Source organism: Pseudomonas sp. SWRI22, from assembly GCF_014268395.2.
In the GTDB taxonomy this organism is placed as follows: domain Bacteria; phylum Pseudomonadota; class Gammaproteobacteria; order Pseudomonadales; family Pseudomonadaceae; genus Aquipseudomonas; species Aquipseudomonas paracarnis.
On the sequence record NZ_JABWQK020000003.1, the window covers coordinates 506,763 to 622,105 of the forward strand.

The following is a 115,343-nucleotide window of genomic DNA, read 5'->3' on the forward strand; positions in this document are numbered from 1 at the left end:
TAGCGGCAAGGCCTTGGTTAAAAAGTGTGCAACGCCGGGGCGAGCGTGCAGCGTTGGACTCGGATCCATCGATTTAGTGCGCTGTTCGCCCGGTGTTTGGTTATGCTCTTGGGGCAGACTCCGGCCCGGCTGCTAGATTACCGGGTTGAGCGCGACTTGGTTCAGCGCTCAGCGTCCCGCTCGCCACACAAGAGAATTCAATGACTGTCAGTACCCCGCTCTCCGGCGTCAACCATCCGTTCAAAGGCATCCTGCTGATTGTGCTGGCGACGTTCCTGTTCTCCAGCCACGACGCCTTGTCCAAATACCTGGCCGGGTTTTACCCGATCGTGATGGTGGTGTGGGCGCGGTACATGGTGCACACCTTGCTGATGGCCGGGATCTTCCTGCCGCAATCGGGCTTGCGCGTGTTGCGCAGCAAGCGGCCGGGCATGCAGGTGGTGCGGGCGTTATGCCTGTTGGGCACCAGCCTGTTCTTCACCACAGCGCTGCATTACATCCCGTTGGCCGAAGCTACAGCGGTGAACTTCCTTGCGCCGATCCTGGTGACGGCGCTGTCGGTGCCGTTGCTCGGTGAGCACGTGACCCGTGGCCAGTGGCTGGCGGTGATCTGCGGGTTTATCGGCGTGGTGATCATTATCCACCCCGGCGGCGAGCTGTTTACCCCGGCGGTACTGCTGCCGCTGTGCTCGGCGCTGTTCTTCTGCTTCTACCAGTTGCTCACGCGCATCCTCAGCCAATACGACAGCCCGACTACCAGCAACTTCTTCGCCGGCCTGTGCAACACCTTGGTGATGAGTGCGATGGTGCCGTTCTTCTGGCAAGTGCCGACGTTGTGGCACGCGGTGATGATGCTGGCGCTGGGCACCTGCGGGATGACCGCGCACCTGATGCTCACCCAGGCGTTCCGCTTCGCGGCGCCGGCCTTGCTGGCGCCGTTTGGCTATTGCCAGATCGTGTTTGCGGGGTTGTTGGGCTGGCTGGTGTTCAGCCATACCCCCGATATGACCACGGTGGTGGGTATCGGGGTGATCTGCATGAGCGGGTTGGCCGCTGCCTGGCAGCAGCGGCGGCGTTAGTTAAACGTCTACCGTGGGGATCTTGCGCGGCGCCATGAAGTACATCCACACCAGTGCGATGAAGTACATCGCCGGGATCAGGGTGAACAACACCGTGTAGTTGTTGTTGGTCACCGTGAGGATATGGCCGACGATCTGGGTCATGAACATGCCGCCGATGGCCGCGCACATGCCGCCGAAACCGAACACCGTGCTCATCATGTGCTTGGGCGTGTAGTCCATCACCAGGCTCCAGATGTTGGCGGTCCAGGCCTGATGCGCGCCGATGGCCAGGGAGATGGCGAACACCGCGACCCACAGCTGGCTGGAGCCGGCCGCCATGATCACGCCGACGATGCAGCAGGCGAACAGCAACATCGACAACAGCCGCGCCTTGATCGAGTTCATCCCACGGCCGATCAGGAATGACGACAGGATCCCACCGCCCACGCTGCCAAAGTCGGCGGTGAGGTAAATGATGATCAGCGGAATGCCCATCTGGGTCACGTTGATGCCCAGGTTGTATTGCTGGTTCAAGAACGGCGGCAGCCAATACAGGTAGAACCAGAACACCGGCGCAGTGAGCGAGTAGGCAAGGGCGAAGGCCCAGGTGCCGCGCATGCGCAGGATGCGGCTGAACGGCACGCGGGGTTGTTCCGGCTCGACTTCCTGTTGCACGTAGTCCAGTTCGGATTGTTTAACGGTGGGGTGGTTTTCCGGGTTGTAGTACTTCAAGCCCCAGAGCACCAGCCAGATACCGCCGAGTGCCGACATGCACAGGAACGCTGCCTGCCAGCCCCACACGTGCAGGATCAACGGCAGCAGCATGGGCGTCATCATCGCGCCGACGTTGGTGCCGGCGTTGAAGATGCCGGTGGCCACTGCCCGTTCACCCGCCGGGAACCACAAGCGTGTGGTCTTGACGCAGGCCGGGTAGTTGGCGGCTTCGGTCAGCCCGAGGACAAACCGGCAGACCATAAAGCCCACCGCCGAGGTGGCCAGGCCATGGGCGCCGGTGGCCAGGCTCCACAGCAGCACGGCGCAGAAGAACACGCGCTTGACGCCGACCCGGTCGATCAAGCGGCCTTGCAGCACAAAGCCGATGGCGTAGCCGACCTGGAACCAGAAGTTGATGTTGGCGTAGTCCATCGCCGTCCAGCTCATTTCCTTGGCGAGGATCGGTTGCATCACGCCCAGGGCGGCGCGGTCGATGTAGTTCAAGGTGGTGGCGAAGAACACCAGGGCCAGCATGCCCCAGCGCGTTTTACCCACGGCCAGGGCACCGCGGATCTTGTCGCCGATGCCGGCGTGCGGGTTGCCCGGGCGCGCGGCCAGGGCTGAATTTTGCAGAGGCATGAGGTTTGTACCCGTTTTTTGAAATTCTTATGGTGTGTTCTGGGTCTTTGTTACGTGAACGAATTGCCCGGTCGATGGTGCGCAGTGGTTAAAAAGTCGTCAATTCGCCAAAGAGGCTTAGTGTTCGATAATCGCACCAAAAACTAACCGGTTCGTACATTTTAATTGCTGCCTGTAGGCTGGGGGCGAATAATTTGCCACAAACAACAATTGCCGGGAGTCTTCCATGCAACGTTCTATTGCCACTGTGTCCTTGAGCGGCACCCTGCCGGAAAAACTCGAAGCCATCGCCGCCGCCGGGTTTGATGGGGTGGAGATCTTTGAGAACGACTTGTTGTATTACGACGGCAGCCCTCGGGAAGTCCGGCAAATGTGCGCCGACCTCGGCATCGCCATCACCCTGTTCCAGCCGTTTCGCGACTTCGAAGGCTGCCGCCGTGATCGCCTGGCACGCAACCTGGAGCGTGCCGAACGCAAATTCGATTTGATGCAGGAACTGGGCACCGATCTGGTATTGGTGTGCAGCAACGCCTCGGCCGACAGCGTGGGCGACGAACGCATTCTGCTCGATGACCTGAGCCTGCTGGCCGAACATGCGGGCAAGCGCGGCCTGCGCATCGGCTATGAAGCGTTGGCCTGGGGCAAGCATGTGAACACCTGGCAACAGGTGTGGAACCTGGTGCGCCAGGTCGATCACCCAAGCCTGGGCGTGTTGCTCGACAGCTTTCACACCTTGTCGCTCAAGGGCGACCCGAGTGGCATCGCGCAGATCCCCGGCGACAAGATTTTCTTTGTGCAAATGGCCGACGCGCCGATCCTGGCCATGGATGTGCTGGAGTGGAGCCGGCATTTCCGCTGCTTCCCAGGCCAGGGCGAATTTGACCTGGCGGGCTTTCTCGCGCCGATCATCCAGAGTGGCTACACCGGGCCGTTGTCCCTGGAAATTTTCAATGACGGTTTTCGTGCTGCGCCGACCCGCGCGAATGCGGCGGATGGCTTGCGGTCACTGTTGTACCTGGAAGAAAAAACCCGTCAGCGCCTGGCTGAAGAAGCCCCCGCTGCGCCCGTGGATATCCTGTTTGAAACTCCGGCGGCCAGCGAATACGACGGTATCGAGTTTCTTGAATTTGCCGTGGACGAAAGCCTCGGCGCCAAACTGACCCACTGGTTGGAACGCCTGGGTTTCGCCAGGGCCGGCCAGCATCGCTCCAAGAATGTGAGCCTGTTGCGCCAGGGTGACATCAACCTGATCCTCAACTGCGAACCCTATTCCTTCGCCCACAACTTTTTCGAGGCTCACGGCCCGTCGCTGTGCGCCACGGCAATTCGGGTCAAGGACAGTGCCAAGGCCCTGGAGCGGGCGGTGGCCTACAAGGGCCAGCCTTATCGCGGCCTGGTCGGCCCCAACGAGCTGGAATTGGCCGCCGTGCGTGCACCGGATGGCAGCCTGATTTACCTGGTCGACCCCAGCGAAGGCGGGCTGTACGACACCGATTTCAACCTGCAAACGGCTGCACCCGCCAGTGGCGGCTTGCTGCGCATCGACCATATGGCCATGGCGCTGCCGGCCGACAGCCTCGACAGTTGGGTGCTGTTCTACAAAAGCCTGCTGGATTTCGAAGCCGATGACGAAGTGGTCCTGCCCGACCCCTACGGCCTGGTGAAAAGCCGTGCGTTGCGCAGCCGTTGCAGTTCGATTCGCCTGCCGCTGAATATCTCCGAAAACCGCAACACGGCGATTTCCCACGCGCTCTCCAGCTATCGCGGTTCGGGCGTGCACCACATTGCCTTCGATTGCGCGGATATTTTTGCCGAGGTACGCCGGGCCAAAGAGGCCGGTGTGCCGTTGCTGGATATCCCGCTCAACTATTACGACGACCTGGCGGCACGCTTCGATTTCGACGATGAGTTCCTCAGTGAGTTGGCGTATTACAACGTGCTGTACGATCGCGACGCCCAGGGCGGTGAGTTGTTTCATGTGTACACCGAGGCGTTCGAGGGGCGGTTTTTCTTCGAGATCATCCAGCGCAAGAATGGCTATGCCGGCTACGGCGCTGCCAACGTGGCGGTGCGTCTGGCGGCGATGGCCAAGTCGCGCAGTGGGGCGGTACGCCAGGCTCGGCTATAACCGCAAGGCAGGTGCTTCCTTCGGGGAGCGCCGCGGCCCATAATCAGCGCCTGCACAACAATGGCCGTGAGCGCACCATGACCTCGAGTCCCGATCTCCCCGCGGTAGCTGACGCACCGCGCAAGAGTCGCAAGAACAATCCGGAAAAGACCCGGGAGAATATTCTCCAGGAAGCCATTGTCGAGTTTGTTCAACAGGGCCTGGCCGGCGCTCGCGTAGACGCCATCGCCGAGCGCATCCACACTTCCAAGCGCATGATCTATTACTACTTCGGCAGCAAGGAGCAGTTATACGTCGAGGTATTGGAGAAGCTCTACGGCGATATCCGCAACACCGAAACCCGCATGAACCTCACGGCCCTGGAGCCGCGTGAGGCGATTCGCCGGTTGGTGGAGTTCACCTTCGATCACCACGACCAGAACGTGGATTTCGTGCGCATCGTCAGCATCGAAAATATCCACAACGCCGAGTACGTCAAGCGCACCGAGACCATCAAGGCGATGAACAGCAAAATCCTGGAAGGGCTGGGGGAGACCTTGCGCCGCGGGGCTGAGTTGGGGCTGTTTCGCGAAGGGCTGGAGCCGCTGGATGTGCACTTGCTGATCAACTCGTTCAGCTTTTATCGGGTGTCCAACCGGCACACCTTCAGCGAGATTTTCCAGATCGAGCTGTCGGATGAGGCGATCAAGCAGCGCCATCGGGAGATGATTTGCGAGTCGGTGCTGCGCTACCTGCAAGCCTGAGAACTGATCGTTCCCACGCACTGCGTGGGAATGCCGACATGGACGCTCTGCGTCTGCTGTCAAAGTCGTGACGCGGAGCGTCACGTGAGGCGTTTCCACGCAGAGCGTGGGAACGATCATGATGGGGTTGCATCCCTAGATATTCATGCTCTGGAAGTGCGCCAGCATTCTGTCTGCATCCGCCACTTCGCCGCTGAACAACTCAAACGCCTTCACCGCCTGAAACACCGCCATATTGCCGCCATCCAGGGTACGGCAACCCAAGGCGCGCGCGTCGCGCAGCAGTTGGGTTTCCAGCGGGAAGTACACAATTTCCGCCACCCACAATTCAGCCCGCAACAACGCCGCAGGCACAGGCGTGCCGGGCAGCTTGGCCATGCCCATCGGCGTGGTGTTCACCAGGCCATCGGCTTCGGCCATGGCGTTTTCCAAGTGGCTGCCGACTTGAGCGCGACCGATGCCGAACTGCTGGGCAAGGTTATCCACAAGGTCCTGGGCGCGAGTGCGGTCGACATCGAAGATGCTCAAGTACTCCACGCCTTCTGCCAACAGTGCATGGGCCACTGCCGCGCCCGCACCACCGGCGCCCATCTGCACCACGCGTTGGCGCGGTACGTTGTGCAAGTTGCGCCGAAAGCCTTCGGCGAACCCCAGGCAGTCGGTGTTATGGCCAATGCGTTTGCCGCCCTTGAACACCACGGTGTTGACCGCACCAATACCCTTGGCCTCATCGGAGAGCTCATCGAGCAACGGCAGGATCGCCTGCTTGCACGGGTAGGTAATGTTCAGCCCGGTGAAGTGCATCAACTCAGCGGCCCGCAGTAATTCCGGCAGGGCGTTGAGGTCCAGGTGCAGCGGCTCCAGGTCGATCAGGCGATACAGGTAGCGCAAGCCCTGGGCGTCGCCTTCCTGCTCGTGCAGTGCCGGGGTGCGTGAGGCCTGGATGCCGGCGCCGATCAGGCCAGCGAGAATGCGTGGTTTCATCACGTGCGTCCCTTCAGCGTCAGGCTGAAATGTTCCAGTGCCAGGTGGTAGCCATGGCTGCCAAACCCGGCCAGCACGGCCTGGGCGATCGGTGACACAAACGAGTGATGACGAAAGGCTTCACGGGCATGCACGTTGGATAAATGCACTTCGATCACCGGCACTTCACTGGCCACCAGGGCATCGCGGATCGCGACCGAAGTGTGAGTCCAGGCCGCCGGGTTGATCACAATACCCGCGCAGCGGTTGCGGGCGCCGTGGATCCAGTCGAGCAATTCGCCCTCGTGGTTGGTCTGGCGAAACTCGATCTTCAGCCCGAGCTTGTCGGCGCTGCGACCACACAGGGCGGCAATGTCGGCCAGGGTTTCATGGCCATAAGTGGCAGGCTCGCGGGTGCCGAGCAGGTTGAGATTGGGGCCGTTAAGCACCAGCACGATGGGCGGCATAGAGGCTTCTCCACAGTTCTTATTGGTTGTGGAGTCAAAATGTACTGGTTGGTTAATTTGGTCAATGGATGGCTGCGGATCTGTTCGGTGATCGAACGTTTAATCAATGCAATTGCTGGATCACTGGCTGATGTGCATTCGGTTGAAGTATTGCGGGAGGTTGCTGAACGAGGAGGACTTTCGAGCATTGGCCGGGTCGTTCCAGTCGTTGGCATCACTGGTTACAACCCGGCATTCGCCGGTTTTTTGTGGTTACTAATCTGTGAATCAGCTTCGGGAATAGGAGCCGGTTGTCGGGTGTGCAGAGGGAAATTGTTACCTGACGGAAAATAACCTAACAGATGGGTTACGATGCGAGTAGGTGCTTACAAAGGCTATGTCATTTCGGTGTTTATCAGGGATGAGCATTGCCCGCCCCATGTGCATGTCAGAGGCAAGGGGTGGGATGCGCGGTTTCGTTTCAGTTTCCTGGATGGGGAAGTTGAGTTGTGGGATGTGGAGCCTGAACGGAGGCGGCCACCCATAGCACTTCTGAAGGAGATACGCGGGGCGATCATGCAGCGGCACTACTTGGCGCGGGCACGCAGGATTTGGTGGGAAAAACTGCAGACGGTTTGCCTGGAGAATCATTCCTGGAATTGGGACGCTGGTGAGTTGGTTCCAGGATTGGTCATTCGACACGGCGTCTATGTCATCGCCAGCGCCAGGCACGATGTCATAGCGCAACGGACTATTTTGAATCTGGTAAGAGCGCCAGATTGCGTGGGGATTAATTTATGAAAATCATAAAAGCCAAAGTCACACCTTATGTACCTCTCACTGAAGCCGACGTTGACAAGGCAATCGCCCGAGGACGCAGGTTGAAATGCCTGTACGCCAACGCCAGTAACGTACGTTATGAAAACGATTGCCTCTCCATTGGCTTCAGCGATGGCAGCCGCGTTGTGTTGCCGGTGGCTGGCCTGCCGGAGTTCGAAGGGTTTTCAGAGAAGGATTTCCAGCAACTGGAAGTGACGTTCGGTGGCAAGGCGATTAGCTGTGAAGCGCAGGACCTGGATGTTTCGATCACAGGGTTGATCGCTACAAGCCAGCCGCTGATGGACCTGGCAACCAGCCTGGTGGCATCGCGCAATGGTCGCAAAAGCAGCGCGGCCAAGACCGCAGCGGCCCGGGCCAATGGCAAGAAGGGTGGCCGGCCACGCAAGGAAGTACCGCAGCCCCCAGAGACAACAGACACTTGAATAAACAGTAGGAGCGAGCTTGCTCGCGAAAACCCCACAGGCACCGCGTTCATCCAGGAAGCACGCGTTATCGTTGACGTTTTTCGCGAGCAAGCTCGCTCCTACAACCCACAGGTTTATCGACGGGTCAGCAACACGCCCGACTCCATATGGTGCGTCCACGGGAACTGGTCAAACATTGCACACTGGGTGATCCGGTGCGTGTCGTGCAGTTGCGCGATATTCGCCGCCAGCGTCTCCGGGTTGCAGGAGATGTACAGGATGTTGTCGAAGCGCCGGGTCAGCTCGCAGGTGTCCGGGTCCATGCCAGCGCGGGGCGGGTCGACGAAGACGCTACCGAACTCGTAGCTTTTCAGGTCGATGCCGTGCAGGCGGCGGAACGGGCGCACTTCGTTCAGGGCTTGGGTGAGTTCTTCGGCGGAGAGGCGCACCAGGGTGACGTTCTCCACGCCATTTTCATCCAGGTTGCTCAGGGCCGCATTCACTGAGGTCTTGCTGATCTCGGTGGCCAGCACCTTGCGCACGCGGGTCGCCAGCGGCAGGGTGAAGTTGCCGTTGCCGCAGTACAGCTCCAGCAAATCGTCCGGGCGATCGCCCAGCGCTTCGTAGGCCCAGTTGAGCATCTTCTGGTTCACCGTGCCGTTGGGCTGGGTGAACGCGCCTTCGGGTTGGCGGTAGCTGAAGGTGCGCCCACCGACGTCGAGTTTCTCCACCACGTAGTCATGGCCGATCACATCGCGCTTGCCCTTGGAACGGCCGATGATGCTCACATTCAGCTCAGCGGCCAATTTGTTCGCGGCGGTGTGCCAATGTTCGTCCAGCGGGCGGTGATAGCACAGGGTGATCATCGCGTCGCCGGCCAGGGTGGTGAGGAACTCCACCTGGAACAGCTTGTGGCTCAGGGCAGCGCTGGCTTGCCAGGCGGCCTTGAGTTGCGGCATCAACTGGTTGATGCGCTGGCTGGCGATGGGGAAGTCTTCGATGAGGATCGGCGTGCGCTTGTCCTCCTGGGAGAACATCGCGTAGTGGCGCTCGCCGCCTTCGCGCCACAGGCGGAACTCCGCACGCAGGCGGAAGTGCTGCAGCGGCGAGTCGAAGACCTGCGGCTCAGGCGCGTCGAACGGTGCCAGCAGGTCACGCAGGCGCGTGACCTTGTCTTGCAGTTGAGCGGTGTAGCTTGCGGCGTCAAAAGTCATGCGTTGAACCAGCCCAGCTTGATCACGAACAGGATCGACAGGATCACCAGTGCCGGGTTCAGCTCACGGTAGCGGCCCGAAAGCAGCTTGATGGCGGTCCAGGCGATGAAACCGAAGGCGATGCCGTTGGCGATGGAGTAAGTGAAGGGCATCGCCAGGGCGGTGATCACCACCGGCGCTGCCACCGTAATGTCGTCCCAGTCGATTTCGGCCAGGCCTTGGCTCATCAGCACCGCCACAAACAGCAAGGCTGGCGCGGTGGCATAGGCCGGCACGCTGGCGGCCAATGGCGAGAAGAACAGCGCCAGCAAAAACAGGATCGCTACCACGATGGCGGTCAAGCCGGTACGGCCACCGGCGCTCACGCCTGCAGCCGATTCGATGTAGCTGGTGGTGGTCGAGGTGCCCAGCAGGGAACCGGCCATGGCAGCGGTACTGTCGGCGATCAGTGCACGGCCCATTTTCGGCATATGGCCGTCCTTGCCCATCAGGCCGGCGCGCTTGGCGACGCCGATCAGGGTGCCGGAGTTGTCGAACAGGTCAACGAACAGGAAGGCGAAGATCACGCTGACCAGGCCGATGTCCAGCGCGCCCTTGATATCCAGCTGCAGGAAGGTCGGCGCCAGGGACGGCGGTACCGAGGTCACACCGATGAAAGGCGTGAAACCCAGGACGATGGAGGCAACTGTCACCGCCAGGATGCCGATCAGCACCGCGCCGCGTACGGCCAGGGCTTCCAGCGCGACGATCAGCACGAAACCCAAGGTGGCCAGGATCGGCGCCGGTTGTTTCAGGTCGCCCAGGCCAACCATGGTGGCCGGGTTGCTCACCACGATACCGGCGTTATGCAGGGCGATCAGCGCCAGGAACAGGCCGATGCCGGCGGCAATCGCCGAGCGCAGCGGCAGCGGGATGGCGTTGATGATCCATTCACGAATGCGGAAGATCGACAGCAGGAAAAACAGCACCGCCGAAATGAATACCGCGCCCAGCGCCACCTGCCAGGTGTGGCCCATGTGCAGGACCACGGTGTAGGTGAAGAAGGCGTTGAGACCCATGCCCGGTGCCAGGGCAATCGGGTAGTTGGCGATCAGGCCCATCACGGTCGAACCGATGGCGGCCGCCAGGCAGGTGGCGACAAACACCGCGCCCTTGTCCATGCCGGTCTCGCCGAGGATGCTCGGGTTCACGAACAGGATGTAGGCCATGGCCAGGAAGGTGGTGATCCCCGCGAGAATCTCGGTGCGCACATTGGTGTTGTGGGCTTTGAGTTGAAACAGCTTTTCCAGCATGCCGGCTCCCTGTGACGCTAGTGTGCGTCGTGATTTGTTGACCTCTAAGTCAAAGCACAAACTGCGCCAAACGCTTGTGGTTTCAGAGAGGATCGGAAAAAGCGGCGCATCATACCAGCAGCCGAGGCTGTGTGGCGCATGGGCTTGAGGCATACTGCGCCGACGTTCAACAGCCGGTCACCGACAGCATGAAAAAAGCCAACCCGTGGAGTCTAGCTCTGATCGCCAGTATCAGCCTGTGGCTGGGCGCGGCACCGGCATGGGGCGCGGCTGCACCGGCCTTGAGCGAGGTGCGGGTGTTCAAGGTGGAATCGGCCAACTGCAGCGAAGCGATCCCGGAGCGGGTCAACACCACCCAGATGTGCGAGCACCGCGGGCCCACCCAGGTCTCGGTGATGGAAGTGGGCCTGGGCAACAGCCCCATGGGCCGCTTCAACGGCGCGGAGTTGAATGGGCAACGCACAGCGGTGTGCCAGGTCGGCAACATCAGTGAGGCGTGCAACGGCGTGGGCACCCTGATGGGCTACATCTATGTGTTCGACCTGAACGTCCAGGCCCAGGGCTGGTTCGAATTCACCAATACCTCGATCAACCCGCCGCAAAACACCCTGAAAGCCCAGCTCAATATCCGCTGATCAATCATCTTGAACGCTCAAAACCCCGGGAAGTCGTACCCCTAAGACGGCGATTTTTCTGAACGCCGCGGACGTACACCAACCCGTGAGGTGTTTATGAGCGCGACCCCCAATGGCGCGGCGGCCCAGCCGTTCGTCGCCCACCCGATACGCCTGACACTCAACGGCCAGGATCGCCAACTGAACGTGTTGCCCTGGACCACCTTGCTGGACTTGCTGCGTGAACAGTTGGACCTGGTGGGCAGTAAAAAAGGCTGCGACCACGGCCAGTGCGGCGCCTGCACCGTGCTGCGTGACGGCAAACGCGTGAATGCCTGCCTGACCCTGGCCGTGATGTGCGACGGCGCCGAATTGACCACCATCGAAGGCCTGGCCGACGGCGACCAACTGCATCCCATGCAACAGGCCTTTATCCAGCACGACGCTTTCCAGTGCGGCTATTGCACCCCCGGCCAGATCTGTTCTGCCGTGGGCCTGGCCAATGAAGGCCGCGCCCACGACCGTGCGCAGATCCAGGAATTGATGAGCGGCAACCTGTGCCGCTGCGGCGCCTACAACAACATCCGCGATGCCATCGAAGACGCGCTGCCGGCCTGCCGTCGCCAGGGAGGTGAGTCATGAATCCCTTCCACTACAGCAGGCCGACCGATGTCCAGCAGGCCGTTCAGATGAGCAGCGCCGCCTCGCGCTTTATCGCCGGTGGCACCAACCTGCTGGACCTGATGAAGGAAAACATCAGCCATCCCGAGCACCTGATCGACATCACCGGCTTGCCGCTGCATGACATTCAAGAGACCGCCGAGGGTGGCCTACGTATCGGTGCGCTGGTGAGTAACGCAGACCTGGCCTGGCACCCACTCATTGAGCAGCGTTACCCGTTGCTGTCCCAGGCCATCCTCGCCGGGGCGTCCCCGCAGTTACGCAACATGGCCAGTACCGGCGGCAACCTGTTGCAGCGCACCCGTTGCTATTACTTCTACGACGCCGCGGTACCGTGCAACAAGCGCCAGCCCGGCAGCGGCTGCCCGGCGCGCAACGGTTTGAACCGTATCCATGCGATCCTCGGCGCCAGTGAACAGTGCGTGGCCACCCATCCATCGGACATGTGCGTGGCCCTGGCGGCGCTTGCGGCGCGGGTGCATGTAGAGGGACGTGGCGGTGCGCGGGTGATCGAGTTCGCCGACTTCCATCGATTGCCAGGCGATGCGCCGCAACGTGACAACCAATTGGCCGACGATGAGCTGATCACGGCCATTGAGCTGCCCGCCGATCACCTGGCCCGCCACAGCCATTACCTGAAAATCCGTGACCGTGCCTCCTATGCCTTTGCCTTGGTTTCGGTGGCCGCCGCCTTGGAACTGGACGGCGATGAAATCATCGACGCCCGCCTGGCCTTGGGCGGTGTGGCGCATAAACCCTGGCGTGACCGCGCAGTGGAAGCCTTGCTGATTGGCCGCACGGTCAGCCGCGAAACCTTCAGCGCCGCCGCCGACGCCCTGCTGCAAGACGCCGAACCGTTGGAACACAACGGCTTCAAGGTCAAGCTGGCCCGGCGCGCAATCATTCGTGCCCTGAGCGACGCCGCCGTCGCAGGAGAACAGCCATGAGCGCCATCGGCAAACCCCTGGACCGCGTCGACGGTCTGCTCAAGGTCACCGGCCAAGCGCGCTATGCCGGTGAATTTCCCGAGGACGGCCTGCTGCATGGCAGCGTGGTGTCGAGCACTATCGCCAAAGGCCGGGTGGTGCGCATCGATGCGTCCAAGGCGTTGGCCTTGCCCGGTGTAGTGGACGTGATCCATCACCTCAACCGGCCGAAAATCGCCAGCTATGACGAGGCGTTCGCCGATGCCGATGCGGCCGATGGCTCGCCTTTTCGCCCGTTGTATAACGACCGCGTGCTCTACAGCGGCCAGCCCCTGGCCCTGGTGATTGCCGATAACCTCGAACTGGCGCGGCACGCCGGCTCGCTGGTGCAGATCGACTACGCGCCCGAAACCTTCGAAACCGACCTGCTCACCCAGCAAGCGGCGGCGCACCCGTCGCCCCAGACCCCACCCGAACCGCGAGGCAACTTCGAGGCTGAATGGGCCGGTGCCGCAATCAGTCTGGACCTGCACTACAGCACGCCCATCGAGCATCACAACCCGATGGAACCCCACGCCAGCACCGTGCTGTATCAGTCCGACGGCACTCTGCATATCCACGACAAGACCCAGGGCCCGCAGAACTGCCAGGCCTATGTGCAAAAAGTCTTCGGCCTGGACAAGCGCCAGGTGCGCATCTTCGCCGCTTTCGTCGGTGGCGCCTTCGGTTCGGGCCTGCGCCCGCAATACCAATTGCCGCTCGCGGTGATGGCGGCCATGGCGCTCAAGCGCTCGGTGCGCGTTACCCTGACGCGCCAGCAGATGTTCACCTTCGGCTATCGCCCGCGCACCTTGCAGCGTTTGCAGATGGGCGCCGCCGCCAATGGGCGCTTGCTGGCGTTGGGGCATACCGCGATTGGCCAGACGTCGCGCTTTGAGGATTTCAGCGAGCACGTGGTGGAGTGGAGCGGCATGCTCTATCACTGCGACAACGTGCAACTGACGTACAAGTTGGCGCCGTTGGATGTGTTTACCCCGCTGGACATGCGTGCCCCCGGCGCCGCACTAGGCGTGCTCGGCCTGGAGTGCGCCATGGACGAACTGGCGTGTGCCCTGGCCATCGACCCGGTGCAATTGCGCCTGATCAACTACGCCGAACGTAACCAGAACGAAGACAAACCCTGGTCGAGCAAGGCCCTGCGCGAGTGCTACAGCGAAGGCGCCGAACGCTTCGGCTGGCACCAACGCAACCCGGAACCGCGCAGCATGCGTGACGGCCGCCAACTGATCGGCTGGGGCATGGCCGGCGGCGTGTGGGAAGCCATGCAGATGAAAGCCAGCGCCAAGGCGCGCCTCGACGCGCAGGGCAAGCTCACCGTCAGTAGCGCCACCACCGACATTGGCACTGGCACCTACACGGTGATGACCCAGATCGCCTCCCAGGCCAGCGGCGTGGCGATGGCCGACGTGCGTTTTGTGCTGGGCGATTCGTCGTTGCCCACGGCGCCGTTGCAGGGCGGCTCGTTTACCGTGTCCTCGGTGGGTACGGCGGTGCAGCAAGCCTGTGAAGCGCTGAATGCCAAGTTGTTGCAGGTCGCCCGGCAGACCTACCCGGTGTTCAAGGACGCCGAAGCCGTGCGGTTTGAAGAGGGCCAACTGCATGCCGGTGATGTGAGTGTTTCGTTGGCGCAACTGGTCAAGGACAGCGGTGAAGAGGTGCTGCAAGCACAGGTTGACAGCGAGCCGGACAAGAAGCGCCAGGGCTATGCCTGCGCGACCCATTCGGCGGTGTTTGTCGAGGTGCGGGTTGATGAAGACCTGGGCACCATCAAGGTCAGCCGTGTGGTCAGCGCCATTGCCGCGGGGCGCGTGGTCAACCCCAAGATGGCCCGCAGCCAGATCCTTGGCGGCGTGGTGTGGGGCATTGGCATGGCCCTGCATGAAGAGACCCAGGTCGACCATGAGCTGGGGCGTTACATGAACCACAGCCTGGCCGAGTACCACATCCCGGTGAACGCCGATATTGGCGAGATTGACGTGCTGTTTGTCGAAGAGCACGACGAGATCGTCAATGCGCTCGGGTCCAAGGGCGTGGGGGAAATCGGCATTGTCGGGGTGGCGGCGGCGGTGGCGAATGCGGTTTACCACGCCACCGGCAAGCGGGTCCGGGAGTTTCCGATTACCTTGGATAAGGTGCTATAGCCCAAACCGTCAGACCAATGAAGTTCCAGTGTGGGAGCTGGCTTGCCTGCGATAGCGGTGTATCAGCCACCAGAAAGTTGCCTGGTACACCGCTATCGCGGGCAAGCCCGGCTCCCACAGGGTATGGCGGTGAAGCCTATGGCTTGGTTTCTTCCACCGGCACATGCATGCGATCCCGGTTGGCCAGGGTCGGGAACAGCTTGATCCACACCCCGGTCACCACCAGGGTGCCAACCCCGCCCATCACCACCGCAGGCACGGTGCCAAACCAGTGGGCGGTAATCCCGGATTCGAATTCGCCCAACTGGTTGGACGCACCGATAAACAGGCCATTGACCGCACTCACCCGCCCGCGCATTTCATCTGGCGTTTCCAACTGCACGAACGACGCACGGATCACCATGCTGATCATGTCTGCCGCGCCCAGTACCACCAGCACCGCCAGTGAAAACCAGAACGAAGTCGACAGGCCGAAGGCGATGGTTGCCACCCCGAACACGCCGACGGCGGTGAACATCACGCGGCCCACCTTGCGGTCTACTGAGAACCGCGCCAGCCACAGTGACATCAGCAATGCGCCCACGGCCGGGGCCGACCGCAGCAGGCCCAGGCCCCAGGCACCGGTCAGCAGGATGTCCTTGGCGAACACCGGTAACAGCGCGGTGGCGCCGCCCAGCAGCACGGCAAACAGGTCCAGGGAGATGGCGCCAAGAATGTCCGGGCGGCTGCGGATAAAGCGTATGCCGGCCAGCAGCGAGTCCAGGGTGGCCTTGGCTTTGTTCAGCGGAGTCTGGCGTGCGGGCAGGCTAAGTGTCAGCACGCAGGCGATCAGGTACAGCGCCACGGTGGGGCCGTACACCCACACGCTGCCAAACGCGTAAAGCAAACCGCCCACGGCCGGTGCGACGATGGTCGCCAGTTGCTGGGCCGATTGCGATGCCGCCACGGCCCGGGGGAACAGCGCGCTGGGCACGATGCTCGGCAACAGTGCCTGGGTGGTGGGCATTTCAAATGAGCGCGCAGCGCCGAGCAGGAAGGCGAGGATGAAGATCATCTCGCGAGTCACGTTGCCGGTCAGGCCGCCGATGGCCAGGGACAAGGCGATCAGCGCCTGCAAGGTCTGGCAGATGGCAGCGACCCGGCGGCGTTCATAGCGATCCGCCACGTGCCCGGTGTGCAGCATGAACAGCACGCGCGGCACGAATTCCACCAGGCCGACCAGGCCCAGGTCCAAGACGTTGCCGGTCAGCTGGTACAGGTTCCAGCCGATCGCCACGGTGAGCATCTGGAAGCCGCTGGCGGTAAAGATCCGCGCCAGCCAGAACGCGATGAAAGGGCGGTGGTGACGTAACAGCAACGCAGGTTCACTGGGCATCGGCAATCAGGTCGGCAACGGGAGAATGGCGAGATTAGCATCAAGCTGTAACAAATAGTTGCAAGAACTGAGCTGAGGCAAGCTGTCACGCGGCAAAAGACCACACAGTCCTACAGCAAAAATGGGACTACTCTTTCAACGATGCTTGATCCAGATCAAAACCTGCCCCGGGATTGTTCTGGCGGCCGCAAGGCCAGATTCCCCACGCGATGGGTAATAAAAGAAACGAATTGAAATTCGCCACACTCCATATCCGTGGGGGCAGTGGGTGCAGGCTCCCAGCCAGCAGCCGGTATTACCTGACAGAGGAAGACTTATGTTCGGTTTGGAGGCGCTAGATCTCGCCCGAATTCAATTTGCGTTCACCATCTCATTCCACATCCTGTTCCCGGCGATCACCATCGGCCTGGCCAGTTACCTTGCGGTGCTGGAGGGCTTGTGGCTCAAGACCCACAACGACACCTACCGTGACCTCTACCACTTCTGGTCGAAGATCTTTGCCGTCAACTTCGGCATGGGGGTGGTATCGGGCCTGGTCATGGCCTACCAGTTCGGTACCAACTGGAGCCGCTTCTCGGACTTCGCCGGCGCCGTCACCGGGCCGTTGCTGACGTACGAAGTGCTCACGGCCTTCTTCCTCGAGGCCGGCTTCCTGGGCGTGATGTTGTTCGGGTGGAACAAGGTGGGGCGCAAGCTGCACTTCTTCGCCACGGTGATGGTGGCCGTGGGTACGTTGATCTCCACGTTCTGGATTCTTGCCTCCAACAGCTGGATGCAGACGCCCCAGGGCTTTGAAATCATCGATGGCCGCGTGATACCGACCGACTGGCTGGCGGTGATCTTCAACCCGTCGTTCCCCTACCGCCTTATGCATATGGCCACGGCGGCGTTCGTGGCCACGGCCTTCTTCGTCGGCTCGTCGGCGGCCTGGCATTTACTGCGCGGCAAGGACAACCCGGCGATCCGCAAAATGCTCTCGATGGCGATGTGGATGGCCCTGATCGTTGCGCCGATCCAGGCAGTGATCGGCGACTTCCACGGCCTCAATACCCTCAAGCATCAGCCGGCCAAGATCGCCGCGATTGAAGGCCACTGGGAAAATATCGGCAACGAGCCCACGCCGCTGATTTTGTTTGGCTGGCCGGACATGAAAGCCGAGAAAACCAAATACGCAGTCGAGATTCCGTACCTGGGCAGCCTGATCCTGACCCACTCCCTGGACAAGCAGGTGCCGGCGCTCAAGGAGTTCCCACCTGAAGACCGCCCCAACTCCACCGTTGTGTTCTGGTCGTTCCGGGTCATGGTCGGCCTGGGGTTCCTGATGATCTTCACCGGTCTGTTCAGCCTGTGGCTGCGCCGGGGCGACAAGATGTACACGTCCAAACCGTTCCTGTACCTGGCGCTGTGGATGGGCCCGTCTGGGCTGATTGCGATTCTTGCCGGTTGGTTCACCACCGAAATTGGTCGCCAGCCCTGGGTGGTCTACGGGTTGATGCGCACGGCGGATGCCTCCTCCGGGCATAGCCTGATGCAGATGACCATTACCCTGGTGTTGTTCGTGGTGGTGTACTTCGCGCTGTTCGGCGCGGGCCTGGGCTACATGATGCGCCTGGTGCGCAAAGGCCCCGTGACCCACGACAGTACCGAGCCCGCCCATGGTGGCCCCGGCCAGAAACGCACCCCCGCGCGTCCGTTGTCTGCTGCCGACGATGGCAGTGATAACGACCACGACCACATCCAGCACAAGGGGAATTGAGATGGGTATTGATCTTCCGCTGATCTGGGCCGTGATCATCATCTTCGGCATCATGATGTACGTGGTCATGGACGGCTTCGACCTGGGGATCGGCATTCTTTTCCCGTTTGTTCCGGGCAAAGTCGACCGTGACGTAATGATGAACACCGTGGCGCCCGTATGGGACGGCAACGAAACCTGGCTGGTACTCGGGGGCGCGGCGTTGTTCGGTGCGTTCCCGCTGGCCTATTCGGTGGTGTTGTCGGCGCTGTACCTGCCGCTGATCCTGATGCTGATCGGCCTGATCTTCCGCGGCGTGGCCTTTGAGTTCCGCTTCAAGGCCAAGGACCACAAGCGTCACCTGTGGGACAAGGCGTTTATTGGCGGCTCGCTGGCGGCGACCTTCTTCCAGGGGGTGGCGTTGGGCGCCTTTATCGACGGTATTCCGGTGGTGGATCGCCAGTTCGCCGGCGGTTCACTGGACTGGCTCACACCCTTCACGATGTTCTGCGGCGTGGCGCTGATCGTGGCGTATGCCTTGCTCGGCTGCACCTGGCTGATCATGAAGACCGAAGGCAAGTTGCAGGAGCAGATGCACAACCTGGCGCGGCCATTGGCCTTCGTGGTGTTGGCGGTGATCGGCATCGTCAGCATCTGGACGCCGCTGACCCACCCGGAAATCGCGTCGCGCTGGTTCACCTTGCCGAACCTGTTCTGGTTCCTGCCGGTGCCGATCCTGGTGCTGGTCACCATGTACGGGCTGATCCGCGCCGTGGCACGTAATGCGCACTACACGCCGTTCCTGTTGACGCTGGTGCTGATTTTCCTCGGCTACAGTGGCTTGGGGATCAGCCTGTGGCCGAACATCATCCCGCCGTCCGTGTCGATCTGGGATGCCGCCGCGCCGCCGCAAAGCCAGGGCTTCATGCTGGTGGGCACGCTGTTCATCATCCCGTTTATCCTGGGCTATACCTTCTGGAGCTACTACGTGTTCCGCGGCAAGGTCACCCACGAAGACGGCTATCACTAGGAGGGTTGAAACATGTCAAAACCTTCGTTGCATGAGATTGAACAGGCCGAGAAGCAGCCGTTGTGGCGGCGCCTGGGGTGGCTGGCGATGATCTGGACCGGCAGCGTGCTGGCCCTGTTCGTGGTGGCCAGCCTGATGCGCATGTTCATGAATGCGGCAGGCCTGAGCACGCATTGACACTGTAGGAGCGAGCTTGCTCGCGAAAAACGTCAACGATAACGCGTGCTTCCTGAATAAACGCGGCGTCTGTGAGTTTTTCGCGAGCAAGCTCGCTCCTACGAAAAAGCCCTGCTTTTCTTGATCGAAAAGCAGGGCTTTTTTATTTACGCGCCTTGAGGATGACGAACTTGGGCGTGGCCGCTACTTGCTCGACACCACGGAACAACCGCGCCAGCTTGCTGTGGTAGCCCAGGTGACGATTCCCGACGATGTACAAGGCGCCACCGACCACCAGCGCTTCGCGTGCCTGCTGGAACATGCGCCAAGCGAGGAAGTCGCCGACCACTTGTTGTTGGTGGAACGGTGGGTTGCACAACACCACTTCCAGCGATTGCGCCTCCTGGCCGGCCAGGCCATCGTCGGCACGTACGCTGACGTCCCGCTCTCCCAAGGCGGCTTGCCAGTTTTCGGCGGCCGATTGCACTGCCATATACGACTCATCCACCAAGGTGTAGTGCGCGTCGGGGTTCTGCAGGGCGCTGGCAATCGCCAGTACGCCGTTGCCGCAGCCCAGGTCCGCCACGCGTGCACTGCCCAGGTTTTTTGGCAGGTGCGGCAGGAAGGCACGGGTGCCGATGTCCAGGCCTTCGCGGCAAAAGACGTTGGCGTGGTTACACAACTCGATGACCGGCGCATCCAGGGTATAGCGGGTCGGGTAGGGCGAGACCGCGGCAGGGCGCGGCTCGACGCTGGCAATCAGCAACCGCGCCTTTTTGACCGCCAATGAGGCGTGCATGGGCCCGATGTAACGCTCCAGCAATTCGCCCGCAGCCCGTGGCAAATGCTTGATCATTGCACCTGCGATCACCTCGGCGCCGGGCGCCAGTTGCCCTTGCAGGCGGATCAGTTGTTCTTCCAGCAACGCCAGGGTTTTCGGCACGCGGATCAACACGCGATCGAACGGCCCGGTCGCGAGCTGGCTGGCCGGTATGAAGGGCACGGCATCAAAGGGCTTGCCGTTGCGCACCAGGTTTTTCTCCAGGCCCTGAGCGGCGAGGAACGAGTCACCGCTGGAGGTCACTTGCACCTGGCCTTGAAGGCTGGCTGCCAGGGCGCCGAAGCTGTCATTGAGCACCAGCACGCGGGTGGCGGCAGTGGGCTGTTGCGCGGCGAGGTGGCTGAGCAGGTATTCGTCGGCGGCATCGAAGGCTTGCAGCGGATCATTGTGTTGCTCTGGCTGACGAATCAGGTCGAGCTGGGCGAAAGGGCTGTCAAGCAGGGGCATGGCGGGGCGAGGCTCTGGGTAATCGACGGACCGTCTGAGTGAACGGCGGGGCCACCGTGGAAAGCGCACCCTCAACACTCAGAATTGGCCGTAAATGTTACGTTTTTTTCAACGCGATGACATGCGGTGTTTTACGTGGGCTAAAACAGCCCGGCTTTAGCGGCGCGCAGCACCGCCTGGATCTTGTTATGCACGCCCAGTTTCTTGAAGGTACTGCTGATATGAAACCCCACGGTGCGCTCGGACAGGCAAAGAATCGCGGCAATCTCCGAGGCGGTCTTGCCCATCGCCGACCACTTGAGGATTTCTGTTTCCCGGGCAGTCAATTTGCTGGGCGCTTTGATGTCGGGGGCGTCGGCGTACTTCTGCGCGACGACCGCATGCATCGCATGGCAAAGCCACAACACCTGGCCGGCTTTTTCGTAAAGCTCTTCAGGGCTGACCTCGCCCTTGCTGCGAACCAGGGTCAGCATGCTGAATACACCCTGGAAGTCATGCACGGCTTGGGTCCAGCCTAAATGCACCCCGCATGACTGGGCCAACTCCCAAAGCTTGGGGGTGTTGGCAAAGGTTTTTTGTTCCCAGAGAATGGGCAGTACCGAGGTCTTACAGTGGGTTACAACGGGGTCTACATCGAAGAAGTGCGCTTGTTTATAAATGCTAAGCCATTCATTTGGATAGTTATTAAACAAAATGGGTTTTGTTTGAGTGCTTTGTGATTGGGAACTCATGGTAAAGGAGCAATATTCGAAACCTAGTTCATAAGTGTGGTTTATCACCATCTCAAACACACTGGTGATTTCACTCTCGCCGTCCAGCTTGGGCAGCCGGGCATTATGCCAATTGACCATCGGTGACTCTCCATGCGTGTATATGTGACCTGGGTACGTCCTGATCCCCCATTGCAGCTCGAAAACAAGTGTAGGGTAAGTCCTACAACTGAGCTTGAAAAATATTTTACTTGCAGGGTTTGTCTAGTTGGCCGGTTTTGTACAAGACTTGGAGCTTTGTATAAGAGCGCTAGGCAGGTATCTTTTTTTCAATACTTTTAATGTCTTGAAGGTAGTGTCAAAGTGATGTCGCTTTAAGTACCGCTTCATCTAGTGAGGTATTCAGGGCGCGTTAATAGCCAAATAATTAGTGCCAGCGTGGAGCCATGGCTGACCTCTTGGACTGGTTAAAAAACGCGCAGGCCACCCGCGTGAACCTTGAGTGACGGCAAAGCCAGTACCAATCATCAGTGTTTGCGCGGTCTGTTTTGAGGGACACTAACGGCCTGTGCAAAACGGAGCCCCCCATGACGGCCAGTGCTGAGAAATTTACCCGCCAGACCCTGCTCGATGTGCAATCGCTGACCCCCAGCCTGTTCACCCTGCGCACCACACGCGATGCCGGTTTTCGTTTTACCGCCGGCCAGTTCGTGCGCCTGGGCGTTACCAAGGCGGATGGGAGCACCGTCTGGCGTGCCTATTCCATCGTGTCTTCGCCGTTTGACGAGCATCTGGATTTCTTTTCCATCGTGGTCCCCGGTGGTGAGTTCACCAGTGAACTGAGCCGCCTGAAGGTGGGCGATACCTTGCTGGTCGAGCGCCAGGCCACCGGGTTTCTGACCCTCAACCGCTTTGTCGACGGGCGTGACTTGTGGTTGCTGGGAACCGGAACGGGCGTCGCGCCGTTCCTGTCGATCCTGCAGGACTTCGAAGTGTGGGAAAAATTCGAGCGCATCATCCTGGTGTACAGCGCCCGGGAAGCCAAGGAACTGGCCTACCAGTCGCTGATCGACACGCTGGGTGAGCGCGAGTACCTGGCCGAGTACGCCCACAAGCTCACCTACATTCCCATCGTCACCCGCGAGCAGCATCCGGGCGCGTTGAATGGGCGTATTACGGCCTTGATCGAAAATGGCGAATTGGAGCGGGCCGCCGGCGTGGAACTGACGGCACAGGATTCGCGTGTACTGATTTGCGGCAACCCGCAGATGGTCGATGACACGCGCCAGTTGCTCAAGCAGCGGGACATGCAACTGAGCCTGAGCCGACGACCTGGCCAGGTGGCGGTAGAAAATTATTGGTAGAAAAAAGGCGCCTTGCGAGGCGCCTTTTTTGCATCCGCAGGTTAAAGCGGCTTGTTGTTCTGTGCCTTGAGCAGATCGCGGATCTCGCCCAGCAGCACTTCTTCCTTGCTTGGCGTCGGCGGCAAGCTTGGGGCCACGGCTTCTTCGCGCTTCAGACGGTTGATCGCCTTCACACCCATGAAGATTGCAAACGCGACGATTATAAAGTCGATGATGCTCTGGATGAACTTGCCGTAGGCCAGGACAACAGCGGGTACATCACCCTGGGCTGCCTTGAGCGTGACGGCCAGATCGGCAAAATCCACGCCACCGATCAGCAGGCCGATGGGAGGCATTATCACGTCGCCTACAAATGAGGAAACAATCTTGCCGAAGGCAGCACCGATGATGATACCGACGGCCATGTCGACCACATTACCTTTGACCGCGAAGGCCTTGAACTCACTGATCACGCCCATAGGTTATTCCTTGTTACAGTTGAGGAGGGTGGAGGTCAGTGTAATTCAGTCGAACAGCGCTTGCTCGAAACAACTGTTAACACTGTCGATTTTTATCGACACATCAAATCGCAAATAGTTTGCAAAGTGCCACTAGTCGCGCGCGAATTAGCCGCTATTTCAGCGGGTTACCAGATTTTTTTCTTAATCGGGCCTGTGGTGTTTTTCTATTTATCTTCTGACTCGCAGGTCACTAGCCTCTGGCAAGCACAACTGAATGTGCATTAAAAAAACCAGAGGAAACCTCGATGAATACTCCAATCAGCCGCAGGCCCGTGTCGGCGCGCCACGCGCTGGCACTGGTGACCGCCAGCCTGCTTTCCCTCTCCGTACAAGCCGCCAACCTGACCCGCGATAACGGGGCCAACGTCGGTGATAACCAGAACTCCCAAACCGCCGGTGCCAATGGCCCGGTGGTGCTGCAAGATGTGCAACTGATCCAGAAACTGCAACGCTTCGACCGCGAACGCATCCCAGAGCGCGTGGTGCACGCACGCGGCACGGGCGCCCATGGCACCTTCACCGTGACCGACAACCTCAGCGACCTGACCAAGGCCAAAGTGTTCGCCGCCGGTGAAACCACGCCAGTGTTCGTACGCTTCTCGGCCGTGGTGCATGGCAACCACTCCCCGGAAACCCTGCGTGACCCACGGGGCTTCGCCACCAAGTTCTATACCGCCGAAGGTAACTGGGACCTGGTCGGTAACAACTTCCCCACGTTCTTTATTCGGGATTCCATCAAGTTCCCGGACATGGTCCATGCCTTTAAACCGGACCCACGCACTAACCTGGACGATGACTCGCGCCGTTTCGACTTCTTCTCCCATGTTCCAGAGTCCACTCGTACACTGACCGAGTTGTACTCGGACTCCGGCACCCCTGCCAGTTACCGCGAAATGGACGGCAACGGCGTACATGCCTACAAGTTGATTAACGCCAAAGGCGAAGTGCACTACGTCAAGTTCCACTGGAAGAGCCAGCAGGGCATCAAGAACCTTGATCCCAAGCAAGTTACCGAGGTGCAGGGGCGTGACTACAGCCATATGACCCATGATCTGGTCACGCACATCAACAAAGGCGACTTCCCTAAGTGGGACTTGTATGTGCAGGTGCTCAAGCCTGAAGACTTGGCCAAGTTTGATTTCGACCCACTGGATGCCACCAAGATCTGGCCGAATGTGCCCGAGCGCAAAGTCGGGCAAATGGTGCTGAACCGCAACCCGGCCAATGTGTTCCAGGAAACCGAGCAAGTCGCGATGGCCCCGGCCAACCTGGTACCGGGTATCGAGCCGTCGGAAGACCGCTTGCTGCAGGGGCGCGTGTTCTCCTACGCCGATACGCAAATGTACCGCCTGGGCGCGAACGCCCTGCAGTTGCCGATCAACGCTCCACGGGTCACCGTCAACAACGGCAACCAGGACGGCGCGATGAACGTCGGCAAGACCACCACCGGCGTCAACTACCAGCCAAGTCGCCTGTTGCCGCGGGAAGAGCCGCAAACCGCACGCTACAGCCAGTCGCCGCTGTCGGGCAGCACCCAGCAGGCCAAGATTCAACGTGAGCAGAACTTCAAGCAGGCCGGTGACCTGTACCGCTCCTACACCAAGAAAGAGCGCGAAGACCTCATCAACAACTTTGGCGGCTCATTGGCCACCACCGATGACGAGAGCAAGCACATCATCCTGTCGTTCCTCTACAAGGCGGATCCGGAATACGGCACCGGCGTGGCCAAGGTCGCCAAGGGCGACCTGGCTCGCGTAAAGGCGCTGGCGGAAAAACTGACTGACTGATTCGTTGGTTGCGGTCGGCGCCTTCACGGGCGTCGACCTTTGGCAGGAGAACACCCTATGCGTATCTCTATCGGCTTACTGATGGCCATGCTGGCCTTTACCGCTCATGCCGAGTCCCCCGACCCGGTGGCGCTCAAGGCGCAGTTGCAGGATTACTATTTCGACGCCGCCCGTCGTGGCGACCTCGACACGCTCAACACCTTCATAGAGTCCGGCTACGGCCTCAATGCCCAGGATGACAAGGGCTACACCGCGTTGATCCTGGCTGCTTATCACGGCCAGGGCCCGTATGTGGAGCGTCTGCTCGATGCCGGCGCCGACGCCTGCGTCCAGGATAAACGCGGTAACACGGCGTTGATGGGCGCCATCTTCAAAGGCGAGCTGAAAATCGCCCAGCGCCTGTTGGCCACCGACTGCAACCCCGACCAGCGCAACGGCGCAGGGCAGACCGCCGCCATGTACGCCGGGTTGTTCAAGCGCGTCGAATTGTTGGGGGCGCTGCAAGCCAAAGGCGCAGACCTGAACGCCGAGGACCCCGTGGGTAACAGTGCTTCACGTTTAGCAAAGGGCGAAATCCGGACCCCAGCGTCGCGCTGAGCTATCATCGCGGTTTTTCGGTTGGAGGTTCTCACATGGCAAAGGCCAAGCGCATGTACGGCTGCACAGAGTGCGGCGCGACCTTTCCCAAATGGGCGGGCCAGTGCTCCGAATGCGGCGCGTGGAACACCCTGACTGAAACCATGATCGAGAGTGGCGGTGCCGCGGCCCCCACCGGCCGTGCCGGCTGGACCGGGCAACAGGCGCAGATCAAGACCCTGGCCGAAGTCAGCGTCGAAGAGATCCCGCGCTTTTCCACCGCCTCCGGCGAATTGGACCGGGTATTGGGCGGTGGCCTGGTGGACGGCTCGGTGGTGCTGATCGGCGGCGACCCTGGCATCGGCAAGTCCACGATCCTGCTGCAAACCCTGTGCAGCATCGCCAGCCGCATGCCTGCGCTGTATGTCACCGGCGAAGAGTCCCAGCAGCAAGTGGCCATGCGTGCCCGGCGCCTGGGCTTGCCCCAGGACCAACTGCGGGTCATGACCGAAACCTGCATCGAAAGCATCATCGCCACGGCGCGCATCGAAAAGCCTAAAGTCATGGTCATTGACTCGATCCAGACGATTTTCACCGAACAACTGCAATCGGCACCCGGCGGCGTGTCCCAGGTGCGCGAAAGCGCGGCGCTATTGGTGCGTTACGCCAAGCAGAGCGGCACGGCGATCTTCCTGGTCGGCCACGTGACCAAAGAAGGCGCACTGGCCGGGCCACGGGTGTTGGAACACATGGTCGACACCGTGCTGTATTTCGAAGGGGAATCTGACGGTCGCCTGCGCCTGCTGCGGGCGGTGAAGAACCGTTTTGGCGCCGTCAACGAACTGGGTGTGTTCGCCATGACCGATCGGGGGCTGAAAGAAGTCTCGAACCCCTCGGCGATTTTTCTCACCCGCGCTCAGGAAGAAGTCCCAGGCAGTGTGGTGATGGCCACGTGGGAAGGCACCCGGCCGATGCTGGTGGAAGTCCAGGCGCTGGTGGATGACAGCCATTTGGCCAACCCACGGCGGGTCACATTGGGCCTGGACCAGAACCGCCTGGCGATGTTGCTGGCGGTGCTGCACCGACATGGCGGCATTCCGACCCACGATCAGGATGTGTTCCTTAACGTGGTGGGCGGGGTCAAGGTGCTGGAGACTGCGTCCGACCTGGCGCTGATGGCGGCGGTGATGTCCAGCCTGCGTAATCGGCCGTTGCCCCATGACTTGTTGGTGTTTGGCGAGGTGGGTCTGTCGGGCGAAGTGCGCCCGGTGCCGAGTGGGCAGGAGCGCTTGAAGGAAGCGGCCAAGCATGGCTTCAAACGGGCGATTGTGCCCAAGGGCAATGCGCCGAAGGAGGCGCCGCCGGGGTTGCAGATTATTGCTGTGACGCGGCTGGAGCAGGCGTTGGATGCCCTGTTCGAATAATCCGCAACACTGCTGAACCCCTGTGGGAGCTGGCTTGCCTGCGATGGCGGTGTATCAGGCAAGAATGGGTAAGCTGACCCGCCGCTATCGCAGGCAAGCCAGCTCCCACATTTTGATTGATGTGCGTTTTCAGATCTCCAGCAGGGCGCCCAGCTCGCGCTCCAGTTCTTGCTCATCACCCAGGTTCAACTCAACGAACCTACGCAAATGGCTGATCGAATCCAGATCAATGTGTTTGCACACTAAGCCCAATTGACCCTGCTCTTCATGGGTCAGCCGCGCTTGCATCTTTATATGCGTCTTCTGGTCCAGGCGTATGTCGACGTCAAAGGGCAGCGCTTTATTTCCCTTCCAGTTGTCAGGCCGTTCCACCAGCAATCCCTTGAGTGATAAATCCACCAGTTTTACCGGCCATTCGCTGCCGCTTTGCCGAAGTTCGGCCGTGGCATCAAAGGCGATCCGGCGAAAACGACGACGTTCGGACGCATGCTCGGTCATGGTAAAGCCCTCTGTGAATGGGAGGAGTGTAGCCCGGGGCCATCAAGGGGCGTTTATTTCGGCTTTTTTTAGCGGTTGAAGGCTCTAGACCAACGTAGGGGGCTGGTCTTTGAGGCCAGTAGCGCTAAACTCGGGCTGGCTGTCCTTTCTGTCCACCCTGGCTGGAATATAAAAATGAAAAATAATAATAGCCTGCTACGCCACTTACCCTGGCTGGTGCTGGCAATTGTAGGAGCGTGCGCCCTGGGCGTAGTGGCCTTGCGCCGCGGCGAGGCGATCAACGCCTTGTGGATTGTGGTCGCTGCTGTGGCCATCTATCTGGTTGCGTACCGTTACTACAGTCTGTTCATCGCCAACAACGTGATGCAACTCGATCCCCGGCGGGCAACCCCTGCGGTGGTTAACAACGATGGTCTGGACTATGTACCGACCAACAAACACATTCTTTTCGGTCACCACTTTGCGGCGATTGCCGGTGCAGGCCCGTTGGTCGGCCCGGTGCTGGCGGCGCAAATGGGCTATCTGCCCGGCACCCTCTGGCTGATTGCCGGGGTGGTGCTGGCCGGTGCGGTGCAAGACTTCATGGTCCTGTTCCTGTCCACTCGTCGCAACGGCCGTTCCTTGGGGGACATGGTTCGCGAAGAGATGGGCCGCATTCCGGGGACCATCGCGCTGTTCGGCTGCTTCCTGATCATGATCATCATCCTCGCGGTGCTGGCGCTGATCGTGGTCAAGGCCCTGGCCGAGAGCCCATGGGGCATCTTCACGGTGATGGCGACCATCCCGATCGCGATGTTCATGGGCATCTATATGCGCTACATCCGCCCGGGCCGCATCGGGGAAATCTCGATCATCGGCGTGCTGTTGCTGCTGGGTTCGATCTGGCTGGGCGGGCAGATTGCCGCTGATCCAGAGTGGGCCAAGGCGTTCACCTTCACCGGCATCCAGATCACCTGGATGCTGATCGGCTACGGCTTCGTGGCTGCTGTGCTGCCGGTGTGGCTCATCCTGGCGCCCCGCGACTACCTGTCGACGTTCCTGAAAATCGGCACCATCATCGCCCTGGCGATTGGCATCCTGGTCACCATGCCTGACCTGAAAATGCCGGCACTCACCCAGTTCATCGACGGCACCGGCCCGGTGTGGAAGGGCGGCCTGTTCCCGTTCCTGTTCATCACCATTGCCTGTGGCGCGGTCTCGGGCTTCCATGCGCTGATCTCCTCGGGCACCACGCCCAAGCTGCTGGCCAGTGAAAGCCACGCCCGTTACATCGGTTACGGCGGCATGCTGATGGAGTCGTTCGTGGCCATCATGGCGATGGTTGCCGCTTCGGTGATCGAGCCTGGCGTGTACTTCGCCATGAACAGCCCGGCTGCCATTGTCGGCACCGACGTGGTCACTGTGGCGCAAACCGTCAGCAGTTGGGGCTTTGCCATTACGCCTGAGGCGCTCTCTGCAGTGGCCCACGATATCGGCGAAACCACCATCCTGGCCCGTGCCGGCGGTGCGCCGACGTTGGCGGTGGGCATCGCGCAGATCCTGCACAGTGTGCTGCCAGGTGAAAACACCATGGCGTTCTGGTACCACTTTGCGATCCTGTTCGAAGCGCTGTTCATCCTTACGGCAGTGGATGCCGGTACCCGCGCCGGTCGTTTCATGCTGCAAGACCTGCTCGGTTCCTTCGTGCCTGCGCTCAAACGCACCGAGTCGTGGACTGCCAACCTGATTGCTACCGCAGGCTGCGTGGCGATGTGGGGTTACTTGCTGTACCAGGGCGTGATCGACCCGCTGGGTGGCATCAATACCTTGTGGCCGCTGTTCGGTATCTCCAACCAGATGCTGGCCGGTATCGCGCTGATGCTGGCGACCGTTGTGCTGATCAAAATGAAGCGTCAGCGCTACATTTGGGTGACCATGTTGCCGGCTGTCTGGCTGCTGATCTGCACCACCACCGCAGGCTTCATCAAGCTGTTCGACGCCAACCCGGCGATCGGCTTCCTGTCGCTGGCCAAGAAATATAGCGATGCCCTGGCTAACGGCCAGATCCTCGCCCCGGCCAAGAGCATCGACCAGATGCAACACGTGATCTGGAACGCCTACACCAACGCAACGCTGACGGCGCTGTTCCTGTTCGTGGTGTTCAGCATCCTGTTCTATGCGCTCAAAGTCGGCGTCGCCGCCTGGGGCAACAAAGAGCGTACGGATAAAGAAGCCCCGTTCCAGGCTGTACCGGACGCATAACGAGGATTGCAGACATGTTCAATGACATCAGTCGCCTCGGTAAATACCTCGGTCAGGCCGCCCGCCTGATGGTCGGCATGCCCGACTACGATACCTACGTCGAGCATATGCAAACCAAACACCCGGACAAGCCGGTGATGGACTACAAGGCGTTCTTCCGGGAACGCCAGGAAGCCCGTTACGGCGGCAAGGGTGGGCCCAAGTGCTGCTAAGTTGTTAAAACGGCTGTACCTGTAGGAGCGAGCTTGCTCGCGAAAAACCCAAGGACACCACGTGCATCCAGACAGCACGCGTTATCGTTGACGTTCTTCGCGAGCAAGCTCGCTCCTACAGTTGTTTTTGCGCCCTCATATTTCAGGAGAATCTCTTTGTCCTCTCCCATCCCCGTCACCATCCTCAGCGGCTTCCTCGGTGCCGGCAAGACCACCTTGCTGCGCCACCTGCTCAAAGCCGAGCACGGCTTGAAAATCGCTGTGATCGAAAACGAATTCAGTGACGCCGGTATCGACACCCAATTGCTGGGCGACGAGCCAGTGCAAGTGATGACCCTGTCCAACGGCTGCGTGTGCTGCACCATCCACACCGACCTCACCAAAGCCCTGTACCTGTTGCTGGAACGCCTGGACAGCGGCGAGATCGCCTTCGACAGGCTGGTGATCGAATGCACCGGCCTGGCCGACCCTGCGCCGGTGGCCCAGACCTTCTTCATCGACGAAGAGCTGCGCGAACGCTATATCCTCGACGGCATCATCACCCTGGTGGACGCGGCCCACGCCGAGCATCATCTGACCCAGACCATCGCCCAGGCCCAGATCGGCTTTGCCGACCGCCTGTTGGTGAGCAAACGCGACCTGGTAGACGACGCCAGCTTCGACGCCCTCAGCCAGCGCCTCACCCGCATCAACCGCCGTGCTCCAATTCGTGTGGTGGATCACGGCAAGATTGACCTGGCCGAATTGCTGGATGTGCGCGGCTTCAACCTCAATGCCGGCATGAGCCTGCGCCCGGTCAGTGCAGCGCCTTCGGTCGACCGTATTTCCAGCCTGGTGCTGCGCACCGACCAGCCGCTGGATATCGACCGTCTCAGCGAGTTCATGAACGAACTGCTGGAAGACCATGGCAAGCAACTGCTGCGTTACAAGGGCGTATTGAACATTGCCGGAGAAGACCGACGCATGGTGTTCCAGGGCGTGCTGAAGCTGTATGGCTTCGACTGGGATACCGAATGGGCCGAGGGCGAGGCGCGGGAGAGTGTGATCGTGTTTATTGCCGATGAGCTGCCCGAAGACAAGATCCGCCAAGGCTTTGAGCGGGTCTACCAATAAATCCGGCTTGAAATGCACTCCAATGTGGGAGCTGGCTTGCCTGCGATAGCGGCAGGTCAATCACTGATGGGCTGACTGCAAAACCACCATCGCAGGCAAGCCAGCTCCCACACTTGACCCTGTTTCAAATTGAAATCGGCATAAAAAAGCCCACTTGTAGGAGCGAGCTTGCTCGCGAAGAACTCACAGGCAACGCGTGCACCCAAGATGCACGCGTTATCGTTGACGTTTTTCGCGAGCAAGCTCGCTCCTACAGTGGGCTTCTCGGTATTACGCGCCGTATACCGGCAGCTTCTTGCAGATGGCCTTGACCTTCTCACGTACCGCGTCGATCACGGCTTCGTTGTTCAGGTCGGCCAGGATGTCGCAGATCCAGCCCGCCAGTTCCTTGCACTCGGCTTCCTTGAAGCCACGGGTGGTCACTGCCGGGGTGCCGAAGCGCAGGCCGGAGGTGACGAACGGCGAACGTGGGTCGTTCGGCACGGAGTTCTTGTTCACGGTGATGAAGGCTTTGCCCAGGGCAGCGTCAGCATCTTTACCGGAAATGTCCTGCTTGATCAGCGACAGCAGGAACAGGTGGTTTTCAGTACCGCCGGACACCACGTCAAAACCGCGCTCGATGAACACGCTGGCCATGGTCTTGGCGTTCTTGACCACTTGTTGCTGGTAGGTCTTGAACTCAGGCTGCAGTGCTTCCTTGAAGCAGATCGCCTTGGCCGCGATCACGTGCTCCAGCGGGCCGCCTTGGGCGCCCGGGAAAACGGCGGAGTTGAGCTTCTTCTCGATCTCGGCGTTGGCGCGTGCCAGGATCAGGCCGCCACGTGGACCGCGCAGGGTCTTGTGGGTAGTGGTGGTGACCACGTCAGCGTAAGGCACTGGGTTGGGGTAAACGCCCGCAGCCACCAGACCGGCCACGTGGGCCATGTCGACGAACAGGTAGGCACCGACCTTGTCGGCGATTTCACGGAAACGTGGGAAGTCCAGGATCTGCGAGTAGGCAGAGAAACCGGCCACGATCATTTTTGGCTTGTGCTCGACGGCCAGGCGCTCGACTTCATCGTAGTCGATCAGGCCGTTGGCATCGATACCGTACTGAACGGCGTTGTACAGCTTGCCGGAGGACGAAACCGTGGCGCCGTGGGTCAGGTGACCGCCATGGGCCAGGCTCATGCCCAGGATGGTGTCGCCGCCTTGCAGCAGGGCCAGGTACACGGCGCTGTTGGCTTGGGAACCGGCGTGTGGCTGGACGTTGGCGTAATCGGCGCCGAACAGCTCTTTGGCACGGTCGATGGCCAACTGCTCAACCACGTCGACGTACTCGCAACCACCGTAGTAGCGCTTGCCTGGGTAGCCTTCGGCGTACTTGTTGGTCAGAACCGAACCTTGAGCCTCCATCACCGCAGGGCTGGTGTAGTTTTCCGAAGCGATCAGCTCAATGTGCTCTTCCTGGCGCACGGCTTCTTGCTCCATGGCGGCGAAGAGATCGGCGTCGTACTTGGCAATAGTCAAATCACGGCTGAACATGGCGGTCCTCAAGGATCGGGGGCAGAAAAGGAGGGCATTCTAACTCAATGGGTTTTAGATGGCATATGAAAGGACATCATGTCGCGGACAAGTGGGGTTCATCTGGGGATGATCGTTCCCACGCTCTGCGTGGGAATGCATCCCGTGACGCTCTGCGTCACATTTAAAAGCGGACGCAGAGCGTCCAGAATTGCGTTCCCACGCGGAGCGTGGGAACGATCAGGGACTTCAGTCAAACATGAACAGCGCATCATTACTGAACTGCACCTCAAATCGATTCGCCGGCATCGGCCGCCCGAACAGGTAACCCTGCACCTCATCACAGCCATGTTCACGCAGGAAGTCCAATTGCTCATGGGTTTCCACGCCTTCGGCGATCACTGCCAGGTTCAGGCTGTGGGCCATGGCAATAATCGCCCGGGCGATCTGCGCGTCCTGCTCACCGGAGGGCAGGCCATCGACGAAGGTGCGGTCGATCTTGAGCACGTCGATGGGGAATTGCTTGAGGTAGTTGAGCGACGAATAGCCGGTGCCAAAGTCATCCACCGCGATGCTCAGGCCCAGGTTTTTCAGGCTGGCGAGGATCTGCAGGGCTTCGTTGACTTCACGCATCAGGATACTTTCGGTCAGTTCCAGCTCCAGGCACGCCGGCGGCAGGCCGGTGTCCTTGAGGATGGTGGCGATGCGCGTGCCCAACTGGCCGTCGGAGAACTGCCGCGCCGAGATGTTCACTGATACTTTCGGCACGCGCACTTTGTTCTGGTGCCAGGTCTTGAGCTGGCGGCAGGCTTCGCCGATCACCCAGTCGCCCACGTCCACCACCAGCCCGAGCTCTTCCAGCACCGGGATAAAGTCCCCCGGCGGTACCAGGCCACGGCGCGGGTGGCGCCAGCGCAGCAGGGCTTCGGCGCCGGTCAGGCGTTTGCCGTCGCCGCTGAATTGCGGCTGGTAATAGAGCACGAATTCGTTCTGGTCCAGGGCGTGGCGCAGGTCGCTTTCCAGTTCCAGGCGCTCCAAGGCGCTGGCGTTCATGTCGGCCTGGTAGAACTGGAAGTTGTTCTTGCCGCGCTCTTTAGCGTGATACATCGCCGTGTCGGCGTTTTTCATCAATTGGCTCAGCTCGTTGCCGTCTTGCGGGCTGAGGGCGATGCCGATACTGGCGGTCACGAAGAACTCGCGGCCTTCCAGCACAAAGGGTTTGACCAGGCTGGCGAGGATCTGCTCGGCCACATGAATGGCGCGGTTCAGCGCCATATCGCGGCTGACCCGTGGTTGCAGGAGCAAGGTGAATTCGTCGCCGCCCATGCGCGCCACGGTGTCGTCCTCGGCCACACAACCGAGTAGGCGCGTGGCCATTTCCTTGAGCATCCGGTCGCCGGCCGCGTGGCCGAGGGAGTCGTTGATCGGCTTGAAGCGGTCAAGGTCGAGGAACATCAGCACCACCCACGACTTCTGCCGTTCGGCGGACTGCAACGCGGTGTGCAGGCGGTCCTGGAACAGGGTGCGATTGGGCAGGTGGGTCAGGGCGTCATAGTAGGCCAGGCGGTGGATGCGCTGCTCGCTGGCCTTGCGCTCGCTGATATCGCTGAAGAAACACACGTAGCTGGCCAGGTCGCCTTCGTCGTCGAACACCGCGGTAATGCCGACCCAGGCCGGGTAATGCTCGCCATTGAGACGCTTGAGCCACACCTCGCCTTCCCAGGTGCTGTGCTGGTGCAATTGCTTGAGCACATAACGCAGATGGGCTTCCTGCTGCTCATCGACGGTGAGCATATTGGGCAACTGGTCGAGCACATCGCTCACCGCATAGCCGCTGACCCGGCTGAACGCCTCGTTGGCCTGCACGATATAACCGGCTGGGTCGGTGATCAGGATCGCCGAAGTGGAATGTTCGAACACCGTGGCTGCCATGCGCAGGTCTTTTTCGGCGCGGCGTTGCTGGCTGATATCGCGGCCCACGCCGAGGATGCCTTCAAACGCGCCATGTTCATCCCACACCAGTACCAGGCGCAGTTCGATCGGCACTTTGCGCCCGTCGGCGCGCAGGCAGTCGAACAGAAACAGTTGGGTCTGGACTTCATCGCGCAACGTGTTCAAGGCGTCGGGGTTGCCGAGGGCGCGGCTGACCTGTTCCATCAGGCTGTAAATGCCGGTCAACTGCTGAGGGTTGGCAACGATCGACTGCCAGCCGTTCTTGAACACCCAGTCCACGTCATAGCCCAGGACGGTGTTGACCGAGGGGCTGATGTAGTTGAGGGCCAGTTGGCTGTCGGTGGAGCAGATCACGTCGCTGATGCTTTCGGCCAGCATCCGGTAGCGCTGTTCACTGTCGCGTAGTGATTCACTGGCCTCGATCTGGTCGGTAATGTCCTTGGCCACGCCGATGATCCGGGTGACCACCGTAGAGGTATCGCGGGCCAGCGCCTGTTCGCGGATATCGAAGCGGCGCCACTGGTTATTGCGGTGGCGAAAGCGCAGTTGGCAGTGCAATTGGGTCGTATAGCCGACCTGGCGTTGCTGTTCGCGCGCGTCATGGTAGTGCTCGGCGTCTTCGGGGTGTAGCAGGATTTCCCAGAAGTACTCACCCATTTGCTGCAGTTCGGCTTTGTTGTAGCCCAGGGTGTGACCCAGGTGATGGTTGCTGAAAATCATGCGCTGGCTGATCACGTCCTGCACATACAGGTGATCGGGCACGGTGCGCACCACATCCGACCAGAAGCTTTCACGCTCCACCAGCGACAACTCGATCAGCTTGCGGCTGGTGATGTCGCTGATGCTGAGAATCACGGCCTTGACGTCGTCCTGCTGCTCCGGCAAACGCATCACCAGCCACAGGTACTGTTCGTTGCCGGCCACGTCGTTGAGCTGGATTTCCAGCTCCAGCTGTTTTTGCCGGGTCAGTACGGCCTCCAGCACCTGATAGCCGATGGACGTGGCATTGCTCGGGCAATCATCGATCAGGCGCTCCCACGCCTGCTCGCAAGACGCGACGTTGAGCAGGCGCACGGCCATCTGGTTGACCTCGGTGACGCGCAACTCCTTGAGCAGTTGCTTGCGCTCGGCGGGGTTGGCCTGCAACCAGGCGAGCAACTGCTCGCGGCTTTGCACCTGGGTCTTGTTGCAAAACGCCTTGAGCCCCGACAGGTCCAACACGCACAACGCGACGCCGGTGCCTTCGAAGATGTCCTGGTAGCGTCGCCGGCCTTCATTCACCTGGCGTTGGCGGCGGCGCATGTTGAGCAGCACGATCACCGGGATCAGCGAAAACGCCAGGCCGAGCAGGCACTTGCCGATAAAGGCCGGCAGCAGTTGTTCCAGCACCGCACTGCGGTCAAACATGCCGCGCAGTTGCCAATCGCTTTTGCTCAAGGGCGTGACCAGCACGCTGCGGTTCAATTCTTCCGGCGTCAGGGCGCCGGACCACTGCGCCGGCATGCCGCTGTCACGGCTGACCACACGATGGTTCAGGCTGTTCTCGATCGCCCACATCGGGCGTTGACCCTGGACATCCTGGCGCGTGAGGTTGGCCAGATAATTGGGCGCCAGGCGCAAGGCCCAGTACACCTTGGAGCCACCGCTGGGTTGGTGCAGCAACAGATAGATGACCGTGCCGTCATTGTCGTTGCTCAGGTAGTAGGACTGGGCGTGACTGCGCTTGACCAGGTCTTCGAGCAGGGCACTGTCTTGGCTGCCTTCGGCAGTGTCGCTGATCAGTGCGCCGCTGGGGGCGAGCAGGGCGAAGCTGCGCAGGTCCGGCAGCGAGCGCTGCAACGTGCGCATCAGGGCCTGCTGCTGTTCGGGGTTGCGCGGCGGCTCGACAATCGGCAACAGGTTCAGGGCGATCTGCGCGCTCAGGGCCATGCTCTGGCTGATCTGCTCGGCCAGGTCGGCACTGTAGTCGATGGTGTATTGCTGTTGGTTTTTCTGGTTTTGCTGCAATTGGTCCAGCAGTTGCCAGAACAACAAGGCGAGCAACAGCAGGACAAGCGTCGCCAACGCGCCTTTCAAGGTGCCGTGCAGGGGCGCTCCCGGCGCAATATGAGCGGCGCGCAAGGGCGTGGGCGGCGTGACGTTGGACAAACTGTGATCCTGCGGTTTGGCTGGACTGGCGCGCGACGTGCACTATAAGCCGGACGCCCGAAGGGCGGCTAGCATGCCTTGAGTTGTGGCAAAGTGCCAGTCCTGCCTGGCTGGACTGCCCCAGCGCATTCAGGTAGCTTTGCCGGTTACGCGGGGGCGTTCCAGCCCCAGACATTCAGGCTTTTTTTGCTCGCTGGCATTGATGATAGTCAAAGGCCCGCGCGGCGCATGGCCTGGCACGGGCTTCGTCCGCTTAATTCATCAGTCACTGACGCTAGGTTCACCATGGCTCAATACGTCTTCACCATGCATCGGCTGGGAAAAGTTGTTCCGCCGAAGCGGGAAATCCTGAAAAACATTTCGCTGTCCTTCTTCCCAGGCGCCAAGATCGGCGTGCTCGGCCTCAACGGTTCGGGTAAGTCCACCCTGCTGAAAATCATGGCGGGCGTCGACACCGAGTTCGAAGGCGAAGCCCGTCCGATGCCGGACCTGAACATCGGCTACCTGCCGCAAGAGCCGATCCTGGACCCGACCAAGACCGTGCGTGAAGTGGTCGAAGAAGCCGTCAGCGTGATCAAGGACGCCCAGGCCCGCCTCGATGAGGTGTACGCCGCCTACGCTGAACCGGATGCCGACTTCGACAAGCTGGCTGCCGAACAGGCCAAGCTCGAAGCGATCCTGCAGGCGGGCGATGGCCACAACCTGGAGCGCCAACTGGAAGTCGCCGCCGATGCGCTGCGCCTGCCAGCCTGGGACGCCAAGGTTGAACACCTGTCCGGTGGTGAGAAGCGTCGTGTGGCCCTGTGCCGCCTGCTGCTGTCGGCCCCTGACATGCTGCTGCTCGACGAACCGACCAACCACCTGGACGCCGATTCCGTCGCCTGGCTGGAGCATTTCCTCCACGATTTCCCGGGCACCGTGGTTGCGATCACGCACGACCGTTACTTCCTGGACAACGTCGCCGGCTGGATCCTGGAGCTCGACCGCGGCGCCGGTATCCCTTACGAGGGCAACTACTCCGGTTGGCTGGAAGCCAAGTCCGACCGTCTGGCCGCCGAATCCAAGCAGCAATCGGCCCACGAAAAAGCCATGAAGGAAGAACTGGAATGGGTGCGCAAAGGCGCCAAGGCCCGCCAGTCCAAATCCAAGGCGCGTCTGCAACGCTTCGAAGAAATGCAGTCGCAGGAATTCCAGAAGCGCAGCGAAACCAACGAGATCTACATCCCGGCCGGTCCGCGCCTGGGTGACAAGGTCATCGAGTTCAAGAACGTGACCAAAGGCTATGGCGACCGCGTGCTGATCGACAACCTGTCGTTCGCCATGCCAAAAGGCGCGATCGTCGGCGTTATCGGCGGTAACGGTGCGGGTAAATCCACACTGTTCCGCATGCTGATGGGCAAGGAAACGCCGGACTCCGGCAGCATCGAGATCGGTGACACCGTGCAACTGGCCTGTGTGGACCAGAGCCGCGACGACCTCGACGGCAGCAAGACTGTGTTCCAGCAGATCTCCGACGGTTCCGACCAGATCCGCATCGGCAACTATGAAATCCCGTCGCGCACCTACGTCGGCCGTTTCAACTTCAAGGGCGGCGACCAGCAGAAGTTCGTCAAGGACCTGTCCGGTGGTGAGCGCGGTCGCTTGCACCTGGCCCTGACCCTGAAAGAGGGCGGCAACGTCCTGCTGCTCGACGAACCGTCCAACGACCTCGACGTTGAAACCCTGCGTTCCCTGGAAGAAGCCCTGCTGGACTTCCCGGGCGCCGCCATTGTGATCTCTCACGATCGGTGGTTCCTTGACCGCGTCGCGACCCACATCCTGGCGTACGAAGATGACTCCCAGGCGGTGTTCTTCGAAGGCAACTACACCGAGTACGAAGCCGACCGCAAGAAGCGCTTGGGTGAGGCCGCTGCCCAGCCGCACCGCGTACGCCACAAAAAACTGGCCTGATGCTGCAATAGCCGCAACAGCCTGTTGAAAAAATACCCCTCACGCAGGGGTATTTTTTTGCCCGCGTTATGCCGGGAGCGTCGTGGGCGCCAGCGCTGGGCGGCTGCGCAGCAATTCTTCGACCACCCCCATGAACGCCTCGACCAACAATGAGCGTGACGGTGAGCGCGTGAGTATCAGCAGGTGTACCCAGGCTTCGGGGTCTGCCAAGGGGCGGTAGACCACGCCTTTCCTGGCCAGGGTTCGGGTGCACTGTGGCACGAGCGAGACACCTTGGCCTGCCGCCACCAGGGCGATGATCGAGGTGATCTGGCGCCCCGCAGGGCCCGGGCGCAGCGCCAGGCCACGGCGTTGATACAGGTGCTCGATGGAGCCGTTGAGGCCCGAACCGTAATCGCTGGGGAACAGTATCAACGGGTACTCACTGAGCTGGGCGAGGGTGACTTCGCTCTGCTCCGCCAGCGGGTTGTCGCTGCAAAGAGCCGCCACCAGCGGTTCTTGCCCCAACGACAAAGCCTCGACGCCGGTTTGCCCAGCCTCCGGCAGCAGGCGGCTCATGCCGACGTCGATGCGCCCGTCCAGCACGTGCGTGTGCAGGCTGCCGGAAGCGCTCTCCACCAGGGTCAGTTGCACATCGGGAAAACGCTGGGCGAAGGCTTGCAGGGTTTGGCTGAAGAGTTCCGACAACGCGATCGAGCTGGCATAGCCTACGACCAGTTGGCCGGTCGAGCCGGCAGCCAGTTTGGCGGCGATGTCTTGTGCAAGCCTGGCGTGTTCCAGCGCTGCGCGGGCATACGGCAAAAAGTGCTGGCCTTGGGCGGTCAGTGTGACCGTGCGACTGGTGCGGTCGAACAGGCGAAAGCCAAGCTCGGTTTCCAGGGCGGAAATCTGCCGCGTCAGGGGCGGCTGGGCAAGGTGCAGGCGCTGGGCTGCGCGGCCGAAGTGCAGCTCTTCGGCGACCGTCAGGAAGTAACGTAACTTGCGTAGATCAAGCATTCTGTTTCCTGGGTATTGATCGGTCCGAATTCGGTATTGGTGTTCGCTGCGCTGGGTATTCTATAAACATCCTCGACTATAAGACGAGAGGCCACATGAACCCGCGCATGCATCACGCCCGCTTCGCCGTGTTCCTGTGTGGCTGTGCGGCGTTTCTGAATCTCTATGCGACACAGAGCATCCTGCCTGCGTTTGCCGAAAGCTTCCAGGTGAGTGCCCGGCAGGCAGGGTGGAGCATTACGGTGACCACGCTGGCGGTGGCGGTGACCGCGCCGTTTGTCGGGCGCCTGACCGGCCGTTTCGAGCAGCGCACGGTGATTGCCGTGGCCGCGTTGCTGCTGGCGCTGCCGACGCTGCTGACGGCCTATGTGGACAGTTTTGCCGAGCTACTGGTGTGGCGTTTTGTCGAAGGGATGTTGATTCCCGTGGTGTTCGCCACCAGCGTGGCTTATATCGGTGATCGCTGGCGTGCGGCCACGGTCACCGAGATCACCAGTTTGTACGTCGCGGGGACGGTGCTCGGTGGGTTTGCCGGGCGCTTTGTCTCGGGTGTCATGACCCAATATGTGGGCTGGCGCGAAGCCTTCGAACTGTTGGCGGTGATCAGCCTGCTGGTCGGCCTGCTGATTGTGTGGCTGTTGCCGGCCAATCCGGTGGCGCGGCCCGGCGTTGCGGCCGTGGGCATGCACGGGGTGCGCCGGCTTCTGCGCAAACCCTTGCTGGCGGCCTATGGCGTCGGTTTCTGCGTGCTGTTCTCCCAAGTCGCAACCTTTACCTATGCCGGGCTGTATCTCAGCCAGGCCCCGTTCAACCTGGGCGCCGCCGCCTTGGGCACTTTGTATGCGGTGTTCCTGCTGGCGCTGGTGGTCATTCCTGTTGCGGGGCGCTTGAGCAAATCGCGACCACAATCGCAGTTACTGACCGGCGCTGTTGCGCTCGGCATCTGTGGCTCGGCGCTGACATTGTTGCCGTCCCTGTGGCTGATCGTGTTGGGGTTGGCCCTGAGTTCGACCGGCGTATTCCTGGCACAGGCATCCGCCAATGCGTATATCGCCACCACGGCAGGCCCGGACAAGTCCGGCGCCGTGGGGCTGTACCTGACTGGTTATTACCTGGGCGGCAGCGCCGGCGCCGTGGCCCCGGCCATGCTCTGGAATCAATGGGGCTGGCCGGGCTGCGTCGCGTTGGTCGCAGGTTTTCAGCTGTTGTCGCTGGCGATTGCCCTGCTGGGCTGGAAACCGGTAAAGCCCCAGGCCCTGATCGCCGGACAGCGCGGCAAACCAGCCTGATTTTTCATCCAATAAAGGACTATGAGAGGTGAACATGACTAACACCGTGATCAAGCGCAGCCAGTTGTTGAAGCTCATCGAACCGGTATTGAACGACATGCCGGCCGGCGCCTTGCGCCACGCTCTGTTCGAAGCCTTCTGGGCTCAGGAAGACGCGCTGGTGGATATCGAAGACGCTTTTGCGCGACTTACCTCGCGTCGGCATTCGCCGGCGGTACTGCGCAAGTTCTTCGCCAGTTGGTCCAAGACCAATAATTCGGCGGCCAGTGTGTCCGGCCTGGCCAACCGCATTACCCTGCTGGCGCGCTCCGATGAAGGCTCCGCCGCCGCCGCGCAGTTGTACCGCGCCTGCGGCAGCCTGCAACGCATCACCGATGAAGATCTGGGCGCGTTGGGCAACACCTTGCACGCAGACCTGTTCTACACCATGGCCACCGCGCTGTGCGGCGATGACCAGTGGATATTGAAGGACAATTGCCTGCCCTCGGCACAGGCGTTCAAGGACTGGACCGACACCCGCCGCCTGCGTGATCGCGACCTGCTGCAGGGGTTACTGACCACGTTGATCCACGAGGTGTACACCCATGGCGAAGTGGAATTCATCCACCCGTTGTACTCGCAGTGGTTCGTGCGGGACATGGGCGTGCCGCCGGAGAAATCCCGGGCGACGGTGGCCTGGGTCACGGTGCACACCGGCGGTACCGAGAGCAACCATTTCGCCCATGCGGTGGCGGCGGTGAATGAGTTCACCACTGCCATGCAGATTGAAGTGGACCCCGCCACGGCGCGCGACATTTTTGCTCAATACCTGCAGCGTAAAGCCAGTGTGATGAGCGACTGTGCGCAGTTGCTGGGTTAACCCGGCCTTTTTGCCTGAGAGCCTCTGACCCAGATGAACACCCTGAAGCAGACCGCAACGCCATCGTTGTCGCCGCCTGACCCGGTCAGCGTGCGTCGCCGCGCTCTGGTGGCAGGCTGCGGCGCGCATGCCGTGCACGATGGGCTGACCGATGTGATTTATGTGCTGTTGCCGATCTGGCAAGCGCAGTTCGGCCTCAGCTACGCCCAGATCGGCCTGTTGCGTGGTGCTTACGCGGGCATGATGGCCGGTTTTCAGTTACTGGCCAGCCGTGCTGCCGCACGCTGGGGGCGTGAACGCTTGCTGGTAGGTGGCACTGCGTTGGCGGGCCTGGCCTACCTGCTGGCCGGCCAGGCTGGCGGGCTGGGCGTGTTGCTGTTGGCGCTGCTGCTGGGCGGGCTCGGCGCGAGTACGCAGCACCCGCTGGCCTCGTCGTTGATCACCGATACGCACGAGGCCGGAGGGGGCGTCAAACAAGCGCTGTCGCAGTACAACTTCAGCGGCGATATCGGCAAGACCCTGATCCCGGGGTTGATCGGGCTGTTGCTGGCGGTCATCAGTTGGCGCGCCAGTGTCACCCTGCTGGGTGTACTCGGGCTGCTGGCGGCAGGCCTGTTGTGGTGGCTGATCCCGGCACGCGCCGAGGCTTCGGCGGCGCCGGTGAAAGCCGCCCGTACGAGCGCCGGCGCCGGCTCTGCGAGCGGCCTGCGTGCGCTGATCGTGACCGGCACGCTGGACAGCGCCGTGCGCATGGGGTTTCTCACGTTCCTGCCGTTCTTGCTCAAGGCCAAGGGCGCCGGGCCTGCGGGCATCGGCCTGGCGCTGACGATGCTGTTCGTGGGCGGCGCCTTCGGCAAATTGCTGTGCGGTTACCTCGGTGCGCGCATCGGCATGATGAAAACGGTGTGGGCCACGGAGTTCACCACGGTCGTGCTGATCGTCATGGCGGTGTACTTGCCCTACGCCGGCTTGATGGTGATGTTGCCGCTGCTGGGGCTGGCGCTGAACGGCACGTCGTCGGTGCTGTACGGCGCAGTCCCGGACTTGGCAGGGCCGGGCAGGCGCGACCAGGCGTTCGCCGTGTTCTACACCGGCACCATCGGTGGCGGCGCCTTGGCGCCGGTGCTGTTCGGCAGCCTTGGGGATGCCACCGGTGTGCCCATGGCCGTCCTGTTGCTGGCCGCCACCCTGTTGCTGACCTTGCCGCTGTCCTGGCGGGTTCAGCAAGGGTTGGAGGCCCAAGCCCGGTAGGGCGAACGAATTTTTCAGCGTGTTCTGGCAGGTATAACAATGAATAACAGTGAACCCTCTGCCGTGTCATTGCCGTTGTCCCAGCGTGCGCAACGTCTCAGCGCACCCGGCACGTCCAGCATGCGCAGTAAAGCCAATGCCTTGAAAGAAGCCGGCGTCAACGTGGTCAACTTTGCCGCTGGCGAATTGTCCTTCGATGCCTGCCCGGTGATGAAAGCCGCCGCGACCGATGCGCTCGCCACTGCCCGCAACCGCTATACGCCGCCCATTGGCCTGCCCCAGCTTCGCCACGCGCTGGCGCAGCAGGTCACTCAGCGCTGCGGGGTGAATTACGCCGCCGATGAAATAGCGGTGACCGCGGGTGCCAAGCAGGCGCTGTATAACGCCGCGATGGTGCTGCTCAATCCGGGGGATGAAGTCATTGTCGCGGTGCCGTACTGGGAAACCTTCCCCACCCAGATCCAACTGGCCGGTGGTGTTCCCGTCTATGTCGACACGGCTGCGGATGACTATCGCCTCACCTGCGCAGCGGTCCAGAAGGCCCTGACCCCGCGTACCCGGATGATTGTGATCAACACCCCGAACAATCCGACGGGCACGGTTTATCAGCGCGAAGAACTGCTGGGTATTGCCCGGCTCGCCTTCGCACACAGGCTTTGGGTGGTGTTCGACGAGTGTTACCGCAAACTGGTGCGCACGCCCCATGAACATCACAACATCGTGTCGCTGTTTGCGCCGCTCAAACATCAGACGGTACTGGTCGATTCGTTTTCCAAGAGCCACGCGGTCACCGGCTGGCGGGTAGGGTATGCGTGTGCGCCCGCCCCAGTCATCGCCGCCATGCACAACCTGCAAGGGCATACGACGTCCAACCCCAGCAGCCTGTCCCAATATGCCGCGCTCGGCAGCCTGATGGCGGACGCGCCGCACTTTACCCGCCAGGTCAATGCCTTCCTCGACCAGCAATTGCTCGCGGCCTGCACTTGCCTGGGGCATGTCGACGGCATTCGGTGCGCCCCGCCGGAAGGGGCGTTCTATCTGTTTATCGATGTGTCCCGCAAGTTGGGGGGGCGCTACCTGGGCACCGTTATTCGTGACGTCGACCACTTGGCCGATCTGTTATTGACCGAGGCCCATATCGCGGTAGTGCCAGGCTCTGGCTGTGGTGACGGCAACAGCATCCGTATCTCCTACGCCGTTGAGCGTGAAGCGCTGATTGAGGGCCTCACACGCTTCGCTCGTTTCATGTCAGAAATCGTTGCGCATTAACCCCACCTTAAAAGGATATGAGCCGTGGAAAATCTGAGCCGCCAATTTATCGGGTACGTGAACCAGGCGCTGGTGGATGTCGAGGACGGACATCTGGCCCAGGCCCTGCTCAGCGGTTTCAACAGTCAAACCGCCGCGCTGGACACGTACTGCGAGACCTATGTCGACATGACCTCCAGTAATTGGAGCGAGTCGTCACTGTGTACGTTCTTCTGTGGCTGGCGTAGCCCGGACGGCGCCGCCCATGCCGTATCGAGCATCATCGTGCGCATCCTCCAGGAGTCGGCATCGTTGACGGATGACGCCCGGTTGAAAATGCTCGAAGCGGCGGCCCATTGTGGGGAGATCATTGTCGAGGACATCGGGCTGGGTGAAATGCATGGGCATCCGCACCATTCCAAGCTGTATTACCGCATGGCTTCGGCCATCTGCGGCTCCGATGATTGGCGCCTGCAAGACAAATTCCTCAACCCGATTACCAAAGAGTTCTCCGGTTGGGTGGGGGAAAAACGCCCATTGGCGCCGCAACTCATCGAAGCGCTGGAAATGATGGCCATGACGGAGTTGTTCAATACCGGCGAATACAACCTGATGACCCCGCTATGGAAGCAGTGGTTGCGCGATGTACGGGGCTATAGCGCCGGTGAGGCCAGCCGCGTCGCAAGTTTTCTCAGCGTGCATTGCGGCAGCGTGGAAGCACGCCACTTCAAGCATGCCGCTGAGGCGTTGCGGCTGTATGCCAGCGCCACCGGGCAGGCCGTGGATTACGCGCGTATCGCACGGCTCTCCAGGGAGTACGTGGCCAGGGCCTGCGAACATCTGCAAAAGATGGCGTCGGTGCTCAAGTGCGAACAGCCCGCCTGGGATTGAGGCTGTCCGATAACCCTTGTTGTGCCGCTGATAAGGAGCCTGAACCCTATGATGGATACCGAAGCGCGCCGACGCCCTCTGTCGGCGCTGTTGGATAGCAACCGTTGCCTGCGTGTACTCGAAGCCCATAGCCCGATATCGGCGTTGCTCGCGCAGCGCGCCAGGCTGGAGATCAGCCCAGGGCATACGGTGGGGTACGACGCCATCTGGTCGAGTTCGCTGACCGACTCGACCCAGCGCGGGTTACCCGACATCGAAATCCTTTCGCCCAGTAACCGGTTGCCGGGGATTCGCGAAATATTCGATGTGTGCTCGCTGCCGCTGATATTCGATGCCGATACCGGCGGTAAGGCCGAACATTTCGCGATTCATATCAAGATGCTGGAGCGCGCAGGCGTCTCGGCGGTGGTGATCGAAGACAAATGCGGCCTGAAGAAGAATTCACTCTTGGGCATCGAGGTCGACCAGGCGCAGGAGTCCATCGAGGCCTTTTGCGCCAAGCTCCAGGCCGGGTGCACGAGTCGCACCGGCTCAGGGCTGATGATGATTGCCCGGTGTGAAAGCTTGATCCTGGATCGCGGCATGGAAGAGGCGATGGCGCGGTGCCTGGCGTATGTGGAGGCGGGGGCGGATGGCATCATGATCCACAGCCGCAAGCAGGATGGCCTGGAAATCCTGGAATTCGCCCGGCAGTTTCGCCTGCAGCGGCCCAGGGTACCGCTGATTTGCGTGCCGACCAGCTATGTTCACCTGAAGTTCGAGGTGCTGGAGCGAGCAGGTTTCAACGCGGTGATTTATGCCAATCACATGTTGCGCAGTGCCTACCTGGCCATGCGCGATACCGCCGTCGGAATCCTCGCCAATGGCAGGACGCTGGAACTGGAGCCACGTTGCCTGGGCATTGACGAGATACTCGACCTGGTGCCGGGCACGCGCTAGTGCCCTGCGCGAGTCTGTGGGCAAATGCTGTGCGGGCTTGCTCGCGAAAGCGGTGGGTCAGTCGCTGCATCTGTAACTGCACCGCCGCTATCGCAGGCAAGCCAGCTCCCACATGACCGGTGTACTCGATCCAATGTGGGAGCTGGCTTGCCTGCGATAACGGCCTACCTGTTGGTGCAAAACTCAGAGTGAAATCCCCATTTAAGGGCAAAAAAAGGCAGTTATTTATACTTATTGCACCATTTAATTTCACAAAAGCGACATTTTGCCCTGTCACGGTGCGAAACGAATTGATAAAGTCCGGCTCAATCTCCGTTTAACAACAATCAATTTGCCGAGACTGTTCATGACCGAATCCGTCGATTCCTTCCTTGCCCGCCTCAAGAAACGCGACCCGGACCAACCGGAATTCCACCAGGCTGTAGAAGAGGTTCTGCGCAGCCTGTGGCCCTTTCTTGAAGCCAACCCCCGTTATCTGACCTCGGGCATTCTGGAACGCATTTGCGAGCCGGAACGCGCGATCACGTTCCGGGTGTCGTGGGTGGATGACCATGGCAAGATCCAGGTCAATCGCGGTTTCCGTATTCAGATGAACAGCGCCATTGGGCCCTACAAAGGTGGCTTGCGCTTCCACCCTTCGGTCAACCTGGGTGTGCTGAAATTCCTCGCCTTCGAACAGACCTTCAAGAACTCCCTGACCTCGCTGCCCATGGGCGGCGGCAAAGGCGGCTCGGACTTCGACCCCAAGGGCAAGAGCGACGCCGAAGTGATGCGCTTCTGCCAGGCGTTCATGAGCGAGCTGTACCGCCATATCGGTGCGGACGTGGACGTACCGGCCGGTGATATCGGTGTGGGCGCACGGGAAATCGGCTTCCTGTTCGGCCAGTACAAACGCCTGAGTAACCAATTCACCTCAGTGCTGACCGGTAAGGGCATGACCTACGGCGGCAGCTTGATCCGTCCGGAAGCCACCGGTTTCGGCTGTGTGTATTTCGCCGAGGAAATGCTCAAACGCCAAGGTCAGCGCGTTGAAGGCAAGCGTGTGGCCGTGTCCGGCTCCGGTAACGTGGCGCAATACGCGGCGCGCAAGGTCATGGACCTGGGCGGCAAGGTGATTTCCCTGTCGGACTCCGAAGGCACTCTGTACGCCGAAAGTGGTTTGACCGAAGAACAATGGTCGGCGCTGCTGGAGCTGAAAAACGTACAGCGTGGGCGTATCAGTGAACTGGCCACACGTTTCGGCCTGGAGTTCCGCAAAGGCCAGGCGCCGTGGGAACTGGCCTGCGATATCGCGCTGCCTTGCGCCACCCAGAACGAACTCGATGCCGACGCTGCGCGCACCTTGCTGCGCAACGGCTGCCTCTGCGTGGCCGAAGGCGCGAACATGCCGACCACGTTGGAGGCTGTGGATATCTTCATCGACGCGGGCATCCTGTTTGCGCCGGGCAAGGCGTCCAACGCGGGGGGCGTTGCGGTGAGCGGCCTGGAAATGTCGCAAAACGCCATGCGCCTGCTGTGGACCGCCGGGGAAGTGGACAGCAAGCTGCACAACATCATGCAGTCGATCCACCATGCCTGCGTGCATTACGGTGAAGAAAACGGCCGTATCAACTACGTCAAGGGCGCGAACATCGCGGGCTTCGTGAAAGTGGCTGACGCGATGCTGGCCCAGGGTATCGTCTAGGCCTCGGCTTCGATGCGCAGCACTTCGATCAACTGATCGCCGACGGGGCGCTGCCACAGCACCTCGTCGCCCACCTGGGCGCCCAACAAGGCACGGCCCAGGGGCGAGCCCCAGTTGATCAAGCCTGCGTTGGCATCGGCCTGGTCTTCACCGACTAACTGGATGCGCTGCTGTTCGTCCTGCTCGTTGACGAACGTAACCCAACTGCCGATCTGTACCTTGTCGGTGGACGTGGCCGGCGCGACTACCTGAGCACTTTGCACCCGCTGGTTGAAGTAACGCAGGTCCCGCTCAAGGTCAGCCTGACGCTGTTTATCAGCCTGTTCGCCCTTGGCGGCTTCGTCGCTGTGCTCCCCTTGCAACTGTGCCACCCTGGCCTGCAACTGCGCCAACCCTTGCGCGGTCAGGCGGTTAGGTTGCGCGCTGACCTGACGCTCCACCGGCTGATCAGCCTGGGCCGCCGCGTTATCTTCATTTACAAAAGCTCGGCTCATGGCGTTCTCCTTCCTATGAAGGTTGGGCCACGTTCGCTGCCTGATCGTTCCCACCGGCGCTGATCGTTCCCACGCTCCGCGTGGGAATGCATCCTGTGACGCTCCGCGTCACGACCTCGCGAGCGGACGCGGAGCGTCCAGGGCGGCATTCCCACGCGGAGCGTGGGAACGATCAGCGTGAGCGATAGGCTTTGGCGGCGTCACGATCTTTTTCCTGCTGCCAATCGTGTTCGCGGTCGTCCCTGCGGTTTTCCTCGTAATCGCGCAGTTCCTGGCTCTCGCGCATGGCCTTGCACTGGCGAAAGCCATCTTCCCAGCCTTCGGCGTATGGCCGGTCTTTGAGGTAGCGCGGCACATTCTTGCGAAACGCCCCGGTAATCACCCCAGCGGCCTGGCGACCGCTGCTGCAACCGTCGTCGAAGCCATCGGCGAAGGCGGGTGGGTAACCTTTGGCCAGCAATTCCTGATGAGTTGACTGGCAACCCGACAACCCCACCACCGCGCACAGCATGACCGCATACCGCCACATGGCGTACTCCCTGGCCGGTTAACGGCTGATAAGGAGAGTCTAGAAGGGGATTTGTCAGCTGTATGTGAAAGGGGTGTCAGAGGGATGTGCCGGACTTAACTGTAGGAGCGAGCGCTTGAGTCAGTAGTGGTACCACTTCAGCTCAAGCATCACTTCATTGACTGGCGTGGACAGGTGGCTGTATTCACGCTGGGCGCTCAAGCGCAGGCCCAGGTTGCGCGACAGTTCCCACTGCTGGTTGAGGCTGATGCTGCGCCGCACTTCGCCATTGGTGAAGAAATCACCCTTGGCTTCCAGGCTCAGGTTGCCCAACGGGTTTTTCCACAGCACACCGGTGTTGAAGCCAGCGGCCGGGGAGATGGCTTCGCTGAAGTCGTTGTTGTGCTCCACGCGCACGGTGCCGAGGGCGAAGCCGAGCATGTCGTCGGAGAGTTGCCAGGTGCCGCCCGCGCCGCCGTTGACGTGGGCGACCAGGGTTTCGTCGTCGTGTTTGCCCGGTACGCGTTCCAGGCCGCCGGTGACTTGCCACGACCAGGGTTGCAGCAGCGCATTGCGCGGCGTCAGCGAGCGGATGGTGGCCAGGTCCAGTTGCTGGAGCTGCCAGTGATTGCCTTCGTACTGGCGCAGTTTCATTTGCAGGATTTCGATCTGCGCGCCCAGGGGGAAGCCTTCGGCGTTGTCGTTGAGGTCGTGGTAGGCCATGCGCAGGCCGTATTCGCCGAAGGCTTTGTCGCCGCGGGTGCCGATGCCGGCTTGCCAGGTGCGCGACTCGTGGCCGTTTTCCGGCAGGCCAGGCGGGGTGATCTTCAGGTCTGGCGCCGGGTTCTGGTTGATCGCGCGCAGCAGTTCGAAGCTGCGCTGGGAGCGTGTCGCGTCGCGCTCCAGGCCATTGGCGCGGTAGCGGCCCAGGCGGTAAGCGGCATCCACGATCAGTGCCTGGCGCTCGCGGGGCAGTGCTTTGAATGCAGGCTCTTGCAGTTGCTTCTGGTCATCGCTGACTTTCAATACCCACTGTTGCTCATCGCTATCGAGTGGCTTGGCGCGTTCCAGCAGTTCACGTTCACGGGAGGGGCGATAGTCGATCTTTTCCACCAGGCCTGCATCTTTTACCGCTTTGACGGTATCGGTAGGGATCGCGGTGAGTGGGAATTGCTCAGTCAAGCGCAGGCCAGGGCGGGCCACTTGCAGCAGTTCGAGCAGGCGGTAGGAGCAGTTTTCGTCGAAGAAGAAGTAATCGAACTGGATCTGCTTGAGCTCCCACACGTGCTCGACCATACGCTTGGTCTCGACCTCGGTGAGGTTCAGGCGGTATTCCCACAAATCGCGGTTTTCGAGACTGCGGTATTCGGAGAGTTTCTCCTGATAGGGCACCAGGGCGAACAGGCCCGGATAACCACCCATCAGGCCCTTCCAGGCATACAGGATGCTGTTGTCGGAGCCTTCGATATAGGCGCCGAAGTTGATCGCATAGCTGAGCAGCGCGGTGTTGTTGCTTTGCACGTCGGCCTGGTCGATGCGCAGCAGGGTGTGGCCGAACATCGACGACGGGCTGTTGAGGTAGGCCGCCGGGAAGATCATCACCGCACTATGGGGCGCGACATCCTTGAACCACTGGGTGAACTCTTTGCACTCCAGGGCGGGCAGGTCGTTCAGTTGCAACTGCGCCTTGAGCCAGCGTGTACGGGCGGGGTAAACGCACTGGGCGTGCTTTTCACCCAGGCTGGCCGGTGCATACAGCGCATCAACGGTGGCCTTGAGTTCGGCGTCCGGATGGTGTGCGCCATCGGGAGCGAGGAAGAATTTCTTGTCGCTGACGTAGCTGCGCCAGCCACTGACTTTGCCGGCTTCGTAGTGCCCCAGCGACAGCCAGAACGGATCATTGGCCAGTTGCTGCAAACGTTGATCGTCGAGGTGCGGTGCCGCATGCAGCGGGGCGCAGGCGAAGAGAGCCAGGCAAGCGAGGCGTTTGAGCATGGGGGCTACTTAAGTCGGACGGAAAAAAAGACCCAAGGTGGGCGGGTCGAAAAAATAAAACCCGCGCCTCGAAAGGCGCGGGCAGGTCGAGCTTAAGCCTGGGTTGCGTATTTCGCCAGACGGGCATCGCTTTTCAGTACAGCAATGGTGTTGTTGTGCACGTCGTCAGCGGTCACGTCAGCCTTGCTGAAGATCTGCTGGAAGTGCTCGTGGGTCACGGCCGCGAAGTGATCGCGATCTTCCGGCGCAACACCCAGTACCACCGCGTAGGTGGTCAGCGCTTCGCCGTTGCCTTTGGCCATGTCTTCGGACAGCTCGTTCATCATGCCATTCATGGCAATCCAGGACTTGCCGCCGTAGGTCAGGGCGCTGTTGGTGCTGCAACCGTTGGTGCCCGAGGTCATGCCGAAGGTGGCGTTACCCGAAGTACCGTTGGTGGTGGAGGCGAGGAAGTGGGCCGGAGTACCGCGCTGGCCTTCGAACAACATGTTGCCCCAACCGCAGTTCGGGCCACCTGGTGCTTCTGCCATTGCATTGAGGGAGACGACGGTGAAGAGAGTACCAAGAAGGATCCGTTTCATAGCTTTGTTCTCTTTGTGTGCAAACCAATGGACAAGGGTTCAGGTGCTCAACGCACCCTAGGGGCCAGTTATTAGTCCAACCCGCGCAGTTTGGAGTTTAGGCACGTTCCCAGGGTTCCGTGTTTTTTTATAAACATTCAGTGGCGGGCGATTTTTTTGCAGGACGCATGCGATGGCTATGCTTTCCCGAAAGCGCGCCTTGCCAGAGCGCTCAACCGGGAGCCAGAATGCCCCATCTGCCCCGCCTGATGTAAGGAAGCCCGATGCCTGATCCTGTTGCTGCCAGCTTGCGTCTAGCGCCCGAAGCGCTGACTCGCCCTTTCTCCGCTGAACAGTTCAGCTTCTCGACCACCAATGATTTGGAGCCCTTTCGCGGTGTGCTTGGCCAGGAACGTGCGGTTGAAGCCTTGCAGTTCGGCGTGGCCATGCCACGCCCCGGTTACAACGTGTTTGTCATGGGCGAGCCGGGCACCGGCCGCTTTTCGTTCGTCAAACGCTACCTCAAAGCCGAAGGCAAGCGCCTGCAAACCCCGGCGGACTGGGTTTATGTGAATAATTTCGATGAGCCCCGCGAGCCCCGCGCCCTGGAATTGCCAGGTGGCGCCGCCGCGGCGTTTATTGCCGATATCAACGGCCTGGTCGATAACCTGGTCGCCACCTTCCCGGCGGTGTTCGAGCACCCGACTTATCAACAGCGTAAAAGCGCCATCGACCGGGCGTTCAACCAGCGCTACGACAAAGCGCTGGACGTGATCGAGCGCCTGGCCCTGGAAAAAGACGTGGCGCTGTACCGCGACAGCTCCAATATCGCCTTTACGCCGATGCTCGACGGCAAGGCGCTGGACGAAGCCGAGTTTTCGCAACTGCCGGAAGCCGATCGCGAGCGCTTCCACACCGATATCTCCGAGCTGGAAGAACGCCTCAACGAAGAGCTGGCCAGCCTCCCGCAGTGGAAGCGTGAGTCCAACAACCAGCTGCGCCAGTTCAACGAAGAAACCATCACCCTGGCCCTGCAGCCTTTGCTGGCGCCGTTGTCGGAAAAATACGCAGAAAATGCGGGCGTCTGTGGCTACCTGCAGGCCATGCAGGTGTACCTGCTCAAAACCGTGGTGGAGCAATTGGTGGACGACGCCAAGACCGACGCCCAGGCGCGCAAGCTGCTCGAGGAGCAATACTGCCCGAGCCTGGTAGTGGGCCACTCGGTCAACGGTGGCGCGCCGGTGGTGTTTGAGCCGCACCCGACCTACGATAACCTGTTCGGCCGTATCGAATACAGCACCGACCAGGGCGCGCTCTACACCACCTATCGCCAGTTGCGTCCCGGCGCGTTGCACCGCGCCAACGGCGGTTTCCTGATCCTGGAAGCCGAAAAAATGCTCAGCGAGCCCTTTGTGTGGGATGCGCTCAAACGCTCTCTGCAATCGCGCAAGCTTAAGATGGAATCGCCCCTGGGCGAACTCGGCCGCCTGGCCACCGTGACCCTCAACCCGCAGATGATTCCCTTGCAGGTCAAGGTGATCATCATCGGCTCGCGCCAGTTGTATTACGCCTTGCAAGACGCCGACCCGGACTTCCAGGAGATGTTCCGCGTACTGGTGGACTTCGACGAAGACATCCCCATGGTCGACGAGAGCCTGGAGCAGTTCGCCCAGTTGCTCAAAACCCGTACTTCGGAAGAGGGCATGGCGCCGCTGACTTCGGACGCGGTGGCGCGCCTGGCGACCTACAGCGCACGCCTGGCCGAACATCAGGGGCGCTTGTCGGCGCGTATTGGCGATTTGTTCCAGTTGGTGAGCGAGGCGGATTTCATTCGCCACCTGGCGGGCGACGAGATGACCGATGCCGGGCATATCGAGCGCGCCCTCAAGGCCAAGGCCACGCGCACCGGCCGCGTGTCGGCGCGGATTCTCGACGACATGCTCGCTGGCGTCATCCTGATCGACACTGCCGGCGCCGCTGTGGGCAAGTGCAACGGCTTGACGGTGCTGGAGGTCGGCGACTCGGCATTCGGCGTGCCGGCGCGGATTTCTGCCACGGTATACCCGGGCGGCAGCGGTATTGTCGACATCGAACGCGAAGTTAACCTCGGCCAGCCGATTCACTCCAAGGGCGTGATGATCCTCACCGGTTACCTGGGCAGCCGTTATGCCCAGGAATTCCCGTTGGCCATCTCCGCCAGTATTGCCCTGGAGCAGTCCTACGGGTATGTGGACGGCGACAGTGCGTCCTTGGGCGAGGCATGCACCTTGATCTCGGCCTTGTCGAAGACGCCGCTCAAGCAATGTTTTGCGATCACCGGCTCGATCAACCAGTTTGGTGAAGTGCAGGCGGTGGGCGGGGTCAACGAGAAGATCGAAGGCTTCTTCCGTCTTTGCGAAGCCCGCGGGCTGACCGGTGAGCAGGGTGCGATCATCCCTCAGGCCAACGTGGCCACGCTGATGCTCGACGAGAAGGTGTTGCAGGCCGTGCGTGCCGGGCAATTCCACATCTATGCAGTGCGCCAAGCGGATGAGGCCTTGAGCCTGCTGGTGGGCGAGGATGCCGGTGAGCCGGACGCCGAGGGGCAGTTTCCGGAAGGCACCGTGAATGCGCGGGTGGTGGAGCGCTTGCGGGCGATTGCCGAGATGATCAGTGATGAGGATTTGAAGGAGGCGGAGAAGGAGCTGGCGCAGCAGGCGTTGGCAGAAGCCAAGCCAACCTGATTGCTGTCATCACTCGGTCAAGGTGGGAGCTGGCTTGCCTTAAGGCCAGTCAGTTAAGACTTTTTTGTAGGAGCGAGCTTGCTCGCGAAAAACTTTCAGGCGCCGCGTTCATTCAGCAAACACGCGTTATCGTTGCCGTTTTTCGCGAGCAAGCTCGCTCCTACAGAAGGCGATGACCGCTTAAGCCAGCTCCCACACTGGTCCGTGGTGTTTTTGGGAACGGTTAGCGTGCCACAAAATTGACTCCACCCTCAGGGACCAACGCCCGTTGGTCCCTACAACCTTGGTTTGTCGCGTTTTTATTCTATTCTCAGAGTCAGGGATATCCACAGGAGTCGCAGGATAGAAACAGCCTCGCCTTGCGCTGGGGCTGAACACCGATCTACCGAGGGGCGCCGCCATGTCGCGCAACCTTTGCCTTACCCGCCAGTGCCTGGGCCTGGTCACCCGTATCGAATGCTCCATTCGCCCTCTCGCCGGGGATAACGGGATGTGGACGCTATTGTTTGCCGCCGGCATGTCGGGCGAGCAGCCTTCCACTGTCAAATCCCAGGGCCCGTTCCATGGGCCCTTCGTGGCAGAACGCATGCTGGGCACCATCGTTGATAGCCTGACCTTGCACGGCTACGAGCAAATGGACGAGCCGCAGATATGGTGCCTGCACCTGCAGGCCCATCTGCGCCAACTCAATGGCGGCCAGGAGCGGCTGGCCCTCTGAGGATCGTTCCCACGCTCTGCGTGGTAACGCCGCCCCGGACGCACGGCGTCCACCCAGGGCTATTTGCTCTCAGGCTTGTCCAGCTTCACCTCAAAGCCGTACTGCACGGTGCTGAGGTCGGTGCGCTGGTAACTTTCCAGCGTGGTCGGCTGGCCGTAGAAGTAATGCACGTCAAACATCGCCGTGCCGTATTCCTCGGCGCGGTGGCTGACACCGAGAATCTCCTTGAGGTAATTGCCGCTGGCATCCTTGGCGTAGAAGCGCCAGCTGTCGGCGGGGAAGTCCTTCTGGTCGACGATCAGCGCGTTGTCCTTGAGCGACAGGCCCTTGGGCAGCTTGGCGGCGTCAATCGTGGCTTTCTCGATGGTGGCCAAAAACAACGGGACCGAGCCCACCACAAACGCCGGGGTTTCCGGGAACAGGTTGAGGTCGTAGGTGAGCGTGCCGCTGACTGCGTTCAGCTCGAAAGCCTCGGTCGGCAGCTCGATAGGCTCGCCGCGCTCGCCCTTGTCATCGGCGGTGAAAAAGGTGATAGGCGCGTCACTGTTGTTGCGCTCGGCACCGACCAGGTCGTCATTGAAGGTGAACGGGTGGTCGAACACGATTTTTGCGGCACTGGCGTCTTCGGTCGATTGGCTGATGGTGACGCTGTTTTTCAGCTGGTCCTCCGTCATCGAGGCATCCTTGAGCCAACTGGCGGCGCCGTCGTCATACACCGTGACCGGCATTGGCAGGGGCTGTACGGTGTTTTGCAGGCTGTTCCTGTCAAAGCGCATCACCGGCAGGTCCAGGTCTTTACGGGTGAGCGTGGCCTTGGAGAAATCCAGCACATTCACCTGCAGGTTATCGATCAGCCCGTTGAAATACACCTTGGCGTAATGGCTGGTCTGCTGGCGCTCGAAGGCTTTTTGCGCGTCGGTGAGCTGTTTATCGAAGGCATCGGACCACGCGGTTTGTTTCTGCATCTCGGCCAGTTGTTTCTCATAGAACGCCACTTGCGCGGCACTCTCGTTGATCGAGCCTGAGCGGGTCAGAAACTGCCCGGTGCTGTCCCGTGCCTGCACCAGCAGCGGGTTGGGTGACGCATCGCCCACTTCGGCGGCCAGGGGCTGGTTGTTGGTCAGTTCGATCTCGGCGTAGTTCTTTTCCAGCGTCAGCAGGTTGAGGGTGATGTTGCCGTCGGTGCGTTTATGGCCCACGTCTTGTTTGGTCAGGTCGAACGTCAGCACCTTGCCCGGGGTGATCACCTCCACCGCGCCCTTGAGGCTGATGGGTTGTGGCTGGCTCTTGTTTTCCGTCTCGATCCCTTCGATAAACGGGTAGGTCACCGTCAGGTCATCGGGGTTGGTCAGGTTGGAACTGCTGGGGCTCAGTTGGATGCCGGGGTCGGTTTCTGACCATTCCGGCTGGAAGGGAATGACTTTATTGTTGCTCAGGGTGACCGACTGCCATTCTAGGCCATGGGGGAAGGGGAACTGGTCCGGCGCGTTGAAGTTGAACGGGAAGACCGGCTGCAAATCCGTCAGGTAGTCGGAGTGCGAGGTTTTGCGCAGCACGAACAGGCCATTGATGTAGGTGTCCACCAGCGCTTGGGGCGTAGGGTAATGCTTGAGCAGGGCCAGGCTATCTTCGCCGTACTCGGCTTCGATGGGCTTGCTGGCGAGCTTGACGCGCGCACGCTCCAGCAACAGCAGCGAGCCGCCCAGGTCCGCAATGGCATCGCGCAGCTTGGGGTCCTGGATGGTGTCCAGGGACTGTTCGAACTTCGTGGTTTTCTCTTCGAGGGTCGCCTGCTTCTGCTCTTCTTTGGGGGAGCAGCCGCTGGCCATCAGCAACGCCGCGCACAGGCCGAGAGTGGCCAAAGGGGATCGCACATCCATCATCTGAGTTTTCCTGTCCGACATCATCGAGCCGAGTGAATGGCCTCGACACTAGCAGAAAAATTCTCTTACAGATGCCACTTGGGTCAGTTTTCTCGCGGTGACAGGGGCCGGGTGGCGGCTGGTATACTCGGCGCCATTTTTAGCCAAGCTGTGTGAGATTCAATGGAACGCTTTATCGAAAATACAATGTACGCCTCGCGTTGGCTGCTGGCGCCGATCTATCTGGGCCTGTCCCTGGGCTTGCTGGTCCTGGCGCTGAAATTCTTCCAGGAAATCATTCACGTGATTCCCAACATCTTCACCATGTTGGAAGCCGAAGTGATCCTGCTGCTGCTGTCGTTGATCGACATGGCCCTGGTCGGTGGCTTGCTGGTGATGGTGATGATTTCCGGCTACGAGAACTTCGTCTCGCAGCTGGATATCGACGAAAACAAGGAAAAGCTCAACTGGCTGGGTACCATGGACTCTTCGTCGCTGAAGATGAAAGTGGCGGCCTCCATCGTGGCGATTTCCTCCATCCACCTGCTGCGCATCTTCATGGACGCCAAGAACGTCGATCCACAGCACCTGATGTGGTACGTGATCATCCACATGACGTTCGTGGTCTCGGCGTTTGCCATGGGCTACCTGGACAAACTCACCAAGCATTGATACCCCGCGCTGGCCTTATTGCTCCACGAAGTAATAAGGCTGGCGGTTGACCGCCATTTGTTTGATCACCGTAACCTTCTCGTTCAGCCGGTCGGTGTGGTCTGTCAATGCAACGTTGCCGGGCTTGGCGCTGAGGAAGGCGCGCAGTTCGGCTTCGGTGTTCAGGATCGGCAAGTAGGCCTGCAGGTAGAACACGCTGGCGCCGTCGATGCGCTCGTTGGGTTGGTACATCGCTACCGTCCTGCCTTCGTCTTGCAGGGTCTGGATCTGGCTGATCACCGGTACGAATGAATGGCGTACATCGGCTTTGGGTGCAAACCAGAACGCCGCGCTCAGGTAGCAGGCGATCGCCAGGCTGAAAACCCCGCCGATGATCTGCCGGTGGTAGCGGTACAGCCCCGGCTTATGGTCTTTGGCCCACTCCAGCAGCACCCGCGCATATTCGGCGGCTAATACCGCGGCGGCTGGCGTCAGCGCCATCAAATACACAGTGCGTTTGCTGGAAGCCAGGGTCAGCAGGGTGAACTGCGCCACCAGCCACACGCTGAAAAACAACCGATAGCGATTGCGCACCAGACTTTTACGGAAGTGCCACAGGCCCAGGTACACCAGGATATTCCAGGGCAGAAAAGCCTCGGGCAGTTTGGCGAGGTAATAGTAAAACGGCTCGTAATGCCCGGCTTCTACGAACGAACCACTGAAGCGCCCGACGCTATTGGTCCATAACACTTCACCCACCGCCTGCATCCCGCCGCGCTGAAACAGAAAGCCCAGCCAGATCAGCAACGGCACCAACGCCAACAAGGTGAACAGCGCCGGCTTGAGCCAGTCGCCCAACCGCAGGCGTTTATCCATCAGGCTGGTGCTGAGCAAGTACACAAAGATCACGATGCCCGGCATCGCCAGGCCCAACACGCCCTTGCTCAACGTGGCGATGACCATCCCGGCGGTAAACAACGCCCAGGCCCAGGTACTCGAACCTTCACGCTCGGGCCGTACCGCCTGGTAAAATCCCAGCAGGGCCGCGGTGACACCGAGGCTGAGCAACGAATCCTCACCCACACCCCGCACATTGCCCCAGTAACTGGCCATGGTCGCCAGGACCAGCGCAGCGCTGAACGCCAGCGTCTGCGGCCGCCCAAACCGCCGCAGCATCCCGTACAACAGCATCACACTGAACAACCCGGCAAACGCCGACGCCAGGCGCACCGCCCCGGTGCTGGCGCCAAACAGGCGAATCGCCCCGGCGTCTAGCCACAGGCTCAGGGGCGGTTTTTCCAGGAAGGGTTCACGAAACAGGCGCGGCACCACCCAGTCATTGTCCAGGTGCATCGCCATGGCGATCCCGGACACCCGGGCTTCGGTAGAGCCTTGCAGCTCGTGGTTGCCGAGGGCGAAGAAGAACAACAGAGCAGCAAGCAAGAGCAGCAGGGGAGCGGGGCGCGTCATGGAGTCTGGCTACCGAGGCATGAGACCGATCGGGCGACCGGTCATGGGTAGTCAGGGAGTATACGAGCGCGATTCTTAACCTTTGGTGAACGGCCGTAGGGTTTTTCTCCGGCGCGTCAAGGCAGTTTCAAGCTGGGCACCGCCGCTTTGCCTTGTTCGGTCAACACCGGCTCCAATTGCTCCCAAGTGAAGGCCAAGTCGTTGTCGCAACCGTCACCATTGGCTGGTGTCGAGAGTTGCAGGCCCTGAGTGTTGAAGCTGAGGTGAAAGTTGGAGTAATCGGTGATCGCCGGGCAGCCCTCGTCGGCAGTGGTTTGCTTGGCCAGCCAAGCGCTGAAGGCGGCCGGCAGCTTCAAATGGCCGGAATAGGCGTCATGCCATTGCTGATGGCCGCCGAGCCAGGTCCATGGGTCCACACTCTCGCCGGTTTGCAGGTTCCAGGAGTGCAGGCCCCAACTGATGCCCATGGCGCCTTGGCCTGCGGCCCAGCGGTAGAACCGCACGGTGAGAAATTGCGATGACCAATAGGCAGGCTCGACCTCGATCTCACTGGTATAGACCGAGCCGTTTCGACCCAGGTATTCACGCCGCTCATAAAAATAGTCGGTTAGATCTTCGTCATTGACGGCCAACGCGGCGAGTTGCTGGTTGATCTTCTGCACCGCCGGGCCGTCACCTTCTAGCTTGAGCGTGACGCGGGGGCCTTGGGTCTTGAGCTGGTAGGTGTGGTTGTGGAAAGTCTTCTTCTCAGTCTTGATCGGCAGCGGCGCGGCTTCCATGGGCGCGTTATAGGCATCGCTACCGCAGCCGTCCGTGCCAATGCGGCGCAGGGCCAGTGGCAGCGGCGCACCGCCATCGGTTTTGCTCCAAGCACCAGAAAGAGTATCGCCCTGAGGTTTTTGCAGGGCCCAGAAACCGGTGTTTCCTTCCTCCGCCCAGGTGGCGTTGTCATTGGCCTGGGTCAGTTGAATCGGGGTACGGATGCGCTGGTAGTAATAACTGCCATGCTCCCCGTCGGCGCCGTTGAAACAGACGGTGATAGCGGATTTGCCCAAGGTGCCTTGCCAAACCCCGGCCAACTCGGCAGCGGTGGCGAGTGAAGGGATGACGGCGAGGGCGATGACGGCGAAGGGCTTGAGCACGGGTATCTGACTTCCGGTTGTCTGATAAAGGCCGTCAGGGTAATGGGAAGTGTGAGGGGATGCCAGCGGGCGAGATGCGCTGAGGCGTCTCGCCCGTTTGCGTGTTTTAGGGATGTGGCGTCTGGCTGGTGAATGGTTGGGTGTTCAAGACTCGTTCTACCAGTAGCTCACCCAGAACGATCAATTGTTGGGCGGCCAGCAACTTGTGGCGGTGCGCGCCTTCAAGTTCGAAAGCCAGGTCGGTGGTCATGGCGTTGAGGGAGGCGAGGGTTTCGCTGGCTTGGATTAGCAGGGTTTCGGGGTGGATGTTTTCGGCGAGGGTGAAGAGGGTGGTTGGGGGATTGGGGGTGTTTTTTTTCATGGCTCAAACTCCTTGATTGATGGAGTCGCCAGACATCGCTGCTAAACGAAAAGGGTGGCGACCGTACGCGGGTTAGCAGACCAGGAATCAAGGAACCCGGCGCACCCGAAAGTGCCCCACGCACAGCCGCCATAAAACGAACCAGCGGATGCTGAAAGCATCGCTCGAACGGATGGTGGCTTTGCAGGCCTTGATATTAACCGAGCTGCTAAACCCGGTCGCTGATTTTGCAGCGACGGGGGGAGGCTAGGCTTGTTGGTTGGGGGGCGCTAGTTCATCAATAGCGCGGCGTCTTGCAGGAAAATTCCGAGGCCCGGCCCTGTTGGCCTTCCCCCGTCTTCAGGCTCTGTTAAAAGCTCCAGTCCTCAGCCTGAACCAACTGGCAGAACGGCCCATTGAGCGTGGCATTGTGATGAGCCACGATAGCCTCGGCTTTCATCAAGGGCGTATCAGAACAGGTATGACCGTCGGCGATAAACACCGCATCAAAGCCAAGATCACGCGCGGCGCGGCAGGTGCTGTCGACGCAGTATTGCGTTTTCATCCCAGTGACTACCACGCCGGTAGCGCCGCTGGAGCGTAGATTGTCCGCCAGGTCAGTCATTGCAAAAGCGTTAGGCCGACGCTTTTCGAACACCACTTCCCCACCCAGCAACTTCAGTTCCTGTGCAATCAGCGTAAGCGGGCTGCCCAGCTCGATTGGCGAGCCAGCGGGGCCGATGTGGCGAGCGAGAAAAATCGGCGCGCCTGCGCTGCGGGCCTTGTCCATCAGGGTATTGAGGGTTTCTAACAGCTCGTCGCAGCGCCATGGTTTTTCCGGGCCGTGGATGAGTCCTACTTGGATATCCAGTATCAACAGGGCGTACATGGGTGCATCTCCTTGCGTGTGAACCAGCGACACAAGGCATAAAAAAAGGCCCTGTCCATCGCTGGCGGGCCTTTGAAGTGTTCGTTTGTTATTGGCTCACGACACCTCGCACGCTCCGCTTGAAGCGGTCGTGGTGGTGGTTGTCGGGGTGAGGCAATGGGTAGTCATGGGTTGACGCTAGCATTGTGGTTGATGGAACGCCAGGTACAAAAAAGACGTCTTTGGACTTCTTTTTTGTTGATGCCAGGGGAAGCCGAAAAGCTTTCTCATCTTATTAATTTATTTAAAGAATAAGAATCTTAAAAAATTGAGCCGGAATATTTTGTAAGAAGTTTCCTCATTTTTGGTAGGCTTTTGCCATCAGTCGAGAGGAAATGGAATGCCCGCAGTCATCGTGGAAAACGACACATCGCAGTGGCAAGACGAAACCGGTGCTGTCTATCACTTCCCCAAGCGGTACCAAGCCTGGCTTGCTGAAGGAACCGAAGTGATCTATTACAAAGGACGCATCCAGGACAAAACCTTTGCTTCTGCCCGCCTCAGCGCCGATCCACATTATTTTGGTATGGCACGCATCGGTAAGGTCTACGCAGACCTGAGGAGTGATAAGGGTGACCTATTTGCTTTGATCGAAAACTTCACTCCGTTTGAAAGCGCTATCCCCTCGAAAATTAACGGAGCGTACTTGGAGACGATCCCCGCTACTCGCGTGAACAACTATTGGCGTGACGGGGTTCGGTCCATTTCCCAACTGGATTACGATGCAATCCTAAGTCATGCGAAGCTCCTGTCTCCCCTGGCTGACCAGGTCGCGCCAAATTCCGAAGGTGATCCATTAACCTTTGAATCGGCCAATGAAGGCAGCAAATCAAGTTACTTTGGAACCCGTTACGAACGCCGGAAAGATCTGAGGATGAAGGCCATTGCTATCCACGGGCTTGACTGCAAGGCATGTGGCTTTGATTTTGAAAAGGCGTACGGCGAGCACGCGAAGGGCTTCATTCACGTTCACCATATAGTGCCGATTTCGGACTATGGTGGTGAGAAAGCCGTAAATCCTGAGACCGACCTCGTCACGTTGTGCGCCAACTGTCACGCCGTGGTCCATCGCAAGCGGGATATGACGCTGAGCGTTGATGAGCTGAAAGGCATGTTGCGCGGGCGATGGGTAATCGAGCCTTAGTTTTCTACTGTGTTCAGCCTACGGTTTTTTTGAGGCTGAACCCTGGGTAGTGACATCCTACCGGCGGGCCCATTAGCCATTACTGAACCCGGCAAGTTTGGCTCTCAAGGTATTGCGCGATCTCCTGATCGGTACAGTATAGGTAGCCGCTTTTTATCCCATTGGAAATGGGACTGGAGGAAGGAGGCGGATTTACTTCCTCCCGTATTTACTGGACTTCAGGCACGAAAAAGACGTCCATAGACATTTTTTTTCGTTCGTTTGGGCCGGGGTGATTTGAATCCGCTTAGTATGCTATTGATTTATAAGATTAATATCGATTTTTATTTTTGTTGGAATACCAATTGGAATACTGCACTCCACTTGGCCACCCATTTTCATTCAATCTGACCAGCACGCTTCGTTACCCTGATTGGCAGTGAACTGCCCTCTGCGCATAGCCCAAACGTGCTATCCCCACTAAATTTCAGAAATGGGTTTTTCTTCTGTCACTGCTGTGATCCAGCTGCAATGCGGTCATCGCCGCTCTAGTAGTTCCGCTGTCGCCATACGCGATACGACCTTGTTCGAGGCTATCGGGTTATCATGTCAGGCCGTGGCCGGCACGAAGGTTGAAGCACTCAAGTGACCTAGTCATCATCCGCAAAATTAACGGCTTAATTCGCCGTACTCGTTCATATGCGATCTGGACAGTGGTAAATCATGAATGCAGTAGAAATTGAGTCCGCTATTTCGGACCTGGCCCTTGAGCCCTTTGATGCGGTGGAATTTCCGTTTGTCTTCCTGGCCGCTTTTGGCAATAAGGAAACAGCCCTCAAACGCTTGCGTGCCGGCAACAACAACGCTTCCGACGTGCCTGGCGGCGTGCTACTGCGCAATAACATTCATATCGCCGCATGCGAATCTGGTAGCGTGGGCGAAACGCTCAAGGCATTGCGCGCCAGCCCGGCTACCACAAAGGCCAAAGCAAAGTTCATCCTTGCCACAGACGGGCAAACGCTGGAGTCCGAAGAGCTCATTACGGGTGAAACCATCGCCTGCGACTACCCGGACTTTCCCAACCATTTCGGCTTCCTGTTGCCCTTGGCCGGTATCTCCACCATTAAGGAGATCAAGGACAACCCCATCGACGTGCGCGCTACCAGCCGCCTGAATAAACTATACGTCGAGTTGCTGAACGAGAACCCGGAATGGGCCAAAGCCGAGCGCCGCACCGACATGAACCACTTTATGGCGCGGTTGGTGTTCTGTTTTTTTGCTGAAGACACCGACATTTTTAATGGCGATGGTCTGTTTACCAAAACGCTTGAGCAGTACAGTGAACGCGATGGCTCCAACACGCATCAGGTGCTGTCAGAAATTTTCCGCGCAATGAACATCAAGTTGGCCGAGCGAGCCACTGTTCAGCCTCGCTTGCCCAGCTGGGCCAATAGCTTCCCCTACGTGAATGGCGGCCTGTTTTCCGGCAGTACCGAGGTACCGCGCTTCACACGCATGGCGCGCACTTACCTGCTGCACGCTGGCAATCTGAACTGGCAAAAAATCAATCCAGACATCTTCGGCAGCATGATCCAGGCCGTGGCCGATGATGAAGAGCGCGGCGCATTGGGTATGCACTACACCAGCGTACCCAACATCCTGAAGGTTTTGAACCCACTGTTCTTGGATGATCTGCGCGCGCAACTGACCGCAGCTGGCGACAATAAAACGAAGCTGCTGAACCTGCGCAAGCGTATGGCACATATTCGCGTCTTTGATCCGGCCTGCGGTTCCGGCAACTTTCTGGTTATCGCCTACAAACAAATGCGCGAGATCGAGGCGGAAATCAATCGCCGTCGAGGCGAGGCCAACAATAAATCGGAAATCCCGTTGACCAGTTTTCGCGGCATCGAGCTACGAGACTTTCCGGCAGAAATTGCTCGCCTGGCACTTATCATTGCCGAATTTCAGTGCGACGTATTGTATCGCGGTCAGCAAGATGCACTGGCCGAGTTTCTGCCATTGGACTCGCAGAACTGGATTGTGTGCGGCAATGCTCTCCGCTTGGACTGGCTAAGTATCTGCCCACCAACCGGTACAGGGGTGAAGATACTGGCTGATGATTTATTCGACACACCGCTGAATCAGGCGGAGATAGACTTCGAGAATGAAGGTGGCGAAACATACATCTGCGGCAATCCACCGTACGCTGGCTCAAACGTCAAGCCGCCTAAAGACGCGAGCAACGAGCAAAAGGAGCGTTTGAAGAAGGAAGCTGAAAGTCGTAAATCGGACTTGAAGTTTGTCTTTGAAAAGCGCGCGAGCACATTTGGAACATTGGATTATGTCGCTGGTTGGTTTATGAAGGCCGTTGATTACGGCAAACAGACGAAAACTGCGACTGCATTCGTGGCAACTAATTCGATTTGCCAAGGTCAGCAGGTTCCGGTTTTGTGGCCGCTGATTTTGGCGGAAGGGTACGAAATAGAGTTCGCGCACACGTCGTTCAAGTGGAAAAATCTGGCTGCAAAGAATGCAGGTGTGACGGTGGTGATTGTTGGCCTTTCGAATCAGGCTAGTAAAAGTCGGAGGCTATTTGTTGCAGAGAAGGAAGGTACGCTCACCGTAAAAGATGTTGAAAATATCAACCCTTACCTGGTTCCTGCCAAGAATGTCATTGTTGCGCCTAGCTCGGCCCCAATAAGTGACCTTTCGGAAATGAGCTTCGGCAGCATGCCGAATGACGGCGGTCACCTGCTGATGAGCTTTGATGATGCAACGTCAGCGATTAAGCAACATGAAGTGCAAGCGAAATTTATTCGTCCGGTATTAGGCACGAAAGAGTTCATTAATGGTATCGAGCGTCGCTGCATCTGGGTACGCCAAGCAGATCGCGAGAATGCTTTTGCCAACATTTGGCTCCGTTCTCGTTTTGAGAGCGTTCAAGAAAAACGCCAGTCAAGTGATCGAGCTGCAACGAAAAAGCTTGGGGATGCGCCATACAAATTCGGAGAGGTGCGTCAGACCGGTGATGAAGTTGTAATGATTGTCGCTAAAACATCTTCGGAACAGCGTGATTATCTACCTGTATCTCTATTTCCACGCGGGACCATCGTAACAGAGGCATTCGCTTTCTATGATGCCCCTCGCTGGTGCATGGCCCTCATAGCTAGCCGCCTGCATTTAGTTTGGGTCGCCACAATCTGTGGGAAGATGAAAACTGACTACCGTTACTCCAATACCCTCGGCTGGAACACTTTCCCAGTTCCACTGCTTACCGAACAGAACAAGGCCGATCTGAGTCGCTGTGCCGGGGACATCCTGCTAGCCCGGGAATCCCACTTCCCCGCCACCATCGCCGATCTCTATGAGGTCACCGATGGCGTCAGCCGAATGCCGGACAACCTGCGTCACGCCCACGAGCGCAACGATGAAGTACTGGAGCGCATCTATATTGGTCGCCGTTTCAAGAACGACACCGAACGGTTGGAAAAGTTGTTTGAGCTGTACACCAAAATGGCGGCAAACGCAGCGAAGGCCACGCCGAAAAAGCCACGAGGAAAAATGGCATGAACTACAACCCTGTTGGTCTGAGCATGCCTTCCGAGGGCTGCGGCGGCTGCCTGATCGACCTCAAAGGCCGCATTCATAATGCCCTGCAGCGTGCCACACTGGGGGGAAACCGCGAATACGCGCTACGTGATAATGCTCGCCCTATCGGTGTGGCCGAATACCAATTGGTGGAGTCCCTGCCGGCGGAGCTGCAAATCAGCCTGCCCAGCATCGAACAGATCGAGCGCGAACTGGCAAGTGATGACGCATCCATGGACGACGAATCGCAATGACCGAACAAAACCACAACCCAACTAACACTTACACCGTGCCATCGGTATCCATCACCACGGCGCACACCGGGGCTTCCAGCAAAGCCAATGAGTTGGGTATGCGTACCATGCAGGAGCGCGCCTATACCAAGCGCGGTGAACAGTACCTGCTGATCAAGTCACCCCCTGCATCAGGTAAGTCCCGCGCCCTGATGTTTATCGCGCTGGACAAGCTGCATAACCAAGGCTTGCAACAGGCAATTATCGTCGTGCCGGAGCGCTCCATTGGCGGCAGCTTCGCCGATGAGCCGCTGAGCAAGTTTGGTTTTTACTGGGATTGGCAAGTGGCTCCGCAGTGGAACTTATGTAATGTCCCAGGCATCGACGAGCTGCGTGTGGTCAAATCCAAGGTTGAGGCCGTGCGCGCTTTCCTGAAAAGCCCCGACAAAATACTCGTCTGCACCCATGCTACCTTCCGATTTGCCGTGGAAGAGTTGGGTATCGAAGCCTTCGACAACCGCCTGATCGCTATCGACGAGTTTCACCACGTTTCCGCCAACCCGGATAACAAGTTGGGCGGCCAGCTAAGCGCGTTTATCAGCCGCGATAAAGTGCATGTGGTGGCCATGACTGGCTCCTATTTCCGTGGTGACAGCGAAGCCGTGCTGGCCCCGGCGGAAGAAAGTAGGTTTGAGACGGTGACGTACACCTACTACGAACAGCTCAATGGCTACCGTTGGCTCAAGTCGCTGGATATCGGGTATTTTTTCTACACCGGCAAGTATGTGGATGCTATCGCCAAGGTGCTGGATCCAGCGCTGAAAACCATCGTACATATTCCCCATCCTGCTGCCCGCGAAAGCCTCAAAGACAAGGAGCGCGAGGTCAACGAGATCATGAGTGCGCTGGGCGATTGGCAGGGTGTCGACCCGGCCACAGGCTTCCATCTCATCAAAGCCAAGGACGGTCGCACGCTGAAAGTTGCAGATCTGGTGGATGATAGTGACGCGACCAGACGCTCCAAAGTGCTCGGCGCGCTGAAGGACCCGGCGCAGAAGAACAACCGCGACCACGTGGATGTGATTATCGCATTGGGTATGGCGAAGGAAGGCTTTGACTGGATCTGGTGTGAACATGCACTGACCATTGGCTACCGCAGCAGCCTGACCGAAATTGTTCAGATTATCGGCCGTGCAACGCGTGATGCCGAGGGTAAGGAGCGCTCACGCTTCACCAACCTGATCGCAGAGCCCGCAGCCGATCAAGCCGCTGTTGCTGAGGCGGTGAACGATATGCTCAAGGCCATTTCCGCCAGCTTGCTGATGGAACAGGTGTTATCCCCGCGTTATGAGTTCACACCGAAAGATACAGGACCGAAAGAGGGTTTCATTTATGGGCCTGATGGTTATCAACCAGGCGGCACCAACTTGGGTGTAAATGAAACCACGGGCCAGTACCATGTCGAGATAAAGGGGCTGATCACGCCGCAAAGCGCAGAAGCTACGCGCATCTGCAAGGAAGATTTGAATGAAGTAGTGACCAACTTCCTGCAGGACAAAACCGTGCTGGAACGCGGCCTTTTCGACAAGGAAAATACCCTGCCCGAAGAGCTGACCCAATTGCGCATGGGCAAGATCGTACGTGAGCGTTACCCTGACTTGAGCGACGTCGATCAGGAAGCTGTCCGCCAGCACGCCATCTCCGCCATGAACATTACTCAGCAGGCCAAGTTGGCCTTGGGCCAGCTCGATGTAAACGGTGGCGATGCATTGCAGGGCAGTACTGCGCTATTGGATGGTGTACGTAAGTTCGTTAACGTGCGCGAGCTGGACATTGATTTAATCGATCGCATCAATCCCTTCGATGCGGCCTATGCTGTGCTGGCGAAAGCGATGGATGAAAGATCCCTGCGTCAAGTCCAGGCCAGCATTTCTGCCAAGAAGGTTAGCATCCCGGAAGACGAAGCACGCGACCTGGCGAAGCGTGCGTTGCAGTTCAAGCACGAGCGTGGTCGTGTACCAGACATAAATTCCGCTGACGGCTGGGAAAAGCGCATGGCCGAAGGTGTAGTTGCTTTAACACGTTATCGTGCTCAGGCATTAGCAGGCCAAAAGGGGCTGCCGATACCTAAGGAAACACCAACTATGCCAAAAGTAGCAGCGCCTAAAAAGACCGAAAAATAGCCGAGCAGAAAAGCTTATTAGCGACTTGTTTCAGCTTGACTGGTTTATTGATGTCGGTGTCGGGAGTGTAAAAATGGCGCAAGAACGATTTTGGAAAGAACTTCATGAGTTGAAGTTCAATATTGGTTTTGTTCAGCGGCTCTTGCTTGAAGCTGAGGCAAAAGAGCGCCTCATTAAAGCAGTCATAGCAATAACTTCTAGCGCAAGTATCGGTGCTTGGGTTGTCTGGAAAGAACTGGCTGTGCTCTGGGGGGCTATTATCGCAGGCTCGCAGGTGCTCTCAGTCATCTACCCTTTACTCCCCTACGCGGATCGTCTAAAAACGTTTTCGTTGATGCTCAAAGATCTTGAACTTTTATTTATTGAGGCCGAGAATAAGTGGCAATCTGTTGCTGATGGAAGCATGTACGCTCAAAAAATAGATAGTGAGCGCACACGGCTGCACAAACAGAAGAGCAACATTTTAAATAAGTATATGCCTACAAGCATTTTTCCGGAGAACCCTAGGTTTGCTGACCGGGCTGAGCAGGATGCGGCAAACTACTTCTCTCGCTACTACCCTGAAGAATATGAACCCTCCAAATCGTTCGGCACCACAAAAGAAGCCGATAAAGATGGAGCGCTAACATGAATGATGACGACCTACTGGATGCTCTAGGGGTAGAGATTCCCTCTCTCAAAACAGTCACTCGAACCCCTCGTGAAGAACGCATCATTGCTGGTTTCGAGGACATTTTGCGCTTTTATCAGACCTACGGTCGTGCGCCACTGCATGGTGAGGACCGTGATGTTTTCGAGCGTTTGTACGCTGTACGCCTGGATCAGCTACGCAAATTACCGGACGCGCAAATACTACTGGCTGAGCTGGATGGCCCCAATCTCCTGACCGGGGCCGTAACGCTGGATGTGAACGACCTAGATGAAGACGCCTTGTTGACCGAGCTTGGTATTGGCGGTGAACCCGCCGACCAGGACGACATCAGCGTGCTTCGTCATGTGCGCTCCAGCGCTGAAAAACGTGCAGCTGAGGAAATCGCCGACCGTACGTCATGTGCGGATTTTGACAGATTTCAACCGTTGTTCGAGCTGGCTGAAAGGGATCTGAAATCTGAAGTTCGCAAAACCTTGCGCTTTGGTCGCGATGCCAGCATTGAGTCGGGGAACTACTTCATCGTCGGCGGCCAGTTGGCCTACGTGGCGGAAATCGGCGAAACCATCAAAGCGCCCAATGGCGAAAGCGATGCACGCCTGCGTGTCATCTACGCCAACGGAACGGAAAGCAACTTGTTGCGTCGTTCGCTCCAACGGGCGCTTTACAAAGATGAAACCGGTCGGCGAGTAACCGATCCGGACATGGGACCTTTGTTTGGCAATGCTTCAGAGCCAGACGATATTGAAAATGGGACAATTTATGTGCTGCGGAGCCTGTCTAGCCACCCATTTGTCGCCGAGCACCGCGAGCTGATCCACAAGATCGGCGTGACCGGCGGCAGAGTGGAGACGCGCATTGCTAACGCGCAAAAAGATGCGACGTATCTGCTGGCCGACGTGGAGGTTGTTGCCACCTACAAGCTGCATAACCTGAATCGCACTAGGCTAGAAAGCATCTTCCACCGTCTGTTCGGTGGGGCTCAGCTCGACTTGACCATCGAAGATCGCTTCGGCCATCCGGTCAAGCCCAGGGAGTGGTTTTTAGTACCTCTCCATGTAATTGACGAAGCGGTTGAGCGCATTCGGGATGGGTCGGTTATCGACGTGGTCTATGATCCCCACTCGGCTCGCCTCGTCCACTAAAGATACTGATGAAGTATCGCGATGATTAGATCGATGCCGTGCGCGAGTGCGCGATATCGATCTTATCTGATCCCGAAGCTCCTCTGAGCGTACGCAAACTGCAAGTGGCGGTACTGCCGATGTCAGTATGGTATGCACGATATCTGCAGGTCCGGCTTTCGCGCTGCAGCTTGTTGTGCTCTACATTTTCTAATTCCTGAGCTTTTGCCTGCGACTACACGGCCCGATGGATTGATAGAAATGGTGTTATCCACTGGATGTCTAAATGATGGCATTGAATCGCTTTTTAACGAATGATAGCGGTTATGACGGCGATGCTGCGTGTCTGTGGCATTAAGTCCAGCTCGTAAGCAAAAGATGGTCCGCAAGCAAGGAGGCTCAGATGTGGGCTGATGTCGACACAAAAACGACTTTCTGAATTACTCAGAAGTGGCCGATCTTGTTGTGGACGTCATCCGTGATCCGTCCATGCGTCCGGTTGCCGTAGGCATGTTCGGTTCCTGGGGTGCTGGGATGTCCACGCTGCTCAATCTGATCGAGCGTGGACTGACCCCTCCTCAGGGAGCGTCTGGGTTCGTCGTCGTTCGTTTTGACGCCTGGATTCCAGGCACAAAAAAAGACATCCGTGGACGTCTTTAGATGTTGAAGTGGTGGAGCCGGGGGGATTTGAACCCCCGTCCGCCAGTACTCCGCTGTCGGTACTACATGCGTAGCCGTTTCTATTAAGTTAACCCTCAGCGACCCGAAGGGCAGGGTGCTTTGGGCGAGTTGTGTAAGTTTTAGCCGCTTCGTCCACAACGTACTGCACGGCGATTCTGTTCTATATGACAATCACTTTGGGTTTACAGACATCCCCTGGTGATTGCTGGACCCGAAGGTACCAGAAGCTCAGGGCTAAGGCTGCTTACGCAGCGAGAGCGAATTCCTGGCCGTAGTTTTCGTCATTGGCAACTATAAGAAGTTGCAACAGTGGATTTACGAGTTCTGTTACCAACTCGGCATGCACCTAAAGTTTCGCGACCGGCGTCGAATCCTAAACGGCCCCGTGCTTGTAACTCGTTGTTTCTTAGTGAGTGACAAGCCTGTGCAGTGTACGCCAAAACGTCAGCGAAGGCCAACCCGAAGGTTGGCCCTCTCGCTTACTGGCCGCCTTTCTCGCTGTTCTGCAGGTCTTGCAGGGCCTTGGAGGTGATTTCGATGCACTTTTTCTCATCACCGGCGGCGTGGGCGGCCTTGGCCTGGGAGACGGCGGTGTCTATTTCGCCACTTTTACCGCTGGTGTCGGTGGCGAGCAGGGCTTTGCCGTTGTTGATTTTGTCCAGGTTGATCTGGCACAGGTCTTTGTCACTGGCGGCGAAAGCGGGGGAGGCGAGCATCGCAGCGGTCATGAACAAGCCAGCAAGAGCGGAACGCTTCATAGGGTGTCTCCTTGCGCAAAAGGGCTCGACGCTGCTGGCGTGCAACCGCTGCCAGCGACATCACTGATGGGCCTCGTTTGTCGAGGCCTATGCAGATGACTGCGCCGGCGCGCGAGGGTTCGGTTTTTTTGCCGGGTCAGTGGGCGCGGGCGCGGGTGACGCGGTCTACCAGGTAGACCAGGCCGTGGTAGTCGATGCCGCCATGTTGGCTCAGGCCGATCTCGCAGGTGCGGCTGGTGGAGATGCCTTCGCTGCAATATTGCACGGCATCCTTGAGCGAGCGCAGGGCGTGGGCGTTGAGTTCCGGGGTGGTGAAGCCTTTGTCGCCGGCAAAGCCGCAGCAATGAATGCCTTCGGGGATCACCACGGTTTTTGCGCAGCGTCGCGCCAGTTCGATCAGGGCCTGGCTCTCGCCCAGGTGTTGGGTGCTGCAGGTGACGTGCACGGCGATGGGCGCTTCCTGGGGTGTGAAGTCGAGGCGGTCCATCAGGTGGGTGCGGATAAAGCGCACGGGGTCGTAGAGGTCCAGGCGCGTTTCTCCCAATTCTTGCACTAGGCGCAGTGTGCAGGGGCTGGTGTCGCAGTAGATCGGGTCGAGGCCGCCGCGGCTGGCGTGGAGCAGGGCGCCGATCAGTTCCTGGCGTTTGTGTTCGGCCTGCTCGGCGTAGCCTTTGGACGCGAAGGGTTGGCCGCAGCAGAGGCTGTCCTGGTTGTCGGGGAAGACTACCTGGTAGCCGGCTTTTTCCAGCAACTGGCGGGTTTTGTCGTACAGCGACATCTGCTCTTTATCGCCGGCTGCCGGGCCCATGGCGCGGGAGACGCAGGCGGCCAGGTAAACCACGCGCGGGCGTGCGTCCCTCACTGCAGGGCTAAAGCGGATGGCTTTTTCGGGCTGTGGCATGGCGTTGGTCCACTGCGGTATTTGCCCTTTGGACAGCTTGGTCAGCGTGCTTGAGAGCTTGGCCAGCCGTGGGGCACCCAGCAGCATGCGCGCACCGTTGGCGACGTGCAGGGTAAAGCGCGCACCTTGCAGCGCGGTGGCGAAATGGCTGGCGAGCCAGTCAGCGGTTTTCGTACGGTTGGCCTCGCGGCTGCGCAGCTTTTTCACCAGGTCGCCGGTATTGATGCCTACAGGGCAACGTTGCGCGCATAAGCCAGTGGCGGCGCAGGTGTCGATGCCCTGGTAGTGGTAGGCCGCTTCCAGTTCGGTGGTGTCCACGCCTGCGCGGTTTTTGGCCTGGATGTCGCGCCAGATCACGATGCGCTGGCGCGGGCTCAGGGTCAGGCCTTTTGACGGGCACACCGGCTCGCAGAACCCGCACTCGATACACTTATCCACAAGCTCATCGGCGGCGGGCAATGGCTTGAGGTGCTTGAGGTGGATCTGCGGGTCTTCGCTGAGCACGACGTCCGGGTTGAGGATGCCGTTGGGGTCGAGCAGGCGCTTTAGCTGCCACATCAGTTGATACGCGTCGCTGCCCCATTCCAGTTCGACGAAAGGGGCCATATTGCGGCCGGTGCCGTGTTCGGCCTTCAGCGAGCCACCGAACTCCACGGCCACCAGTTGCGCGACGTCGTCCATGAACGCTTGATAGCGTGCGACTTCTTCGCTGCTGTTGAAGCCTTGGGTGAACACAAAGTGCAGATTGCCTTCCAGGGCGTGTCCGAAAAGGATGGCTTCGTCGTAGTGATGTTTGTCGAACAGTGCGATCAAGCGGTTCACGCCAATCGCCAGTTGTTCTACCGGGAAGGTCACGTCTTCGATGATCACGGTGGTGTCGGTTTTGCGCACCGCACCCACGGCCGGGAAGGTGTCCTTGCGGATGGCCCACAGGCGTGCGTTTTCCAGTGGGTCTTCGGTGAAGTCGACTTGTTTCTCCACGGGAAACGCCGCCAGGGACGCCATGATGCGCGTCAGTTGTTCGTGCAGCAGCGATGGCGAAGCGGCGCGGGACTCGATCAATAGTGCGCAGGCGTTTTCCGATAGGTGCTGTACGAAAGCAGGCATGCCCGGTTTGTCCTGCACCGAGCGCATGCTGCGACGGTCCAGCAGTTCAACGGCGGAGACTGGCTGGGTTTTCAGCACGGTGACTGCAGTGCAGCAGGTTTCGACATCCGGGAAGACGATCAGCGCCGAGGCTTTGTTGGGGTGATCGATCACGGTGTCGTAGGTGACCGCACTGATAAACCCCAGGGTGCCCTCGGAGCCCACCAGCAGGTGGCTGAGGATATCCAGCGGGTCATCGAAATCCACCAAGGCATTGAGTGACAGGCCGGTGGTGTTTTTCAGCCGGTATTTGTGGCGGATCTTTGCCGCCAGCTCAGTATTTGCCCGTGTCTCGCGGCCCAATAAGGCCAGGCGTTCAAGCAGTGCGCCATGTGACTGGCGGAAGGCTTGCACGCTGGCGGCATCTTCAGTGTCCAGGCGGCTGCCATCGGCCAGTACCAGGCGGATGCCCGCCAGGGTGTGGTAGGTGTTTTGCGCCGTGCCGCAGCACATGCCACTGGCGTTGTTGGCGACGATGCCACCAATTTTGCAGGCGTTGATCGATGCGGGGTCTGGCCCGATCTTGCGTCCGAACGGTGCGAGCCAGGCGTTGGCCTGGGCGCCGATCACGCCCGGTTGCAGGCGGATCTGGGTGCCTTGCCCGCGAATTTCGCGGTGGTTCCAGTTATCACCCAGCACGATCAGCACCGAGTCGCTGATGGCCTGGCCCGAGAGGCTGGTGCCTGCGGCACGGAAGGTCACCGGTACGCGGTCGCGCTGGGCCAGTTGCAGCAGAGTTACCACTTCGTCTTCTGACTCCACGCGGATCACCAGCTGTGGGATCAGTCGGTAGAAGCTGGCGTCGGTGCCGAAGGCGAGGGTGGAAAGTGGATCGTCGAAGCGGCGATCTTGCGGGATCAGTTGTGCGACGTCGCTCAAAAAAGCAGCAGGCAGGCTCATCGGTCCTCCAGAAATAGCAGACGCCGGAAGGGTGCCCCGGCGTCGATTCTTACCCTATTACGTGCAGTCCTCAGTGCACCAGCATACCGGTGAACCAGTACGCCTGCGCCAAGGTGATCAGCCCGACGATGGTGGCAAAAAACAGGCTGTGCTTGAGGGTAAAGCGGAACAGGTCGGATTCCTTGCCCACCAGGCCGGTGGCGGCGCAGGCCACGGCGATCGACTGTGGCGAGATCATTTTGCCGGTCACGCCTCCGCTGGTGTTCGCCGCTACCAGTAGGGTGTCGTTGACGCCGATCTGGTGCGCGGTAGTGGCTTGCAATGAGCTGAACAGGGCGTTGGATGAGGTATCGGAGCCTGTCAGGAAAACTCCCAGCCAACCAAGGAATGGCGAGAAGAACGGGAAGGCAGCACCGGTGCCGGCCAGAACCAGGGCCATGGTCGAGGACATGCCGGAGTAGTTGGTGACGAAGGCGAATGCCAGCACCATGCCGATGGACAGGATCGGCCAGCGCAACTCAAAGAAGGTCTCTTTTAAAGTGGTAAGACCAGTTTTGACGTCGATTTTCAACACCAGCATGGAGACCAGTGCCGAGAAGAAGATCGCAGTGCCGGTGGCAGAAATCGGATCCAGCTTGAAGACGGCCGGGATGGCGGTTGGGTTGGTCACGATGGGCGCGACTTTAACCACCAGTTGATCCAGGTGCGGGATCGCAAAATTGAACACCCAGCCGTACATCGAACCGCCCGCGGCGAACAGGGCCTTGAAGGGTTTGAGGGTCCAGATGGTCACCAGTACGGTGAGGATCAGGAACGGCGACCAGGCCTTGAAGATTTGCCCCAGGCTGTAGGGCGAAACCACGGTGTTGCGCGGCAAGCCGAAGCCGCCGGCGCTGGAGGTGACCGCTACGCTGGAGGTGGCGCCGGCAATTTGTGCGCCTGCGGTGCGCTTGGGTTGCCAGACTTTCAGGAACAGCGTCAGGGCAATCAGGCTGGCGAGTGCCGAGGTAATGTCCGGCAGTTCCGGGCCAATGAAGTTCGAGGTGAAATATTGGGTGACGGCAAAGCTAAAGCCCGCCACCAAGGCTGCCGGCCAGGTTTCGCGAACGCCGCGCAGGCCGTCCATCATGAACACCAGCCAGAACGGCACGAACAGCGACAGCAGCGGCAGTTGGCGGCCGGTCATGGCGCCAATCTTGAACGCATCAATACCGGTGACCTGGCCGGCGACAATGATCGGAATGCCCAATGCGCCGAAAGCCACGGGCGCGGTATTGGCAATCAGGCATAAGCCGGCGGCGTACAGCGGGTTGAAACCCAGGCCTACCAGCAGCGCGGCGGTGATCGCCACGGGCGCGCCAAAACCGGCCGCACCTTCCAGGAAGGCACCAAAGCAAAAACCGATCAGCAACACCTGCAAGCGCTGGTCGTCGGTGATCGACAAAACGGAGCTGCGGATGATTTCGAACTGGCCGCTCTTGACCGTCAATTTGTACAGGAATACCGCTGCGACGATGATCCAGGCGATGGGCCACAGGCCGTAGGCAAAGCCATAACCGGCTGCAGCCAGCGCCATGTCTACCGGCATCTGGAAGGCGAAAATGGCGACCAGGATCGACAGGGCCAGGGTGATGCTGCCGGCTACATGGCCTTTGAGGCGGAACACGGCCAGCGCCAGGAAGAAGAATACGATAGGAATGACGGCGGCCAGTGCGGACAGGCCGAGGCTGCCGAGTGGGCTGTAAAGCTGTTGCCAGGTTTGCATATGGGGTGGCCCCTGATTGTTGTTGTTTGGTGAGCTTGGGTAATTGGTAATACCAATTTACAATCGCTGTGGGCTAGAGTAAGAGCCAGGGCAGGGGTGTGTCAATTTGCCGCCTGCGAAACTTTGGTCGTAGGTCGGTAGGCGGGGTGTTCTGATCGGCGAAATTGAAGGCGTTCTGATAGGTGCTGCCGGCACGTCGATAGGCCAGAATAGGGGCCCCGGCGAGTGGTCGGGATGGCGGAGAGTGAGTTATGGGGTTTGATCAGGTGCGTCAGCGCCGTTTGTCTGACGATATTGTCGAGCAGCTTGAGGGGATGATTCTCGAGGGCACGCTGAAGTCGGGCGAGCGCTTGCCGGCCGAGCGCGCGTTGGCTGAGCGCTTTGGTGTGTCGCGCCCTTCGTTGCGTGAGGCGATTCAGAAGCTGGCGGCCAAGGGGTTGCTGGTCAGTCGCCAGGGCGGTGGCAACTATGTGGTGGACTCCCTGGGTTCGACCTTCAGCGATCCGCTGCTGCACTTGTTGGAAAGCAATCCCGAAGCGCAGCGCGATCTGCTGGAGTTTCGCCAGACCCTTGAGGCTTCGTGTGCCTACTACGCGGCGTTACGCGCCACGGAGGTTGACCGTGAACGGCTGACCGCAGCGTTTGAAGCGTTGCAGGATTGCTATGCGCGCGCCGACGAGGTGAGCCGAGTGGAGGAGGGTGCTGCGGATGCAAGGTTTCACTTGGCGATTGCCGAGGCCAGTCATAACGCCGTGTTGCTGCACACCATTCGCGGGCTGTTCGACCTGCTCAAGCGTAACGTAGTGACGAATATTGGTGGCATGTACCAGCAGCGTACCGAGACCCGCGACATGCTGATCAATCAGCATCGGGACTTGTACCTGGCCATCATCGAGGGGCGGGCGGAGCAAGCGCGCGAAGTCTCGACACGGCATTTGCTGTATGTGCAGGAGGTGTTGGAGGAGGTGCGTCAGGAGGTTCAACGCGTGGCTCGGGCGGAGCGACGCAAAGGGATGTAGCCCGCCTGGGCTACACCGTCACAAGGATTACTCTTCCTTGCCTTTGTTGCGCACGGCGCGATGCAGCTCGCGATTGGAATCGCGCTCGCGTTCGGTGTCGCGCTTGTCGTATTCCTTCTTGCCCTTGCCCAATGCGATCTCGCATTTGACCAGGTGCTTGCTCCAGTACCAGGACAAGCAGACGCACGCGTAGCCTTTTTGCTGCACGGCTGCGGCGAGTTTTTCGAGCTCGCGGGCATTGAGCAACAACTTGCGCGTACGCACCGGGTCGGCAATCACGTGGGTGCTCGCGGTGGTCAGTGGAGTGATATGACTGCCAAGCAGCCATGCCTCGCCATCCTTGAGCAGCACATAACTGTCGACCAGCTGCAGTTTGCTGGCACGCAGACTTTTTACTTCCCAGCCGGCCAGGACCAGACCAGCCTCGAACCGATGTTCGATGAAGTAATCGTGTCGCGCTTTTTTATTTTGCGCGATGGTCCCTGTGGGGTGTTTCTTTTGTTTAGCCATAGGGGCGGCATTATAGGGAGTTGCGAGCGTGTCGGCTACGGTCAACCTGTGTGCTTGAGCGAGTTGGACGAATCCCGGACAATGCGGGCAGTTCTTTGGTTTTTTTCTCTCGCGGATTGGGCTGTTCTTTCGCGATGTTTGCCTTAAGCAGTGGAAGTAACGCTCACATGACGACGCATATTCAACGTTCGGCCCTGTTGCCCTATCCGGCGCAGGCGCTCTATGACCTGGTCAACGACGTGGCGCGTTACCCGGAGTTTCTGCCTTGGTGCTCGACAGCCGAGGTTCTGGAGAGCAGTGACGAGCACATGGTTGCCAGTGTGGGGGTGGCCAAGGGCGGCCTCAGCCAGCATTTTGTGACGCGCAATGTGCTAGTGCCGGGCCAATCCATCGAAATGAACCTGCAGGAAGGGCCGTTCACCCAACTGCACGGTGTGTGGGTGTTCAAGGCGCTGACGGACAAGGCCTGCAAGATCAGCCTGGATCTTTCGTTTGATTATGCCGGGCCGATTGTTCGTGCGACGTTGGGGCCTTTGTTCAATCAGGCAGCCAATACCCTGGTGGACGCGTTCTGTCAGCGCGCCAAGCAACTGCATGGTTGAGATTGAGGTGGTGTTCGCCGCCGAGGATCGCCAGGTGTTGCTGGGGGTAAAGGTGGCTGAAGGCACTAGTTTGCGCGAGGCGGTGCGAGCGTCGGGAATGGCGGCCCATTTTCCTGATGTTGATCTGGCTGATTGCCCGGTGGGTATATTTGGCAAGGTTGTCGCGGATGCCGGGACGCGTTTCGTACAAGCGGGCGACCGTATTGAGATCTACCGGCCTTTGCTGGCCGACCCTAAAGAGGTGCGCAGGTTGCGTGCGGCCAAGGCGGCATTGGCCAGGCAAGCGAACTCTTGAGCTTGCCAAATGGCAGCCTAGCTATCTGGAGCGCCGCGATCCAACTGTGGGAGCTGGCTTGCCTGCGATGACGCCCTGATAGCCAGCGCATATCTACCTGATGCCCGCGATCCAAATGTGGAAGGGGGCGGTTCCGATAGCGGATATGTACTCGATCTGATCCAGGATCCTGGTCGACTGTCAGATTGCTTTCGCAGGCAAGCCAGCTCCCACAGGTTCAGCGTCGCACCAAGGTTATGTAGATGCCTATGTAGATGGCAGGCAACAAAAAGCCCGGCATGCCGGGCTTTTTATCGAGCGCAAAATTATTGCGGGCTGGTGTCCAGAGGCTGAGGCGTCGGGACGGGCACGGTTTCCACGTTGTCGATGTCTTTCTGGATGGTGTCCAGCAACGAACCTGGCTTGGCCGGTACCTCGGATTTCGGTTTTTCGGCTTCTTGCGCAGGTGCGGTCACGTTGGTGCCGCTGTCCTTGCCCAGCAAGGCTTCATCGCGGCTTACGCCGGGCATGAAGTCACCGGACAGGCTCACGAGCTGGTCATTGCCATTGAAGATGACACTGACGCGCTCCTGCTGGCGTTCACCGCCACCCGGCTGCAGGCTGTAGAGATAATCCCAGCGATCGGCATGGAAAGTGTCGGTCAGCAGGGGATTACCCATGATAAACCGTACTTGCCGTCGGGTCATTCCCGGGCGTAACTGGTCTATCATGTCCTGCGTGACGACATTGCCCTGCTGGATGTCGATTTTGTAAACCCCGGGGAATGAACAACCGGCGAGTGCGAGCAGTCCCACAAAGGTGAAACTGGTTAGCAAGAGCTTGGTGTTTTGCATCGGTGGGCGACTTCCACTATCTTGGCTGGGACAACGTAAACGCCGATCATACCCGTATTAAGAGAAGCTGCGAAGCAGCATCCGCGAGAAAGCTAACCATGGTTGAAAATAGCGAACTACGCAAAGCCGGTCTCAAAGTGACTCTGCCACGAGTCAAGATTCTACAAATGCTCGATTCTGCTGAGCAGCGCCACATGAGTGCCGAAGATGTTTACAAGGCGCTGATGGAGTCTAACGAGGACGTCGGCCTGGCCACGGTCTACCGTGTACTGACCCAGTTTGAAGCCGCAGGGCTGGTGGTTCGTCATAATTTCGACGGCGGTCATGCGGTGTTTGAATTGGCTGACGGTGGTCACCATGACCACATGGTTGACCTGGATACCAATGAGGTTATCGAGTTCACCAGCCCTGAAATCGAAGCGCTGCAGCACAAGATTGCTGAAGAGCATGGGTTCGATTTGGTCGACCATAATCTCGTGTTGTACATCCGTAAGAAAAAGTAAAAATCGACGCAGTTTTGCTTTGCGAAACGATTGAAGGCGACCCTCGGGTCGCCTTCGTGCTTTCTATAGAGTGGAAAATGTCGCTTCAAGCCTTCGCGGCCACCACCATTTTTTTCGCGTGAGCCAAGGACTCCTTGGTCAAGTCGATACCGCCGAGCATCCGCGCCACTTCTTCCACCCGTTCCGACTTGTTCAGCTTGGAGACGGCGGTGTGTGTCGCGTCGCTACCGCGCACCTTATGCACAAACAGGTGCTGATGCCCTTGGGCTGCCACTTGCGGCAAGTGGGTCACCGTAAGCACCTGGCCGCGATCCCCCAGGCGACGCAGCAATTGGCCAACAATTTCTGCGGTTGGCCCGCCAATGCCCACATCCACTTCATCGAATACCAGGGTGGGGACGCGTGAGGTCTGGGCGGTAATCACTTGGATCGCCAGGCTGATCCGCGAGAGTTCGCCGCCGGAGGCCACTTTGGCCAGGGCCTTGAGCGGTTGCCCGGGGTTGGCACTGACCAGCAGTTCGACGTGCTCCAGCCCATGGGGCTGCAATTCTTGGCTGGCGTTGGGATGCAGCTCGATGGTGAAGCGCCCGCCTGGCATGCCCAGGCGTTGTATTTCCAGTTCAACGGCGCTTGCCAGGCTAGTCGCTGCCTGCTGGCGCAGAGCGCTCAGCTCCCGGGCCTTTTCCTGATAATGACGGGCAAACGAAGCGAGCTCCTCGCCCAGTCGTTCGATGGATTCGTCGTTCGCGTTGAGTGTTTCGATTTCATCCAGCAGTTTCTGCTGCATGGTTGCAACTTCAGTCGGCTGGATTCGATGCTTGCGAGCCAGGGTATAAATAGTGTCCAGGCGCTCTTCTATTTCCTGCAGGCGAGCTGGGTCGGCGTCGAAATGGTCCAGGAAGCGATTGAGTTCGCCCACGGCTTCCTCGACCTGGATCTGTGCGCTGGTCAGCAGGGTGGTCGCTTCGCTCAGTGAGCCGGAAGCATTGTTCACACTGGACAGGCGGTTGAGGCTGGCGGTCAGTGCGTTGAGCACATTGCCGGAGTCGCTCTCGCTGCATTGCTCGACCACTTGGCGGCAGATGCCCAGCAAGGTTTCGGCGTTGGTAAGGTTCTTGTGTTCCTGCTCAAGTTGCTCCAGCTCTGTCTCACCCAGGCCAAGGCTTTCGAGCTCTTCCAATTGGTAGCTGAGCAACTGGTGGCGGGCGCGTTGTTCGTCGCCGGAGTTGTAGAGGCGTTCCAGTTCCTGGCGTGTCTGGCGCCAGCGTTGGGCGGCCAGTTGAACTTGCCGGGAAAGATCGGTGGCGCCGGCGTACTCATCGAGCAGGCGACGGTGGGTATCGGTTTTCAGCAGGGATTGGTGTTCGTGCTGGCTGTGGATATCGATCAGCAATTCGCCCAGGGCTTTCAGGTCGCCCAGTGGGCAAGGCGTGCCGTTGATATAGCCGCGGGAGCGCCCCTCGGCGGTGATCACCCGGCGCAGAATGCAGGGGCCTTCATTATTAAGGTCGCGCTCGGCCAGCCATGCTTCGGCTTCGGGGATGTCCGCCAGGTCGAAGGTGGCCAGGATGTCGGCCTTGTCGGAGCCAGGGCGTACCACGCCACTGTCGGCGCGGTCGCCAAGCGTCAGGCCGAGGGCGTCGAGCATGATCGACTTGCCGGCGCCGGTTTCGCCTGTGATTACGCTCATCCCGCGATCCAGTTCAAGATCCAGATGTTCAACGATGGCGTAGTTATGTACAGACAGGTGCACGAGCATGACGGCCGCTCCCAGGCTTTAGGTCTGGTTATTTATACAGTGTTTTGTTCAGGCCTGACAATCCTGACGCTTAGCTCGATTTGCTTGAGTCTCGAATTTTTTTAGCGCGATGTGGAATGAGCGAGAAGGAAATGATCCAGGTCAATCGAAAGACTTTTGGTAACGCCTGCGCCCTTGAACCTGAAAATTGTGGCCCCATATACCGGAGCAGAAGCGCGAGTTGAGTTCGCGCATGATTTTGAAAGGAGAAATCTATGGCTGACGAACAGACGCAGGATACGCAAACTCCAGACGCCAATTCGGCTGCCGGTGATGAACTGGCGACTCGTGTGCAAGTGCTCGAAGAGCAATTGGCCGCTGCGCAGGATCAATCGTTGCGTGTTGCCGCCGATCTGCAGAACGTCCGCCGCCGTGCCGAGCAGGATGTAGAGAAGGCTCACAAGTTCGCGCTGGAAAAATTCGCCGGTGACCTGCTGCCGATCATCGACAGCCTGGAGCGTGGTCTTGAGTTGTCCAACCCGGACGATGAAAACATCCGCCCAATGCGCGAAGGCATCGAGCTGACCCTGAAAATGTTCCAGGACACCCTGAAGCGTTATCAGTTGGAAGCGATCGATCCGCAAGCCGGCGAGCCGTTCAATGCTGAACATCACCAAGCCATGGCCATGCAGGAAAGCCATGACCTGGAACCCAATAGCGTCATCAAGGTGTTCCAGAAGGGCTACCAGCTCAACGGTCGCCTGATGCGTCCGGCAATGGTGGTGGTGAGCAAGGCTCCTTCACCCGTTGCACCTTCTATTGATGAGCAGGCTTGAAATTCGCCGCAAGGCCCCCATTTATAAGTCAAGCGTTTAAGTGCTACCGCAGTTAGCCAAAACTGCTGCGGCAACCAAATTCAAGTTTCGGGAGAGTAAATCATGGGCAAAATTATCGGTATCGACCTGGGGACCACCAACTCCTGCGTCTCCGTGCTGGAAAACGGCGTTGCAAAAGTTATTGAAAACGCCGAAGGCGCACGTACCACTCCGTCGATCATCGCTTACGCCAACGACGGTGAAATCCTCGTCGGTCAATCGGCCAAGCGTCAGGCGGTGACCAACCCGCATAACACCCTGTACGCGGTAAAGCGTCTGATCGGTCGTAAGTTCGACGAAGAAGTCGTACAGAAAGACATCAAGATGGTGCCTTACAAAATCGCCAAGGCCGACAACGGTGACGCCTGGGTTGAAGTGAACGGCCAGAAAATGTCGCCGCCGCAAATCTCGGCTGAAATCTTGAAAAAGATGAAGAAGACCGCCGAAGACTACCTCGGTGAAGCAGTGACTGAAGCGGTGATCACCGTTCCTGCCTACTTCAACGACAGCCAGCGTCAGGCCACCAAAGACGCCGGCCGCATCGCGGGCCTGGATGTAAAACGTATCATCAACGAACCAACCGCAGCCGCGCTGGCTTACGGTATGGACAAGGCCAAGGGCGACCACACCGTGATCGTTTACGACCTGGGTGGCGGTACGTTCGACGTCTCCGTGATCGAGATCGCAGAAGTTGACGGCGAGCACCAGTTCGAAGTGTTGGCCACCAACGGTGACACCTTCCTGGGTGGTGAAGACTTTGACATTCGTCTGATCGACTACCTCGTTGACGAATTCAAGAAAGAAAGCGGCATGAACCTCAAGGGCGACCCGCTGGCCATGCAGCGCCTGAAAGAAGCCGCTGAAAAAGCCAAGATCGAACTGTCTTCCGCTCAGTCGACTGACGTGAACCTGCCGTACATCACTGCAGACGCTACCGGTCCTAAGCACTTGAACGTGAAGATCTCGCGTTCCAAGCTCGAAGCACTGGTTGAAGACCTGGTTCAGCGCACCATCGAGCCTTGCCGCATCGCGCTGAAAGACTCCGGTATCGACGTTGGCTCGATCAACGACGTGATCCTGGTGGGCGGTCAGACCCGTATGCCACTGGTTCAGAAGCTGGTCACCGAGTTCTTCGGCAAAGAAGCCCGTAAAGACGTGAACCCGGACGAAGCCGTTGCCATGGGTGCTGCCATCCAGGGTGCCGTACTGGCCGGTGACGTGAAAGATGTGCTGCTGCTGGACGTAAGCCCGCTGACTCTGGGTATCGAAACCATGGGTGGCGTGATGACTGCGCTGATCGAGAAAAACACCACGATTCCTACCAAGAAATCCCAGGTGTTCTCGACTGCCGATGACAACCAGGGCGCCGTGACTATCCACGTGCTGCAGGGCGAGCGTAAGCAAGCCGCACAGAACAAGTCCCTGGGCAAGTTCGACCTGGCTGAGATTCCACCAGCACCACGTGGCGTGCCACAAATCGAAGTGACCTTCGACATCGACGCCAACGGCATCCTGCACGTCGGCGCGAAAGACAAGGCCACCGGCAAAGAGCAGAAGATCACCATCAAGGCCAACTCCGGCCTGTCTGATGAAGAAATTCAACAGATGATCCGTGATGCTGAAACCAATGCTGAAGCTGACAAGAAGTTCGAAGAGTTGGCAGGCGCCCGTAACCAGGGTGACGCGCTGGTTCACTCGACTCGCAAAATGATCGCTGATGCTGGCGACAAAGTGACCGACGAAGAGAAAACTGCAATCGAAGCAGCAGTGGTTGCCCTGGAAGCCGCTATTAAAGGCGACGACAAGGCTGCCATCGAAGCCAAGGTTGAGGAACTGTCGAAAGTCTCCGCGCCAGTTGCTCAGAAAATGTACGCCGAGCAAGGCCAGCCGGCTGACGGCGCTGCGCAACAAGCAGAGCCTGAAGCCAAGCACGACGATGTTGTCGATGCCGAGTTCGAAGAAGTTAAAGACAACAAGTAAGTTGTCGCCCGGTTGACCGCGCACAAGCGGTGACTGGTAGGATGTCGCCGCGCGGGAGCTTGCTCCCGCGTTGGCGTGTCTGGGGTATGCGAATTTTTACAGCATGCGACAACGCTCGGATGCTGGCGGTGTGAACGGGAATGCTCCTGCTTTCCGAATGACAGTCACCGCGTTTTTGGCCGGCTCCCTGGCTAAAAGCAGTAATGACCAGGATCGTTGAATTGACGTGAGTTGGGTCCGGGCCTGTATTGGGGCTCAACGAGTTTGGCAGGGTTCAGGAGGGCCAGGTCGAACGTCCTTAAGAGTGCAAAGACTTATGGCAAAGCGTGACTATTACGAAGTATTGGGTGTGGAGCGTGGCGCCAGCGAGGCGGACCTGAAGAAGGCCTACCGTCGCCTGGCGATGAAACACCACCCGGACCGTAATCCGGATAACAAAGAATCCGAAGAGATGTTCAAAGAGGCCAACGAGGCCTACGAATGCCTGTGTGATCCCAATAAGCGTGCGGCTTACGACCAATATGGCCATGCTGGCGTCGACCCGAGCATGGGCGGCGGCGGTGCCGGTTTTGGTGGCCAGAACTTCTCCGATATTTTCGGCGACGTATTCAGCGACTTCTTCGGCGGCGGCCGGGGCGGCCAGCGTGGCGGCCCTCAGCGCGGCAGTGACTTGCGTTACACCCTGGAGCTGAACCTGGAAGAAGCCGTGCGCGGCACCAGCGTCAATATCCGTGTGCCGACGCTGGTCAACTGCAAGCCGTGCGACGGCTCGGGTGCGAAGAAAGGCTCCTCGCCGATCACTTGCCCGACCTGCGGCGGTATCGGGCAGGTGCGCATGCAGCAGGGCTTCTTCTCGGTGCAGCAAACCTGCCCGCGTTGCCATGGCCAGGGCAAGATCATTTCCGATCCGTGCGATTCCTGCCACGGCGAAGGCCGCGTCGAAGAGTACAAGACGCTGTCGGTGAAGGTACCGGCGGGTGTGGATACCGGTGATCGTATTCGCCTGTCGGGCGAAGGCGAGGCGGGTGCCCAGGGCGGCCCTACGGGCGACCTGTACGTGGTGATCAATGTGCGCGAGCACTCGATCTTCCAGCGTGACGGCAAGCACTTGTTCTGCGAAGTGCCGATCAGCTTTGTTGATGCGGCCCTGGGTGGCGAGCTGGAGATTCCGACGCTGGATGGTCGGGTCAAGCTCAAGATTCCCGAGGGGACTCAGACCGGCAAGCAGTTCCGCATTCGTGGCAAGGGCGTTGCGCCCGTGCGCGGTGGCGGTGCTGGCGACCTGATGTGCCGTGTGGCGGTTGAAACCCCGGTGAACCTGAATCGTCGTCAGCGTGAACTGCTGGAAGAGTTCCGCAGCTCGCTGGAAGGCGATGACTCGCACTCGCCGAAGACTACGGGCTTCTTCGACGGTGTAAAACGCTTCTTCGGCGACCTGTAAGGATCTGAATATGCGACGTATAGCCGTAATGGGCGCTGCCGGGCGCATGGGCAAGACGCTGGTCGAGGCGGTGCAGCAACGCTCGCCGGCCTCCGGGCTGACGGCGGCGATTGTTCGCCCAGGCAGTACGTTGATCGGCGCGGACGCAGGTGAGTTGGCCTCGTTGGGTCGCATCGGTGTTTCGTTGTCTGGCAACCTCGAGCAGGTGGCGGACGAATTCGACGTGCTGATCGACTTCACCTTGCCGGAAGTGATGCTGAAAAATCTGGCCTTCTGCCGTAAGGCGGGCAAGGCCATGGTGATTGGTACCACCGGTTTGAGTGCCGAGCAGAAACAGTTGCTAGTGGAGGCGGGCAAGGATATTCCGATCGTCTTCGCCGCCAACTTCAGTGTGGGCGTGAACCTGTCGCTGAAGTTGTTGGACCTGGCGGCGCGCGTGCTAGGTGACGAGGCTGATATCGAGATTATCGAGACTCATCACCGTCACAAGATCGACGCTCCGTCGGGCACTGCGTTGCGCATGGGTGAAGCTATTGCCGATGCGCTGGGCCGCGATTTGTCGAAAGTGGCGGTATACGGGCGTGAAGGCCACACCGGTGAGCGCGCACGCGACACCATCGGTTTTGCAACCGTGCGCGGTGGTGATGTGGTTGGCGATCACACCGTGCTGTTCGCCACCGAAGGCGAGCGCCTGGAGATCACGCACAAAGCCTCCAGCCGCATGACTTTCGCCAAGGGCGCGGTGCGTGCTGCGCTTTGGTTGGACGGCCGCGAGCCGGGCCTGTACGACATGCGTGACGTGCTGGACCTGCACTAAGCAGTAGCTAAAACGGGGGCTCAGGATTATCCTGTGCCCCCGTTTTTACCCGCTAGGCGACGTCCTGTCGCATTCCCCTGCCTTTAAGGCTCATTAGCGGTGGACCAAAAAAGCCTTTTTCTGTAAGCTACAGCTTTAGTGTGTCCACTAAAAGCGCGCAGAATAATTCAGTGAAGAAGCGGGGTGACGTGTCCATACGTCACTCCGCTTTTTTACAACCTGCGATCGCCCTTTCAGGCTTTATTTACGGGAGGTCTTCTTGACTAAGCCAGCCATACTCGCCCTTGCTGATGGCAGCATTTTTCGCGGCGAAGCCATTGGAGCCGACGGTCAGACCGTTGGAGAGGTGGTGTTTAACACTGCCATGACCGGCTATCAGGAAATCCTTACCGATCCTTCCTACGCCCAACAGATCGTTACCCTGACCTATCCGCACATCGGCAACACCGGCACTACGCCGGAAGATGTCGAGTCTGATCGTGTCTGGTCGGCGGGCCTGGTGATTCGTGACCTGCCACTGGTTGCGAGCAACTGGCGTAACACGATGTCGCTGTCCGATTACCTGAAAGCCAACAACGTTGTGGCGATCGCCGGTATCGATACGCGCCGCCTCACGCGCATCCTGCGTGAAAAAGGCTCGCAGAACGGCTGCATCATGGTCGGTGACAATATCTCCGAAGAGGCGGCGATTGCCGCGGCGCAAGGTTTCCCGGGCCTGAAGGGCATGGACCTGGCGAAAGTCGTCAGCGTTAAAGAGAAGTACGAGTGGCGTTCCACTGTGTGGGATCTGAAGACCGACAGCCACGCGACTATCGAGGCTGCCGATCTGCCTTACCACGTGGTCGCCTATGACTACGGCGTCAAGTACAACATCCTGCGCATGTTGGTCGAGCGCGGTTGCCGTGTGACCGTGGTGCCCGCGCAAACCCCTGCCAGCGATGTGCTCGCGATGCAGCCGGACGGTGTGTTCCTGTCCAACGGCCCGGGTGACCCTGAGCCATGCGACTACGCTATCCAGGCCATCAAGGACGTACTGGAGACCGAGATTCCGGTGTTCGGCATCTGCCTTGGCCACCAGTTGCTGGCTTTGGCCTCCGGCGCCAAGACCCTGAAAATGGGCCACGGCCACCACGGTGCCAACCACCCGGTACAAGACCTGGACACCGGCGTTGTGATGATCACCAGCCAGAACCACGGTTTTGCGGTGGATGAAGCCTCCCTGCCGAGCAACGTGCGCGCCATTCACAAGTCGCTGTTCGACGGTTCCCTGCAAGGCATCGAGCGCACCGACAAGAGCGCCTTCAGCTTCCAGGGCCACCCTGAAGCCAGCCCGGGCCCGAACGACGTAGCACCGCTGTTCGACCGTTTCATCAATGAGATGGCCAAGCGACGCTGACTGAGTGGCCAGCGGGCGGCCCCGGATTGCGGTGGCCCCCGCAGGCTCTTCAAAGATTGTTCAAGACGGCTTGCCGACTGACCTGCGGATTTGAGTGACAAACCCATGCCAAAACGTACAGACATAAAAAGCATCCTGATTCTCGGCGCTGGCCCGATCGTGATCGGCCAGGCCTGCGAATTCGACTACTCCGGCGCCCAGGCCTGTAAAGCCCTGCGCGAGGAGGGCTACCGCGTCATCCTGGTGAACTCCAACCCGGCCACCATCATGACCGACCCGGCCATGGCCGACGCCACCTACATCGAGCCGATCAAGTGGCAGACCGTTGCCAAGATCATCGAAAAAGAGCGTCCGGACGCGCTGCTGCCAACCATGGGTGGCCAGACCGCTCTGAACTGCGCCTTGGACCTGGAGCGCGAAGGCGTCCTGGAAAAGTTCGGCGTAGAGATGATCGGTGCCAATGCCGACACCATCGACAAGGCTGAAGATCGTTCGCGTTTCGACAAGGCCATGAAGTCCATCGGCCTGGCGTGCCCGCGTTCCGGTATCGCCCACAGCATGGAAGAAGCCAATGCGGTCCTCGAGACCCTGGGCTTCCCGTGCATTATCCGTCCGTCCTTCACCATGGGCGGCACCGGCGGTGGTATTGCCTACAACCGTGAAGAGTTCGAAGAAATCTGCGCCCGTGGCCTCGACCTGTCGCCGACCAAAGAGCTGCTGATCGACGAATCGCTGATCGGCTGGAAAGAATATGAGATGGAGGTTGTCCGCGATAAGAAGGACAACTGCATCATCGTCTGCTCCATCGAAAACTTCGACCCGATGGGCGTGCACACTGGTGACTCGATCACCGTGGCGCCAGCACAGACCCTGACCGACAAGGAATACCAGATCCTGCGTAACGCCTCCCTGGCGGTATTGCGCGAGATCGGCGTCGAAACCGGCGGTTCCAACGTTCAGTTCGGCATCTGCCCGGACACCGGCCGCATGGTCGTGATCGAGATGAACCCACGTGTATCGCGTTCTTCGGCGCTGGCCTCGAAAGCGACCGGCTTCCCGATTGCGCGTATCGCCGCCAAGCTGGCTATCGGCTACACCTTGGACGAGCTGCAAAACGAAATCACCGGCGGCGCTATGCCGGCGTCTTTCGAGCCGTCTATCGACTACGTTGTGACCAAGCTGCCGCGCTTTGCCTTCGAGAAGTTCGCCAAGGCGGATGCGCGCCTGACTACCCAGATGAAGTCTGTCGGTGAAGTCATGGCCATCGGTCGCACGTTCCAGGAATCCCTGCAGAAAGCTCTGCGCGGTCTGGAGGTTGGTGTTTGCGGCCTGGACGAGAAGCTCGACCTGAGCAACCCGGAAAGCATGAGCATCCTCAAGCGCGAGCTGACCGTGCCGGGCGCCGAGCGTATCTGGTACGTGGCTGACGCCTTCCGTGCCGGCCTGAGCGTCGAAGATATCTTCGGCATGAACATGATCGACCCGTGGTTCCTGGTGCAGATCGAAGATCTGATCAAGGAAGAAGAGAAGGTCAAGACGCTGGGTCTGTCGTCTATCGACCGCGACCTGATGTTCCGCCTCAAGCGCAAAGGTTTCTCCGACCAGCGTCTGGCCAAGCTGCTGGGTGTGACCGAGAAGAACCTGCGCACTCATCGCCACAAGCTGGATATCTTTCCGGTCTACAAGCGCGTTGATACCTGCGCCGCAGAATTCGCCACCGACACTGCCTACATGTACTCCACCTACGAGGAAGAGTGTGAAGCCGCGCCGACAGGCCGCGACAAGATCATCATCCTGGGTGGCGGTCCGAACCGTATCGGCCAAGGTATCGAGTTCGACTACTGCTGCGTACACGCCGCCCTCGCCCTGCGCGAAGACGGGTACGAGACCATTATGGTCAACTGCAACCCGGAAACGGTTTCCACTGACTACGACACCTCCGACCGTCTGTACTTTGAGCCGGTAACGCTGGAAGACGTATTGGAAATCTGCCGCGTCGAGAAGCCTAAAGGCGTGATCGTCCAGTACGGCGGCCAGACCCCGTTGAAACTGGCGCGTGCCCTGGAAGCTGCCGGCGTGCCGATCATCGGTACCAGCCCGGACGCTATCGACCGTGCCGAAGACCGTGAGCGCTTCCAGCAGATGGTTGAGCGCCTGAACCTGCGTCAGCCGCCGAACGCCACCGTGCGCAGCGAAGACGAAGCCATCCGCGCGGCCAGCAAGATCGGCTACCCGCTGGTGGTGCGTCCGTCCTACGTACTGGGCGGCCGGGCGATGGAAATCGTCTACGAAGAAGAAGAACTCAAGCGCTACCTGCGTGATGCAGTGAAAGTCTCCAACGACAGCCCGGTGCTGCTGGACCACTTCCTCAACTGCGCCATCGAAATGGACGTGGACGCGGTCTGCGACGGCACTGACGTCGTGATCGGCGCGATCATGCAGCACATCGAGCAGGCCGGCGTTCACTCCGGTGACTCCGCCTGCTCGCTGCCGCCTTACTCGCTGCCGGCGCACATCCAGGACGAGATGCGGGAGCAGGTCAAGAAAATGGCCCTGGAACTCGGTGTGGTCGGCCTGATGAACGTACAGTTGGCGCTGCAAGGCGAAGACATCTACGTCATCGAAGTCAACCCGCGTGCTTCGCGTACCGTACCGTTCGTGTCCAAGTGCATCGGTGTGTCCCTGGCCATGATCGCTGCGCGTGTGATGGCCGGTAAGACCCTGAAGGAAATCGGCTTTACCAAGGAAATCATTCCGAACTTCTACAGTGTGAAAGAGGCGGTGTTCCCGTTCGCCAAATTCCCTGGCGTGGACCCGATCCTGGGCCCAGAGATGAAGTCCACCGGTGAAGTGATGGGCGTGGGCGATACCTTCGGTGAAGCGTTCGCCAAGGCCCAGATGGGTGCCAGCGAAGTGCTGCCGACCGGCGGTACTGCGTTTATCAGCGTACGTGATGACGACAAGCCACTGGTTGCAGGGGTCGCCCGCGATCTGATCAACTTGGGTTTTGAAGTCGTGGCTACCGCCGGGACCGCCAAGCTGATCGAAGCTGCCGGCCTGAAAGTACGTCGCGTGAACAAGGTGACGGAAGGCCGTCCGCATGTGGTCGACATGATCAAGAATGACGAAGTCACCCTGATCATCAACACCACCGAGGGTCGCCAGTCGATCGCGGACTCCTATTCCATTCGTCGTAATGCCTTGCAGCACAAGATTTACTGCACCACTACCATTGCTGCTGGCGAAGCTATCTGTGAAGCGCTGAAGTTCGGTCCGGAAAAGACCGTGCGTCGCTTGCAGGATCTACACGCAGGATTGAAGGCATGAGCATAACCAAATACCCGATGACCGTTCAGGGCGCGCGCGCCCTGGAAGAGGAGCACGCCCATCTGACCAAGGTCGTACGTCCAAAGCTGAGCCAGGACATCGGTACGGCCCGCGAGCTAGGTGACTTGAAGGAAAACGCCGAATACCACGCTGCTCGCGAGCAGCAGGGTATGGTCGAGGCGCGGATTCGTGACATCGAAGGCCGTATGCAGAATGCGGTGATCATCGATGTCACCACCATCCCGCATACCGGCAAGGTAATTTTCGGGACGACCGTGGAAATCGCCAACGTCGAGACCGACGAAAGCGTGACTTACCAGATCGTGGGTGAGGATGAGGCTGACTTCAAGCAAGGCAAGATCTCTGTCGGCTCGCCGATTGCTCGCGCCTTGATTGCCAAGGAAGAAGGCGACGTGGTTGCCGTGAAAACGCCGAGCGGCGTCATTGAGTACGAGATTGTCGAAGTTCGTCACATCTGAAAGACGGCGCCCGCTGCGTGCGGGCGCCATGCTTTGGCAGCTCTCTCAGATGCTTTGGGTGGGCGGCCTATGGCTGTTACATATTGGCGTGTTGCCGGCGTTGGGCCTGATTGGCCTGGCGCCGCTGCTGATCGATGAGATCGACGGATTGCTGAGTGCGCTGCTGGTGGGTTTTGCGGCGGCGTGCGTGATGCTTCAAGCGTTGGTGCTGATCACGGCCGAAGGCTTGAAGAGTTTGTGGCGGGATATTCGCGGGCAACTGCTGTTGATGGCGCTGTATGCATGCGCAATGTTTTGTATGGTGCATGTGTGGCTGCCGCAAGCGTTGCGCTGGCAGTTATTCAGCTATCTTGTGCTAGGGTTCTCTGGCCTGGTGCTGGTTATGCAACCTGCGCCGGGATGGAGTGGCGGGGCGCGCGAAGCACGCCCTTGACCCTTTTCATCATTTGAAGCGATGAACGTTCGACAGTTGCTTGTTGACGCTGAAGTTCTTGCGATACAGCAGCGCCATCTTGCCGATGACCTGAACCAGGTCCGCTTTGCCGACCTTGCACAGTTCTGCAACGGCGGCCAGGCGCGCTTCGCGATCAAGGATGTTGACCTTGATCTTGATCAGTTCGTGATCGTTCAGTGCGCGCTCGAATTCGGCTAGCACACCCTCAGTCAAACCGTTGTCTGCCACAATCAGAACTGGTTTCAGATGGTGGCCAATGGATTTGTACTGTTTCTTCTGCTCTTGAGTGAGCGGCATAATCTGACCCCTGCGTCTGATCTTGTAAAAAGCGGCGGCCAGTTTACCCGAGCGAGTCCGGGACCGCCCAGTTAATCACGACCCGTTTTATTTTTTCGAGGTGGCCCGTGGCCCGTTCCAAAACCAGCCTTAAGTGGCTACAAGAACATTTCAATGATCCTTACGTCAAAAAGGCGCAAAAGGACGGCTACCGTTCCCGGGCCAGCTACAAGTTGCTGGAGATCCAGGACAAGGACAAATTGATTCGTCCAGGCATGAGCGTTATCGATCTCGGCGCGGCCCCCGGTGGCTGGTCCCAGGTGACCAGTCGTCTGATTGGTGGGCAAGGTCGACTGATCGCTTCGGACATCCTCGAGATGGACAGCATCCCGGACGTGACCTTTGTTCACGGCGATTTTACCGAGGACAAAGTATTGGCCGAGATCCTGGAGGCTGTGGGAAATTCGCAGGTAGACCTTGTGATTTCCGACATGGCCCCCAATATGAGTGGATTACCGGCTGTTGATATGCCGCGTGCCATGTTCCTGTGTGAGCTGGCGCTGGATCTGGCAGGTCGGGTGTTGCGTCCGGGTGGCGATTTCCTGGTGAAGGTCTTCCAGGGCGAAGGTTTCGACGAGTACCACAAGAACATTCGCAAGTTGTTCGACAAGGTACAGACACGCAAGCCGGACTCATCCCGTGACCGGTCCAGGGAGCAGTATCTGCTGTGCCGTGGCTTCCGCGGTGTCGAAGGCGCTGCGAGCGAAGAGCGTTTTTGAGAAATTCGAGGAGGGCGATAGGTTTTTTTATATCGCTTTCGTCACGAAGCTTTACGAATATTGCGTAGTCAAAGTTTCACAAAGGGTTACAGACGGCGCCTGCCAGAGTTGTAGGTAATGTAGTAAGTTAGGCCGGTGAATATCATGCGAAGCGCGCGCCAGTAGCGGAGCTTGCTTCAGAGGGTAGTTAATTGAACGATATGGCAAAGAATCTGATCCTGTGGTTGATCATCGCGGCTGTCCTGGTGACGGTGATGAACAACTTCTCCAGCCCTAACGAGCCGCAGACCCTCAACTATTCCGACTTCATCCAGCAAGTTAAGGATGGCAAGGTCGAGCGCGTAGCGGTTGATGGCTACGTGATTACCGGTAAGCGCAACGATGGCGACAGCTTCAAGACCATTCGTCCTGCCATTCAGGACAACGGACTCATCGGTGACCTGGTGGATAACAAGGTCGTTGTGGAAGGCAAGCAGCCTGAACAGCAAAGCATCTGGACCCAGCTCCTGGTGGCCAGCTTCCCGATCCTGGTGATTATCGCCGTGTTCATGTTCTTCATGCGCCAGATGCAAGGCGGTGCGGGAGGCAAGGGCGGGCCGATGAGCTTCGGCAAAAGCAAGGCGCGCCTGCTCTCCGAAGACCAGGTGAAGACCACCCTGGCTGACGTCGCAGGTTGCGACGAAGCCAAGGAAGAAGTCGGTGAGTTGGTCGAGTTCCTGCGTGATCCGGGCAAGTTCCAGCGCCTGGGTGGCCGTATTCCTCGCGGTGTGCTGATGGTGGGGCCTCCGGGTACCGGTAAAACCTTGCTGGCCAAGGCGATTGCCGGCGAAGCCAAGGTGCCTTTCTTCACGATTTCCGGTTCTGACTTCGTCGAGATGTTTGTCGGCGTCGGCGCCAGCCGTGTTCGCGATATGTTCGAGCAGGCCAAGAAGCACGCGCCATGCATCATCTTCATCGACGAAATCGATGCCGTCGGTCGCCATCGTGGCGCGGGCATGGGTGGTGGTCACGATGAGCGTGAGCAGACCCTCAACCAGTTGCTGGTAGAGATGGATGGTTTCGAGATGAATGACGGCATTATCGTCATCGCCGCAACCAACCGTCCCGACGTTCTCGACCCTGCGTTGCTGCGTCCGGGCCGTTTCGACCGTCAGGTTGTGGTCGGCCTGCCGGACATTCGTGGTCGTGAGCAGATCCTGAAAGTACACATGCGCAAGGTGCCAATGGGCGACGACGTGGCTCCGGCTGTGATCGCCCGTGGTACTCCCGGTTTCTCCGGTGCTGATCTGGCGAACCTGGTGAACGAGGCTTCGCTGTTTGCTGCCCGTACTGGCAAGCGCATCGTTGAGATGAAAGAGTTCGAATTGGCGAAAGACAAGATCATGATGGGCGCCGAGCGCAAATCCATGGTCATGTCCGAGAAAGAGAAGCAGAACACCGCTTATCACGAGGCAGGTCACGCCATTGTAGGTCGCGTTGTGCCTGAGCATGACCCCGTCTACAAAGTGTCGATCATTCCTCGTGGTCGGGCACTGGGTGTGACCATGTTCCTGCCGGAAGAAGATCGCTACAGCCTCTCCAAGCGTGCGCTGATCAGCCAGATCTGCTCGCTGTATGGTGGCCGTATTGCTGAAGAAATGACCCTTGGCTTCGACGGTGTGACCACTGGCGCCTCCAACGACATCATGCGTGCCAGCCAGATTGCGCGAAACATGGTGACCAAGTGGGGCTTGTCGGAAAAACTCGGCCCATTGATGTACGCCGAAGAAGAAGGCGAAGTGTTCCTGGGCCGTGGCGGCGGTGGGCAAAGCGCCAGCTTCTCGGGTGAGACAGCCAAGCTGATCGACTCCGAGGTTCGCAGCATCATTGACCAGTGCTACGGCACTGCCAAGCAGATCCTCACTGACAACCGTGACAAGCTGGACGCCATGGCTGATGCGTTGATGAAGTACGAAACCATCGATGCCGACCAGATCGACGACATCATGTCGGGCCGTACGCCGCGTGAGCCGCGCGACTGGGAAGGTGGTTCGGGTACTTCGGGCACTCCGCCTGTGGTGCAGAATGAGCGCCCTGAAACGCCTATCGGCGGCCCGGCAGCTGATCACTAAGGTTTGAAATGACTTCTGCTTTGTCCTCTACCCGGTTGCCTTGCGGCAACCGGGTTCTTGATTTGGCCCGGACGCATGTCATGGGCATCCTCAATGTAACCCCTGACTCCTTTTCCGATGGTGGCCGCTTCAGTCAGTTGGACGCCGCGTTGCGCCATGCCGAGGCGATGGTGGCTGCCGGTGCGACGCTGATTGATGTGGGTGGGGAATCGACCCGCCCCGGCGCCCGCGTTGTTTCTCCATTGGAGGAGCTGGAGCGGGTGGCACCGGTGGTTGAGCGCATAGCCCGCGAGCTGGATGTCATCATCTCGGTAGACACCTCCACCCCGGCAGTGATGCGCGAAACCGCGCGTCTGGGGGCTGGGTTGATCAACGACGTGCGCTCGCTTCAGCGCGACGGTGCTCTTGATGCGGCCGCTGCGACCGGCTTGCCCGTCTGCCTGATGCATATGTTGGGTGAGCCCGGCAACATGCAGGACAATCCGCATTACGACGACCTGGTTGGCGAGGTGGGTGGGTTTCTTGCTGAGAGGGTTGCCAAGTGTGTGGCTGTGGGTATTGCGCCTGAGCAGATCATCCTCGATCCGGGGTTTGGCTTTGCCAAGACCCTGCAGCACAATCTAAGCCTGTTCAAACACATGGAAGCGCTGCACGCCCTTGGTCGCCCGCTGTTGGTCGGCGTTTCGCGCAAGAGCATGATAGGGCTCGCCTTGAATCGCCCCGTCGGCGAACGCCTGTATGGCGGCCTGGCGCTTGCGGCGCTTGCCGTGACCAAGGGCGCACGTATTTTGCGTGTGCATGATGTCGCCGAAACGGTCGATGTGGTGCGCATGCTCGCTGCTGTAGAATCAGCCGAATAAGAATGATGGAGTACTTATGACTAAAAAATATTTTGGCACCGACGGCATTCGTGGTCGGGTCGGCGAATTCCCGATCACCCGTGATTTCATGCTCAAGCTGGGTTGGGCGGCAGGCATGGCGTTCCGCAGCATGGGCGCGTGTCGCATCCTGGTGGGCAAGGACACCCGTATTTCGGGCTACATGTTTGAGTCTGCGCTGGAGGCCGGATTGTCCGCCGCCGGGGCCGATGTGATGCTGTTGGGGCCTATGCCCACGCCGGCAATCGCTTACCTGACGCGTACCTTCCACGCTGAAGCCGGTATTGTGATCAGCGCCTCCCACAATCCTCATGATGACAATGGCATCAAGTTTTTCTCGGGGCAGGGCACCAAGCTGCCTGACGAGATCGAGTTGATGATCGAAGAGCTGCTGGATGCGCCGATGACGGTGGTCGAGTCCAGCAAGCTGGGCAAGGTGTCGCGCATTAACGACGCGTCAGGCCGCTATATCGAATTCTGTAAAAGCAGCGTCCCGAGCAGCACCAATTTTGCAGGCTTGAAGATTGTTGTCGATTGCGCCCATGGGGCGACCTACAAGGTGGCGCCGAGCGTCTTCAAGGAACTGGGCGCACAGGTTACCGTGCTGTCGGCTCAGCCCAACGGCTTGAACATCAACGACAACTGCGGTTCCACCCACATGGAGCAACTGCAGGCTGCTGTGCTGGCTGAGCATGCGGACCTGGGCATCGCTTTTGATGGCGATGGCGACCGCGTGCTGATGGTGGATCACACTGGCACGATCGTGGATGGTGATGACCTGTTGTTCATCATTGCCCGTGACCTGCATGAGCGTAACAAGCTGCAAGGTGGCGTGGTCGGCACTCTGATGAGTAATCTCGGGCTGGAATTGGCGTTGGCAGAACTGGGGATTCCCTTTATTCGCGCCAATGTCGGTGACCGCTACGTTATCGCCGAGCTGCTGGAGCGTAACTGGTTGGTCGGCGGCGAGAACTCCGGGCACGTGGTCTGCTTCCAGCACACCACCACGGGTGACGCGATCATCGCCGCGCTACAGGTGCTGTTGGCCCTGCGTCGCCGCGAGGAGAGCCTGGCCCAGGCGCGTCAAGCCCTGCGCAAGTGCCCGCAAGTGCTGCTCAATGTGCGTTTTGCCGGTGGCGAAAACCCCATCGAGCACCCTGCTGTCAAAGAGGCTTGCGAGCGCGTGACCCAGGCAATGGCGGGGCGCGGGCGTGTGTTGCTGCGCAAGTCCGGCACAGAGCCGCTGGTGCGTGTGATGGTCGAAGGCGAGGACGAAACACAGGTTCGCGGCCATGCCGAAGACCTGGCAAAACTGGTAACTGAAGTTTGCGCCTGAATTCGGCTTGCCAGTGATGATGTGGTTGGGTAACATCTGCGCCCACTTTGACCGACGGGGTACAGCATGCGTCGCACTATGGTAGCTGGTAACTGGAAGATGCACGGTACCCGCGCCAGTGTCGCTGAGCTGATCAACGGCCTTCGTCACTTGGCCTTGCCTAGCGGTGTTGACGTCGCGGTGTTCCCGCCTTGCTTGCATATCAACCAAGTGGTTGATGGCTTGAAGGGCAAGTCGATTCAGGTCGGCGCGCAGAACTCTGCGGTAGAGCCGATGCAAGGTGCGTTGACCGGCGAGATTTCGCCGAGTCAGCTGGTTGATGCGGGTTGTTCCTATGTGCTTGTCGGGCACTCCGAGCGTCGCCAGATGATGGGCGAGCGGGATGGGACGCTCAACCGCAAGTTCGCCGCAGCACAGGCTTGTGGCTTGATTCCGGTGTTGTGCATAGGGGAGACCCTTGAGCAGCGCGAATCGGGCAAGACTCTTGAAGTTGTCTCGCGTCAGCTGGGCAGCATCATCGAGGAGCTGGGTGTTGGTGCATTTGCAAAGGCAGTTATTGCTTACGAGCCGGTCTGGGCCATTGGCACCGGGCTGACTGCTACACCGCAACAGGCGCAGGATGTGCACGCAGCCATCCGCGCGCAGTTGGCGGCAGAGAATTCTGAAGTCGCACAAGGTGTGCGGCTTCTATACGGCGGCAGCGTGAAGGCGGCCAATGCGGTCGAACTGTTCGGCATGCCGGATATCGATGGGGGGCTCATTGGTGGAGCTTCCCTGAATGCAGATGAGTTCGGTGCGATCTGTCGCGCCGCGGGAAACTGAAAAAATGCTGGAAACAGTCGTAGTCGTTTTTCATCTGTTGGCTGCCCTGAGCGTAGTTGCTCTGGTTTTGTTGCAACAGGGTAAAGGTGCGGATGCTGGTGCGTCTTTCGGTGCAGGTGCTTCAAATACTGTGTTCGGAAGCCAAGGTTCCTCTACCTTTCTTAGTAAGTTTACTGCTATACTTGCCGCAGGTTTCTTCATAACCAGCTTAGGGTTAGGTTACTTTGCTAAAGAGAAAGCTCATGTGCTGACTCAAGTAGGTTTGCCAAACCCGGCAGTGTTGGAAGTTCCAAAAGCAAAACCGGCTTCTGATGATGTCCCGGTGCTTCAAGAGCAAAAGTCGGCTACTCCAGCGACTGACGTACCTCCAGCTCAAGAGCAGAAGTAAGAAGGGTTGTAAACGCTGTATTGCCGAGGTGGTGGAATTGGTAGACACGCAACCTTGAGGTGGTTGTGCCCATAGGGTGTAGGGGTTCGAGTCCCCTTCTCGGTACCAATTATCAGGAGAGCCCGCTGTTGCGGGCTTTCTTGTAGGTGGAAGGTTACATTGACCCTGTAAGGGATCGGTCGTATACTTCCGCCCCAGCTTTGTCGCGGGGTGGAGCAGTCTGGTAGCTCGTCGGGCTCATAACCCGAAGGTCGTCGGTTCAAATCCGGCCCCCGCAACCAGTTTTAGCGGAGCCCCTTTTAAGGGGCTTTTTGTTAGCTGGACACTTTCAACGCCGCTGTTCGACGGCGTTTCAAGGATGGGCGTTTCGCCCATTTTTTTATTTTGCACAGCATGCACATACATGCACGAGGGGGTTCAGGTGTCGAGCAAGCTAGAAGAGTTGCAGGCCTTGTTGGCCCCGGTGGTCGTGGCCCTAGGCTATGAATGCTGGGGTATTGAGTTTTCGGCTCAAGGTCGCCACTCAATGTTGCGCGTTTATATCGATAAAGAGGGCGGCGTGCTGGTGGACGATTGTGCCATTGTCAGCCGTCAGATCAGCGGTGTGCTGGATGTTGAAGATCCAATCTCCGTTGAATACACCCTTGAAGTTTCCTCGCCAGGCATGGAACGCCCACTGTTCACTATCGAGCAGTTTGCTAAATATGCCGGTGAACAAGTGAAGATCAAGCTGCGCTCCCCCTTTGAAGGGCGACGCAACTTTCAGGGCCTTCTGCGCGGTGTAGAAGAGCAGGATGTCGTGGTGCAGGTAGAAGACCACGAGTTCCTGTTGCCGATCGATATGATCGACAAGGCCAACATTATTCCCAGTTTTGACTGAGACGCGGATCCCGCGGATCCAATGGCTTGCGAAAGGCGAGGCGTACGATGAGCAAAGAAGTACTGCTGGTTGTTGAGTCGGTATCCAATGAAAAGGGTGTACCGGCAAGCGTGATTTTTGAAGCGTTGGAGCTGGCCCTGGCCACTGCTACCAAGAAACGTTTTGAAGACGAAGTAGATCTGCGTGTGGAAATCAACCGCCACACCGGTGCCTATGAGACTTTCCGTCGCTGGACGGTGGTCGAAGAGGACGATCTTGATGATCCGGCCATCGAAACCTGGCCAAGCAAGGTTGCGCAAACGCATCCGGGCGCTCAGGTTGGCGATGTTGTCGAAGAAAAGATCGAGTCGATCGAATTCGGCCGTATTGCTGCACAGACCGCCAAGCAGGTCATTGTGCAGAAGGTTCGCGAAGCCGAGCGCGCTCAAGTCGTTGACGCCTATCGCGAACGCCTGGGTGAAATCATCTCTGGCACCGTGAAAAAAGTTACCCGCGACAACGTGATCGTCGACCTGGGCAACAACGCCGAAGCGTTGCTGGCCCGCGAAGACATCATCTCTCGCGAAACCTTCCGTGTCGGCGTGCGTCTGCGTGCGCTGCTCAAGGAAATCCGCACCGAGAACCGCGGCCCGCAGTTGATCCTGTCGCGTACCGCGCCGGAAATGCTGATCGAGCTGTTCCGTATCGAAGTGCCGGAAATCGCCGAAGGCCTGATCGAAGTGATGGCTGCGTCCCGTGACCCGGGTTCGCGTGCCAAGATCGCGGTCCGCTCCAAGGACAAACGCATCGACCCGCAAGGCGCTTGTATCGGGATGCGCGGTTCGCGCGTCCAGGCAGTGTCGGGCGAATTGGGCGGTGAGCGTGTGGACATCGTCCTGTGGGACGATAACCCGGCGCAGTTCGTGATCAACGCCATGTCGCCAGCTGAAGTGGCGGCAATTATCGTTGACGAAGATGCCCATGCAATGGACATCGCCGTTGGCGCAGACAATCTGGCTCAGGCCATTGGTCGTGGTGGTCAGAACGTGCGTCTGGCCAGCCAACTGACCGGCTGGACCCTGAACGTGATGACCGAATCGGACATCCAGGCTAAGCAGCAAGCTGAAACCGGTGACATCCTGCGCAACTTCATCGAAGAGTTGGAAGTCGATGAAGAACTGGCACAGGTGCTGGTAGATGAAGGCTTCACCAGCCTGGAAGAGATTGCCTACGTACCGTTGGAAGAAATGCTCAACATCGACGGCTTTGACGAGGATATCGTCAACGAGCTCCGCGCTCGGGCCAAGGATCGTTTGTTGACTAAAGCCATCGCTACTGAGGAAAAGCTGGCAGACGCCCATCCGGCCGAAGACCTGCTCTCGCTTGAGGGTATGGACAAGGATTTGGCGATGGAACTGGCGGTGCGCGGCGTAATTACCCGCGAAGACCTGGCCGAGCAGTCTATTGACGATCTGCTCGACATCGACGGCATTGACGAAGATCGTGCCGGCAAGTTGATCATGGCCGCCCGAGCCCATTGGTTCGAGTAATTAGGCGCGGCCTGAGGAGAGAAGTGCATGACGCAAGTCACGGTGAAACAACTGGCCGATGAGGTCAAAACACCGGTAGAGCGCCTGTTGCAGCAGATGCGTGAGGCAGGTCTGCCGCACACCGCCGCCGATGAAGGTGTGAGCGATAGTGAGAAGCAGTCTTTGCTGACTCACTTGAAGAGCAGCCACAAGGCGAAAGTGGAAGAACCGCGCAAGATTACATTGCAGCGCAAAACCACCAGCACCCTGCGGGTTGCAGGTAGCAAGAGCATCAGCGTTGAAGTACGCAAGAAGAAAGTCTTCGTACAGCGCAGCCCGGAAGAAATCGAAGCCGAGCGCAAACGCGAGCTGGAAGAACGTCGCGCAGTAGAAAATGCTGCACGTCAGAAGGCTGAAGAAGAAGCCAAGCGTCGCGCCGAAGAAGAAGCGCGTCGCCAGCCTGCTGCTGCGCAACCTGCTGCCACTGACGCGGTCGCCGCCCCTGTTGAAGCTGTGCGTGAGGCTGCCCCGGCTGCCGCCGCACCTGCTCCTGCAGCAGACGCCCGCAAGCGCGACGAGCCTCGTCGTCCGGACAAACCACGTGCTGACGACAACAATCGTCGCGGTGGTGGTGGCGATGGCGAGCGTAAAAACGCTCCGCACCGCGCCTCGGTCAAAGAGAAAGCGCCTGCGCCACGCGTTGCCCCACGTACCACCGACGAAGAAAGCGATGGCTTCCGTCGTGGTGGTCGCGGCAAGGCCAAGCTGAAGAAGCGCAACGCCCACGGTTTCCAGAGCCCAACCGGCCCTGTCGTGCGTGAAGTGAAGATCGGCGAGACCATCACTGTGGGCGATCTGGCCCAGCAGATGTCGGTCAAGGCTGCTGAAATCATCAAGTTCATGTTCAAGCTGGGCACTCCAGCCACCATCAACCAGGTACTGGACCAGGAAACTGCCCAGTTGGTTGCTGAAGAGCTGGGCCACAAAGTGACCCTGGTCAGCGACACCGCTCTGGAAGATTCCCTGGCCGAGTCCCTGAAGTTTGAAGGTGAAGCGGTTTCCCGTGCGCCGGTCGTGACCGTAATGGGCCACGTTGACCACGGTAAGACTTCCCTGCTCGACTACATCCGTCGTGCCAAGGTTGCCGCAGGCGAAGCCGGTGGTATTACCCAGCACATCGGTGCATACCACGTTGAAACCGAGCGCGGCATGGTCACCTTCCTCGACACCCCAGGTCACGCCGCGTTTACCGCAATGCGTGCCCGTGGTGCCAAGGCGACCGACATCGTGATCCTGGTGGTTGCAGCGGACGACGGCGTAATGCCGCAGACCATTGAAGCTGTCCAGCACGCCAAGGCTGCCGGTGTTCCTCTGGTCGTTGCCGTGAACAAAATCGACAAGCCGGGCGCCGATCTCGATCGCATCCGTAGCGAACTGTCGGTTCACGGCGTGACGTCCGAGGAATGGGGTGGCGAGACGCCATTCGTATCGGTCTCGGCGAAAATGGGTACCGGCGTTGACGAACTGCTCGAAGCGGTCCTGTTGCAAGCCGAAGTCCTGGAACTGACCGCTACTCCATCGGCTCCTGGCCGTGGCGTCGTGGTTGAGTCCCGTCTCGACAAGGGCCGTGGCCCGGTTGCCACCGTGCTGGTCCAAGACGGTACCCTGCGCCAAGGCGACATGGTACTGGTCGGTTCGAACTACGGCCGTGTACGTGCCATGCTCGACGAGAACGGCAAGCCAATCAAGGAAGCAGGTCCTGCTATCCCAGTCGAGATTCTCGGCCTGGACGGTACGCCGGACGCTGGCGACGAGATGAGCGTAGTGGCTGATGAGAAGAAAGCACGTGAAGTGGCTCTGTTCCGTCAAGGCAAGTTCCGCGAGGTCAAGCTGGCCCGTGCTCACGCCGGCAAGCTGGAAAACATCTTCGAGAACATGGGCCAGGAAGAGAAGAAGACGCTTAACATCGTCCTCAAGTCTGACGTTCGTGGTTCCCTCGAAGCGTTGAACGGCGCCTTGAACGGCCTGGGTAACGACGAAGTGCAAGTGCGCGTTGTCGGTGGCGGTGTCGGTGGTATCACCGAATCCGACGCCAACCTGGCACTGGCTTCCAACGCTGTACTGTTCGGCTTCAACGTGCGTGCCGATGCTGGCGCTCGCAAGATCGTCGAGCAGGAAGGCCTGGACATGCGTTACTACAACGTCATCTACGACATCATCGAAGACGTCAAGAAAGCCCTTACCGGTATGCTTGGCAGCGACGTCCGGGAGAACATCCTGGGTATCGCCGAGGTGCGTGACGTGTTCCGCTCGCCGAAATTCGGTGCGATCGCCGGCTGCATGGTGGTTGAAGGCACTGTGTACCGTAACCGTCCAATCCGTGTACTGCGTGAAGACATCGTTATCTTCGAAGGCGAGCTGGAATCCCTGCGCCGCTTCAAGGATGACGCTGCCGAAGTACGTGCCGGCATGGAATGCGGTATCGGCGTCAAGAGCTACAACGACGTCAAGGTTGGCGACAAGATCGAAGTCTTCGAGAAGGTTCAGGTTGCTCGCAGCCTCTAACTCGCGCACTTCAGGAGCCGCGCAGCGTGTGGGCATGCAGATGCCCCGCGTAGCGTCAGGACTCTAAACGCAACGCCCGGTCTGGCTTTTGTCAGGCCGGGCGTTTGCCGCTTTCAGACCCCACGGGTTTCACCGTGTGGCAGTAACAGGTAACAAGACATGGCAAAAGAATACAGCCGTACCCAGCGTATCGGCGATCAGATGCAGCGTGAGCTGGCCCAACTGATCCGCCGCGAAGTCAAAGACCCACGCGTTGGCCTGGTCACCATTACCGCTGTTGAAGTGAGCCGTGACGTGGGTCACGCCAAGATCTTCATCACTGTGATGGGGCAGGACAACAGCGAAGAAATCGCGCAAAGCATCAAGGTGCTCAACTCCGCCGCAGGTTTCCTGCGTATGCAGTTGGCCCGTGAAATGAAGCTGCGCAGCGTTCCACAGCTGCACTTCCATTACGACGAAAGCGTCGTGCGTGGCGCGCACCTGTCGGCACTGATCGAACGCGCCGTGGCTGAAGACAGCCAGCATCCGTCCACACCTGAAGACGCCAAGGAGTAAGCGGTGGCTCAGGTCAAACGTATCCGTCGCAACGTCAGTGGCATCATTCTGCTCGACAAACCCATTGGCTTTACCTCCAATGCCGCGTTGCAGAAGGTGCGCTGGCTGCTCAATGCCGAGAAGGCCGGGCATACGGGCAGCCTTGATCCATTGGCCACCGGTGTATTGCCGTTGTGCTTTGGCGAGGCCACCAAGTTTTCGCAATACCTGCTTGATTCCGACAAGGGTTACGAAACCCTGATGCAACTGGGCAAGACCACCACCACGGCAGATGCCGAAGGTGATGTTTTGCAGGTTCGCGACGTGACCGTTGGTCGTGCGGATATCGAAGCTGCCTTACCCGCTTTTCGTGGGCAAATCAGTCAGATACCGCCGATGTACTCGGCACTCAAGCGCGATGGCCAGCCACTTTACAAGCTGGCACGTGCGGGTGAAGTAGTGGAGCGCGAACCGCGTTCTGTTACTATTACGCGCTTGGAATTGCTCGCTTGTGAAGGCGACACTGCCCGTTTGGCCGTGGACTGCAGCAAAGGCACCTATATTCGTACCCTGGTGGAAGATATTGGTGAAAGGCTCGGTTGCGGCGCGTACGTTGCAGAACTGCGACGCACACAGGCCGGGCCTTTCAGCCTGGCCCAGACGGTCACGCTGGAAGAGTTGGAAGCGGTACACGCCGAGGGCGGCAATGAAGCGGTTGATCGCTTCCTCATGCCATCGGACAGCGGTTTGCTCGATTGGCCATTGCTGCACTTTTCGGAGCACAGCGCGTTCTACTGGCTCAACGGCCAGCCGGTACGCGCCCCGGATGCCCCGAAGTTCGGCATGGTGCGAGTACAGGATCATAACGGTCGCTTTATCGGTATCGGTGAAGTGAGCGAAGACGGGCGCATCGCGCCGCGTCGGCTGATTCGGTCAGAATGACCGAACGAGTGTGGCTGTTAACAGGCATGGTCAACACTCATTTTTAGATACAGGGATTTGTCCCTGGCCTGTTGAAACTGCCCTTTGGGTGGTTTCCTGAAAAAAGGATTGCCTCATGGCTCTCGACGTTCAAGAAAAAGCACAAATCGTAGCTGACTATCAGCAAGCTGTTGGTGACACTGGTTCGCCAGAAGTGCAAGTTGCACTGCTGACCCACAACATCAACAAACTGCAAGGTCACTTCAAGGCCAACGGTAAAGACCACCACTCCCGTCGTGGTCTGATCCGCATGGTAAACCAGCGCCGTAAGCTGCTGGACTACCTGAAAGGCAAGGATCTGGGTCGTTATCAGACTCTGATCGGTCGCCTGGGTCTGCGTCGCTAATAAGCGATTGCGCTAGAGGTTGGTTGTCTGCCGCGTGTCATCGGGATTCCCGTTGGCCCGTGGTAGGCTCCCAGCCTCAAGTTTTATCTGGATACACGTTTTACCCTGGACGAGCGTCGGGCCGATTCCCGGCATTGCCCAAGAATTTCGCAAGAAGACAAGTTCCCCCAAGAGCCACAAAGAAGGTAGGACACCGTGAACCCGGTTATCAAAAAATTCCAGTTCGGTCAGTCGACCGTTACCCTCGAGACAGGCCGTATCGCCCGTCAAGCCTCCGGCGCAGTGCTGGTTACCGTTGACGACGACGTGACCGTATTGGTGACCGTTGTTGGCGCCAAGACCGCTGACCCGAGCAAGGGCTTCTTCCCTCTGTCCGTTCACTACCAGGAAAAGACTTACGCTGCCGGTAAGATCCCTGGCGGTTTCTTCAAGCGCGAAGGCCGTCCTTCCGAAAAAGAAACCCTGACTTCCCGACTGATCGACCGTCCGATCCGTCCGCTGTTCCCAGAAGGCTTCATGAACGAAGTGCAGGTTGTCTGCACCGTCGTTTCCACCAGCAAGAAGACCGATCCGGACATCGCTGCGATGATCGGTACCTCGGCTGCCCTGGCCATCTCCGGTATTCCTTTCGATGGCCCGATCGGCGCTGCCCGCGTTGCGTTCCACGAAAGCACCGGCTACCTGCTGAACCCGACTTACGAGCAACAGAAAGCCTCGAGCCTGGACATGGTCGTTGCCGGTACGTCCGAAGCCGTATTGATGGTTGAGTCGGAAGCCAAAGAGCTGACCGAAGACCAGATGCTGGGTGCCGTACTGTTTGCTCACGACGAGTTCCAGGTTGTGATCAACGCGGTTAAAGAATTGGCCGCCGAAGCTGCCAAGCCGACCTGGTCCTGGGCTGCTGCCCCGGAAGCCACCGAACTGCTGGGCGCTATCCGCTCCGAGTTCGGCGCTGCCATCTCCGACGCCTACACCATCACCGTCAAGGCCGACCGTTATGCTCGCCTGGGTGAGCTGAAGGACCAGGTCGTCGCCAAGCTGTCCGGCGAAGAAGGCCAGCCTTCCTCCAGCGAAGTCAAAGCTGCTTTCGGTGAGATCGAATACCGCACCGTTCGCGAAAACATCGTTAATGGCAAGCCACGTATCGACGGTCGCGACACCCGCACCGTGCGTCCGCTGAACATCGAAGTCGGCGTTCTGCCGAAGACCCACGGTTCGGCGCTGTTCACCCGTGGCGAAACCCAGGCCCTGGTCGTTGCGACCCTGGGTACTGCCCGCGACGCACAACTGCTGGACACCCTGGAAGGCGAGAAAAAAGACCCCTTCATGCTGCACTACAACTTCCCTCCGTTCTCGGTGGGCGAGTGTGGTCGTATGGGCGGTGCAGGTCGTCGCGAAATCGGTCACGGCCGTCTGGCCCGTCGTTCGGTTCAGGCCATGCTGCCTGCCGCTGACGTGTTCCCGTACACCATCCGTGTCGTATCGGAAATCACCGAGTCCAACGGTTCCAGCTCCATGGCTTCGGTCTGCGGTGCTTCCCTGGCTCTGATGGACGCCGGTGTGCCAATGAAGGCGCCGGTTGCCGGTATCGCCATGGGCCTGGTTAAAGAAGGCGAGAAGTTCGCCATCCTGACCGACATCCTGGGTGACGAAGACCACCTGGGCGACATGGACTTCAAAGTGGCCGGTACCGCCAAAGGTGTGACCGCGCTGCAGATGGACATCAAGATCAAGGGCATCACCGAAGAGATCATGGAAATCGCCCTGGGCCAAGCCCTGGAAGCGCGCCTGAACATCCTCGGCCAGATGAACCAGATCATTGGTCAGTCCCGCACCGAACTGTCGGAAAATGCTCCGACCATGATCGCGATGAAAATCGACACCGACAAAATCCGTGATGTCATCGGTAAAGGCGGCGCGACCATCCGTGCGATCTGTGAAGAAACCAAGGCTTCGATCGACATCGAAGACGACGGTTCGATCAAGATCTTCGGCGAAACCAAGGAAGCGGCTGAAGCAGCACGCCAGCGCGTACTGGGTATCACTGCTGAGGCCGAGATCGGCAAGATCTACGTCGGCAAGGTTGAGCGCATCGTCGACTTCGGCGCGTTCGTCAACATCCTCCCGGGCAAAGACGGTCTGGTTCACATCTCCATGCTGAGCGATGCTCGCGTTGAGAAAGTGACCGACATTCTGAAAGAAGGCCAGGAAGTGGAAGTGCTGGTACTGGACGTGGACAACCGCGGCCGTATCAAGCTGTCCATCAAGGACGTAGCAGCAGCCAAGGCTTCGGGCGTTTAATCACCCGCAGGCTTCACGCTGAAAAAAGGACTCCTCGGAGTCCTTTTTTTATGGGCGCGAGAAAATGAAGCAGAATCAGCTGTTTAGCGCCGCCCAAAAGCCGCAACTTGCATGCAGGCACGATGAGCTTCATGCAAGTTGCACGATTTCGAAAATTTAAGTTTTTCATAAGTCATTGTTTAATAAGGGATTTAATCTGTTCAGCCAGTTGGCACACTGTCTGCAATATCCCTGGTAGCGCTGCAGCATGAAGGTTTACGCCTGCAGACTTTTAATAAAACAGGAGTTACTCGTATGAAGAAGTTCGCTCTCGCTACTGCTACCGCTCTGACCCTGGCCATGGGTGCTAACGTAGCCTTTGCTCAGACTTCCCAAGCCCCTATGACTTTGGCGGCGGGTGAAGCGACCAAGGCTAAGGAAAGCGTTTCGGATACTTGGATCACCACTAAAGTCAAAGCTGACCTGCTGACCGAAAAAGGCATTCCAGGTTCGGACATCAAGGTTGAGACCAACAAAGGTGTGGTTTCCCTGTCCTCCGACGTCGCTATCTCGGATTCGCAGAAAGCCACTGCTGTAGCCATCACCAAGAAAATCAAAGGTGTGACTGCGGTTTCTGCTGACGGCCTGCTGGCTGGCGGTGCTACCAAAGCTGACGGCATCGACAAAACCAAAGGCGCTGCCCACGACGCTAAAGAGACCACCAGCGATACCTGGATCACTACCAAAGTGAAGGCTGACCTGGTAACTGAAAAAGGCATTCCTGGCACCGACATCAAGGTTGAAACCAACAAAGGTGTTGTATCCCTGTCGTCGCCTACCGCTGTGACCGCTTCGCAGAAAGAAACGGCTGTAGCGATCACCAAGAAAATCAAAGGCGTTAAAGCTGTATCGGCCGACGGCCTGAAAGCAGAGTAACGCTGACGTTTCGTTTGAACTGAATAGCGGCGGCTTAGGGTGAGTTAGATATCCACCTGACGCACCTCTGGAGTTCATGCGACCGGCCACACGGATGTGGTCATTACAGGCCCCGGCACTTGTGTCGGGGCCTGTTCTATTTCAGGCTGAAACAGAATGATCAGACCAAAAAAATGTGGGAGCTGGCTTGCCTGCGATGCTGGCACCTCGGTCATTCAGTTGCACCGAGGTAACAGCATCGCAGGCTAGCCAGCTCCCACATCAGGATGGGTGGTGCTTAGAAGTTACTCAGCATCCAGGTGCATTGGAGTGATCACCCGACCATCTTTCTCGGCCTGCCCCAGCTGCGCATCGATGAAGTACACGCGGTCATCTTCCAACTGGCCCTTGTCCACCAGGTAATCCTTGATCGTGCTGGCTCGGTCCTGCCCCAACTGGCGCAGTAGCACGTCACTGCCACTCCAAAACTTGATCACACCGTCCTTGAGCTTCGCCGAGCGCTCATCGCTGCCCAGGTCTTTCCATTCGGCCGGGGGTTGCTGTTTGAGGCGGGTGCGGTAGATGCCTTCCAGCAATGGTGCTTTTTCCTTCTCGGGCACCTCAAGCAACGAGGCCTGAGCCGGGACTTTGTCGCCACGGCGCTGGAGGATCTTGTAATAGTTGTATTGGTATTCACGTTCCAGTCGCTGTGCGGCCAGGAACGGCCCGTCGCTGCTGGCGGCGGCTGTGCCTTCAATTTCCAGGCGCAGGGCTGGACGCTCTTTCAGCGCCTTGGCCAGGGTGTTCAGGGCACCTTCGGCGTCTTTGTTCAGTTCACTGGAGCCTGCGGCGAACGATACATTGCCCAAGTCTTCAGAGCCACCACCAGTGACCAGCCCGCCAATGAACTTGAAGGGCGCGGTTGCCGCACGCACCACGAGGTTGCGCAGGGTCTGCCACACAATCGGCATCACGCTGAATTGCGGGTTGTTCAGGTCGCCGCTTACCGGCAGTTCGATGGAGATCTTGCCGTCGGAGTCCTTGAGCAGGGCGACAGCCAGGCGAATCGGTAAATCGACGGCATCAGAGCTGTCGACTTTTTCACCCAACTGCAGTTGCTCGACCACCACTTTGTTTTCAGCCTTCAACTGGCCTTTGGTGATCACGTAGTGCAGATCGAGATTCAGGCGGCCCTTGCGGATGCGGAAGCCTGCGAATTTACCTGAGTAAGGTGTCAGGTTGGTCAGCTCGACACGCTTGAAGCTGGTGGCGATGTCCAGCGCGGCCATCGGGTCAAACGGGTTCACGCTGCCTTTGATCGTCACTGGCGCGTAACGGTCCACCTTGCCCTTGATATCGACGCTGGCCGGTTTGGCCTGGCGACTGTCGATGGTGCCAATCTGGCCGTTGAGCTGTTGAATCGCGGTGGCAAAGTTGGGGGTGAGGCTGAAGTCGGCAAAGTTGGCCGAACCGTCGTTGATCGCGATCTGCCCGATATGAATGCCCAGGGGCTTTTCGTTGCTGGCGGCAGGTTTGGCTGCCGACTTGCTGCCGCTGTCGGCCGGCTGCGGAATCAGCAGGTCGTCGATGTTGGTGGTGCGATCTTCGTTGATCATGAACCGCGCATACGGCTGCAACAGGTTGACCTTGTCGATCGACAGGCTTTGGCCGTGCTGGTAGTTCAGGCCTTCCAACACCAGGCGCTGCCACTTGAGGAAGTCGCGGGTCTTGAGGGTGTCCAGGGTATGCAACTGGTCAACCTGGGCGCGGCCGGTGATCTGAAGGGCAAGTGGCTCGGTGCTTTTGAGGTTTACGTCCAGGTTGCTGCCGAGCATGCCGCTGCGCAATTCCAGGCGGATAAACGGGCTGATATAGGCCTGGGCGACCCGCAGGTCGATGTCCTGGGTGTTCACTTTCAGCTTGGCGCTGACCGGGTTGAGGTTAACTTCGCCGGTTGCCTGGATCTTGCCTTGCTTGCCCAGGCCGGTGTCGACCTTCAAGGCGAAGGGGCTCTGGTTGAGGCTGTCGAAGTTCTGTACGTCGACATTCAACGGGCCCAGTTCCAGCGCGACCGCTGGTTTAGCCTGGCGGTCGGCCAGGTGCACCTGATAGTTACGCAGTTGCACATCCTTGAGCAGCACTTGCCACGGTTTGCTCGGGGCCGCCGGTTGCGCCGACGGCGCGTCGGCAGCGGTTGGTTCCGGTGCCTTGGCCGGTTTGCTCGGTTGGCTGGCGAACAGCTTCTGCCAGTCCAATTGACCATCGGCCTCACGGGCGGCCCAGGTTTCCAGCTTGTTGCTGCGGATCTTGCCGACAATGACCTGCTGCTTGGCCAGGTCTACCGTGGTTTCGCTGACGTCCAGGCGCTCCAGGCGCGCCAGTGGCCGGCCATCGGGGGCCTTTATAGCAAAGGGGGCGATGCTGGCGGCGGTGTTGGTCAGGTTCAGCTCGGTTTCTTTGGCCAGGCTGAATTTGTAGTCAGTGCTGAAGTTGAGCACCCCGTCTTCCAGCACCAGTGGCAGGGCGTCACGTACATACGGCCACCAGGCTTTCATCTTGCCGTCGGTCACCTTCAAGGTGCCTTCGGAGGTGATCGGTACCAGGCTGAAGTTGCCTTTCCAGTCGATCTGGCCACCTTCGGGGCCGGCGGCGACCAGCGTCATGTCGGCATTGTCGTCAGGCAAGGTGCTCAGGTTTTTCAGCTCGAAGTCGAGTTCGTCGTAGAGGAATTCGATGGGCTCGCTGGGGCGTAGGTCCTGGAAGTGCAGGTTACCGCCCGCCAGCTTGATGCTGTCGATACGCAGTGGGAACGGCTTGGCATCGGGATCGGCCGGGGTTGGCTCGCTCGGTGGCAGTTTGAACAACTGCGCCAGGTTCAGTTGGCCGGACTTGTCGAACAGCAGTTCGGTCTTGGGCTTGTCCAGTTGCACATCGGCCAGGTGCAGGGCGCGGGTCCAGAGGCTGTCGATCTGCAGGTTGGCGTAGAGGCGTTCGAAACCTACTTGCTCTTTGCCTGGCTCACCGATCTTCAGGCCCCACAGCGTCAGTTCCAGGCTGAAGGGGTTGAGTTCGATGCGCTCGATTCGCGACGGCACCGTGGCGTAATTGGCCAACTGTTGGTTGGCAATGCGAAGGGCGATGCCGGGTAATATCAGAAAGCCCAGCAAGCTGTACAAAGCAAGGGCGGTCAACAAGGCGCCTACGGCGCGGATCAATCCTTTGGGCATGGGTGAACGCCATCTATGTCGAACGGGAGTGCCTTGGAGTATGGCACGGGAATTCGGTTCCGAAGAACCGTGGGCGCTGGGAAACTTCCTACAAATGCAGGATCAGCGTCTTCAGCGGAGGCTGTTGGTCCCTGGAGGGAAAGTCGCCTCCAGGTGTCATAACCTGCCATTCGCGCACCGGGCGCCCGGCCTTTTCTGCACAACGCAGCACCTGCTCACGCCAGTCCTCCATGCTGACTTTTGCCAGGTTGTTGCAGCAAATCAGCACGCCATTGTCGGCGGTGGCCAGCAGTGCGGGTTTGAGCAGGCTTTGATAGTCGCGCAACAAATCGACCGTGCCGAAGGCGCTCTTGGCCCAGGCGGGAGGATCGAGCAGTACCAGGTCGTACTGGCGTTGCTCCAGGCGCGGATAGCTCGGCAGCTTCTGCCCGCGCCGCTGGGTGATGGGCAGGCCCGCCAGTTGGCGAATGGCCGGGAAGTAATCGGATTGTACAAACTCCATGCTCGGCAACTGCGGGTTGAGCTGGCCGTTTTCACGCCCCACTGCCAGGTTGCCCTCGGCAAAGTCCAGGTTGCACACCTCGCGTGCGCCGCCCGCTGCCGCGCTCAAACCTACACCGCAGGTATAGGCGAACAGGTTCAGCACGCTTTTGCCGGCGCTGTGGTCCTTGACCCAGCCCCGGGTGTTGCGCAGGTCGAGGAACAGCAGTGGGTCTTGCCCGGCGTGGCGCCCACGCACACGGTAATTGAGGCCCCACTCGTGGCCGACCAGGTCTTCCAAGGCGCCAGGCTCCGCGCGGTACACCGTGTCTTCGCGGTCGATGCGCGAGTTGCCGCGGGCACGGTCGTTGTACACCAGCAACAATTCCAGGCCCATGTATTGGTTGATCAGTTGGTGCAGGTCCAGCAGGTCTGCAGTTTCCAGGGACTGGTGGAAGCTTTGTACCAGCAATTGCGGGCCGTAGCGGTCGATGGTCAAGCCGCCGGCGCCTTCCTGGCTGCCGTGAAACAGCCGATAGCAGTCCGTACCCTGGGCGTGCAGTGTGTTGATCAGGTCTTGGCGGTGATCGAGGGCGGCGCGCAGCGCCTGATTCAAGGGAGTCATGGAGCGCGCCTTGCTGGTAGATGAATAAGAAAAATGGGGGGCGAAGTTTAACAGCTAACCCCGGCCTGCACAGGCCGGGGATAATCCTGGCGCTATCGGTTGAGGCGTTTGTCGATCAAACCGTCCACCACGCTGGGGTCTGCCAGGGTCGAGGTGTCGCCCAGGCTGTCCAGTTCGTTACAGGCGATTTTGCGCAAGATGCGCCGCATGATCTTGCCGGAGCGGGTTTTCGGCAGGGCAGGGGCCCATTGGATCAATTCCGGTTTGGCGAAGCTGCCAATCTCCTTGCTGACCAATTCCAACAGGTGCTTTTTCAACGCGTCGCTGGGTTCGACGCCATTCATGGGGGTGACAAAAGCGTAGATACCCTGGCCCTTGACGTCGTGGGGGTAGCCCACCACGGCGGCTTCGGCGACCTGATCATGCAGCACCAGGGCGCTCTCCACTTCAGCGGTGCCGATGCGATGGCCCGAGACGTTGATCACATCGTCGATCCGCCCGGTGATCCAGTAGTCGCCGTCTTCATCGCGCCGTGCGCCATCCCCGGTGAAGTAGTAGCCGGGGTAGGGCTTGAAGTAGGTGTCGATCATGCGCTGCGGGTCGCCGTAGACGCTGCGAATCTGCCCCGGCCAGCTTGATCTGATGGCGAGTACACCACTGCCGGCGCCACTGATTTCCTTGCCCTGTTCATCGAGCAACACTGGTTGTACGCCGAACATGGGCTGTGTCGCGCAGCCCGGTTTGATGCGCTGGGCGCTGACCAGCGGGCTGAGCATGATGCCGCCGGTTTCGGTCTGCCACCAGGTATCGACAATCGGGCAGCGCTGTTCGCCGACGGCGTTGAAATACCAGTCCCAGGCTTCCGGGTTGATCGGCTCGCCCACGCTGCCCAGCAGGCGCAGGCTGGCGCGGGATGTGCTCTGCAGCGGGCCGTGTCCTTCACGCATCAGTGCGCGCAGGGCGGTGGGCGCGGTATAGAAAATATTCACCTGATGTTTATCGATGACCTGCCAGAAGCGCGAACTGTCCGGATAACTCGGCACGCCTTCGAACATCAGCGAGGTGGCGCCATTGGCCAGCGGACCGTAGACGATATAGCTGTGGCCGGTGACCCAGCCCACGTCGGCGGTGCACCAGAACACTTCGCCTTCCTGGTAATCGAGCACGTACTTGAAGGTCATCGCCGCTTGCAGCAGGTAGCCAGCGGTGGTGTGCAACACGCCTTTGGGTTTGCCGGTGCTGCCGGAGGTATAGAGGATGAACAGCGGGTCTTCAGCGTCCATCGGCTCGGGTGGGCAGTTGTCGCTGGCGGCGTCCAGGGCAGCTTGGTACTTGAGGTCGCGGCCCTCGTGCCAATTCACGCTCGCCCCGGTGCGCTCCACTACCAGTACCGTGCTGACGTTCGGACAACTGGCCAGGGCTTTGTCGACGTTATGTTTCAACGCCACGGGCTTGCCACCGCGTACGCCCTCGTCGGCGGTGATCACGGTGCGGCAATCAGCGTCGAGGATGCGGTCGCGCAGGGCGTCAGGAGAGAAACCACCAAACACCACCGAGTGCACTGCGCCAATTCGCGTGCAGGCCAGCATGGCGTAGGCCGCCTCGGGGATCATCGGCATGTAGATGCACACCCGATCACCTTTGTTCACGCCGCGGCTTTTCAACACATTGGCCAGACGGCTGACGTTTTGGTGCAGTTGACGGTAAGTAATCGTGCAGGATTTTGACGGATCGTCGCCTTCCCAGATGAAGGCCGGCTGATCGGCGCGTTGCGCCAGGTGGCGGTCGATGCAGTTATAGCTGACGTTCAACTGACCGCCGGCAAACCATTGGGCGGCACCGGTGTGGATGTCTGACTGCTGGACGCTGTGCCAAGGTTTTATCCAGTCGAGAAAGCCCTTGGCCTGTTCGGCCCAGAAGGTGTCTGGCTGGTCGATGGATTGGCGATAGAGGCGCTGGTAGTCCTCTTGACTGAGCTGCGCAGCCCGGCGGACGGCATCGGCGGTGGGAAAGGTGCTGATATCGAACATGAGCGCTCCTTATTCTTGTTTTGCGACAAGTCATAAAGATGCACCCTGGGACGGGAGGGTTCAAGGCCAGCGTCCAAACGGA

At 59.3% G+C, this 115,343-nt stretch carries 96 protein-coding genes, 2 tRNA genes, 1 other RNA gene and 1 pseudogene (1 of these 100 only partly in view); 66 read left to right on the plus strand and 34 right to left on the minus strand.

Going from position 1 to position 115,343, the window contains the following annotated elements:
• Position 1: a 1-nt sliver of a lipoprotein gene (locus HU730_RS25375; protein WP_034126935.1), read on the minus strand. It extends 413 nt beyond the left edge of the window; a 1-nt sliver of its 414-nt coding sequence is all that appears in the window; only part of the start codon is in view: it crosses the left edge, with 1 base visible at position 1; its stop codon lies off the left edge, out of view.
• Positions 2 to 200: 199 nt separating this feature from the next.
• Here HU730_RS25375 and HU730_RS25380 point away from each other — a divergent pair, with 199 nt between their 5' ends.
• On the plus strand, positions 201 to 1,079 hold the full coding sequence (locus HU730_RS25380; protein ID WP_003194370.1) for a DMT family transporter: 879 nt from the start codon (positions 201 to 203) through the stop codon (positions 1,077 to 1,079).
• Here the strand turns inward: HU730_RS25380 and HU730_RS25385 are convergent, their stop codons facing one another.
• Entirely contained in the window at positions 1,080 to 2,414 is a 1,335-nt protein-coding gene (locus tag HU730_RS25385) for an MFS transporter (protein ID WP_186527221.1), read from the minus strand.
• A gap of 226 nt (positions 2,415 to 2,640) precedes the next feature.
• Between HU730_RS25385 and quiC the strand changes: the two genes are divergently transcribed.
• Together quiC and HU730_RS25395 are read left to right on the plus strand one after the other, a co-directional pair.
• Complete coding sequence (gene quiC / locus HU730_RS25390) at positions 2,641 to 4,542, plus strand: 3-dehydroshikimate dehydratase QuiC (RefSeq protein WP_034126936.1); 1,902 nt, start codon at positions 2,641 to 2,643, stop codon at positions 4,540 to 4,542.
• A 77-nt stretch (positions 4,543 to 4,619) separates the two neighbouring features.
• Positions 4,620 to 5,285, plus strand: a complete 666-nt coding sequence (locus tag HU730_RS25395) for a TetR/AcrR family transcriptional regulator (protein WP_014720036.1) — start codon at positions 4,620 to 4,622, stop codon at positions 5,283 to 5,285.
• A 135-nt stretch (positions 5,286 to 5,420) separates the two neighbouring features.
• Here HU730_RS25395 and HU730_RS25400 read toward each other — a convergent pair whose 3' ends face one another.
• Positions 5,421 to 6,272 (minus strand): shikimate dehydrogenase, encoded by an 852-nt coding sequence (locus HU730_RS25400; protein ID WP_186527222.1) that lies wholly within the window; start codon positions 6,270 to 6,272, stop codon positions 5,421 to 5,423.
• Entirely contained in the window at positions 6,269 to 6,715 is a 447-nt protein-coding gene (aroQ, locus tag HU730_RS25405; protein ID WP_019818037.1) for a type II 3-dehydroquinate dehydratase, read from the minus strand. The genes HU730_RS25400 and aroQ overlap by 4 nt, the downstream gene beginning before the upstream one ends.
• A gap of 39 nt (positions 6,716 to 6,754) precedes the next feature.
• On the opposite strand from aroQ, the gene HU730_RS25410 reads away from it, so the two are divergent.
• The 3 genes from HU730_RS25410 to HU730_RS25420 are packed head-to-tail and all read left to right on the plus strand — an operon-like array spanning position 6,755 to position 7,956.
• Positions 6,755 to 7,048, plus strand: a complete 294-nt coding sequence (locus tag HU730_RS25410) for a hypothetical protein (RefSeq protein ID WP_186527223.1) — start codon at positions 6,755 to 6,757, stop codon at positions 7,046 to 7,048.
• Between the two features lie 18 nt (positions 7,049 to 7,066).
• Positions 7,067 to 7,495, plus strand: coding sequence for a DUF4160 domain-containing protein (locus HU730_RS25415; protein WP_186527224.1), 429 nt, complete (start codon positions 7,067 to 7,069; stop codon positions 7,493 to 7,495).
• Positions 7,492 to 7,956, plus strand: a complete 465-nt coding sequence (locus HU730_RS25420) for a DUF2442 domain-containing protein (RefSeq protein WP_186527225.1) — start codon at positions 7,492 to 7,494, stop codon at positions 7,954 to 7,956. The genes HU730_RS25415 and HU730_RS25420 overlap by 4 nt, the downstream gene beginning before the upstream one ends.
• A 116-nt stretch (positions 7,957 to 8,072) precedes the next feature.
• On the opposite strand, the gene trmA is transcribed toward HU730_RS25420, so the two are convergent.
• Entirely contained in the window at positions 8,073 to 9,152 is a 1,080-nt protein-coding gene (gene trmA / locus HU730_RS25425; protein ID WP_186527226.1) for a tRNA (uridine(54)-C5)-methyltransferase TrmA, read from the minus strand.
• Complete coding sequence (locus HU730_RS25430; protein WP_003194342.1) at positions 9,149 to 10,444, minus strand: NCS2 family permease; 1,296 nt, start codon at positions 10,442 to 10,444, stop codon at positions 9,149 to 9,151. The genes trmA and HU730_RS25430 overlap by 4 nt, the downstream gene beginning before the upstream one ends.
• A 188-nt stretch (positions 10,445 to 10,632) precedes the next feature.
• Here HU730_RS25430 and HU730_RS25435 point away from each other — a divergent pair, with 188 nt between their 5' ends.
• From HU730_RS25435 to HU730_RS25450, 4 genes are all read left to right on the plus strand, one after another.
• Entirely contained in the window at positions 10,633 to 11,079 is a 447-nt protein-coding gene (locus tag HU730_RS25435) for a DUF4879 domain-containing protein (RefSeq protein ID WP_034127050.1), read from the plus strand.
• 96 nt (positions 11,080 to 11,175) lie between these two features.
• Complete coding sequence (locus HU730_RS25440; RefSeq protein ID WP_034126942.1) at positions 11,176 to 11,700, plus strand: (2Fe-2S)-binding protein; 525 nt, start codon at positions 11,176 to 11,178, stop codon at positions 11,698 to 11,700.
• The gene (locus HU730_RS25445; RefSeq protein WP_020301733.1) at positions 11,697 to 12,686 is read left to right on the plus strand and encodes a xanthine dehydrogenase family protein subunit M; all 990 of its coding nucleotides are present in this window, start codon (positions 11,697 to 11,699) and stop codon (positions 12,684 to 12,686) included. The genes HU730_RS25440 and HU730_RS25445 overlap by 4 nt, the downstream gene beginning before the upstream one ends.
• Positions 12,683 to 14,866: a xanthine dehydrogenase family protein molybdopterin-binding subunit gene (locus HU730_RS25450; RefSeq protein ID WP_060764079.1), complete on the plus strand. Its 2,184-nt coding sequence runs from the start codon at positions 12,683 to 12,685 to the stop codon at positions 14,864 to 14,866. Before HU730_RS25445 ends, HU730_RS25450 begins: the two co-directional genes overlap by 4 nt.
• 136 nt (positions 14,867 to 15,002) lie before the next feature.
• On the opposite strand, the gene HU730_RS25455 is transcribed toward HU730_RS25450, so the two are convergent.
• Positions 15,003 to 16,241, minus strand: coding sequence for an MFS transporter (locus tag HU730_RS25455; RefSeq protein ID WP_186527227.1), 1,239 nt, complete (start codon positions 16,239 to 16,241; stop codon positions 15,003 to 15,005).
• A 316-nt stretch (positions 16,242 to 16,557) separates the two neighbouring features.
• On the opposite strand from HU730_RS25455, the gene HU730_RS25460 reads away from it, so the two are divergent.
• The 3 genes from HU730_RS25460 to HU730_RS25470 are packed head-to-tail and all read left to right on the plus strand — an operon-like array spanning position 16,558 to position 19,183.
• On the plus strand, positions 16,558 to 17,997 hold the full coding sequence (locus HU730_RS25460) for a cytochrome ubiquinol oxidase subunit I (RefSeq protein WP_186527228.1): 1,440 nt from the start codon (positions 16,558 to 16,560) through the stop codon (positions 17,995 to 17,997).
• A gap of 1 nt (position 17,998) precedes the next feature.
• A complete protein-coding gene (gene cydB / locus HU730_RS25465) occupies positions 17,999 to 19,006 on the plus strand; it encodes a cytochrome d ubiquinol oxidase subunit II (protein ID WP_034126946.1) in 1,008 nt (335 codons plus the stop codon).
• Positions 19,007 to 19,018: 12 nt separating this feature from the next.
• Positions 19,019 to 19,183, plus strand: coding sequence for a DUF2474 domain-containing protein (locus tag HU730_RS25470; RefSeq protein ID WP_003194328.1), 165 nt, complete (start codon positions 19,019 to 19,021; stop codon positions 19,181 to 19,183).
• Positions 19,184 to 19,325: 142 nt separating this feature from the next.
• Here the strand turns inward: HU730_RS25470 and HU730_RS25475 are convergent, their stop codons facing one another.
• Both HU730_RS25475 and HU730_RS25480 read right to left on the minus strand, forming a co-directional pair.
• Positions 19,326 to 20,450: a class I SAM-dependent methyltransferase gene (locus HU730_RS25475; protein WP_057975522.1), complete on the minus strand. Its 1,125-nt coding sequence runs from the start codon at positions 20,448 to 20,450 to the stop codon at positions 19,326 to 19,328.
• A 140-nt stretch (positions 20,451 to 20,590) separates the two neighbouring features.
• A complete protein-coding gene (locus HU730_RS25480; RefSeq protein WP_034126948.1) occupies positions 20,591 to 21,301 on the minus strand; it encodes a LuxR family transcriptional regulator in 711 nt (236 codons plus the stop codon).
• A 446-nt stretch (positions 21,302 to 21,747) separates the two neighbouring features.
• Here HU730_RS25480 and HU730_RS25485 point away from each other — a divergent pair, with 446 nt between their 5' ends.
• Entirely contained in the window at positions 21,748 to 22,524 is a 777-nt protein-coding gene (locus tag HU730_RS25485) for a ferredoxin--NADP reductase (RefSeq protein WP_019818025.1), read from the plus strand.
• 41 nt (positions 22,525 to 22,565) lie between these two features.
• Here HU730_RS25485 and mscL read toward each other — a convergent pair whose 3' ends face one another.
• Positions 22,566 to 22,982, minus strand: a complete 417-nt coding sequence (gene mscL, locus HU730_RS25490; protein WP_014720019.1) for a large-conductance mechanosensitive channel protein MscL — start codon at positions 22,980 to 22,982, stop codon at positions 22,566 to 22,568.
• A gap of 287 nt (positions 22,983 to 23,269) precedes the next feature.
• Here mscL and katB point away from each other — a divergent pair, with 287 nt between their 5' ends.
• From katB to radA, 3 genes are read left to right on the plus strand one after another with little or no spacing between them, the layout of a single operon-like run.
• Positions 23,270 to 24,811 (plus strand): catalase KatB, encoded by a 1,542-nt coding sequence (katB, locus tag HU730_RS25495; RefSeq protein WP_186527588.1) that lies wholly within the window; start codon positions 23,270 to 23,272, stop codon positions 24,809 to 24,811.
• A gap of 57 nt (positions 24,812 to 24,868) precedes the next feature.
• Positions 24,869 to 25,408, plus strand: coding sequence for an ankyrin repeat domain-containing protein (locus tag HU730_RS25500; protein WP_186527589.1), 540 nt, complete (start codon positions 24,869 to 24,871; stop codon positions 25,406 to 25,408).
• Between the two features lie 35 nt (positions 25,409 to 25,443).
• Positions 25,444 to 26,811, plus strand: a complete 1,368-nt coding sequence (gene radA / locus HU730_RS25505) for a DNA repair protein RadA (RefSeq protein WP_003194313.1) — start codon at positions 25,444 to 25,446, stop codon at positions 26,809 to 26,811.
• 129 nt (positions 26,812 to 26,940) lie between these two features.
• Here the strand turns inward: radA and HU730_RS25510 are convergent, their stop codons facing one another.
• On the minus strand, positions 26,941 to 27,309 hold the full coding sequence (locus HU730_RS25510) for a PilZ domain-containing protein (RefSeq protein WP_054896155.1): 369 nt from the start codon (positions 27,307 to 27,309) through the stop codon (positions 26,941 to 26,943).
• A 174-nt stretch (positions 27,310 to 27,483) separates the two neighbouring features.
• Between HU730_RS25510 and HU730_RS25515 the strand changes: the two genes are divergently transcribed.
• The 3 genes from HU730_RS25515 (at position 27,484) to yjiA (ending at position 30,875) form a co-directional block, all read left to right on the plus strand.
• Positions 27,484 to 29,550, plus strand: coding sequence for a carbon starvation CstA family protein (locus HU730_RS25515; RefSeq protein ID WP_054896154.1), 2,067 nt, complete (start codon positions 27,484 to 27,486; stop codon positions 29,548 to 29,550).
• 14 nt (positions 29,551 to 29,564) lie between these two features.
• Positions 29,565 to 29,762, plus strand: a complete 198-nt coding sequence (locus HU730_RS25520) for a YbdD/YjiX family protein (RefSeq protein ID WP_003194308.1) — start codon at positions 29,565 to 29,567, stop codon at positions 29,760 to 29,762.
• Between the two features lie 156 nt (positions 29,763 to 29,918).
• Complete coding sequence (yjiA, locus tag HU730_RS25525) at positions 29,919 to 30,875, plus strand: GTPase (RefSeq protein ID WP_014720013.1); 957 nt, start codon at positions 29,919 to 29,921, stop codon at positions 30,873 to 30,875.
• Positions 30,876 to 31,145: 270 nt separating this feature from the next.
• On the opposite strand, the gene glyA is transcribed toward yjiA, so the two are convergent.
• Positions 31,146 to 32,399, minus strand: a complete 1,254-nt coding sequence (glyA, locus tag HU730_RS25530; RefSeq protein WP_003194304.1) for a serine hydroxymethyltransferase — start codon at positions 32,397 to 32,399, stop codon at positions 31,146 to 31,148.
• 228 nt (positions 32,400 to 32,627) lie between these two features.
• Positions 32,628 to 36,479 (minus strand): bifunctional diguanylate cyclase/phosphodiesterase, encoded by a 3,852-nt coding sequence (locus HU730_RS25535; RefSeq protein WP_186527590.1) that lies wholly within the window; start codon positions 36,477 to 36,479, stop codon positions 32,628 to 32,630.
• 285 nt (positions 36,480 to 36,764) lie between these two features.
• Between HU730_RS25535 and ettA the strand changes: the two genes are divergently transcribed.
• Positions 36,765 to 38,429 carry an energy-dependent translational throttle protein EttA gene (ettA, locus tag HU730_RS25540; RefSeq protein ID WP_014720011.1) on the plus strand — a complete coding sequence of 555 codons (1,665 nt, stop codon included), beginning with the start codon at positions 36,765 to 36,767 and terminating at the stop codon, positions 38,427 to 38,429.
• 66 nt (positions 38,430 to 38,495) lie between these two features.
• Here ettA and HU730_RS25545 read toward each other — a convergent pair whose 3' ends face one another.
• Positions 38,496 to 39,425: a LysR family transcriptional regulator gene (locus tag HU730_RS25545; protein WP_034126955.1), complete on the minus strand. Its 930-nt coding sequence runs from the start codon at positions 39,423 to 39,425 to the stop codon at positions 38,496 to 38,498.
• A gap of 95 nt (positions 39,426 to 39,520) precedes the next feature.
• Here HU730_RS25545 and HU730_RS25550 point away from each other — a divergent pair, with 95 nt between their 5' ends.
• From HU730_RS25550 to gdhA, 7 genes are all read left to right on the plus strand, one after another.
• Positions 39,521 to 40,714 carry an MFS transporter gene (locus tag HU730_RS25550; RefSeq protein ID WP_019818017.1) on the plus strand — a complete coding sequence of 398 codons (1,194 nt, stop codon included), beginning with the start codon at positions 39,521 to 39,523 and terminating at the stop codon, positions 40,712 to 40,714.
• A 34-nt stretch (positions 40,715 to 40,748) separates the two neighbouring features.
• Positions 40,749 to 41,573: a hypothetical protein gene (locus HU730_RS25555; protein ID WP_019818016.1), complete on the plus strand. Its 825-nt coding sequence runs from the start codon at positions 40,749 to 40,751 to the stop codon at positions 41,571 to 41,573.
• Between the two features lie 33 nt (positions 41,574 to 41,606).
• Complete coding sequence (locus HU730_RS25560; protein ID WP_186527591.1) at positions 41,607 to 42,824, plus strand: MFS transporter; 1,218 nt, start codon at positions 41,607 to 41,609, stop codon at positions 42,822 to 42,824.
• 39 nt (positions 42,825 to 42,863) lie between these two features.
• On the plus strand, positions 42,864 to 44,093 hold the full coding sequence (locus HU730_RS25565) for a pyridoxal phosphate-dependent aminotransferase (RefSeq protein ID WP_186527592.1): 1,230 nt from the start codon (positions 42,864 to 42,866) through the stop codon (positions 44,091 to 44,093).
• A gap of 24 nt (positions 44,094 to 44,117) precedes the next feature.
• Positions 44,118 to 44,963 (plus strand): hypothetical protein, encoded by an 846-nt coding sequence (locus HU730_RS25570; RefSeq protein ID WP_069556913.1) that lies wholly within the window; start codon positions 44,118 to 44,120, stop codon positions 44,961 to 44,963.
• Positions 44,964 to 45,011: 48 nt separating this feature from the next.
• Entirely contained in the window at positions 45,012 to 45,902 is an 891-nt protein-coding gene (gene aepX / locus HU730_RS25575; protein WP_034126960.1) for a phosphoenolpyruvate mutase, read from the plus strand.
• Between the two features lie 346 nt (positions 45,903 to 46,248).
• Positions 46,249 to 47,586 (plus strand): NADP-specific glutamate dehydrogenase, encoded by a 1,338-nt coding sequence (gene gdhA / locus HU730_RS25580; protein ID WP_186527593.1) that lies wholly within the window; start codon positions 46,249 to 46,251, stop codon positions 47,584 to 47,586.
• On the opposite strand, the gene HU730_RS25585 is transcribed toward gdhA, so the two are convergent.
• The 4 genes from HU730_RS25585 to HU730_RS25600 form a co-directional block, all read right to left on the minus strand.
• The gene (locus HU730_RS25585) at positions 47,583 to 48,080 is read right to left on the minus strand and encodes a GreA/GreB family elongation factor (RefSeq protein WP_186527594.1); all 498 of its coding nucleotides are present in this window, start codon (positions 48,078 to 48,080) and stop codon (positions 47,583 to 47,585) included. The two genes, gdhA and HU730_RS25585, sit on opposite strands and share 4 nt — an antisense overlap.
• Positions 48,081 to 48,252: 172 nt before the next feature.
• Positions 48,253 to 48,609 (minus strand): hypothetical protein, encoded by a 357-nt coding sequence (locus HU730_RS25590; RefSeq protein WP_047711822.1) that lies wholly within the window; start codon positions 48,607 to 48,609, stop codon positions 48,253 to 48,255.
• Positions 48,610 to 48,729: 120 nt separating this feature from the next.
• Positions 48,730 to 50,583: a DUF4105 domain-containing protein gene (locus tag HU730_RS25595; RefSeq protein WP_186527595.1), complete on the minus strand. Its 1,854-nt coding sequence runs from the start codon at positions 50,581 to 50,583 to the stop codon at positions 48,730 to 48,732.
• 92 nt (positions 50,584 to 50,675) lie between these two features.
• A complete protein-coding gene (locus HU730_RS25600; protein ID WP_003194274.1) occupies positions 50,676 to 51,164 on the minus strand; it encodes a DUF3015 domain-containing protein in 489 nt (162 codons plus the stop codon).
• A 263-nt stretch (positions 51,165 to 51,427) separates the two neighbouring features.
• Between HU730_RS25600 and HU730_RS25605 the strand changes: the two genes are divergently transcribed.
• Positions 51,428 to 53,866, plus strand: a complete 2,439-nt coding sequence (locus tag HU730_RS25605) for an ATP-binding protein (protein WP_034126964.1) — start codon at positions 51,428 to 51,430, stop codon at positions 53,864 to 53,866.
• A 400-nt stretch (positions 53,867 to 54,266) separates the two neighbouring features.
• Entirely contained in the window at positions 54,267 to 54,584 is a 318-nt protein-coding gene (locus tag HU730_RS25610; protein ID WP_003194269.1) for a hypothetical protein, read from the plus strand.
• Between the two features lie 59 nt (positions 54,585 to 54,643).
• On the opposite strand, the gene HU730_RS25615 is transcribed toward HU730_RS25610, so the two are convergent.
• Positions 54,644 to 56,467: a hypothetical protein gene (locus HU730_RS25615; protein ID WP_186527596.1), complete on the minus strand. Its 1,824-nt coding sequence runs from the start codon at positions 56,465 to 56,467 to the stop codon at positions 54,644 to 54,646.
• A 162-nt stretch (positions 56,468 to 56,629) separates the two neighbouring features.
• Between HU730_RS25615 and HU730_RS25620 the strand changes: the two genes are divergently transcribed.
• Positions 56,630 to 57,118, plus strand: coding sequence for a TIGR00645 family protein (locus tag HU730_RS25620; protein WP_014719996.1), 489 nt, complete (start codon positions 56,630 to 56,632; stop codon positions 57,116 to 57,118).
• Positions 57,119 to 57,133: 15 nt separating this feature from the next.
• Here HU730_RS25620 and HU730_RS25625 read toward each other — a convergent pair whose 3' ends face one another.
• From HU730_RS25625 to HU730_RS25640, 4 genes are all read right to left on the minus strand, one after another.
• Entirely contained in the window at positions 57,134 to 58,567 is a 1,434-nt protein-coding gene (locus HU730_RS25625; RefSeq protein ID WP_186527597.1) for a glycosyltransferase family 39 protein, read from the minus strand.
• 116 nt (positions 58,568 to 58,683) lie between these two features.
• Positions 58,684 to 59,709 (minus strand): hypothetical protein, encoded by a 1,026-nt coding sequence (locus HU730_RS25630; RefSeq protein WP_186527598.1) that lies wholly within the window; start codon positions 59,707 to 59,709, stop codon positions 58,684 to 58,686.
• Between the two features lie 106 nt (positions 59,710 to 59,815).
• Positions 59,816 to 60,070: a DUF6124 family protein gene (locus HU730_RS25635; RefSeq protein WP_186527599.1), complete on the minus strand. Its 255-nt coding sequence runs from the start codon at positions 60,068 to 60,070 to the stop codon at positions 59,816 to 59,818.
• Positions 60,071 to 60,419: 349 nt separating this feature from the next.
• Complete coding sequence (locus tag HU730_RS25640) at positions 60,420 to 60,938, minus strand: cysteine hydrolase family protein (protein WP_186527600.1); 519 nt, start codon at positions 60,936 to 60,938, stop codon at positions 60,420 to 60,422.
• A 379-nt stretch (positions 60,939 to 61,317) separates the two neighbouring features.
• On the opposite strand from HU730_RS25640, the gene HU730_RS25645 reads away from it, so the two are divergent.
• The 7 genes and pseudogenes from HU730_RS25645 to HU730_RS25675 all read left to right on the plus strand — a co-directional run bounded on the left by HU730_RS25645 (position 61,318) and on the right by HU730_RS25675 (position 70,540).
• A complete protein-coding gene (locus tag HU730_RS25645) occupies positions 61,318 to 62,121 on the plus strand; it encodes an HNH endonuclease (RefSeq protein WP_186527601.1) in 804 nt (267 codons plus the stop codon).
• Positions 62,122 to 62,823: 702 nt separating this feature from the next.
• Positions 62,824 to 65,673, plus strand: coding sequence for a DNA methyltransferase (locus HU730_RS25650; protein ID WP_186527602.1), 2,850 nt, complete (start codon positions 62,824 to 62,826; stop codon positions 65,671 to 65,673).
• A 113-nt stretch (positions 65,674 to 65,786) separates the two neighbouring features.
• A pseudogene (locus HU730_RS25655) lies at positions 65,787 to 65,945 on the plus strand (DUF1016 domain-containing protein); the annotation flags it as partial.
• Positions 65,942 to 68,107, plus strand: a complete 2,166-nt coding sequence (locus HU730_RS25660; RefSeq protein WP_186527603.1) for a DEAD/DEAH box helicase — start codon at positions 65,942 to 65,944, stop codon at positions 68,105 to 68,107. The pseudogene HU730_RS25655 and the gene HU730_RS25660, both read left to right, overlap by 4 nt.
• Positions 68,108 to 68,180: 73 nt before the next feature.
• Positions 68,181 to 68,738 carry a hypothetical protein gene (locus tag HU730_RS25665; protein WP_186527604.1) on the plus strand — a complete coding sequence of 186 codons (558 nt, stop codon included), beginning with the start codon at positions 68,181 to 68,183 and terminating at the stop codon, positions 68,736 to 68,738.
• The gene (locus tag HU730_RS25670) at positions 68,735 to 69,901 is read left to right on the plus strand and encodes a GIY-YIG nuclease family protein (protein ID WP_186527605.1); all 1,167 of its coding nucleotides are present in this window, start codon (positions 68,735 to 68,737) and stop codon (positions 69,899 to 69,901) included. Before HU730_RS25665 ends, HU730_RS25670 begins: the two co-directional genes overlap by 4 nt.
• A 468-nt stretch (positions 69,902 to 70,369) precedes the next feature.
• Positions 70,370 to 70,540: a P-loop NTPase fold protein gene (locus HU730_RS25675; RefSeq protein ID WP_254914224.1), complete on the plus strand. Its 171-nt coding sequence runs from the start codon at positions 70,370 to 70,372 to the stop codon at positions 70,538 to 70,540.
• A 9-nt stretch (positions 70,541 to 70,549) separates the two neighbouring features.
• Here the strand turns inward: HU730_RS25675 and ssrA are convergent.
• The 4 genes from ssrA to HU730_RS25695 form a co-directional block, all read right to left on the minus strand.
• Positions 70,550 to 70,946, minus strand: a transfer-messenger RNA (tmRNA) gene (ssrA, locus tag HU730_RS25680).
• A gap of 94 nt (positions 70,947 to 71,040) precedes the next feature.
• Complete coding sequence (locus HU730_RS25685) at positions 71,041 to 71,319, minus strand: hypothetical protein (protein WP_003194233.1); 279 nt, start codon at positions 71,317 to 71,319, stop codon at positions 71,041 to 71,043.
• Between the two features lie 136 nt (positions 71,320 to 71,455).
• Positions 71,456 to 74,266 (minus strand): FAD-binding and (Fe-S)-binding domain-containing protein, encoded by a 2,811-nt coding sequence (locus HU730_RS25690; RefSeq protein WP_186527606.1) that lies wholly within the window; start codon positions 74,264 to 74,266, stop codon positions 71,456 to 71,458.
• Positions 74,267 to 74,336: 70 nt separating this feature from the next.
• Positions 74,337 to 76,031, minus strand: a complete 1,695-nt coding sequence (locus HU730_RS25695; RefSeq protein ID WP_186527607.1) for a lactate permease LctP family transporter — start codon at positions 76,029 to 76,031, stop codon at positions 74,337 to 74,339.
• Positions 76,032 to 76,282: 251 nt separating this feature from the next.
• Between HU730_RS25695 and HU730_RS25700 the strand changes: the two genes are divergently transcribed.
• Positions 76,283 to 77,050: an FCD domain-containing protein gene (locus tag HU730_RS25700; protein WP_014719963.1), complete on the plus strand. Its 768-nt coding sequence runs from the start codon at positions 76,283 to 76,285 to the stop codon at positions 77,048 to 77,050.
• 27 nt (positions 77,051 to 77,077) lie between these two features.
• Here the strand turns inward: HU730_RS25700 and smpB are convergent, their stop codons facing one another.
• Positions 77,078 to 77,560 (minus strand): SsrA-binding protein SmpB, encoded by a 483-nt coding sequence (gene smpB, locus HU730_RS25705; RefSeq protein WP_014719962.1) that lies wholly within the window; start codon positions 77,558 to 77,560, stop codon positions 77,078 to 77,080.
• Positions 77,561 to 77,727: 167 nt separating this feature from the next.
• Between smpB and HU730_RS25710 the strand changes: the two genes are divergently transcribed.
• Positions 77,728 to 78,162, plus strand: coding sequence for a type II toxin-antitoxin system RatA family toxin (locus HU730_RS25710; protein ID WP_003194226.1), 435 nt, complete (start codon positions 77,728 to 77,730; stop codon positions 78,160 to 78,162).
• Positions 78,155 to 78,457, plus strand: coding sequence for an RnfH family protein (locus tag HU730_RS25715; RefSeq protein ID WP_034126996.1), 303 nt, complete (start codon positions 78,155 to 78,157; stop codon positions 78,455 to 78,457). Before HU730_RS25710 ends, HU730_RS25715 begins: the two co-directional genes overlap by 8 nt.
• Positions 78,458 to 78,762: 305 nt before the next feature.
• On the opposite strand, the gene HU730_RS25720 is transcribed toward HU730_RS25715, so the two are convergent.
• A complete protein-coding gene (locus HU730_RS25720; RefSeq protein WP_034126997.1) occupies positions 78,763 to 79,290 on the minus strand; it encodes an outer membrane protein assembly factor BamE in 528 nt (175 codons plus the stop codon).
• A gap of 98 nt (positions 79,291 to 79,388) precedes the next feature.
• On the opposite strand from HU730_RS25720, the gene fur reads away from it, so the two are divergent.
• Positions 79,389 to 79,793: a ferric iron uptake transcriptional regulator gene (gene fur / locus HU730_RS25725; protein ID WP_003194220.1), complete on the plus strand. Its 405-nt coding sequence runs from the start codon at positions 79,389 to 79,391 to the stop codon at positions 79,791 to 79,793.
• Positions 79,794 to 79,878: 85 nt separating this feature from the next.
• Here the strand turns inward: fur and recN are convergent, their stop codons facing one another.
• Positions 79,879 to 81,552 (minus strand): DNA repair protein RecN, encoded by a 1,674-nt coding sequence (recN, locus tag HU730_RS25730; protein WP_186527608.1) that lies wholly within the window; start codon positions 81,550 to 81,552, stop codon positions 79,879 to 79,881.
• Between the two features lie 254 nt (positions 81,553 to 81,806).
• Here recN and grpE point away from each other — a divergent pair, with 254 nt between their 5' ends.
• The 8 genes from grpE to HU730_RS25770 all read left to right on the plus strand — a co-directional run bounded on the left by grpE (position 81,807) and on the right by HU730_RS25770 (position 92,279).
• Positions 81,807 to 82,367 (plus strand): nucleotide exchange factor GrpE, encoded by a 561-nt coding sequence (grpE, locus tag HU730_RS25735; RefSeq protein ID WP_034126999.1) that lies wholly within the window; start codon positions 81,807 to 81,809, stop codon positions 82,365 to 82,367.
• A 102-nt stretch (positions 82,368 to 82,469) separates the two neighbouring features.
• Positions 82,470 to 84,386 (plus strand): molecular chaperone DnaK, encoded by a 1,917-nt coding sequence (gene dnaK / locus HU730_RS25740; RefSeq protein WP_014719959.1) that lies wholly within the window; start codon positions 82,470 to 82,472, stop codon positions 84,384 to 84,386.
• Positions 84,387 to 84,702: 316 nt separating this feature from the next.
• Positions 84,703 to 85,827, plus strand: coding sequence for a molecular chaperone DnaJ (dnaJ, locus tag HU730_RS25745; protein WP_054896114.1), 1,125 nt, complete (start codon positions 84,703 to 84,705; stop codon positions 85,825 to 85,827).
• A gap of 10 nt (positions 85,828 to 85,837) precedes the next feature.
• Positions 85,838 to 86,644 (plus strand): 4-hydroxy-tetrahydrodipicolinate reductase, encoded by an 807-nt coding sequence (gene dapB / locus HU730_RS25750; RefSeq protein WP_014719957.1) that lies wholly within the window; start codon positions 85,838 to 85,840, stop codon positions 86,642 to 86,644.
• Positions 86,645 to 86,903: 259 nt separating this feature from the next.
• Positions 86,904 to 88,040 carry a glutamine-hydrolyzing carbamoyl-phosphate synthase small subunit gene (gene carA, locus HU730_RS25755; RefSeq protein ID WP_003194208.1) on the plus strand — a complete coding sequence of 379 codons (1,137 nt, stop codon included), beginning with the start codon at positions 86,904 to 86,906 and terminating at the stop codon, positions 88,038 to 88,040.
• A gap of 105 nt (positions 88,041 to 88,145) precedes the next feature.
• The gene (gene carB, locus HU730_RS25760; RefSeq protein WP_003194205.1) at positions 88,146 to 91,367 is read left to right on the plus strand and encodes a carbamoyl-phosphate synthase large subunit; all 3,222 of its coding nucleotides are present in this window, start codon (positions 88,146 to 88,148) and stop codon (positions 91,365 to 91,367) included.
• Positions 91,368 to 91,369: 2 nt separating this feature from the next.
• Positions 91,370 to 91,846, plus strand: a complete 477-nt coding sequence (greA, locus tag HU730_RS25765) for a transcription elongation factor GreA (RefSeq protein ID WP_032873232.1) — start codon at positions 91,370 to 91,372, stop codon at positions 91,844 to 91,846.
• 28 nt (positions 91,847 to 91,874) lie between these two features.
• Positions 91,875 to 92,279, plus strand: coding sequence for a hypothetical protein (locus tag HU730_RS25770; protein ID WP_034127002.1), 405 nt, complete (start codon positions 91,875 to 91,877; stop codon positions 92,277 to 92,279).
• A 9-nt stretch (positions 92,280 to 92,288) separates the two neighbouring features.
• On the opposite strand, the gene HU730_RS25775 is transcribed toward HU730_RS25770, so the two are convergent.
• Positions 92,289 to 92,597 (minus strand): YhbY family RNA-binding protein, encoded by a 309-nt coding sequence (locus tag HU730_RS25775; protein WP_003176146.1) that lies wholly within the window; start codon positions 92,595 to 92,597, stop codon positions 92,289 to 92,291.
• Positions 92,598 to 92,704: 107 nt separating this feature from the next.
• Between HU730_RS25775 and rlmE the strand changes: the two genes are divergently transcribed.
• From rlmE to HU730_RS25855, 16 genes are all read left to right on the plus strand, one after another.
• Positions 92,705 to 93,355 carry a 23S rRNA (uridine(2552)-2'-O)-methyltransferase RlmE gene (gene rlmE / locus HU730_RS25780; RefSeq protein ID WP_014719954.1) on the plus strand — a complete coding sequence of 217 codons (651 nt, stop codon included), beginning with the start codon at positions 92,705 to 92,707 and terminating at the stop codon, positions 93,353 to 93,355.
• A 200-nt stretch (positions 93,356 to 93,555) separates the two neighbouring features.
• The gene (gene ftsH, locus HU730_RS25785; protein WP_019817951.1) at positions 93,556 to 95,466 is read left to right on the plus strand and encodes an ATP-dependent zinc metalloprotease FtsH; all 1,911 of its coding nucleotides are present in this window, start codon (positions 93,556 to 93,558) and stop codon (positions 95,464 to 95,466) included.
• An 8-nt stretch (positions 95,467 to 95,474) separates the two neighbouring features.
• Positions 95,475 to 96,326: a dihydropteroate synthase gene (folP, locus tag HU730_RS25790; protein WP_034127005.1), complete on the plus strand. Its 852-nt coding sequence runs from the start codon at positions 95,475 to 95,477 to the stop codon at positions 96,324 to 96,326.
• Positions 96,327 to 96,342: 16 nt separating this feature from the next.
• Entirely contained in the window at positions 96,343 to 97,680 is a 1,338-nt protein-coding gene (gene glmM, locus HU730_RS25795; RefSeq protein WP_186527609.1) for a phosphoglucosamine mutase, read from the plus strand.
• Between the two features lie 66 nt (positions 97,681 to 97,746).
• Positions 97,747 to 98,502 (plus strand): triose-phosphate isomerase, encoded by a 756-nt coding sequence (tpiA, locus tag HU730_RS25800; protein ID WP_003194193.1) that lies wholly within the window; start codon positions 97,747 to 97,749, stop codon positions 98,500 to 98,502.
• Between the two features lie 4 nt (positions 98,503 to 98,506).
• Entirely contained in the window at positions 98,507 to 98,890 is a 384-nt protein-coding gene (gene secG / locus HU730_RS25805; RefSeq protein ID WP_003194191.1) for a preprotein translocase subunit SecG, read from the plus strand.
• Positions 98,891 to 98,912: 22 nt separating this feature from the next.
• Positions 98,913 to 98,998: transfer RNA gene (locus tag HU730_RS25810), tRNA-Leu, on the plus strand.
• A 96-nt stretch (positions 98,999 to 99,094) separates the two neighbouring features.
• Positions 99,095 to 99,171 (plus strand) — tRNA-Met (locus HU730_RS25815).
• 140 nt (positions 99,172 to 99,311) lie between these two features.
• Positions 99,312 to 99,770, plus strand: coding sequence for a ribosome maturation factor RimP (gene rimP, locus HU730_RS25820; protein WP_032873230.1), 459 nt, complete (start codon positions 99,312 to 99,314; stop codon positions 99,768 to 99,770).
• A 47-nt stretch (positions 99,771 to 99,817) separates the two neighbouring features.
• Entirely contained in the window at positions 99,818 to 101,299 is a 1,482-nt protein-coding gene (nusA, locus tag HU730_RS25825) for a transcription termination factor NusA (RefSeq protein ID WP_003194187.1), read from the plus strand.
• Positions 101,300 to 101,326: 27 nt separating this feature from the next.
• Positions 101,327 to 103,843: a translation initiation factor IF-2 gene (gene infB, locus HU730_RS25830; RefSeq protein WP_003194185.1), complete on the plus strand. Its 2,517-nt coding sequence runs from the start codon at positions 101,327 to 101,329 to the stop codon at positions 103,841 to 103,843.
• 159 nt (positions 103,844 to 104,002) lie between these two features.
• Positions 104,003 to 104,398 (plus strand): 30S ribosome-binding factor RbfA, encoded by a 396-nt coding sequence (gene rbfA, locus HU730_RS25835; RefSeq protein WP_003176137.1) that lies wholly within the window; start codon positions 104,003 to 104,005, stop codon positions 104,396 to 104,398.
• Positions 104,399 to 104,401: 3 nt separating this feature from the next.
• Positions 104,402 to 105,319, plus strand: coding sequence for a tRNA pseudouridine(55) synthase TruB (truB, locus tag HU730_RS25840; protein ID WP_186527610.1), 918 nt, complete (start codon positions 104,402 to 104,404; stop codon positions 105,317 to 105,319).
• 115 nt (positions 105,320 to 105,434) lie between these two features.
• Positions 105,435 to 105,704 carry a 30S ribosomal protein S15 gene (rpsO, locus tag HU730_RS25845; RefSeq protein ID WP_003177875.1) on the plus strand — a complete coding sequence of 90 codons (270 nt, stop codon included), beginning with the start codon at positions 105,435 to 105,437 and terminating at the stop codon, positions 105,702 to 105,704.
• Positions 105,705 to 105,899: 195 nt separating this feature from the next.
• On the plus strand, positions 105,900 to 108,005 hold the full coding sequence (gene pnp, locus HU730_RS25850; RefSeq protein ID WP_105228510.1) for a polyribonucleotide nucleotidyltransferase: 2,106 nt from the start codon (positions 105,900 to 105,902) through the stop codon (positions 108,003 to 108,005).
• A gap of 294 nt (positions 108,006 to 108,299) precedes the next feature.
• The gene (locus HU730_RS25855; protein WP_034127006.1) at positions 108,300 to 108,920 is read left to right on the plus strand and encodes a BON domain-containing protein; all 621 of its coding nucleotides are present in this window, start codon (positions 108,300 to 108,302) and stop codon (positions 108,918 to 108,920) included.
• Between the two features lie 284 nt (positions 108,921 to 109,204).
• Here HU730_RS25855 and HU730_RS25860 read toward each other — a convergent pair whose 3' ends face one another.
• From HU730_RS25860 to acs, 3 genes are all read right to left on the minus strand, one after another.
• Positions 109,205 to 112,126, minus strand: a complete 2,922-nt coding sequence (locus tag HU730_RS25860; protein WP_034127007.1) for a DUF748 domain-containing protein — start codon at positions 112,124 to 112,126, stop codon at positions 109,205 to 109,207.
• 88 nt (positions 112,127 to 112,214) lie between these two features.
• On the minus strand, positions 112,215 to 113,231 hold the full coding sequence (locus HU730_RS25865) for a class I SAM-dependent methyltransferase (RefSeq protein ID WP_034127008.1): 1,017 nt from the start codon (positions 113,229 to 113,231) through the stop codon (positions 112,215 to 112,217).
• A 92-nt stretch (positions 113,232 to 113,323) separates the two neighbouring features.
• Positions 113,324 to 115,261, minus strand: a complete 1,938-nt coding sequence (acs, locus tag HU730_RS25870) for an acetate--CoA ligase (RefSeq protein ID WP_060764105.1) — start codon at positions 115,259 to 115,261, stop codon at positions 113,324 to 113,326.
• Between the last annotated feature and the right edge of the window lie 82 nt (positions 115,262 to 115,343).

Excerpts from the sequence above, each read along its gene's own strand:
- HU730_RS25380 (WP_003194370.1), top strand. The coding sequence starts at position 201 with ATGACTGTCAGTACCCCGCTCTCCGGCGTCAACCATCCGTTCAAAGGC.
- HU730_RS25385 (WP_186527221.1), bottom strand. The coding sequence starts at position 2,414 with ATGCCTCTGCAAAATTCAGCCCTGGCCGCGCGCCCGGGCAACCCGCAC.
- quiC (WP_034126936.1), top strand. The coding sequence starts at position 2,641 with ATGCAACGTTCTATTGCCACTGTGTCCTTGAGCGGCACCCTGCCGGAA.
- HU730_RS25395 (WP_014720036.1), top strand. The coding sequence starts at position 4,620 with ATGACCTCGAGTCCCGATCTCCCCGCGGTAGCTGACGCACCGCGCAAG.
- aroQ (WP_019818037.1), bottom strand. The coding sequence starts at position 6,715 with ATGCCGCCCATCGTGCTGGTGCTTAACGGCCCCAATCTCAACCTGCTC.
- HU730_RS25410 (WP_186527223.1), top strand. The coding sequence starts at position 6,755 with ATGTACTGGTTGGTTAATTTGGTCAATGGATGGCTGCGGATCTGTTCG.
- HU730_RS25415 (WP_186527224.1), top strand. The coding sequence starts at position 7,067 with ATGCGAGTAGGTGCTTACAAAGGCTATGTCATTTCGGTGTTTATCAGG.
- HU730_RS25420 (WP_186527225.1), top strand. The coding sequence starts at position 7,492 with ATGAAAATCATAAAAGCCAAAGTCACACCTTATGTACCTCTCACTGAA.
- trmA (WP_186527226.1), bottom strand. The coding sequence starts at position 9,152 with ATGACTTTTGACGCCGCAAGCTACACCGCTCAACTGCAAGACAAGGTC.
- HU730_RS25430 (WP_003194342.1), bottom strand. The coding sequence starts at position 10,444 with ATGCTGGAAAAGCTGTTTCAACTCAAAGCCCACAACACCAATGTGCGC.
- HU730_RS25435 (WP_034127050.1), top strand. The coding sequence starts at position 10,633 with ATGAAAAAAGCCAACCCGTGGAGTCTAGCTCTGATCGCCAGTATCAGC.
- HU730_RS25440 (WP_034126942.1), top strand. The coding sequence starts at position 11,176 with ATGAGCGCGACCCCCAATGGCGCGGCGGCCCAGCCGTTCGTCGCCCAC.
- HU730_RS25445 (WP_020301733.1), top strand. The coding sequence starts at position 11,697 with ATGAATCCCTTCCACTACAGCAGGCCGACCGATGTCCAGCAGGCCGTT.
- HU730_RS25450 (WP_060764079.1), top strand. The coding sequence starts at position 12,683 with ATGAGCGCCATCGGCAAACCCCTGGACCGCGTCGACGGTCTGCTCAAG.
- HU730_RS25455 (WP_186527227.1), bottom strand. The coding sequence starts at position 16,241 with ATGCCCAGTGAACCTGCGTTGCTGTTACGTCACCACCGCCCTTTCATC.
- HU730_RS25460 (WP_186527228.1), top strand. The coding sequence starts at position 16,558 with ATGTTCGGTTTGGAGGCGCTAGATCTCGCCCGAATTCAATTTGCGTTC.
- cydB (WP_034126946.1), top strand. The coding sequence starts at position 17,999 with ATGGGTATTGATCTTCCGCTGATCTGGGCCGTGATCATCATCTTCGGC.
- HU730_RS25470 (WP_003194328.1), top strand. The coding sequence starts at position 19,019 with ATGTCAAAACCTTCGTTGCATGAGATTGAACAGGCCGAGAAGCAGCCG.
- HU730_RS25475 (WP_057975522.1), bottom strand. The coding sequence starts at position 20,450 with ATGCCCCTGCTTGACAGCCCTTTCGCCCAGCTCGACCTGATTCGTCAG.
- HU730_RS25480 (WP_034126948.1), bottom strand. The coding sequence starts at position 21,301 with ATGGTCAATTGGCATAATGCCCGGCTGCCCAAGCTGGACGGCGAGAGT.
- HU730_RS25485 (WP_019818025.1), top strand. The coding sequence starts at position 21,748 with ATGACGGCCAGTGCTGAGAAATTTACCCGCCAGACCCTGCTCGATGTG.
- mscL (WP_014720019.1), bottom strand. The coding sequence starts at position 22,982 with ATGGGCGTGATCAGTGAGTTCAAGGCCTTCGCGGTCAAAGGTAATGTG.
- katB (WP_186527588.1), top strand. The coding sequence starts at position 23,270 with ATGAATACTCCAATCAGCCGCAGGCCCGTGTCGGCGCGCCACGCGCTG.
- HU730_RS25500 (WP_186527589.1), top strand. The coding sequence starts at position 24,869 with ATGCGTATCTCTATCGGCTTACTGATGGCCATGCTGGCCTTTACCGCT.
- radA (WP_003194313.1), top strand. The coding sequence starts at position 25,444 with ATGGCAAAGGCCAAGCGCATGTACGGCTGCACAGAGTGCGGCGCGACC.
- HU730_RS25510 (WP_054896155.1), bottom strand. The coding sequence starts at position 27,309 with ATGACCGAGCATGCGTCCGAACGTCGTCGTTTTCGCCGGATCGCCTTT.
- HU730_RS25515 (WP_054896154.1), top strand. The coding sequence starts at position 27,484 with ATGAAAAATAATAATAGCCTGCTACGCCACTTACCCTGGCTGGTGCTG.
- HU730_RS25520 (WP_003194308.1), top strand. The coding sequence starts at position 29,565 with ATGTTCAATGACATCAGTCGCCTCGGTAAATACCTCGGTCAGGCCGCC.
- glyA (WP_003194304.1), bottom strand. The coding sequence starts at position 32,399 with ATGTTCAGCCGTGATTTGACTATTGCCAAGTACGACGCCGATCTCTTC.
- ettA (WP_014720011.1), top strand. The coding sequence starts at position 36,765 with ATGGCTCAATACGTCTTCACCATGCATCGGCTGGGAAAAGTTGTTCCG.
- HU730_RS25545 (WP_034126955.1), bottom strand. The coding sequence starts at position 39,425 with ATGCTTGATCTACGCAAGTTACGTTACTTCCTGACGGTCGCCGAAGAG.
- HU730_RS25550 (WP_019818017.1), top strand. The coding sequence starts at position 39,521 with ATGAACCCGCGCATGCATCACGCCCGCTTCGCCGTGTTCCTGTGTGGC.
- HU730_RS25555 (WP_019818016.1), top strand. The coding sequence starts at position 40,749 with ATGACTAACACCGTGATCAAGCGCAGCCAGTTGTTGAAGCTCATCGAA.
- HU730_RS25560 (WP_186527591.1), top strand. The coding sequence starts at position 41,607 with ATGAACACCCTGAAGCAGACCGCAACGCCATCGTTGTCGCCGCCTGAC.
- HU730_RS25565 (WP_186527592.1), top strand. The coding sequence starts at position 42,864 with ATGAATAACAGTGAACCCTCTGCCGTGTCATTGCCGTTGTCCCAGCGT.
- aepX (WP_034126960.1), top strand. The coding sequence starts at position 45,012 with ATGATGGATACCGAAGCGCGCCGACGCCCTCTGTCGGCGCTGTTGGAT.
- gdhA (WP_186527593.1), top strand. The coding sequence starts at position 46,249 with ATGACCGAATCCGTCGATTCCTTCCTTGCCCGCCTCAAGAAACGCGAC.
- HU730_RS25585 (WP_186527594.1), bottom strand. The coding sequence starts at position 48,080 with ATGAGCCGAGCTTTTGTAAATGAAGATAACGCGGCGGCCCAGGCTGAT.
- HU730_RS25590 (WP_047711822.1), bottom strand. The coding sequence starts at position 48,609 with ATGTGGCGGTATGCGGTCATGCTGTGCGCGGTGGTGGGGTTGTCGGGT.
- HU730_RS25595 (WP_186527595.1), bottom strand. The coding sequence starts at position 50,583 with ATGCTCAAACGCCTCGCTTGCCTGGCTCTCTTCGCCTGCGCCCCGCTG.
- HU730_RS25600 (WP_003194274.1), bottom strand. The coding sequence starts at position 51,164 with ATGAAACGGATCCTTCTTGGTACTCTCTTCACCGTCGTCTCCCTCAAT.
- HU730_RS25605 (WP_034126964.1), top strand. The coding sequence starts at position 51,428 with ATGCCTGATCCTGTTGCTGCCAGCTTGCGTCTAGCGCCCGAAGCGCTG.
- HU730_RS25610 (WP_003194269.1), top strand. The coding sequence starts at position 54,267 with ATGTCGCGCAACCTTTGCCTTACCCGCCAGTGCCTGGGCCTGGTCACC.
- HU730_RS25615 (WP_186527596.1), bottom strand. The coding sequence starts at position 56,467 with ATGATGGATGTGCGATCCCCTTTGGCCACTCTCGGCCTGTGCGCGGCG.
- HU730_RS25620 (WP_014719996.1), top strand. The coding sequence starts at position 56,630 with ATGGAACGCTTTATCGAAAATACAATGTACGCCTCGCGTTGGCTGCTG.
- HU730_RS25625 (WP_186527597.1), bottom strand. The coding sequence starts at position 58,567 with ATGACGCGCCCCGCTCCCCTGCTGCTCTTGCTTGCTGCTCTGTTGTTC.
- HU730_RS25635 (WP_186527599.1), bottom strand. The coding sequence starts at position 60,070 with ATGAAAAAAAACACCCCCAATCCCCCAACCACCCTCTTCACCCTCGCC.
- HU730_RS25640 (WP_186527600.1), bottom strand. The coding sequence starts at position 60,938 with ATGTACGCCCTGTTGATACTGGATATCCAAGTAGGACTCATCCACGGC.
- HU730_RS25645 (WP_186527601.1), top strand. The coding sequence starts at position 61,318 with ATGCCCGCAGTCATCGTGGAAAACGACACATCGCAGTGGCAAGACGAA.
- HU730_RS25650 (WP_186527602.1), top strand. The coding sequence starts at position 62,824 with ATGAATGCAGTAGAAATTGAGTCCGCTATTTCGGACCTGGCCCTTGAG.
- HU730_RS25660 (WP_186527603.1), top strand. The coding sequence starts at position 65,942 with ATGACCGAACAAAACCACAACCCAACTAACACTTACACCGTGCCATCG.
- HU730_RS25665 (WP_186527604.1), top strand. The coding sequence starts at position 68,181 with ATGGCGCAAGAACGATTTTGGAAAGAACTTCATGAGTTGAAGTTCAAT.
- HU730_RS25670 (WP_186527605.1), top strand. The coding sequence starts at position 68,735 with ATGAATGATGACGACCTACTGGATGCTCTAGGGGTAGAGATTCCCTCT.
- HU730_RS25675 (WP_254914224.1), top strand. The coding sequence starts at position 70,370 with ATGCGTCCGGTTGCCGTAGGCATGTTCGGTTCCTGGGGTGCTGGGATG.
- HU730_RS25685 (WP_003194233.1), bottom strand. The coding sequence starts at position 71,319 with ATGAAGCGTTCCGCTCTTGCTGGCTTGTTCATGACCGCTGCGATGCTC.
- HU730_RS25690 (WP_186527606.1), bottom strand. The coding sequence starts at position 74,266 with ATGAGCCTGCCTGCTGCTTTTTTGAGCGACGTCGCACAACTGATCCCG.
- HU730_RS25695 (WP_186527607.1), bottom strand. The coding sequence starts at position 76,031 with ATGCAAACCTGGCAACAGCTTTACAGCCCACTCGGCAGCCTCGGCCTG.
- HU730_RS25700 (WP_014719963.1), top strand. The coding sequence starts at position 76,283 with ATGGGGTTTGATCAGGTGCGTCAGCGCCGTTTGTCTGACGATATTGTC.
- smpB (WP_014719962.1), bottom strand. The coding sequence starts at position 77,560 with ATGGCTAAACAAAAGAAACACCCCACAGGGACCATCGCGCAAAATAAA.
- HU730_RS25710 (WP_003194226.1), top strand. The coding sequence starts at position 77,728 with ATGACGACGCATATTCAACGTTCGGCCCTGTTGCCCTATCCGGCGCAG.
- HU730_RS25715 (WP_034126996.1), top strand. The coding sequence starts at position 78,155 with ATGGTTGAGATTGAGGTGGTGTTCGCCGCCGAGGATCGCCAGGTGTTG.
- HU730_RS25720 (WP_034126997.1), bottom strand. The coding sequence starts at position 79,290 with ATGCAAAACACCAAGCTCTTGCTAACCAGTTTCACCTTTGTGGGACTG.
- fur (WP_003194220.1), top strand. The coding sequence starts at position 79,389 with ATGGTTGAAAATAGCGAACTACGCAAAGCCGGTCTCAAAGTGACTCTG.
- recN (WP_186527608.1), bottom strand. The coding sequence starts at position 81,552 with ATGCTCGTGCACCTGTCTGTACATAACTACGCCATCGTTGAACATCTG.
- grpE (WP_034126999.1), top strand. The coding sequence starts at position 81,807 with ATGGCTGACGAACAGACGCAGGATACGCAAACTCCAGACGCCAATTCG.
- dnaK (WP_014719959.1), top strand. The coding sequence starts at position 82,470 with ATGGGCAAAATTATCGGTATCGACCTGGGGACCACCAACTCCTGCGTC.
- dnaJ (WP_054896114.1), top strand. The coding sequence starts at position 84,703 with ATGGCAAAGCGTGACTATTACGAAGTATTGGGTGTGGAGCGTGGCGCC.
- dapB (WP_014719957.1), top strand. The coding sequence starts at position 85,838 with ATGCGACGTATAGCCGTAATGGGCGCTGCCGGGCGCATGGGCAAGACG.
- carB (WP_003194205.1), top strand. The coding sequence starts at position 88,146 with ATGCCAAAACGTACAGACATAAAAAGCATCCTGATTCTCGGCGCTGGC.
- HU730_RS25770 (WP_034127002.1), top strand. The coding sequence starts at position 91,875 with ATGCTTTGGCAGCTCTCTCAGATGCTTTGGGTGGGCGGCCTATGGCTG.
- HU730_RS25775 (WP_003176146.1), bottom strand. The coding sequence starts at position 92,597 with ATGCCGCTCACTCAAGAGCAGAAGAAACAGTACAAATCCATTGGCCAC.
- ftsH (WP_019817951.1), top strand. The coding sequence starts at position 93,556 with ATGGCAAAGAATCTGATCCTGTGGTTGATCATCGCGGCTGTCCTGGTG.
- folP (WP_034127005.1), top strand. The coding sequence starts at position 95,475 with ATGACTTCTGCTTTGTCCTCTACCCGGTTGCCTTGCGGCAACCGGGTT.
- glmM (WP_186527609.1), top strand. The coding sequence starts at position 96,343 with ATGACTAAAAAATATTTTGGCACCGACGGCATTCGTGGTCGGGTCGGC.
- tpiA (WP_003194193.1), top strand. The coding sequence starts at position 97,747 with ATGCGTCGCACTATGGTAGCTGGTAACTGGAAGATGCACGGTACCCGC.
- secG (WP_003194191.1), top strand. The coding sequence starts at position 98,507 with ATGCTGGAAACAGTCGTAGTCGTTTTTCATCTGTTGGCTGCCCTGAGC.
- nusA (WP_003194187.1), top strand. The coding sequence starts at position 99,818 with ATGAGCAAAGAAGTACTGCTGGTTGTTGAGTCGGTATCCAATGAAAAG.
- infB (WP_003194185.1), top strand. The coding sequence starts at position 101,327 with ATGACGCAAGTCACGGTGAAACAACTGGCCGATGAGGTCAAAACACCG.
- rbfA (WP_003176137.1), top strand. The coding sequence starts at position 104,003 with ATGGCAAAAGAATACAGCCGTACCCAGCGTATCGGCGATCAGATGCAG.
- rpsO (WP_003177875.1), top strand. The coding sequence starts at position 105,435 with ATGGCTCTCGACGTTCAAGAAAAAGCACAAATCGTAGCTGACTATCAG.
- HU730_RS25855 (WP_034127006.1), top strand. The coding sequence starts at position 108,300 with ATGAAGAAGTTCGCTCTCGCTACTGCTACCGCTCTGACCCTGGCCATG.
- HU730_RS25860 (WP_034127007.1), bottom strand. The coding sequence starts at position 112,126 with ATGCCCAAAGGATTGATCCGCGCCGTAGGCGCCTTGTTGACCGCCCTT.
- HU730_RS25865 (WP_034127008.1), bottom strand. The coding sequence starts at position 113,231 with ATGACTCCCTTGAATCAGGCGCTGCGCGCCGCCCTCGATCACCGCCAA.
- acs (WP_060764105.1), bottom strand. The coding sequence starts at position 115,261 with ATGTTCGATATCAGCACCTTTCCCACCGCCGATGCCGTCCGCCGGGCT.